At 67.0% G+C, this 115,343-nt stretch carries 87 protein-coding genes, 1 tRNA gene, 4 pseudogenes and 1 riboswitch (1 of these 93 running past the window's edge); of the genes and pseudogenes, 47 read left to right on the forward strand and 45 right to left on the reverse strand.

What is annotated here, in order from left to right; genetic code table 11:
* The first annotated feature begins 413 nt into the window (after positions 1 to 413).
* Positions 414 to 498, forward strand: a tRNA-Leu gene (locus K2224_RS37345).
* Here the strand turns inward: K2224_RS37345 and K2224_RS37350 are convergent.
* The 5 genes from K2224_RS37350 to K2224_RS37370 all read right to left on the reverse strand — a co-directional run bounded on the left by K2224_RS37350 (position 463) and on the right by K2224_RS37370 (position 4,804).
* Entirely contained in the window at positions 463 to 2,145 is a 1,683-nt protein-coding gene (locus K2224_RS37350) for a recombinase family protein (RefSeq protein WP_221911537.1), read from the reverse strand. The two genes, K2224_RS37345 and K2224_RS37350, sit on opposite strands and share 36 nt — an antisense overlap.
* A gap of 109 nt (positions 2,146 to 2,254) precedes the next feature.
* The gene (locus tag K2224_RS37355) at positions 2,255 to 2,458 is read right to left on the reverse strand and encodes a hypothetical protein (protein ID WP_221911538.1); all 204 of its coding nucleotides are present in this window, start codon (positions 2,456 to 2,458) and stop codon (positions 2,255 to 2,257) included.
* Entirely contained in the window at positions 2,455 to 3,453 is a 999-nt protein-coding gene (locus tag K2224_RS37360; RefSeq protein ID WP_260693723.1) for a TRM11 family methyltransferase, read from the reverse strand. Before K2224_RS37360 ends, K2224_RS37355 begins: the two co-directional genes overlap by 4 nt.
* Positions 3,450 to 4,130, reverse strand: a complete 681-nt coding sequence (locus K2224_RS37365; RefSeq protein ID WP_221911539.1) for a hypothetical protein — start codon at positions 4,128 to 4,130, stop codon at positions 3,450 to 3,452. The genes K2224_RS37360 and K2224_RS37365 overlap by 4 nt, the downstream gene beginning before the upstream one ends.
* Before the next feature lie 533 nt (positions 4,131 to 4,663).
* Complete coding sequence (locus K2224_RS37370; protein WP_221911540.1) at positions 4,664 to 4,804, reverse strand: hypothetical protein; 141 nt, start codon at positions 4,802 to 4,804, stop codon at positions 4,664 to 4,666.
* A gap of 476 nt (positions 4,805 to 5,280) precedes the next feature.
* On the opposite strand from K2224_RS37370, the gene K2224_RS37375 reads away from it, so the two are divergent.
* From K2224_RS37375 to K2224_RS37420, 10 genes are all read left to right on the forward strand, one after another.
* Positions 5,281 to 6,093 carry a hypothetical protein gene (locus tag K2224_RS37375; RefSeq protein ID WP_221911541.1) on the forward strand — a complete coding sequence of 271 codons (813 nt, stop codon included), beginning with the start codon at positions 5,281 to 5,283 and terminating at the stop codon, positions 6,091 to 6,093.
* Between the two features lie 348 nt (positions 6,094 to 6,441).
* Positions 6,442 to 6,822, forward strand: a complete 381-nt coding sequence (locus K2224_RS37380; RefSeq protein WP_039637831.1) for a pilin — start codon at positions 6,442 to 6,444, stop codon at positions 6,820 to 6,822.
* A gap of 317 nt (positions 6,823 to 7,139) precedes the next feature.
* Entirely contained in the window at positions 7,140 to 8,783 is a 1,644-nt protein-coding gene (locus K2224_RS37385; protein WP_221911542.1) for a hypothetical protein, read from the forward strand.
* 3 nt (positions 8,784 to 8,786) lie between these two features.
* Positions 8,787 to 9,746, forward strand: a complete 960-nt coding sequence (locus K2224_RS37390) for a PrgI family protein (protein WP_221911543.1) — start codon at positions 8,787 to 8,789, stop codon at positions 9,744 to 9,746.
* Between the two features lie 65 nt (positions 9,747 to 9,811).
* Positions 9,812 to 11,608, forward strand: coding sequence for a VirB4 family type IV secretion system protein (locus tag K2224_RS37395; protein WP_260693725.1), 1,797 nt, complete (start codon positions 9,812 to 9,814; stop codon positions 11,606 to 11,608).
* A complete protein-coding gene (locus K2224_RS37400; RefSeq protein ID WP_221911544.1) occupies positions 11,605 to 14,010 on the forward strand; it encodes a helicase HerA domain-containing protein in 2,406 nt (801 codons plus the stop codon). Before K2224_RS37395 ends, K2224_RS37400 begins: the two co-directional genes overlap by 4 nt.
* A gap of 37 nt (positions 14,011 to 14,047) precedes the next feature.
* Entirely contained in the window at positions 14,048 to 15,040 is a 993-nt protein-coding gene (locus K2224_RS37405; protein ID WP_221911545.1) for a replication-relaxation family protein, read from the forward strand.
* Positions 15,037 to 15,972 carry an NlpC/P60 family protein gene (locus tag K2224_RS37410; protein WP_221911546.1) on the forward strand — a complete coding sequence of 312 codons (936 nt, stop codon included), beginning with the start codon at positions 15,037 to 15,039 and terminating at the stop codon, positions 15,970 to 15,972. The genes K2224_RS37405 and K2224_RS37410 overlap by 4 nt, the downstream gene beginning before the upstream one ends.
* Positions 15,969 to 16,898: an extensin gene (locus K2224_RS37415; protein WP_221911547.1), complete on the forward strand. Its 930-nt coding sequence runs from the start codon at positions 15,969 to 15,971 to the stop codon at positions 16,896 to 16,898. Before K2224_RS37410 ends, K2224_RS37415 begins: the two co-directional genes overlap by 4 nt.
* 378 nt (positions 16,899 to 17,276) lie before the next feature.
* On the forward strand, positions 17,277 to 18,221 hold the full coding sequence (locus K2224_RS37420; protein ID WP_221911548.1) for a helix-turn-helix domain-containing protein: 945 nt from the start codon (positions 17,277 to 17,279) through the stop codon (positions 18,219 to 18,221).
* Positions 18,222 to 18,497: 276 nt separating this feature from the next.
* Here the strand turns inward: K2224_RS37420 and K2224_RS37425 are convergent, their stop codons facing one another.
* From K2224_RS37425 to K2224_RS37455, 7 genes are all read right to left on the reverse strand, one after another.
* Positions 18,498 to 19,421, reverse strand: a complete 924-nt coding sequence (locus K2224_RS37425) for a serine hydrolase (protein ID WP_221911549.1) — start codon at positions 19,419 to 19,421, stop codon at positions 18,498 to 18,500.
* A gap of 268 nt (positions 19,422 to 19,689) precedes the next feature.
* Entirely contained in the window at positions 19,690 to 20,142 is a 453-nt protein-coding gene (locus K2224_RS37430) for a hypothetical protein (protein ID WP_239010185.1), read from the reverse strand.
* A gap of 107 nt (positions 20,143 to 20,249) precedes the next feature.
* On the reverse strand, positions 20,250 to 21,656 hold the full coding sequence (locus K2224_RS37435) for a VanZ family protein (RefSeq protein ID WP_221911550.1): 1,407 nt from the start codon (positions 21,654 to 21,656) through the stop codon (positions 20,250 to 20,252).
* A 94-nt stretch (positions 21,657 to 21,750) separates the two neighbouring features.
* Entirely contained in the window at positions 21,751 to 22,191 is a 441-nt protein-coding gene (locus K2224_RS37440) for a hypothetical protein (RefSeq protein WP_221911551.1), read from the reverse strand.
* 660 nt (positions 22,192 to 22,851) lie between these two features.
* Positions 22,852 to 23,436, reverse strand: coding sequence for a DUF317 domain-containing protein (locus K2224_RS37445; RefSeq protein WP_221911552.1), 585 nt, complete (start codon positions 23,434 to 23,436; stop codon positions 22,852 to 22,854).
* Between the two features lie 286 nt (positions 23,437 to 23,722).
* Positions 23,723 to 25,543, reverse strand: a complete 1,821-nt coding sequence (locus tag K2224_RS37450; protein WP_221911553.1) for a VWA domain-containing protein — start codon at positions 25,541 to 25,543, stop codon at positions 23,723 to 23,725.
* A 116-nt stretch (positions 25,544 to 25,659) separates the two neighbouring features.
* Entirely contained in the window at positions 25,660 to 26,865 is a 1,206-nt protein-coding gene (locus K2224_RS37455; protein ID WP_260693727.1) for an AAA family ATPase, read from the reverse strand.
* A 505-nt stretch (positions 26,866 to 27,370) separates the two neighbouring features.
* Between K2224_RS37455 and K2224_RS37460 the strand changes: the two genes are divergently transcribed.
* Positions 27,371 to 27,925, forward strand: a complete 555-nt coding sequence (locus K2224_RS37460; protein ID WP_221911554.1) for a hypothetical protein — start codon at positions 27,371 to 27,373, stop codon at positions 27,923 to 27,925.
* Positions 27,926 to 28,168: 243 nt separating this feature from the next.
* On the opposite strand, the gene K2224_RS37465 is transcribed toward K2224_RS37460, so the two are convergent.
* From K2224_RS37465 to K2224_RS37525, 13 genes are all read right to left on the reverse strand, one after another.
* Entirely contained in the window at positions 28,169 to 30,949 is a 2,781-nt protein-coding gene (locus tag K2224_RS37465) for a BTAD domain-containing putative transcriptional regulator (RefSeq protein ID WP_221911555.1), read from the reverse strand.
* A 39-nt stretch (positions 30,950 to 30,988) separates the two neighbouring features.
* Positions 30,989 to 31,438 carry a TadE/TadG family type IV pilus assembly protein gene (locus tag K2224_RS37470; RefSeq protein WP_221911556.1) on the reverse strand — a complete coding sequence of 150 codons (450 nt, stop codon included), beginning with the start codon at positions 31,436 to 31,438 and terminating at the stop codon, positions 30,989 to 30,991.
* On the reverse strand, positions 31,435 to 31,818 hold the full coding sequence (locus tag K2224_RS37475; RefSeq protein WP_221912195.1) for a TadE/TadG family type IV pilus assembly protein: 384 nt from the start codon (positions 31,816 to 31,818) through the stop codon (positions 31,435 to 31,437). The genes K2224_RS37470 and K2224_RS37475 overlap by 4 nt, the downstream gene beginning before the upstream one ends.
* Positions 31,819 to 31,871: 53 nt before the next feature.
* Positions 31,872 to 32,276 (reverse strand): TadE/TadG family type IV pilus assembly protein, encoded by a 405-nt coding sequence (locus tag K2224_RS37480; RefSeq protein ID WP_221911557.1) that lies wholly within the window; start codon positions 32,274 to 32,276, stop codon positions 31,872 to 31,874.
* A gap of 3 nt (positions 32,277 to 32,279) precedes the next feature.
* Positions 32,280 to 32,474 carry a hypothetical protein gene (locus tag K2224_RS37485; protein WP_039637816.1) on the reverse strand — a complete coding sequence of 65 codons (195 nt, stop codon included), beginning with the start codon at positions 32,472 to 32,474 and terminating at the stop codon, positions 32,280 to 32,282.
* Positions 32,475 to 32,512: 38 nt separating this feature from the next.
* Positions 32,513 to 33,412 (reverse strand): type II secretion system F family protein, encoded by a 900-nt coding sequence (locus K2224_RS37490; RefSeq protein WP_221911558.1) that lies wholly within the window; start codon positions 33,410 to 33,412, stop codon positions 32,513 to 32,515.
* Positions 33,409 to 34,338 (reverse strand): type II secretion system F family protein, encoded by a 930-nt coding sequence (locus K2224_RS37495; protein ID WP_221911559.1) that lies wholly within the window; start codon positions 34,336 to 34,338, stop codon positions 33,409 to 33,411. The genes K2224_RS37490 and K2224_RS37495 overlap by 4 nt, the downstream gene beginning before the upstream one ends.
* A complete protein-coding gene (locus K2224_RS37500; protein ID WP_039637814.1) occupies positions 34,317 to 35,669 on the reverse strand; it encodes a CpaF family protein in 1,353 nt (450 codons plus the stop codon). Before K2224_RS37500 ends, K2224_RS37495 begins: the two co-directional genes overlap by 22 nt.
* A complete protein-coding gene (locus K2224_RS37505) occupies positions 35,654 to 36,433 on the reverse strand; it encodes a hypothetical protein (protein WP_260693729.1) in 780 nt (259 codons plus the stop codon). Before K2224_RS37505 ends, K2224_RS37500 begins: the two co-directional genes overlap by 16 nt.
* 41 nt (positions 36,434 to 36,474) lie before the next feature.
* On the reverse strand, positions 36,475 to 37,086 hold the full coding sequence (locus tag K2224_RS37510) for an SAF domain-containing protein (protein ID WP_260693730.1): 612 nt from the start codon (positions 37,084 to 37,086) through the stop codon (positions 36,475 to 36,477).
* 166 nt (positions 37,087 to 37,252) lie between these two features.
* Positions 37,253 to 37,729, reverse strand: coding sequence for a hypothetical protein (locus tag K2224_RS37515; RefSeq protein ID WP_221912197.1), 477 nt, complete (start codon positions 37,727 to 37,729; stop codon positions 37,253 to 37,255).
* A 389-nt stretch (positions 37,730 to 38,118) separates the two neighbouring features.
* Positions 38,119 to 38,493: a hypothetical protein gene (locus K2224_RS37520; protein WP_260693731.1), complete on the reverse strand. Its 375-nt coding sequence runs from the start codon at positions 38,491 to 38,493 to the stop codon at positions 38,119 to 38,121.
* 386 nt (positions 38,494 to 38,879) lie between these two features.
* Positions 38,880 to 39,350 carry an ATP-binding protein gene (locus K2224_RS37525; RefSeq protein ID WP_260693733.1) on the reverse strand — a complete coding sequence of 157 codons (471 nt, stop codon included), beginning with the start codon at positions 39,348 to 39,350 and terminating at the stop codon, positions 38,880 to 38,882.
* A gap of 460 nt (positions 39,351 to 39,810) precedes the next feature.
* On the opposite strand from K2224_RS37525, the gene K2224_RS37530 reads away from it, so the two are divergent.
* On the forward strand, positions 39,811 to 40,182 hold the full coding sequence (locus tag K2224_RS37530) for a hypothetical protein (RefSeq protein WP_260693734.1): 372 nt from the start codon (positions 39,811 to 39,813) through the stop codon (positions 40,180 to 40,182).
* 455 nt (positions 40,183 to 40,637) lie between these two features.
* Here the strand turns inward: K2224_RS37530 and K2224_RS37535 are convergent, their stop codons facing one another.
* The gene (locus tag K2224_RS37535; RefSeq protein ID WP_221911562.1) at positions 40,638 to 40,790 is read right to left on the reverse strand and encodes a hypothetical protein; all 153 of its coding nucleotides are present in this window, start codon (positions 40,788 to 40,790) and stop codon (positions 40,638 to 40,640) included.
* Between the two features lie 452 nt (positions 40,791 to 41,242).
* Positions 41,243 to 41,578: a DUF6415 family natural product biosynthesis protein gene (locus K2224_RS37540; RefSeq protein WP_221911563.1), complete on the reverse strand. Its 336-nt coding sequence runs from the start codon at positions 41,576 to 41,578 to the stop codon at positions 41,243 to 41,245.
* Positions 41,579 to 41,877: 299 nt separating this feature from the next.
* Between K2224_RS37540 and K2224_RS37545 the strand changes: the two genes are divergently transcribed.
* Entirely contained in the window at positions 41,878 to 43,107 is a 1,230-nt protein-coding gene (locus K2224_RS37545) for a helix-turn-helix transcriptional regulator (protein WP_221911564.1), read from the forward strand.
* Here the strand turns inward: K2224_RS37545 and K2224_RS37550 are convergent.
* On the reverse strand, positions 43,088 to 43,750 hold the full coding sequence (locus K2224_RS37550) for an HAD family hydrolase (RefSeq protein ID WP_221911565.1): 663 nt from the start codon (positions 43,748 to 43,750) through the stop codon (positions 43,088 to 43,090). The genes K2224_RS37545 and K2224_RS37550 overlap by 20 nt on opposite strands.
* Positions 43,751 to 44,216: 466 nt before the next feature.
* Here K2224_RS37550 and K2224_RS37555 point away from each other — a divergent pair, with 466 nt between their 5' ends.
* From K2224_RS37555 to K2224_RS37570, 4 genes are all read left to right on the forward strand, one after another.
* Positions 44,217 to 44,678, forward strand: a complete 462-nt coding sequence (locus K2224_RS37555; protein ID WP_221911566.1) for a hypothetical protein — start codon at positions 44,217 to 44,219, stop codon at positions 44,676 to 44,678.
* Entirely contained in the window at positions 44,678 to 46,471 is a 1,794-nt protein-coding gene (locus K2224_RS37560; protein WP_221911567.1) for an alpha/beta hydrolase, read from the forward strand. The genes K2224_RS37555 and K2224_RS37560 overlap by 1 nt, the downstream gene beginning before the upstream one ends.
* Before the next feature lie 187 nt (positions 46,472 to 46,658).
* Positions 46,659 to 47,033 (forward strand): hypothetical protein, encoded by a 375-nt coding sequence (locus K2224_RS37565; protein WP_221911568.1) that lies wholly within the window; start codon positions 46,659 to 46,661, stop codon positions 47,031 to 47,033.
* A 226-nt stretch (positions 47,034 to 47,259) separates the two neighbouring features.
* Positions 47,260 to 47,751, forward strand: a complete 492-nt coding sequence (locus K2224_RS37570) for a phosphotransferase (protein WP_260693735.1) — start codon at positions 47,260 to 47,262, stop codon at positions 47,749 to 47,751.
* A gap of 348 nt (positions 47,752 to 48,099) precedes the next feature.
* On the opposite strand, the gene K2224_RS37575 is transcribed toward K2224_RS37570, so the two are convergent.
* The 8 genes from K2224_RS37575 to eccD form a co-directional block, all read right to left on the reverse strand.
* The gene (locus K2224_RS37575) at positions 48,100 to 48,327 is read right to left on the reverse strand and encodes a hypothetical protein (protein WP_221911569.1); all 228 of its coding nucleotides are present in this window, start codon (positions 48,325 to 48,327) and stop codon (positions 48,100 to 48,102) included.
* A 483-nt stretch (positions 48,328 to 48,810) separates the two neighbouring features.
* Complete coding sequence (locus K2224_RS37580) at positions 48,811 to 49,119, reverse strand: WXG100 family type VII secretion target (RefSeq protein WP_260693736.1); 309 nt, start codon at positions 49,117 to 49,119, stop codon at positions 48,811 to 48,813.
* Between the two features lie 71 nt (positions 49,120 to 49,190).
* Positions 49,191 to 49,553 (reverse strand): WXG100 family type VII secretion target, encoded by a 363-nt coding sequence (locus K2224_RS37585; protein ID WP_221911570.1) that lies wholly within the window; start codon positions 49,551 to 49,553, stop codon positions 49,191 to 49,193.
* A 147-nt stretch (positions 49,554 to 49,700) separates the two neighbouring features.
* On the reverse strand, positions 49,701 to 50,786 hold the full coding sequence (gene mycP / locus K2224_RS37590) for a type VII secretion-associated serine protease mycosin (protein ID WP_221911571.1): 1,086 nt from the start codon (positions 50,784 to 50,786) through the stop codon (positions 49,701 to 49,703).
* Positions 50,787 to 52,644: 1,858 nt separating this feature from the next.
* Positions 52,645 to 53,112 (reverse strand): hypothetical protein, encoded by a 468-nt coding sequence (locus tag K2224_RS37595; RefSeq protein ID WP_221911572.1) that lies wholly within the window; start codon positions 53,110 to 53,112, stop codon positions 52,645 to 52,647.
* Between the two features lie 213 nt (positions 53,113 to 53,325).
* Complete coding sequence (mycP, locus tag K2224_RS37600; protein ID WP_221912200.1) at positions 53,326 to 54,480, reverse strand: type VII secretion-associated serine protease mycosin; 1,155 nt, start codon at positions 54,478 to 54,480, stop codon at positions 53,326 to 53,328.
* 179 nt (positions 54,481 to 54,659) lie between these two features.
* On the reverse strand, positions 54,660 to 56,228 hold the full coding sequence (gene eccB, locus K2224_RS37605) for a type VII secretion protein EccB (protein WP_221911573.1): 1,569 nt from the start codon (positions 56,226 to 56,228) through the stop codon (positions 54,660 to 54,662).
* A 116-nt stretch (positions 56,229 to 56,344) separates the two neighbouring features.
* A complete protein-coding gene (eccD, locus tag K2224_RS37610) occupies positions 56,345 to 57,826 on the reverse strand; it encodes a type VII secretion integral membrane protein EccD (protein WP_260693737.1) in 1,482 nt (493 codons plus the stop codon).
* 283 nt (positions 57,827 to 58,109) lie between these two features.
* Here eccD and eccCa point away from each other — a divergent pair, with 283 nt between their 5' ends.
* The 9 genes from eccCa (at position 58,110) to K2224_RS37655 (ending at position 77,360) form a co-directional block, all read left to right on the forward strand.
* Entirely contained in the window at positions 58,110 to 62,093 is a 3,984-nt protein-coding gene (eccCa, locus tag K2224_RS37615) for a type VII secretion protein EccCa (RefSeq protein WP_221911575.1), read from the forward strand.
* A gap of 233 nt (positions 62,094 to 62,326) precedes the next feature.
* Entirely contained in the window at positions 62,327 to 63,232 is a 906-nt protein-coding gene (locus tag K2224_RS37620) for a phosphotransferase family protein (protein WP_260693738.1), read from the forward strand.
* Entirely contained in the window at positions 63,207 to 64,691 is a 1,485-nt protein-coding gene (locus K2224_RS37625) for a hypothetical protein (RefSeq protein ID WP_260693740.1), read from the forward strand. The genes K2224_RS37620 and K2224_RS37625 overlap by 26 nt, the downstream gene beginning before the upstream one ends.
* A gap of 156 nt (positions 64,692 to 64,847) precedes the next feature.
* The gene (locus K2224_RS37630) at positions 64,848 to 66,104 is read left to right on the forward strand and encodes a beta-ketoacyl synthase (protein WP_221911576.1); all 1,257 of its coding nucleotides are present in this window, start codon (positions 64,848 to 64,850) and stop codon (positions 66,102 to 66,104) included.
* A gap of 694 nt (positions 66,105 to 66,798) precedes the next feature.
* Complete coding sequence (locus tag K2224_RS37635) at positions 66,799 to 70,395, forward strand: DEAD/DEAH box helicase family protein (RefSeq protein ID WP_313904827.1); 3,597 nt, start codon at positions 66,799 to 66,801, stop codon at positions 70,393 to 70,395.
* The gene (locus tag K2224_RS37640) at positions 70,392 to 71,813 is read left to right on the forward strand and encodes a restriction endonuclease subunit S (RefSeq protein WP_221911577.1); all 1,422 of its coding nucleotides are present in this window, start codon (positions 70,392 to 70,394) and stop codon (positions 71,811 to 71,813) included. The genes K2224_RS37635 and K2224_RS37640 overlap by 4 nt, the downstream gene beginning before the upstream one ends.
* Positions 71,810 to 73,462, forward strand: a complete 1,653-nt coding sequence (locus K2224_RS37645) for a class I SAM-dependent DNA methyltransferase (protein WP_221911578.1) — start codon at positions 71,810 to 71,812, stop codon at positions 73,460 to 73,462. The genes K2224_RS37640 and K2224_RS37645 overlap by 4 nt, the downstream gene beginning before the upstream one ends.
* Positions 73,463 to 73,615: 153 nt before the next feature.
* Positions 73,616 to 75,055: an N-6 DNA methylase gene (locus K2224_RS37650; protein ID WP_221911579.1), complete on the forward strand. Its 1,440-nt coding sequence runs from the start codon at positions 73,616 to 73,618 to the stop codon at positions 75,053 to 75,055.
* Between the two features lie 130 nt (positions 75,056 to 75,185).
* Positions 75,186 to 77,360 carry an AIPR family protein gene (locus K2224_RS37655; RefSeq protein WP_221911580.1) on the forward strand — a complete coding sequence of 725 codons (2,175 nt, stop codon included), beginning with the start codon at positions 75,186 to 75,188 and terminating at the stop codon, positions 77,358 to 77,360.
* Here the strand turns inward: K2224_RS37655 and K2224_RS41160 are convergent.
* The 4 genes and pseudogenes from K2224_RS41160 to K2224_RS37670 all read right to left on the reverse strand — a co-directional run.
* Positions 77,322 to 77,543, reverse strand: a pseudogene (locus K2224_RS41160) (hypothetical protein); the annotation flags it as partial. The gene K2224_RS37655 and the pseudogene K2224_RS41160 sit on opposite strands and share 39 nt — an antisense overlap.
* Positions 77,544 to 77,897: 354 nt before the next feature.
* Complete coding sequence (locus K2224_RS37660) at positions 77,898 to 79,253, reverse strand: recombinase family protein (protein WP_260693742.1); 1,356 nt, start codon at positions 79,251 to 79,253, stop codon at positions 77,898 to 77,900.
* Positions 79,254 to 79,549: 296 nt separating this feature from the next.
* A pseudogene (locus K2224_RS37665) lies at positions 79,550 to 80,041 on the reverse strand (transposase); the annotation flags it as partial.
* Complete coding sequence (locus K2224_RS37670; protein ID WP_221911582.1) at positions 80,038 to 80,514, reverse strand: winged helix-turn-helix domain-containing protein; 477 nt, start codon at positions 80,512 to 80,514, stop codon at positions 80,038 to 80,040. The pseudogene K2224_RS37665 and the gene K2224_RS37670, both read right to left, overlap by 4 nt.
* 115 nt (positions 80,515 to 80,629) lie before the next feature.
* Between K2224_RS37670 and K2224_RS37675 the strand changes: the two genes are divergently transcribed.
* From K2224_RS37675 to K2224_RS37685, 3 genes are read left to right on the forward strand one after another with little or no spacing between them, the layout of a single operon-like run.
* Complete coding sequence (locus K2224_RS37675) at positions 80,630 to 81,121, forward strand: Pycsar system effector family protein (protein ID WP_221911583.1); 492 nt, start codon at positions 80,630 to 80,632, stop codon at positions 81,119 to 81,121.
* A 19-nt stretch (positions 81,122 to 81,140) separates the two neighbouring features.
* Positions 81,141 to 81,797 carry a Crp/Fnr family transcriptional regulator gene (locus K2224_RS37680; protein ID WP_221911584.1) on the forward strand — a complete coding sequence of 219 codons (657 nt, stop codon included), beginning with the start codon at positions 81,141 to 81,143 and terminating at the stop codon, positions 81,795 to 81,797.
* A gap of 20 nt (positions 81,798 to 81,817) precedes the next feature.
* Positions 81,818 to 82,693: a hypothetical protein gene (locus K2224_RS37685; protein ID WP_221911585.1), complete on the forward strand. Its 876-nt coding sequence runs from the start codon at positions 81,818 to 81,820 to the stop codon at positions 82,691 to 82,693.
* 383 nt (positions 82,694 to 83,076) lie between these two features.
* Here K2224_RS37685 and K2224_RS37690 read toward each other — a convergent pair whose 3' ends face one another.
* The gene (locus K2224_RS37690; protein ID WP_221911586.1) at positions 83,077 to 83,376 is read right to left on the reverse strand and encodes a hypothetical protein; all 300 of its coding nucleotides are present in this window, start codon (positions 83,374 to 83,376) and stop codon (positions 83,077 to 83,079) included.
* A 123-nt stretch (positions 83,377 to 83,499) separates the two neighbouring features.
* On the opposite strand from K2224_RS37690, the gene K2224_RS37695 reads away from it, so the two are divergent.
* Both K2224_RS37695 and K2224_RS41165 read left to right on the forward strand, forming a co-directional pair.
* Positions 83,500 to 85,104: a hypothetical protein gene (locus K2224_RS37695; protein WP_221911587.1), complete on the forward strand. Its 1,605-nt coding sequence runs from the start codon at positions 83,500 to 83,502 to the stop codon at positions 85,102 to 85,104.
* Positions 85,101 to 85,835 carry a hypothetical protein gene (locus tag K2224_RS41165; RefSeq protein ID WP_260693744.1) on the forward strand — a complete coding sequence of 245 codons (735 nt, stop codon included), beginning with the start codon at positions 85,101 to 85,103 and terminating at the stop codon, positions 85,833 to 85,835. Before K2224_RS37695 ends, K2224_RS41165 begins: the two co-directional genes overlap by 4 nt.
* Here the strand turns inward: K2224_RS41165 and K2224_RS41170 are convergent.
* A pseudogene (locus tag K2224_RS41170) lies at positions 85,795 to 86,017 on the reverse strand (hypothetical protein); the annotation flags it as partial. The gene K2224_RS41165 and the pseudogene K2224_RS41170 sit on opposite strands and share 41 nt — an antisense overlap.
* Positions 86,018 to 87,283: 1,266 nt before the next feature.
* Here K2224_RS41170 and istA point away from each other — a divergent pair.
* Positions 87,284 to 88,699, forward strand: coding sequence for an IS21 family transposase (istA, locus tag K2224_RS37705; RefSeq protein ID WP_221912205.1), 1,416 nt, complete (start codon positions 87,284 to 87,286; stop codon positions 88,697 to 88,699).
* 5 nt (positions 88,700 to 88,704) lie between these two features.
* Positions 88,705 to 89,466 (forward strand): IS21-like element helper ATPase IstB, encoded by a 762-nt coding sequence (istB, locus tag K2224_RS37710; RefSeq protein WP_221912206.1) that lies wholly within the window; start codon positions 88,705 to 88,707, stop codon positions 89,464 to 89,466.
* 84 nt (positions 89,467 to 89,550) lie between these two features.
* Here istB and K2224_RS37715 read toward each other — a convergent pair whose 3' ends face one another.
* On the reverse strand, positions 89,551 to 91,890 hold the full coding sequence (locus K2224_RS37715; RefSeq protein WP_260693745.1) for a CRISPR-associated endonuclease Cas3'': 2,340 nt from the start codon (positions 91,888 to 91,890) through the stop codon (positions 89,551 to 89,553).
* A gap of 157 nt (positions 91,891 to 92,047) precedes the next feature.
* Here K2224_RS37715 and cas5c point away from each other — a divergent pair, with 157 nt between their 5' ends.
* The 6 genes from cas5c (at position 92,048) to K2224_RS41175 (ending at position 100,388) form a co-directional block, all read left to right on the forward strand.
* A complete protein-coding gene (gene cas5c / locus K2224_RS37720; protein WP_221911588.1) occupies positions 92,048 to 92,818 on the forward strand; it encodes a type I-C CRISPR-associated protein Cas5c in 771 nt (256 codons plus the stop codon).
* A 1-nt stretch (position 92,819) separates the two neighbouring features.
* Positions 92,820 to 94,655 (forward strand): type I-C CRISPR-associated protein Cas8c/Csd1, encoded by a 1,836-nt coding sequence (gene cas8c / locus K2224_RS37725; protein WP_221911589.1) that lies wholly within the window; start codon positions 92,820 to 92,822, stop codon positions 94,653 to 94,655.
* A 55-nt stretch (positions 94,656 to 94,710) separates the two neighbouring features.
* The gene (gene cas7c / locus K2224_RS37730) at positions 94,711 to 95,580 is read left to right on the forward strand and encodes a type I-C CRISPR-associated protein Cas7/Csd2 (RefSeq protein ID WP_221911590.1); all 870 of its coding nucleotides are present in this window, start codon (positions 94,711 to 94,713) and stop codon (positions 95,578 to 95,580) included.
* A gap of 560 nt (positions 95,581 to 96,140) precedes the next feature.
* Positions 96,141 to 96,464, forward strand: coding sequence for a hypothetical protein (locus tag K2224_RS37735; RefSeq protein WP_221911591.1), 324 nt, complete (start codon positions 96,141 to 96,143; stop codon positions 96,462 to 96,464).
* 1,999 nt (positions 96,465 to 98,463) lie between these two features.
* Complete coding sequence (locus K2224_RS37740; RefSeq protein ID WP_221911592.1) at positions 98,464 to 98,751, forward strand: hypothetical protein; 288 nt, start codon at positions 98,464 to 98,466, stop codon at positions 98,749 to 98,751.
* A 767-nt stretch (positions 98,752 to 99,518) separates the two neighbouring features.
* Positions 99,519 to 100,388, forward strand: a complete 870-nt coding sequence (locus K2224_RS41175; protein ID WP_260693747.1) for a transposase — start codon at positions 99,519 to 99,521, stop codon at positions 100,386 to 100,388.
* Between the two features lie 113 nt (positions 100,389 to 100,501).
* On the opposite strand, the gene K2224_RS41180 is transcribed toward K2224_RS41175, so the two are convergent.
* A complete protein-coding gene (locus K2224_RS41180) occupies positions 100,502 to 100,840 on the reverse strand; it encodes a hypothetical protein (protein ID WP_260693749.1) in 339 nt (112 codons plus the stop codon).
* Between the two features lie 1,654 nt (positions 100,841 to 102,494).
* On the opposite strand from K2224_RS41180, the pseudogene K2224_RS37750 reads away from it, so the two are divergent.
* Positions 102,495 to 103,065: pseudogene (locus K2224_RS37750) on the forward strand (NAD(P)-binding domain-containing protein); the annotation flags it as partial.
* A 405-nt stretch (positions 103,066 to 103,470) separates the two neighbouring features.
* Here the strand turns inward: K2224_RS37750 and K2224_RS37755 are convergent.
* Positions 103,471 to 106,194: an amino acid adenylation domain-containing protein gene (locus tag K2224_RS37755; RefSeq protein WP_221911593.1), complete on the reverse strand. Its 2,724-nt coding sequence runs from the start codon at positions 106,192 to 106,194 to the stop codon at positions 103,471 to 103,473.
* A gap of 823 nt (positions 106,195 to 107,017) precedes the next feature.
* Positions 107,018 to 107,158: riboswitch (cobalamin riboswitch) on the forward strand.
* A gap of 552 nt (positions 107,159 to 107,710) precedes the next feature.
* On the opposite strand from K2224_RS37755, the gene K2224_RS37760 reads away from it, so the two are divergent.
* From K2224_RS37760 to K2224_RS37785, 6 genes are all read left to right on the forward strand, one after another.
* Positions 107,711 to 108,949, forward strand: coding sequence for an MFS transporter (locus K2224_RS37760; protein WP_221911594.1), 1,239 nt, complete (start codon positions 107,711 to 107,713; stop codon positions 108,947 to 108,949).
* Positions 108,950 to 108,964: 15 nt separating this feature from the next.
* Positions 108,965 to 110,659 carry a condensation domain-containing protein gene (locus K2224_RS37765; RefSeq protein ID WP_221911595.1) on the forward strand — a complete coding sequence of 565 codons (1,695 nt, stop codon included), beginning with the start codon at positions 108,965 to 108,967 and terminating at the stop codon, positions 110,657 to 110,659.
* 82 nt (positions 110,660 to 110,741) lie between these two features.
* Positions 110,742 to 111,536, forward strand: a complete 795-nt coding sequence (locus tag K2224_RS37770) for a hypothetical protein (protein WP_221911596.1) — start codon at positions 110,742 to 110,744, stop codon at positions 111,534 to 111,536.
* 751 nt (positions 111,537 to 112,287) lie between these two features.
* Positions 112,288 to 113,295: a UDP-glucose 4-epimerase GalE gene (gene galE, locus K2224_RS37775; protein WP_221911597.1), complete on the forward strand. Its 1,008-nt coding sequence runs from the start codon at positions 112,288 to 112,290 to the stop codon at positions 113,293 to 113,295.
* A 12-nt stretch (positions 113,296 to 113,307) separates the two neighbouring features.
* Positions 113,308 to 114,549, forward strand: a complete 1,242-nt coding sequence (locus tag K2224_RS37780) for a MalY/PatB family protein (protein WP_221911598.1) — start codon at positions 113,308 to 113,310, stop codon at positions 114,547 to 114,549.
* Positions 114,550 to 114,569: 20 nt separating this feature from the next.
* A protein-coding gene (locus tag K2224_RS37785; RefSeq protein WP_221911599.1) for an NAD(P)-binding domain-containing protein crosses the window boundary here: on the forward strand, positions 114,570 to 115,343 show its 5' portion. The gene runs 63 nt beyond the window's last position; only the first 774 of its 837 coding nucleotides appear in the window; it begins with the start codon at positions 114,570 to 114,572; its stop codon lies off the right edge, out of view.

Here is a 115,343-nt window from a genome sequence, read left to right on the forward strand (position 1 = left end):
CGCCGACTGGCCGCTGTCCCCGAGGAGCCAGGTGACCTGAGCAGCCAGCCGAACCACGACCTCCCCTGAAGACTGTATACAGTCTTCAGTCGACGAATACTGTATGAACCGTTATCCCTCACTGCCCGCCCGTTGTCCAGGGGAAGCGCGGGCAGCCAACGCCGATCACGCCATCCGGGCGCCTGTGTCCGCCCTCACCCCTGGTGAGAGCTGCAACGGTCGGGGAGGGGGTAGGCGAGGGCGGGTGAATCTCCGGCTCACCGCTCCCTCCGCGCCGACCGGTCCCCGACTTACCCCGTAATGCCCCATAAGCGGCACCTGCGCCTGGCGTGGATACGCAGGTGAAAGGCGCTCCGAAACCTTGGTATTGTTGTCCATGTCGCCGCGGGGAACGCCCCGCGAAGATCACCTGAGTCCGGGTGGCGGAATGGCAGACGCGCTAGCTTGAGGTGCTAGTGCCCTTTATCGGGCGTGGGGGTTCAAGTCCCCCCTCGGACACTCTTGGTATGTACATGTTTGAGAGGGTTGTGACTCTACGGTCGCAACCCTCTTCTGCATGTCGAGGGCCAGTTTAAGCCCGAAGCCCTCGTATAGAGGGCGTTTGCGTTCGGGGGCGGCGGCGAGGAGTCGGTCGGTCATCGCGCCGAGCACGGAGACCATGTGGTGGATGTGCTCTGTGGTGAGGATCTCGGGGTGGGCCGTCGTCGTGGCGAGGAGATCTTGATGGGCTGAGGCTTTCTCGGTCTGGGCTTGGTTGATCCACGTGGTGACGAGTAGGGGGTCGGCTCCGGCGTCGAGTGCGGCCCGGTACTGGGTGATGCGCCGGTCGCATTCGGTGATCGTGCGTCGCGCTGCCGCGGCGGCTGTGGTGTCGGGGGACTGTGTGGCCTGTTGTTGCAGTGCGCGCAGCGTGGTGGTCAGTCGTCCGGGGGCGAAGGTCGTGGCGATCCACTTGTCGAGTGCGGGGAGGATGAGTTCCTCGCGTACGTAGACGGTCAGGGGGTGGTCCAGGGCGGTGGTTTTGGCGTATTCGGCGGTGTAGCGGCAGCGGTAGTGCGGTTTTCCGTTGTTGAAGGTGCCTTGCATCTTGCGGTGGCACAGGGCGCAGTGGATCAGACCGCGTAGGGCGTAGGCACGGTCGGTGGGGCGGGGCTTTCGCTCCAGGTGGGTCTGTGTGCGGCGGGCTTGGCGCTTGGTTTGAGCGCGGGTGAAGGTGGCTTGGGAGATCAGTGGTTCATGGACCGGTTGTGCGGACCAGATCCATTGCTCGGGGGCGTTCCAGGTGAGTTTGGTGCGGTGGCCGAGGGTGACGTCGTCGATGTCGAGGAGGACTTCGTCCTTGCGTTGTTTGTTCCAGACTTCGTGGCCGGTGTAGCGGGGGTTGGCGAGGATGGCCCGGACGGCGCCCTTGGACCAGGCGTGACCGGGGCGGTGCGGGTTGCGGACGCGGTCGTGGGCGGAGGGGCAGGGAATGCCGTCACACGTCAGGCTCTCGGCGATGGCGTAGAAGCCCTTGCCGCGGAGGTATTCGGTGAAGATGCGCACCACGACCCACGCGGTGTCGGGGTCGGGTTCGAGGCGGTGGAGGCGTTTGCCGTCGGCGGCCTTGGCCGGATTGGGGTGTGGACCCGCGTCGCCGATGCGATAGCCGTAGGGGGGTCGGCCGCCGAGGTAGCGGCCTTCGATCTGGGCTTGGGAGGCCATGGCGGTGCGCACGCGGATCTTGATGCGGTTGCGTTCGCCCTTGCTCATGCCGCCGAAGACGGACATGACCAGGTCGTGTGCCTCGTTGTTCGGGTCGATGGGCCCGCCGACTTCGGGGACCCACAGGGGGACGCCGAAGTGGACGAAGAGGGGGAAGGTGTTGCCGAACTGGTTGCCGTAGAAGGTGCGCTGGGGCTCGCCGATGACCACGGCGTCGAAGCCCCGGTTCGGGTCGCGCAGGGCGTTGAGGAGGGCGGCGGCTTGGGGGCGGCGTTTCCAGGGCAGGGCGCGGGAGTGTCCGGCATCGAAGTACTCGGTGACGATCTCGCCGCCGGCGGGTTCGATGAGAGCGCGGGCGCGGGTGAGCTGCCAGTTGCGGGAGGTCTCGGGGTCTTGGAGGTCCTCGGTGGAGCAGCGTCCGGCGAAAGCGAAGTGGACCATAGGGCGTTGGCTCTCTGGGCTTGGTGTGCGGCGGGCACGGCGGATGACGGCGGTTAGTGGTACCTCCTGCTCTGCGAAGAGGGCCAGTCGTCCGCCGCGCCCACGCTTCTTACGGGTTGGTGTGGACCGGTGGTGTGTCCATCAGCCGGTGGTACTCGTCACGGACGAAGCGCAGCAGGGCTGCTGCCGCCGTCTCGGTGAGGTGCGGGGGCTCTTCGGGCAGGCGTACCGTCAGCTCGGGAGCCGCGGCCGCAGGAGGTGTCCGCCGCGTGGTCTCGGCGGGCATCGCGTTGTGTGACGGGTTCGCCGTCATCGCTCACCCTGCCGCCATAGGACAGTCGACGACACGGATCCGCCTCTAGGACCCTCGGTGGCACCGGGCTGGCTTCTCGGGGCGCACGTGCGGGAGCGGAAGCCGGCTGCAGAGGCCGGCGTGCGGCTCTTGGAACACAGCATCCCGTCGCCTCTTCGGGAGCGGGTGAACAGCAAAACGTCCTCGTGCTGCACCACTGAGAGCGGGATGCCTTGTCGGCGCGCGTCGCGGACATTCTTCATCTGGAAGAACGACGGGCGGGAGACCAGGTGACCGTGGCGGATACCGGCGAGGAGGGCAACGCACCGTTCGGACGGGGTGAGGCCGGCGGCCTTGCCGGCGGCAAGGACAGCGGAAGGCAAGTCGATGAGTTCGCCGCGTTCACGCCAGGGCCGGGTGGTCACCACGACCCTCCCACCCGGGCGGAGCATGGTGCGGCACTGGGCGAGGATCTCGGTGAACGCCTCCAAGAGGTGGGCGGTGGAGACATGAGCGAGATTGGCCCGGTCGTGGCCGTAGCGGAAGTCCTTCTTGACCACCCCCGGTTCGCCGGTCTCCCGAGAGGAGCGCACCTGCCCGTGGACGCTGGGACCGTAGGGAGGTGAGGTGACCACGAGATCCACCTCGCCGCGAGCATCGGCGGGAGCGAGGTCGGCGAGGTGGCGGGCGTCGCCGCAGCGGACGATGCCGGTGCCCGTGCCGCTTTCTTGTGCGGCGGTGCGGGTGTTGAGGGAGGCGAGGGTGGCCCACTTGGGTTCGTATTCGATGCCGAGGGCGTTGCGGCCGAGGTGGAGGGCTTCGACGAGGGTGGTGCCGATGCCGCACATCGGGTCCAGGACCAGATCACCGGGTTGCGTGTAGGTGCGGATGGCGTGGGCGGCGATGCCGGGGTGCATCTTGGCCGGGTGCGCCGCCGAGCCGGCAACGTAGCGGCCTTTGCGCTGGGCGGGGGCCGAGGTGGGGGCGGTGTTCCACACCGAGAAGGGGTACGTCATGAGCGGGCTCCTTCAGCTCCGGTGTGGTGGATGGCGCTGAGGGCGATCAGGTCGCTATGGGCCACCCCGGGGCTGGCGTCGGTGGGTGGGGTGGGGATGAGGCGGTCGTCGGCGGGGTGGGCGTGCGCGACGATGACGTGCTGGAGGTAGCGGAAGCCGGCGGTGCGGGCGCAGGCGATGAGGGAGCCGAGCGGGTCGGTGAGGATGCCCTCGTCCCGGCGCTGACGGGTGGCCAGCAACAGCAGTCCGTCGGCGGGCAGGAGCCGGTGCGCGCGGTAGAAGAACCCGGGCCAGCCGTCCTCCATTGCGCCGGGCATCTCGCTCGCGCCGCCGCATGTCGGGGCGTTGGTGGGGGTCGGGAGGGCGTCGGGGTGGAGTTCGGCCAGCAGTAGCGAGAGTCTGCTGGGGGCGCCGTCGGTGTAGGTGAGGACGGGGGTGCGGGTGTCCATGCCCGGCTCGGTGTCTCGTACGGAGATCTTCAGCAGGGGCGCGGGCCGTTGATCGGCCCGGGTGGTGAACACGGTCCGGGCCCGCTCGATGGCCCAGTCGGGAAGGACGGTGCCGGGGGTAGGTGCGGCGTGCGGCTGGTCGGGGGCGGGGAGCCAGATGGTGGTCGGCAAGGGGCGGGTGGCGCGAGGCCGGGGGGTGTGCGGGGTGCGGGGCGAAGTGGTGCGCATCGGTGAGTGGCGCCCGGGAAGTGGGATCGAATCCGTCTGGTGCTGACGTGAAGTAAAGAGAAACGACGGGCCGGAATTGTCATCCACGGCAGGAATGTTCGATTCGCGGCTGCGGCAGCAGTCTGCCCGTGCCGTCATGGACCCGAGCGATCATCTGGTGGCATTTGCCCAGTTCAGATGCGCAACGAGCCAGTGCCGAGCCACCGGCGAGCCAGTGCCGAGCCACCCCTCCGGGCCACCCGACAGCCGGGGTGGGACAGCACGAAGGATTTTCTTGTGTTCGATATCAAATGGCGCAACGGCGATTATCCCGCTTCCTCTTCAGGTGTAGCTGGTGTCCATGCGCCAGCCGGCGTCGTCCGGGGCGTCTGGGTGCGGGAAGCGGATGGGGAAGGTGCGTCCCGATCGACGTGTGGTGCCCACAGGCTCGGGCTGACGAGTTGGTCGAAGGCGCCGTGCAGGCGCGTGGTGGTGGCTGCCCGCGGGAACGGCTCGGCCGCGTAGCCTCCGAGCCTGAGGACTGAGGGCTCAGCTCAGGTGGTCGGGGCGTCCGGGGCGAGCCCGGTCTCGCGCCACAGGAACGCCCGGCACTGCTCCGCCAGCGAACGCGGCGACGCTTCGGGAAGACGGACGAAGCCGTCCATGACCTGATCTGCTGTCAGCCCATCCCGCATGCGGCCGATTCCCGTCGTGCCCGCAAAAGACCAGCCACCGAGTCTCCTACGGAGTCCCGGCCGCGGCCGGCGACGGCGATCCGCAGCCGTCAGTGCATCAGGCCAATGTGCCGTGGTGGGAGTACTGGCTTCCACTCGGAGTGGCCCCAAGCCTCAGCTGTGGTTCATCCCTGGCGCGTTCATACGTATTCCGAAGCACGTGGTCCAGCGAGCCAGTGGTGAGCCAGTGCCGGGCCACAACGCGGGGGCGCAGGGGGGCAACCGGTCCGGCAGGGAAATATCTTTTGTTCGATTCCAGGCCGTGAAGGTGCAGGCGCGATGCTGGTCATCGGGGCGGGCCAGCGGCGGGGTATCGCACAGCCCGGGCCAGTGGCTCGGCTGTGGCGCGGGGGTGGTGCGCGGGTGGACCGTTGGTGGCACGGGGCGGTGACAGGGGTGGCGGCAGATGTTGTCCGCCACTCCCACAAGGAGCTCAGATGCACCCCCTCTCCCGTCCCTCCTGTCGCCACTCCACTTGCCCGCGTCCCGGCGGCCTTTCGCCGCTGCAGGCGCTGGAGGAGTCCTTCCTTGCCCTCGCCGCGGCGGCCGAGCCGCTGATGCTGCCGGCGTACCTGGTGTGCGAGGAGCCGGAGCAGTCCGTGCTGCCCGTCGATCAGGTCCGCACTCGTCTTGCCCACCCCGGTACCTCGACGGTGCTGCATGAGCGGGCCTGGCGTGAAGTGGTCCGCCGCGCCCGGCGGCTCGGTGCGCCCTGGGACACGGTGGCTCTGGGCATGACCGTGCCGGTGCTGCACCGGATGTTGGCCCGCCTGGGGCGCTGTGATCACCTGGAGCGTGCGGAGCTGGAGCAGGAGGCGCTCGCTGCGGTGACCGCCGCCCTGTATGCCGTGGACGTTGATGGCACTGGTGTGGGGTGGGAGTTGTTCGCCGCGGCTGACCGGGCGGTGCATCGCCTGGAGTACGCCGCACGCCGCCGCACCCAGCGCGAAACCGGGCCGCAGGAGGCGAGCGCGAGCCGCCTTGGCCATGCCGCATCGCCGGACTTGAGGGCACTGGAAGCCGGAAGAGGCGAGGCGGAGGACGAGTACTCGGTGCTTGCCCTCGCGGTCAGGGCGCGTGTGGTGAACATCGCCGAGGCGCAGCTGATTGCCCGTACCCGTCTGGAGGGTGAGCCGATGCAACGCCTCGCAGAGGAGCGCGGGGTGAGTTGCCGTCAGCTCTACCGTCACCGTGCTGCGGCCGAGCAGCATCTGGCCGCGTATCTGCGCCACCAGTTGCGCGAGGGGTGACTGTCGGCTGTTCGGAGACTTTTCCGGCGGCGGATGTCAATTTCGCTGCCCTGAGTCTCTTTTACAAGTGAGCAAGTCACCGCCGGATCCGCGCCATGGATGTGGCGGTGGCACTCAGCCAGGCACCGTCACGGTTGTGCTGACGGTCCTGTTGCCGCTGGTGGGGTGAGCACGTCCGTCTCGTGCTGACACCCGAGCCCCCTTCCCGCCGCTCCTTGAAGGAGGACGGCCCCGGGCAGAGGGATTCGTGTTCGCCCCACCGCGCGGCGTCGTACACGGCGGTGTGACGTGCGCCGCTGGCCTGTTGTGAGTTTTCCCGTTTCCCCGCTGCCGTTGGAGGCGTCCGTGATGTTCGCAACGATCCGCCGGCCGCGCCGACGGCTGATGTGCCGGGTGGGCCGGTGGTCGGCCCGGTTCGGTTTCATCACCGTGCTTGTGTCGCTGGTGCTGCTGGCGGATGTGTCGCAGGGGTGGGCGGTCGCGACCATCCCGACGGTGATCTCGAATCTACGGAACTGGATCATCGGCATCCTCGCCGGCCTCGCCACGCTGTTTCTGACCTTCGGTGGACTGCGTTATCTGATGGCCGGCGGCGATCCGGGGGAAGTCGAGGCCGCGAAGAGGGCGTTGAAGGCCGCCGCGATCGGCTACGGACTGGCGGTCCTGGCCCCGGCCCTGGTCACGGTGCTCCAAAGCATCGTCGGCGTGGGCGGCGGAGGCGGGCAGTGATCCCCGCCAGACACTTCCTGCGCGCCGTGCTCATGCTCGCCGGCGTGGCCGTCCTCGTCCTGGGGCCGCTCTCTGCCCTGCCTGCCTCCGCGCAGGCGGTACACGCAGTGGCGCAGGCGCCGGAAGCCCCGGAGCCGCCGCGGCCTGAACCTCAGCCCGCGCCAGGCCCCACCCCCTCCCAACCCGAGCCACCTGCATCACCGCGGCCCGCTCCTGCCCCCGGGCCGACGCCCGCTCCAGGCCGCCCCTCGCCACAACCGTCCCCGTCACCGTCTGCGGAGCCGGCTCCTGGGCCTACGCCTCCGGCGTGTGAGGCGATGGGCAAGGAGTGCGTCAAGGACACCTCCTCGGGCTGGGATGCCCTCACTGACATCCCCGGCATGATCACGGGCGCGATCACCTCGTTCCTGGGCACGCTGATCGAGCAGATCATGAAGCCGCTGCGCGAGTTCCTCGCCGACACCCTGCTGGCAACCCCTGATGTCACAAAGCACGCCGACATCAAGCGGCTGTGGAAGGCCATGCTGGGGATCACTGCCGGAATCTACGTCCTGTTCGTGACGGCGGGTGGCATCACGGTCATGGGCTACGAGACCATCCAGTCCCGCTACGCCCTCAAACAGATCCTGCCCCGCCTGCTGGTGGGAATGGCCGCGGCAGCCACCTCCCTGACGGTGATGGGCAAGGCCATCGGCCTGGCCAACGCCCTCGCCCACGCGATCATGGCCACCGACCTCGCGGACGCAGGGCAGGGCATGGTCGAACGCGTCCTGCCCTTCGCCCTCTTCGGCGCGGCCGGGCTGAAGCTCTACCTGATCCTGCTGGCCATCGCAATGATCGCGCTGGTCCTGGCGGTGATGATCGGCTTTATGGTGCGGGTCGCGGTGATGGCGCTACTCGCTGTCTGCGCACCCCTGGCCCTGGCATGCCACGCCCACCCTGTAACCGATCCCGTCGCCCGGCTGTGGTGGCGGGCCCTGGCCGGCTGCCTGATCATCCAAATCGCCCAGTCGGTCACGTTCGTCCTGGCCCTCAAGCTGTTCTTCGCCCCCGGAGCCTCGACGCTGGGCATCCCGAAGTCCGACCAGCTGGGCACGTTGCTGGCCGGATTGGGGTTGTTCTGGGTGCTGTTCAAGATTCCCGGCTGGGCACTGCAGGTTGTTCTGCGGGGCACGCCGGTTCACCAACCGCACGCTCCTGCTGCTGTGCGTGTGCTGAAGCATCTGGCGCTGTACCGGCTCATGGGCCATTACCTGCCCGCAACTCGTCTGTTGCGCCGCCACAACGGCGGCGCAGGCGGCAGCGGGGGAGGTGGGTTTGGGCAAGGGCGTGGTGGGCCGGGAGGCAGGCCCGGCGGGCCGGGTGGCGGCGGAGGGGGCGGCAGTCGGCCGCCGGCTCCTGGACCTGGACACGGCGGAGGCTCTCGGAGTCGTGCCAGTCGGCCAGCTGACCTGCCCAGCCCTTCTGCCAGCCAGGGCGCAGCCGGTTCTCCTGCGGCAGGAGGAGCACATCGGACGGCGCCCTCCGGCACCGGGAGCACGACGCCCACGGTCACTACGACTCCCGGCCCAGCGCCCAGACGTTTCCCCCTCGGCCAGGCTCCCCGGCGCCCTGGTCCGCGTGCCGCTCCCTTCACCCGCGCCTCCAACGCCCCTCGAACCGTGCTCCACCCCGCCGCGGCCCGCCGACGCCAGCAGCTCACCGTGCCCGTACCCGCCGAGCACACCCCGCCCCGGCCATCCCGACCCACCCAGACACCACTGCCGATCCGCACCGAACACAACCCCACGCCCCCACAGCCCCGGCCGAACCGGACATCCCCACCCCCACGCCCCGGCTCCACCACGACGCCACCCCCGCCCACCAGGCAACCGACCCACCCCAACCCCACCGAACCCATGCGCCTACGGCCTTCGCGCCCCATGCAACTGCGACTCCCTCTCGAACCACCCAGGAGGTAATCCATGGCAGGACCCGACGACCCCACGGACGCCCCATACACCCCATGTGCCACGCGAATCCCTGCCGACATTTCCCGCCCCGACCGAATCCTGGGCCCGTTCACCGCCCGACAGACCGCAACCCTCGCCGTCGCGGCGGTGGTCGTGTACGGCGGCTGGTGGGCCACCCGCCCCTTCATGGCACCGCTCGCCTACGCGGCCCTGGTGGTCCCGATTGCAGGGGCGTCGGCCGCGCTCGCCCTCGGCCGGCGGGAGGGCATCGGCCTCGATCGTTTCCTGCTCGCCGCGCTCACCCATGCCCGTACGCCCAAGCGCCGTGTGCACGCCCCCGAAGGCGTTCCGCCACTGCCGGACATCGTCCCCGCCCGCTGGGCGAAAAGCGCAGGGCCGTCTGTCGCCGCGATGCGCATGCCCTACGACGGCATCGCCGCAGGCGGCGTGCTCGATCTGGGCAGCGGCGGGAAGGCGGCTGTGGCGGAGTGTTCGACGGTCAACTTTGAGTTGCGATCGGCCGCCGAACAACAGGGCTTGAGTGCGGCGTTCGCCCGTTGGCTCAATTCCCTGACCGGCTCGACCCAGCTGCTGGTGCGCTGCCATCGCATCGACCTCGCATCACTCGTCGACAACCTGCAGCATCATGCCGCCGCGCTGCCCCATCCCGCCCTGGAGCGAGCTGCCCGCGACCATGCCGATTTTCTCTCCGAGTTGGCGTTGAGCCGCGACCTTCTGGGCCGGCAGACCCTGCTGATCGCCCGCGAGGAAACCCCAGCGGGCGAGAGCCGGCGGCGCAGTGGGAGGGAGGGGCGGGCGCTGCAGCGTCTGGAGGAGGCGGCCCGGGCCCTTGCGCCGGCCGAGATCAACGTCACGGCCATGGACAGTCAGCGCAGCGCCGAGCTGTTGAGCGCAGCCTGCAACCCCAACACCCCCACCCGGACCGACGACCGACTGGAAGGTGACGTGTGATGCCTCGACTTCTCCATGGCCGCCCCCATCGGCACACGCCATCGCAGGGAGCGAGTGTCAAAGAGTTGCTCGACGTGTCCGGCCCCGAATCCCTCGAGGTTCATGCCCGCACCCTCGCCGTCGGCGCCCATGTAGTCACCACGATGGTCGTCACCGGTTACCCGGCCGAGGTCACCCCCGGCTGGCTCGCCCCGCTGTTGAACTTCCCCGGCCACCTCGACATCGCCCTGCACATCGAACCTGTCCCCAACCCGGTAGCCGCCGCTGGCCTGAAGAAACAACGCGCCCGCCTCGAATCCGGCCGTCGCACCGGCTTCACCAAGGGACACCTCGACGACCCCGAGGTGGAGGCCGCCGCCGCAGACGCCGCGGAACTGGCCTACCGCATCGCCCGCGGCGAAGGAAAACTCTTCCACGTCGCCCTCTACCTCACCGTCCACGCCCCCGACGAGGACACCCTCGCCGACCAAGCCGCTGCCGTCCGCGCCACCGCCGAGTCCCTACTCATGACGGTGGCCCCGACCACCTACCGGGCCCTGCCCGGCTGGCTGGCCACCCTCCCGCTCGGCCTCGACACCCTCAAGATCCGCCGCACCTTCGACACCGCCGCCCTCGCCACATGCTTCCCCTTCACCAGTCCCGACCTCCCCACACCCACCACCACGGACGGCCAGGCAGCAGGTGTCCTGTACGGCCTGAACGTGGTCTCCGGCGCTCCGGTGCTGTGGGACCGCTTCGCGCAGGACAACTACAACTCCATCTGCCTGGCCCGCTCCGGAGCCGGCAAGTCCTACCTGACCAAACTGGAGCTGCTGCGGCTGCTGTTCACCGGTGTCACTGCCTCAGTGATCGACCCGGAGGACGAGTACGTCCGCCTCGCCGAAACCGTCGGCGGACACGTGGTCGGACTCGGTTCCAACGGCGTGTGCCTCAACCCTTTCGACCTTCCGACCTCCGCTTCTGAGGGCGAAGACGTCTTGACGCGGCGCGTGTTGTTCCTGCACACCTTCCTTGCTGTCCTCCTCGGCACGGACCTGACCGCGGCCGAGAAAGCGGTGATGGACCGGGCGATCCTCGGCACATACACCCGCGTGGGGATCACCGCGGACCCCCGTACCTGGCGGCGCACCCCGCCCACGCTCGCCGACCTGGTCGTCGTTCTGAAAGAGGACGGCAGCGAGGTTGCCACGGACCTCGGCGACCGGCTGGCCCCCTATACCACCGGATCGCACGCCCGCCTGTTCAACGGCCCCAGCACCGCCGCCACCACCGGGCACCTGGTCGTCTTCGCACTCCGCCATCTGCCGGACGAGGTCAAGGCCCCCGCGATGCTGCTCGCGCTCGACGCCATCTGGCGGCAGGTCACCTCCCGCCCGGGCGCCGGCCGCCACCTGGTCGTGGTGGACGAGGCATGGCTGCTGATGCGCGACGGAGCCGGCGCCCGCTTCCTGTTCCACATGGCCAAAGCCGCCCGCAAGTACTGGACCGGACTGGCAGTGGTCACCCAGGACGCCGACGACGTCCTCGCCTCACCGCTTGGGCGCGCCATCGTCTCCAACGCCGCCACCCAAATCCTGCTCCGCCAAGCCCCACAGGCCATCGACACCATCAGCGAAAACTTCCACCTCTGCCACGGCGAACGAGAGTTCCTCCTCTCCGCCTCGCGAGGAGAGGCGCTGCTGCTGACCGGGGACCGTCGCCACAAAGTCGCCCTCGCAAGCATCGCCGCACCTGGCGAACACGAGGTGATCACGACAGATCCGAGTGAGCTCACCCTCCAGCAACGTGACGAAGTCACCGAGGTCGATGACCCCGACGAGTGCGAGCTCCCCGGGACTGGCCACAGGGAGGGGACGCCGTGACTGCGTACGACTTCTTTCTCGCCGTGAACCGTCCGGACGGTCCGCTGGTGGACTTCCTCACCAACCCGAGCAGCTTCTGGACACACCTCGGCCACGGAGCCGCCAACTCGCTCGAAAGATATGCGCCTCTTCTCCTCCCGTGCGCTGTCGTCGTAGTGACCGGTGGCTACGTGGTGCGCCGCCGACTGCACCGGTGGCGCCAACACCACCTTGCCCACAATGCCCGCTGCGTGGAAATCCTCGCCCCGCCCCACGTCACCCCCAAGGGCGGCGAGGTCCTATGGGCCCAGCTCTCCGGCCTCCTACGCCCATGGTGGCGCCGCCTGTCCACCGGCCAGCCCCACCTGGCCTTCGAATACACCTGGTCCCACACCGGAATGCACATCAGCCTGTGGGTCTCCGGCACAGTTCCGTTGGGGCTGGTACGCCGTGCAGTGGAGGCCGCCTGGCCCGGCGCCCACACCCGCCTCACCGAACCCTCGCCTCTGCTTCCGCACGGTCACACCGTCAGTGCGGGACGCCTGCGGACGGGTCGTCCTGATGTCCTGCCGCTACGCACCGACCACCCCACCGACCCTCTGCGCGCACTGCTGCAGGCCGCCACCGGTATGGCCGAGGCGGAGTCCGCCTGCGTACAAATCCTGGCCCGGCCGGCCACCGGCAGCGCGCTGCGCCGCGCCCGACGCCAGGCACGCCACCTCAAAGCCGGCCACACCGCCGCCCGCCTACCCGCCCTGACTGCGCTCCTCTTGCACCGTGCCCAGCCGTCCGCCACCGGCAAGCTGGACCCCGAACACGGCACCGCGGTAAGGCAGTCCGCCGCGAAACTCTCCGGCTCCCAGTGGCAATGCGCCCTCACCTATGCCGCCACCTGCTCCACCGAGCAAGAGCGCGCCGATGATGTCTCAAGGGGCCGAGCCCACGCGCTGGCCTCCGCCTTCGGACTGTTCGCCGACCGCAACTACCTCGCCCGCACCCGCCTCCGTCGCCCCGAACCACACCTGAGCTCAAGGCACTTCCCCTTCCGCACCGCCCTGCTGTCCGTCCCGGAACTCGCCACCCTGGCACACCTCCCCTCCGACCCCGACGCGCCCGGCCTACGACGGGCCGGCGCCCGTTCCGTCCTCCCGCCACCGCAGGTCCCCGAACCCACACCAGGAGCTGGGGTCAAGCCCTTGGGCCGCGCCGACACCGGCGCATGCCGCAGCGTCGGTCTCGCGGTCGCCGACGTCCGCCATCACCTGCACGTCATGGGCGCGACCGGCTCAGGCAAGTCCACCCTGATCGCCAATCTCGTCCTTGACGACGTCCGCCACCACCGCGGCGTCATCGTCATCGACCCCAAAGGCGACCTGGTCACCGACCTGCTCGACCGCCTCCCGGACACCTGTGCCGACCGCCTGGTCCTCGTCGACCCCGACGACGCGCACAGACCGCCGTGCCTGAACGTTCTGGACGGCACGGACATCGATGTCGTCGTGGACAACATCACCGGCATCTTCCGCCGGATCTTCACCGCCTTCTGGGGACCGCGCACCGACGACGTGATGCGCGCCGCCTGCCTGACCCTCCTCAAACACCGCAACCACACCCACCAACTGGTCACCCTCGCCGACATCCCCCGCCTGCTCGGCGAATCCGCCTACCGACTGCGCATCGTCCCCACCCTCAAAGACCCGGTCCTGCGTGGCTTCTGGGCCTGGTACGAGTCGATGTCCGAACCCTCCCGAGCCGCCGTGGTCGCACCGGTCATGAACAAGCTCCGTGCCTTCCTCCTGCGCGACTTCGCCCGCCGCGCCATCGCCGCCGGCCCCTCCACCTTCGACCTCACCCAGGTCCTCGACGGGGGCATCCTGCTGGCCCGCCTCCCCAAAGGAGCCCTCGGCGAAGAGACCGCCCGGCTACTGGGCTCCTTCATCGTTGCCGGTGCCTGGCAGGCCGCGGCCGCCCGCGCCCGCACGCCCGAACGCCAGCGGATCGACGCCACCTTGAGCATCGATGAGGCACAGAATTTCCTCACCCTCCCGTATCCGCTGGAGGACATGCTCGCCGAGGCCCGCGGCTACCGCCTGTCGATGCTCCTGGCCCACCAGCACCTCGCCCAGCTCCCACGCGACCTGCGCGAAGGCATCTCCGCCAACGCCCGCAACAAAGTCTTCTTCAACACCTCACCCGGAGACGCAAACACCCTGGAACGCCATACCCTCCCCGCACTGGCCGCTCACGATCTGGCCCATCTCGGCCCCTACCAGGCTGCCGCCCACCTCCTTGTCGGCGGTGCGGAAACCGGCGCCTTCACCCTCACCACCCGCCCGCTGCCACCCCCGATTCCTGGCCGTGCCGTGGACCTCCGCGCGGCAGCCGCCGGCCGCAATGGACCCCGCCCGGCCACCCGTCCCTGACCCGCCCCCCTTGAAGTGAACCTGGTTGGTGATTGCCATGCCCTCCCTGCCTCGTCCTGCCTCCGGCCCCGGCTCCCGCTACACCGCCCGCGCCGCAACCACCCGACACCGCCCCACCCAGCACACCGACGTCGCCACGCTCGCCCACCGCCTCACCACCCGCGACCTCTGGCTGACACGTATGCTCCACGAGCACCGCGTCTTCACCACACCCCAGATCGCCCGCCTCGCTCACACCTCACTGCGTTCCGCCCAACGGCGCCTGCGTACCCTTCACCAGCACGCTGTCCTGGACTCCTTCCGCCCGCTGACACAGACCGGCTCGGCACCCGAGCACTACACCCTCGGCCCCCTCGGAGCCGCCCTGCTCGCCGCCCACGCCGGCCTGGACACCGCAGCCCTCGGATGGCGCCCCACCCACACCGGCCGCATCGCCTACTCCCCATCCCTGGGCCACGACCTCGGCGTCAACGACCTCCTCACCCACCTCACAGCCCGCACCCACACCACCCCTGACACCGGGCTTCGCCTGTGGCTGTCCGAACGCTCCGCGGCCCGCCGCTGGGGCGACCTGATCCGCCCCGACGCCTACGCCCACTACCGCGACGGCGACCACCTGCTGCCGTTCTTCCTCGAATACGACACCGGCAGCCAATCCCTCGCCCGTGTCGAAGCCAAACTCCCCGGCTACGCCGCCTTCACCACGACAACCAGCACCCGCCCCGCCCTCCTCATCCACACCCGCACCCAATCCCGCGACCAAGCCCTCCGCCACCGCCTGGCCGACACCGCCCGCGAACTGGGCCTGAACGTGGCAATGTCCTCCGCGGACTTCACCACAACCAGCCCCTGGGGGCCGTGGTGGGCACCCCTCGGGCCCGGCACCCGCCGCACCACCCTCACCGATCTCGCCGCCCAGTGGCCCGACCTCAGCCCCGCCTCTGGCCTGGAACCCACCGATGCCGACACCACCCTCACCCTCCCCGTTCCCCCACTCCCACCCGCCGTCCGACCCGAGGCTCAGACGTGAGCTCCCTCCTGGGAAAGGCGGTCGCCGGCATCGGCTGCGCCGTGCTGTGCCTGCCTCTGCTCGCCGCCGTCACTCTCGCCGCGGCCTTCGGCGGCATGACCTCAGACAGCAGCACGGCGGCCACTGCGAGCAGGCAGGCGATCAACGACATCCCGCCCCGCATACTCGCCCTCTACCAACGCGCGGCCCTCGCCTGCCCCGGCCTGTCCTGGACAGTCTTGGCCGCCATCGGCAAGACCGAGACCGACCATGCCCGCCACCCCACCATGGTCTCTACCGCAGCTGCCGTCGGGCCGATGCAGTTCTTGCCGTCCACCTTCCAGGCATACGCGCACCCCGTACCCCCTGGAGGCAAGCGGCCACCGACGCCCTGGGACCCGGTCGACGCGGTGTACGCCGCGGCCCGCCTGCTGTGCGCCAACGGCGCCCGAGGCGGCAGAAACCTCCAGGCAGCCCTCTACGCGTACAACCACTCCCACACCTACGTGAGCCAAGTCCTCACCACCGCCCGCAGGTACACAGCCATCGCACCACTCCCAACAAGTGCTGTGGCCAAGGCGGTTGCCTTCGCCCGCGCCCAGCTCGGCGTCCCCTATGTATGGGGCGGCGACGGGCCCTCCGACGGCGGCTTCGACTGCTCCGGCCTCACCCAAGCCGCCTACCATGCCGCAGGCATCCGCCTCCCTCGCGTCGCACAATCCCAATACGACACCGGCCCCCAACTCCCCAAGGGCACCCAACTGGCCCCCGGTGACTTGCTGTTCTTCGGACCCAGCCCACACCGCATCACCCACGTGGCGCTCTACGTCGGCGCCGGACGGGCGATCGACGCACCGCACCCCGGAGCCGTCGTCCGTCAGGGGCCCGCGCGCACCAGCGCCTCGTCCTTCCAGGGTGCGACAAGGCCCACGCCCCACGGAGGCAACGGGTGAAGCAGGTCGAAGCCCGCGAAGCCGTCAGCCTCCTGCGCACCATGACACGGGTCCTGTGCGTCGTCGGCGTCCTGGCGCTGGTCTTCACCACGGTCAACGTCACCCGATTCGCCACCAGCCGCGACGTCCCCCTCCCCATCGCCGTCCTCCTCGACCCCATAATCGGCACCGCCCTCGCCGGCGTCCTCTACGTCGACGCACGCCTCGCCGCCTGGGGCATCACCCCACCCGCCTGGTCCACCACCTTGCGCTGGAGCGCAGGCTCCACCGCCGCCCTCATAAACACCTGGCAAAGCCTGTGGCCCGACGGACAGATCGGCTGGCCCCACCACGCCGACCCCGCAGCAGTCCTCCTCCACCTCACCCCCGCCCTCCTCCTCATCGCCCTGACCGAGACCATCGCCGCCTACCGCCGCACGATCACCGCCCTCCTCGACCAGACCACCCCCACCGACCAGACCAGGCCGACCGAACCGACCGACCTGCCCGGCCCGACCGCCCCAGCACATCCCCGCACAGCCCCTGCCCCCCGATCGGCCACCGAGCGCACCGACCGCGAACCGACCACCGACGCCGCGCTGCCCATCGACTCCCCACCACAGACCACATCCGCCCCCACCCCGCCCTGTGTCCAAACCGCCCACCCCGGCATCACCAACCCAGCCCCCACCAGGCCAAATGCGGCCAACGACGCAGCCCACAGCCCACGTCCCGACCCCGACCGCCCACCATCCGGGATCCGGGCGGCAGACGCCGACCTATGGCCGCACGCCCTCGCCCTGGACAAGACCACCCGGGCTATCACCGGCCAGCCCGCAAGCATCTGGCGACTCCGAAACGAGCTACACCTCGGCTCCAACCGCGCCCGCCGCATCCACCACCAACTCCACAACCACAACACCGACCGACCACCCCCGATCGAATGAACTCCGCTCCGCCCCCTCCGACCGACCACACCGACCAGACACCGACCGCCCGACCGACCGCTCCCCAAACCCACCGCCCCCGCACCGGCCCACCGCGCAAGCCCCGTACCGCCCGGGAGCCATGCCCCCACACACGCAACCGGGAACAACCCCGCGTAATGCCTCGCTTGACTTCCCGCCCGGGGCGAGCGTCCATGGTCGTGGCCGACAAGAGCCCAGTGGGTTCCCCAAGCGTGAACTCGCCCTCGTCACAGCCACGTTCGCCCGGATGAACGCGCCGCGCACGCGCCGGCGAACACCGCGGCCCGCCAACGCAGCGCCGCACCCCGGCCGGGGACCTCAACCACCCACACTGCACTCGGAATCGAGGACCCCAACATGTCCGACACCAACCCCGACACCACACCCACCCCAGACAACGCCTCCGCCCCGGAACCGCCCACGGGCCTGACCGGCGCAGCCGCCGCTGTCTACACCGAACTGATCGGCCGGACCGAACCCGTCACCGTCGCCGAACTTGCCCACGCCGCAGGCATCGGCCACTCCACCGCCGGACGCGCCGTAACCACCCTGGAGAAGCGCGGCCTCGCCGCCCGCACCCCCGGCGGCCACGATGGCCCCCGCCGCATGCCCGACCTCTGGCACCCCGTACCTCCGACGCCCACCTCCGAGACCACCAACACGCCAGAACACGACCCACAGCACACCGACACGCAGCCGGAAAGCACTCCCACCGATTCCGCGGAACGCGTCGACGACGACGTAGAAGGCGATGAGGAAACGTCCGAGGACAGGATGTCCAGCACCGCCGCAGCCCCTGCCCCCGACATCCCCAACCCCACCATCACGGACGACACCGACCTGCCCACGGACACCCCGCCCGACGCCCCCGATACGTCGGCCGCCGACAACACCGACCCCAGCGCCGAGCCGGAAGCCGACACCCCTCACGTAGAGGCGTCCCAGGGCACCGAGCAGCCCGACGGCAACAACAGCCAGGAAGACGGCCCACAGAGCGGGGATGACAACGCCCCCGTGTCGAGCGAAGCCGCCGAGGCGCATAGGGCACCGGCGCAACCGGCACCGACCAAGGACGGGCGGCTCGCACCAGGAGCGCTCCGGCAGATGGTCATCGACCACCTCCACGCACACCCCGACGAGGCTTTCACCGCCACCCGCATCAGCCGCGTCATCGAGAAGTCCTCAGGCGCCATCGCCAATGCCCTGACCAAGTTGGTCGGACTCGGCATCGCAGAACAGGCCACCGACCAGCCGCGAACCTTCCGGCTCGCCCGCCACGCCCAGGCGGACACCACTTCCTAACCGCCCGTCGAAACCGGCCAGGGCGCGCCCCGCACACCATGCGGGGCGCGCCCCGTCTTTCGTCGTCGTTGCACGTGGCGATTCGAGTCCGGTAAGCGCCGCATGGTGCGCAGGCCGGCTTGATGCTTCCGCCGTCGCGCAACAGGCGCGACGGCGCGCTGGCGGCTACGTCGTTGAACGAGCCCGGCTCCGTAGGCCCCCGCATCGTTGCGGTTCCCCTCCATGAGCGAACCGGCTCGGCGCATGCTCACGCCTCCGGCGAAAGCCGTAGTGGGTTTACCGGTCGTTCTCAGGCACGAGTGAGCCGTCGGAGGTGCCGAGCAGGGGCTGGCTGCGGAAGGTTTGGCTTGTGCTTACGGGGGTCTCGTTGATGTCCGCGTGGATCTTGCGGGCGAGGTTTTCGATCACCGTCACGCCGGCGGGCATGCTGGCGTGGTCTGAGGTCAGGACCACGAGCCCGTAGTCATGGTCGGGTCCGGTGAATGCGCCGACGCTGTGGACGCGCCAGCCGCCACCGGTGCGCTGAAGCCAGCCGTTCTTGACGTGGACCCTGGCGCCGCTCGGTGCGCCGGCCGGTACGCCCCAGCGCTGACTGGGGATCACCCGGTTCAACAAGTCCAGCGCGTAGGCCCGGGAGCGGTCGTTGAGGACGGGGTTCGTGGCGGTGAACAGGGCCGTCAGCGTGAGCTGGTCGGCGGCGTTGATCTGGGTCAGTCCCCAGTAGCCTTCCGGGTCGGGGACGGTGTGCTTCATGCCTGCAAGGCGCAGGAATACCTTGATGCGGGTGAGGCCGAGCCGCTTCCACAAGGTGGTGGTGGCGTCGTTGTCCGACGCAGTGATCATTTTTGTGGCGAGGGTGCGCTCGGCCCCGGTCAGGTCACGGTGTTCGTCCTGGGCCTGGCGCAGCAGTGCGCCCAGCACGATGACTTTGACGACGCTGGCTGAGTCGTGTTGCCGCTCGGCGTCGTAGGTGCAGCTGGTCTTGGTGGTGCGGTCGTACAAGGCGATCGAGGTGTGCCCCTTTGCGCCCGGGGAGTTCACCACGGTTTTGATGTCCTTGGTGAGCCGGTCGGCGAGACCGGCCTTGGTGGAGGTGCATACGACCTGAGGGGTTGTCCGGCCGTTTCCTGACGCCGTGGCTGCGCTGGCCGGGACGGCGGCCACGAGGATCGAAGAGAACGCCGCGGTGAGAGCTGTCACGGCTGACGCGCGCCGCAGCCCGCCGACAGGGGGACATATTCGGTGAGGCAAGAGGGACGTTCCTTTCGATTCATGGTCGCGAGGGGCCCTGCCCACGGCCAGTGGGCAGGGCCCCTCGCGGGTAATGCAAGCTCATCGAGTATGCATGCGCCCTGCGATGCGCTGGAAAATGCTTCGTCTCCGCGTGCGGATGTCCCGGGATCTATCGCCCGGGACATCCGCCGCGCTGTAAGCCGTTCCTACCGTTCAGGGCTCTGGGTAAGAGGTGTCAGCAACTGGCAACCGGGGTCTGGAACGTACCCTGGCCGTTTACCTTCAGCAGTCCAATGGTGGGAGCACACCGGAAGCCGGAATCGTAGGACGTCCACGAGCTGGACTTGGTGGTTCCGGCAGACTGCGTGAACGTGCCGCCGTAGTGGTAGGTGCCTCGGTGGCTGTAGCCCAGCTGGGCTGTGATCTTGCCTCCACTGACCTTCTTGTAGCTCGTCGTGATCGTTACATTGGCGCCGAGTACCTTGCTGTGAAAGACGGCACCGCTGCTCAGAGAGGTGCAGGTGTTTCCGTTGATCTTGCCGTCGCCGGGGCAGCCTGCGGCATACAGGGTCGGCGCGTTGGCAGACGGGGCGCTGGCTGCGTGAGCGCTTGTGGTGGTGCCCAGTGCCGTCAAGGCGAGCGCAGCAACAGCTATGGAGCGAGTGGCCTTGGTTACCGAATTACGCATGGTGAACCTCCTGTGGGCCAAGCGTTCTTTTCAGACGCGAGGACCTTTGTGTATCTGCGAGTCTTCTTCGCTTCGTGCCTGTCGCGAAGTCCCGTACACCGGGATATCTAGTTGATGGTCGTTTCCACTGCGCCGTCCTCTACTGAGTCCGGCGGGTCGATCTTTTGCTTCCTGCTCGCCCGGGGATCGACCTTCCCGGAGTTGGCATCGACATAGACCGGTTCCAGGATGACGTTCTTGTCGTCGGCCTCGAAGGCGGTCATCCACTGTGATCGCCACTTGCCACCGCGCTGGACGGCAAGCAATTCGCTTTCGATGGCTCGCACATGGTCAGCTCCCTTGGGAAGCCCCAACGAGTCGAGGGCGGCACGCTGAGCGGATGCCTTGTCGACTTTCACCGGGGGAAGGTCCCTGGGGTCGTCCGCGCTGCGGACCAGGAGTTGGGAGACGCGTCCGGCGGTGTTGATCTGGACATCCAGACGCATCGGCATCAGCACGCCGTTGCTGTCCCGGCGGCGCCAGCTGACGATCCATCCGAGTTCCGCCCTTTCACCGACGGGGTAGACCTGCGGCTTGGCATCCCGGAGCTCGTTCGGGTAGTGCTCTTCGGCGTATCGGCGGGCGATGGGAAGGGCGTCCTTCTCGCCGGCCGGGGCGTGGGTGACACCGGGAACGGGGAAGCTGGCCGAGGTGGTCTGACTGGAACTTTCCAGGCTGACGTTGAGTTGAGACGCGTCGGGCCATGACAGCTCGGCGGAACCGCTGTCCAGGGCGACGAGCAGAGTGTCCGGAGCGTCGTCAACTCCCGGCCGGAGTTGGACATTGTTGATGGTGTAGCGGTCACCGAACGCCTGCCGGATGGCTTTCTGAGCTGCCTGCTGCTCCTTGCCCCCAGTGAGTTGGAGGCTGGTGGCGTCGACTGCCGTCGGGGTGATCCAAAGAGCCCAGGCGATGGCAGCGCCCCCAAGGAGCACCGCGGACGTGAGCGCGGTAGCACGAGCATGACGACGCAGGGGGGCCACCGGGCGGCGTCTGAACCGTAGCAAAGCCCAGGCGAGCAAAGCGCCGGCAATTCCGCCCAGCGAGTTCATTTCCAGGTCGCTGCTGTCACATCCACGGTGGACCCACGGGAGAAGGGTCTGCAGCAGTTCAGTGGCCAAGGACAGCAGGATGCTTCCGGCCAGAATCGGGAGCAGTGACCGCAGTGCCATCAGCCCGAAGAAGCCGATGGGCAGGAAGAGGAGCAGGTTGAGCAGACCTTGCTCGGTGGCGAACGGCTCAGCGACATTGCGGTTGATGACGCAGGTGTGTGTGCCGTCCGCTGTCGCGGCCCCGCTGGGCAGGAAGAGGGTGAGGGCCAGCTCGGCCGTCACCGAGGCGCCGAGCGCCGCGTGGGCCCAAGGCCGTCTGCCGACGTGGTGAGTGAGCCAGAAGCAGGCCGCGGCCACCACGAGGATGGCCAAGGGCGCTGCGATGAGGAAGCCCACTTGGTCTTTGAAGATGGCGGAGAACACGGAGCGGTGTCCTAATCCGGGAGAGCAGGGAAAAGGTCCGTTCCCGGCGTCCGGGGACCGGCCGGGAGCGGATCAGGAAGCGGTCGGCCGGCGATCAGCTGGTGCAGGTGGCCAGCGGCGTCTGGTAGGTCTGCTGGCCCGACACCTGCAACATCCCGACGGTGCTGGAGCAGTAGGTGACACCACTCCACGTGTAGCTCTTGGTCGTACCGCCGCCCTGGCTGAACCAGCCGCTCCAGTGGTTGGTCCCCGCCCGGTTGAAGCCGAGACGCGCCTTAATACCCGAGCCGCCGGTCTTCTTGTACGAGGTAGACGCCTTGTCGTTGGTGAACTTCTGGTGGAAGAGGGCACCACTGCTCAGCGACGTACAGGTGTGGTTGCGGGCAATGCGCCCATCCCCCGGGCATCCGGCGGCGTAGGCAACCGCCTTGCCCGTGCTGGAGGGGCTTTCCGCGTGGGCGAGGGGCGACGTTCCCATCGCCACCAGCGTCACTCCCGTCATCGCGGTCGCGCGTATGAGCTTCTTCATGTTCATCACAGATGCGTCTCCAGACGCCACAGCCAGGCTGTGGATGGCCAGTTCGATGGAGGAAGTACGCGTTGCGTCGCAGCGATAGGCATACGTGCAGGCGTGGCCTGTCCCCCTGCGGGCGCCACCCCGAACGGGTCGAGTGTCCGTTCGGTGCGGCGGGCATGAAATTACGAGGGGGTTTGCGCGATGTACAGCCAAGTTGGCGCATTTAAGTCAACTTGAGGTCGTTTTGAACGGGTCCGTGACGACAGGGGATTGATGTCCATAGGCGAGGCCGGGGGCGCCTTGACGGCCACGCCTGCTGACCCTTGGGCGCCCGTGAGCGGCTGGATCTTTTCGGTCAATGAATCGCAAAGAATGCTTGGCGGATCCTTGACCTACACTCCGCGCGCTCCTCTCAGCGAGCACGCCGGCGCCTACCGAACGGAACATCGGCCAAGTCGCCAAGCGCCGCGCCAAGTGCGGGTGCCCCCGCGACACGCACGTCCCCACCCCACTGCCGATGCCCTCCATAGCCTGGTGGTGGCACAACCCCGGCGCCTCCGCACTCACCCCCACCGGCCCTGGGTACCTCAACCGCCTGTATCTTCCGCTCCGCCGCCCCGAGCTCCCGCTTTCACGGTGGGGTGCCGTCCGTGCCGTAGCGGACGACACCCCGTCAGGTTATGAACGGATGGTGGTGGCGACGCCGGTCTCCTGGTCTGGGCGCTGTGTGCGGGGCACAGGGGTGGGGTCGGTGATTGCGGTGCACAGGGCGCGGATCAGATGGGTGGGCGTACGCGGGTGGGCCGTGGCGTGCCAGAGGGTGATGTGGTCGTTCGGCCGGCTGGCGGCGAATAGCCAGTTCGCCACGCCGTGACCGTGCTCGTCGGAGGTCCCGGTGACGATGACTGCCCGTTCGTCGGGTGCGTACCAGGCGCATTCGTACCGGGCGAGGTCACGGATCCACCCGGCGGCCGACAGCGGTACGGTCGCCTCGTCCGGCCAGCCGACGGGCCGTAGGTAGTGCGGGTCGCGTTCCCTGCCTGCTGTGCCGTCGGAGTCGGTCAGGGCTGCGGCGAGAGCGGCGGGCAGTTCCGGCGGGGTCTTGGGGGCGAAGCGCACCGACCACGCGGCTACTTCGCCGGGGCCGGGGCGGGCGGTGAACTCCCAGCTCGATGCCCGCCGTCCTTTCCTGGGTGCAGGCAGAAGGCCGGAGGGAGTGTGGAGAGCTTCCAGCAGTCCGCCGGTCTCTCGGCGACTGAACACAAGGCAGTCTCCGATGGATTCGCAACGCCATTGGGCACTCTGTAGCTGTTGGATGAGGGCGCTGGTGGCAGTGGCGTCCGGGCCTGCCAGGTATCGGGGGGCGATCAGGACAGGGCTTGGGTCGGTGTGAGAGTTCACCGTGGGAATCCCTTCGTGGCGGGTGGGTGGTGCGGGGCGGTACCGGGTCCAACGAGTTGGCGCTGCCCGGCGCTGGGCCGTTTGGCCCGGATCGGTGTTCCGTAGTGCGTGCCGCCCCGGGCGATGCCGGGGCGGCACGGTGGCCGGGTCATGTGCGGGTGGTGGCCAGGGCGGCGGTGGCAGCCTTGGCGATGGCGGTGATGGCCTGGGCCGGGTCGGTCAGTTCCACCACGGTGGTGCCGGGGAGGGGCCGGGGGTCGGGGGCGAAGGCGAGCCAGAGCACCGCGCAACCGGTCTTGCGCAGGGCGGTGATCCGGTTGGCTGCGCGGGCGGCTTCGGTGGGGTTGTAGTAGCCGTCGGAGGCGACGACCAGCAGGCGGCCTGCCCCGGGCCGGTCAAGGCCGAGTCCAGCGGTCAGAGCGTCGGTGGCCTCGGCCAGGCAGTGCCCCCTCCCCTTCACACCGAACTGTGTGACGGTCCTGGGGGCGCGTCCGGGCGCGGTGATGGCGGTGACCGAACGGTCGTAGGCGACGGTGGCACTGCGGGAGTCGGGGTCGGTCAGCGCGGTGGCTTTGGCGAGGATCCAGGCGGCGGAGGCGATCGGGGCGGTGGCGCGATGCATGGAGCCGGAGACGTCGACGGCGATCCCCACCCGCAGCGGTGGGGTGGGCGTGGGGCGGTGGACGGTGCGGGTCCAGGGTGTTGCGGTGGGGGTGGCACCTGCGGCGCGTTGGGCGTCCCGGGCGAGGGCTTGGCGCATGTTGAGGCGTCCGGGCGGGGCGACGGAGGCGGTCACGGTGGCAGTGCGTTCCCGGTAGGCGGCAGCCCGCAGCACCCTGGCCAGTCGCCCGGCGGCCGCTTTCTCCCCTGCTTCCGGTGCCCGGGTTCCGGTTACCGGCGAACGGTCGCGGCCGTTGCGGGAGTCGCCGGGAGTGAAGGGGCGTCCGTTGGAGTTGAAGACCTTCTCGGCAGTCTGCGCCGCCTGCCGCGCCCGGGCGGCCTGGTCGGTCTGGGCCTGTGCGCGGGCCGCGCGGGCAGCGGTGACCTTGGCTTCGGCTGCAGCCTGGGCCGCCTCGTTCGCCTGGACCTGGCTGACCACCTTGCCGACGGCTTCGGCCAGCTCACCCACGCGGCCACCTGTCGGGGCGGGGGGTGGCGGCGTGCCCGTGGGGTCGGCGCTGAGGGCCTGGCACCAGGCGCGGGCATGGTCCAGCATCGCCGCCCCGTCCCGGTCACCGGTGGCGTGCGCTGCGGTCCAGATGTCACTGAGGGTGTGGAGGAGGTCGGGGCCGAGGATGCCGGTGATGGTGTGTTCCAGGGTGTGGGTTTCGTCTGGGTCGAGGATTCCGGCGTCGCGGCGGGCGAGGAGCAGGCCGGCCGCGAGGGCGGCCTGCCAGCGGTCGGTGGGGGTGGTGCTGGTGAAGTCGGTCAGGATCAGGGTGCGGACGGCGGCGCGGAGGTAGCGGCGGTCGCCGGGGCGGCGGTGCAGGTGCGCCAGTTCGGCGCGGGACTCCTCCAGGATTTGCCCGGCCTCATCGAGGGCGGTGCCGCGCAGTTCCGGTGGGGTGTGCCAGTGGCTGTGGGCGGCGTGTGCGGCCTCGTGGACGAAGGCTCCCCAGGCGGTGGGGTAGCGGTCTTCGTCGCCGGGCCGGGCGGGGCGGATGGTGGCCGGGTGCAGGGGTGCGAAGAGGGCGGTGTCGATCTCCAGTTGGGCGGTGGTGGGGTAGAAGGCGACGGGGGCACCGGAGCGGGTGCCGTGTTCGCAGGTGACGAGGATGTCCTCGCGTCCGGTGAGTTCGGGTAGGCGGGTGCTGAGGGCGGCGGCGATCCGCAGCCAGTGGGCACGCTGCGCGGTGGGGCGGGGTTCGGTGAAGTTGCCGCCGTCGTCCTCCCAGCGGGCGGTGGCCCATTCGGCTTCGGACAGGGCGGGCGGGGCCGGTGGGAGATGGTTGTGCAACTGGGCAGCCATGGCTGGTCGTTCCCTTCGGAAGTTCCGGACAGTGGGTATGCGGGGGTGGTGTCGGGGATGGCCGGAGAGGGGCGGGCCTGCGGGGCCCGGCGCGGGGCCGGGCCCGGCGGCGGTGGTTAGAGCTGGCGGCCCAGTGCGAGGGCGGTGACCGGGCGGCCGAGGGCTTTGGTGACGATCTCGGCGACCACATCGCGGTCTTCCAGGGGCGCGATACCGACCAGGTTGGCGAAGGCGGCCTCGGTGCCCAGGACATCGGCGATCTTCTGGAACGCGATCAACTCGCGCAGTTGCGGGGCCCAGCCGACCTCGCCCGCCTGCTGCCCGGTAGCCAGGTGGCGGGCCACGCGCACCGCCGTGCGGTTGATCTTCAAGGAGGCGGCCAGGTCGTAGTCCGACCCGACCTGGATCTGCACGCTGAACCGGGAGGCCAGGGCCTCGGTCAGCACCGCCCCGTGGACGCCCGGGTTGTGACCGGCGATCACGTAGAAGCCGTCGGCGGCGGTGATCGTCTCGCCTTTGTGCGCCTTGACCTGGATCTGTCGGCGTCCGTCCATCGCCGGATACAGGGCGGCCAGCACCTTCGGGGAGATCAGGGTCGCGTCGTCCAGGAGGAGGGCGCACCCTTCCTGCATCGCGGTGACCAGCGGCCCGTAGATGAACTCGTAGCTGCCGCTTGAGTCCTGGGTGTATTCGCCGACAAGGTCACCGACCGTGGTGTCACCGTCCCCGGCCACCGTGATCAGGTCGGGAAAGGCCGCCTCGATCAGCGAGGTCTTCCCCGTCCCCGGCGGCCCGTACAACAACACCGCAACCCCCGCCTCCCGCAGCTTCCGCAATGCCTCGACATCCGGCAGTTGCGCCAGGGCCCTGGGGTGATACTGCTGCCCGTTCGGGCGGGTGATCGGCTGCGGCTTCCCGCCCGACGGGGCGGCCTTGGGGGGCTGGGTAGTTGGCCGTGGTCCGGGTACGGGCGAACTGGGGATGGGCGGGTTTGTGGGGGTGGCTTGGGCGGCAGAGGCCGTCTTGGGCGTTGCGCGGTACATACGGGGCTTGGAGCCCACTCGTTCCGCCTCGCCGCGGCTTACGAGGGTGTCGCAGGCGTTGCCGACGGCGCCTCCCGAATGTCCCAGAATCTTCGCCAGTTCGGTGACGCTGAACAGCGAACCGGAGTGATCGGCAAGGATCTTGGCGACCCTGGCCCTCAACTCACCGGGTCGCGCTTTCGACGGCGCGGCCAAGGTGGCAGGGGCGGTGGATGCGGGGTGCGACTGTGTCTGAGGTGGGGACGGGGGCTCGGCTTGGGGCTGGGGCGGCGTGGTCATGCGTGACTCCGTTCTCGTGGTCGTCGGAAGGCGGCAGGCCAGAGCGGCTACTTGTCGGCGGGCGGCGCCTGACGCGGCACGCTGGGACGCCGAGGGGGCTGCGGCGGGCGGGTCTGGGGCTCGACCGGGCGCCGGGGCCGGGGGATACGGGGGATCACAGGGGCGTTGTCGTCAAAGGCATGGCACATAGCTTTCTCCGTCTTTTCAGGCGTCGGTGAGGGTGGGGGCGTCGGCGGCGGCCAGGCGGTGGTGCGCTGGAATTGTTTTTGGCCGCACTTCACCCGTGCGCGGATATCCTCCGCGTGAGAATTAGCGGGATTCCCTGCCCCCGCTTCCCGGGAACAATTCAAATATAGCTCGACCCGCATTCCGGCTGAAGCCGAATTCGACTTGATAATGCTGGACTTCTCGCGAATTCACGACGGGAATTCAGGGGAATTTGAAAATGTGCGACGCAAGGCGTCGTGGTTCGTGGAATGGACGACCGTTTCCCAGGTGGCTGCGTGTGGCGGTCCCCGGCGCGGTCCCCGGCGCGGTCCCCGGCGCGGTCCCCGGCGCGGTCCCCGGCGCGGTCCCCGGCGCGGTCCCCGGCGCGGTCCCCGGCGCGGTCCCCGGCGCGGTCCCCGGCGCGGTCCCCGGCGCGGTCCCCGGCGCGGTCCCCGGCGCGGTCCCCGGCGCGGTCCCCGGCGCGGTCCCCGGCGCGGTCCCCGGCGCGGTCCCCGGCGCGGTCCCCGGCGCGGTCCCCGGCGCGGTCCCCGGCGCGGTCCCCGGCGCGGTCCCCGGCGCGGTCCCCGGCGCGGTCCCCGGCGCGGTCCCCGGCGCGGTCCCCGGCGCGGTCCCCGGCGCGGTCCCCGGCGCGGTCCCCGGCGCGGTCCCCGGCGCGGTCCCCGGCGCGGTCCCCGGCGCGGTCCCCGGCGCGGCGGCACCCTCGGCTACGCCTGGGCGCCGCCGCGCCTCAAGGTCGTGCTCAGCTGTGTGGGTCACCGGCCGTTGCAACAGACGGAAGCCTCGGGTGGGGCAAGAGGAGGCGACGCAGGAAGCCGAGTGCCGGCATGCGTGAGAGGTTCACGGGCCGGGGCTGATGACAAGTAGATCGGGTGCAGAACTGCACAGAAATACAGTCGCCCTCGCCCGCGGGTGGCTCGCAGGCCACCTGACCTGCGGCTATGGGGCGATCAGGGGCGTCGTATCCAAGCGCGTACAGGGATACGACGGGGGGAACGACCCCCGGAGCGACGGGGGAAACGACAACGCGCCTTTCGTGCCTCGGTCGTGTGGCTCGTAGGGTCGGTGACCTGCGGTTTCAGCCCATCTGACGTGAGTGGGCCCTCGGTGTGACCAGGGTCCTGGTTGCTGGGTCGGGCTCGAGACCGAGGTCGGCGAGGTGGCGTTCGAGGCGCGTGTAGGTGTGCCGGGCGGCGTCGCGGCGGCCGGCGGCCTGGTAGAGGCGGATGGCGTGTTGTGCCAGCCGCTCGTGGTCCGGGTGGAGTGCTCCGAGATGTTCCAGGAGTGTCAGGACGGCGTCCTGTCGCTGCGGGCTGGCATCTGGGTGTTCTGCTTGGTGGGCGAGGCGGAGGACGGCGTCGGTGGCCTGGGTGGTGAGGTGTTCACGAATCGCATCCGCCCACAGATGGTCGGCACCTTGGGCGAAGGGGCCACGGTAGTGGCCCATTGCCTCCTGCACGGAATTCAACGCGTCGTGGGTGGAATCTCCGTTATTCGAGAAGGCTCCCTTGAGGATTCTCGTGAAATCCGCGAGGTCGGTTTCTACGAGTTCCGGGTGGAGCTTGTGGAGGTCCCCCTGGTGCAGGATGAATTCCTGCGCGGTGATGCCGGTTGCGGTGCGCAGGGCACGGCGCACGGCGCGGCGAAGGTTTTTCAGTGCGTTCTGTTCTGTGCCGGGTTCCAGGTGGAGTTTGTCAGCGATATCGGAGGCCACAAGCCCAGTGGGGTGGGCGGCGAGGAGGGCGAGGAATTCGTGGACTTCAGGTCGCAGGTTGGTGCCGACGGGATCCTCGTAGCCGAGGGCATAGAGCGTGACGGGGCCAAGGACATGGAGGCGGACGGGCTTGACCTGCCGGGGGTGAGATGTGGGGGCGGGGCGAGGGTCGGCAGGGGCTGCTGGCTCGGTGGGGTCCGGTTCAGGCTCTGGTTCCTCGGTGGAAGCCGGTTGCGACTGGCCCTCTCGAGACGCTGGCTGTTGGTTGGGGAGGACGCGCAGGTGGGGGCGCTGGCCGTGGGCGCCGAGGAGGACTTCTGTCATCTCGCGGCCGGCGTCCGGCGTGAGGTGGAACAGCTCCAGGCCACTGGGGTGTTGGGAGCGCGGGCCGGATCCAGTGGCGGCGCCGTCGGCGGCGATATGCCAGTGCTCGGCACCGGGAAGCAGGGTGCCCAGCGTGAGTACGGTCAGGACACCGGGGCAGCTGCGGGCGGCCACCGCCTGGACCTGCCCGAGGTGGGCAGCGCCTGGGGCCACCATGAGGATCAGGGAACCGGGCTCGGTCTCGTCTGAACGGTCTGGCGCCATGGGGCCGGGTACCGGCGTATCGCGGTCATGGTGAATACGGGCGTGCGCGACGAGGTGCTGTTCGGCGAGGTGGACCGCATCTGCGGTGTCGGGGGTCTGGGTCAGAGCGGTGAACTGCGGCGGCAGTCCGGGCAGCAAGCACTCGCAGAGGTCTTCCGTGGCCACGGCCCTGATGCGTGCAGGGCCTGGGCGTTGGCGTTCGGCGGCGGTGAGGATGCCGGTGAGCAGGGCGCGGGCGGCGCCTTCGGCACCGGGTCCGTTCCAGGTGTGGCCACCGGCGGTGGCCAGCACGTCGACGGGTACCTCTGCGCTGCCGCTTACCCCGATGGTCACTGAGTCCGCGGTTTGTGGTGGTTGTGGTGGGGTGCGGCGGACGATCAGGTCGTCGGGTCCGTGCTGCCGGCGAGGCTGCGTGGCTGCGTGCGCGGCCTGCGCCGCCTTGTCGACCAGCGGACTCAGGGCGGGTACCTCCGCCTCGGGGTCGCGCCGTCGTCGCTGGTGGATGTACCAGTAGCGGCGCGCGGCCAGGAGTCCGGCCGCCGCGGTGATACCGATCAGGCTGGCCTCGCCGACCTCGATAGCGGCCGGGCCAGACGCCGCTTCCTCCGTCTGGCCGGTGATGTTGTCGTTCTGTCGCGACGTGGGGAGGCGATGCTGACTCTCGGCTCGCTTGTCGGGCGCAGGATTCCGGTTGAGCGACGGCTGCATTGGCGAAGCTGTCGGCGTGGACGATGCCTGTGGTGTGTCGTCCAGCACTGGACGTTCAGGTGCCGGGATGGTTGCTGGCGAGGCGGGGTGGTGAGGGCTGAGGGGGATGGCCAACCGCCAGCCGACCCTGAGTAGGTCGGGGTCATCGAGCCGGTCGCCGTCGTGTTGGACACGGTCCTTGTTGAGTGCGTAGATCCGCGGCCACTTGAGCCCGTCGCCCAGATGTGCGTTGGCGATGTCCCAGAGGGTGTCGCCTTCCACCACCGTGTACTCGATGTGCCGCACTGCCTCAGCGTCGGCAGCAGGCCCCGGGGCAGCCGATCGGGTCTTCGATGCAGTGGGTGACTGGTATGTGGTCGTGGGGGTGAGAGGAGCCGTCGCGGCGACGAGAGCTCGGGGCTCGTTGGCCGGGGAGGGCTGCCGGGCGCTGGCCGTTGCAGGGCGCCAGAGGCTGAGCAGGGCGACGACGAGGGTGCCGATGCACAGTGCGGCCAGTGAACCCTTCAGGGACAAAGCGGCCACATGATCGTGGTGGGCGCGGCGGTCGTGCAGAAGCTGAGGGAGGTGCGCTGCGTACCAGCAGATCTCCCGGACGACGGTGAACGCGAAGGCAGCCCAACAAACCCAGCCCACCACTGCCAGCAGGTTGATCACCAGGGGGTCGCTGAGCGGCTGGACAAGCCGTTCGCCCAAGTCCCGCCAGGAGTGGATACTGTCCGGCCAGGGGATTCCCGCGGCATGCCACAGCACGTAAGGCATTCCGGCCAGCAGGGCAAGCGTGACGGCGAGAGTGCCCAGGGCCGTAACGGCCGCGGTCAGGCGCTCGCGCAGTGCGGCGTGGTGGGTCATGGCCGGTTCGCCCTCCGCAGCGGATGGGATGAACAGTCTTTACAGGGTCGCGCGTTCGGCGTGCGAGGTCGCGTTCGCGTGCAAGGTGAGGGTCCGTAGACCGACCAACTGCAGGATCTGCGTGCGGTAGCGGTGAGTGACGTGGACGGTGACGGCGTTCCCCTTCACCGCGGCGCTTCCGGTGTCTCCGACGGAGGAGACATAGCCGCGGGCCGCCTGGGCGGCTTCGGCACGGACGAGCCGGACATCCTGGTGATCGCGCAGTCGGTCGATGTCGAGCTGCTGAGCGCCGGTCCGGGCTGCCTCCTGCGCGACATCCAGTGCCTGGGCTTTGCCGGCCAGGGCAAGGCCCCCGTCGACGACGATCCCGGCGAACAGCCAGAGCGCGGCGGCGATGCCGACGACGAAGGCCGTGGCCTGCCCCCGGTCGTCTGCCAAAACGAACCTGCCGCGGAGGCCAGCGCGATGTGCACGGAGTTGTGGGTTCACCGGGCTCTGCCCCTGAAGGAATCGACGACGGAAGAGGCGGTGCTGGTCAGGCGCATGTGTCCGAGCATCCCGGTTTGGGTGAGATCTCCCAGGGGGGCGGTGCAGGTGACCTTCGCCGAGATGTTGGTTCCGGGGGCAAGGCCACCGGTGGTGAGATGAACGCTCGGGCTGGTGCAGGTGGCACCGGTTTCTTTGAGCGCCGTGGCCGCGGCGCGAAGGGCCTGGGCGTGGGCGGCGTGCTCGGTGCGGGCCAGGGAGGCGGCGCGGGCGGCTTGGTGGGCGGCGTCCGACACGACGAGGCGTGCGTCGGCGAGCCGCCCCAGTGCCACCACGACGAGCAGCATCAGCACCAGCAGCGGGGTGAGCAGCACCAGCTCCACCGCCGCCGAACCACGGTCGTCCCCAGCACGCACACCACCCGCCTTGAACATCATCAGTGGCCTCCGTCAGGGGCGGTGAGGCGCTCGGTTGGGCCGGAGGCGGCGCCGGAGGCATGCAGGTGCAAGCCGGGTACCACGGCCATCACCGTGCCGCGGACTCGTACGGTGGTCTGCGCGGTGGTGCGCTCGACTGTCACGGAGGGCGTGGTGAGGGTCCGGCTGCCGAGTGCCGCGAGGCTGCGTGCGGCCTGGGCCCGGCCGTCAGCAGTGCTGCCGTGCTGGGTCCGGGCGGCGGCCAGAGCGCGCTGGGCGGCGTACTGTGCGATGTGCCTGGCGTGCCAGACCAGCGCGAACTGCACGATCAGCATGGCCAGGAGCAGCAGCACCGGGACGACCAGCACCAGCTGCGTCGACGCCGCCCCGCGATCGTCACGCCACCTGCGAAGGAAAGCGATCACGGCCTACCCCAAGTCAATCGCCTTGGCTTTGGCGGTGACCTTGGCGACGATGATGCCCACCACACTGAGAGCCAGGATGACGAGCAGGGCGGTGATCAGGACGGTCTCGGTGGTGTAGCCAGCGTCGCTGCGGGCATGCCGGCGCACCTCGGCCAGGTGGGCCCGCAGCAGGCGAGCCAGCGTCTTCACGTCGAACATGACTGCATTACCTCTTCGGTTTTGTGCGTTTTCTGGGCTCAAGTGGCGGACAGCACGTGGGCGAGGGCGGGGTATCCGATCAGCAACAGGAAGGCGGCGAACAGTCCGACCACGGGCAGCGACATCTGCTCGGTGGCCGCCTGCGCCGCCCCGTCGGCCTCGGAGATCCTGCGCCGCCGCATCGCCCGCGCCTTCGCCCCCAGCGAGCCCCGGACCTTGGCCCCCTCGCTGCCCGCAAGGCTCAGCGTCGAGGCGAGCTCCACCAGGTCGCTGACGCCCAGCTGCCGACCGAGTTCGCCCAGGTGAGTCCACGGGCTGGTGCGGGTGAGCTGCGCGACGTGCAGGGCGTGCCGCAGGGCGCCGGCTGCCCAGCCCTGCGGTGCGGCGACGGCCTGTGTCAGGGCTTGTTGGACGCCCGCGCCGCCGGCCAGCGCGATCACAGTCAGGTCCAGGACGAGGCTGAGGGTGTGCTGCATCTCGCGGCGCCGCTGCTGCGCCTGCTTGCGCAGACCGAGGTCGGGAACGAAGAACAGCGCTGCCGCAAGGGCCAGACAGCCAGACAGCGGCACCCACCACCCCGCCGCGACATCCACCCCGAGGCGCAGGAGCAGCACAACGACCCAAGGCGCGATGAGCCCGGTCATTGCACAGGTGGCCTTGCCCGCCAGATGCGTTTCCTCGTCCGTGCCACAGACTGCGAGGTCCGCCCGCAAGGACTTCGTGGGGAAGCCGAACGCCCGCACCAACGGCACTGCACGCCGCCCCAACCGGGTTGCCCACTCCATCTCCTGCGCGCCCCGCGCCGACGAAGGCACAGGCTCCACAGGGGCGTTGAGTGCGGTCAGGACATCGGCGAGCGCGGGCCGGGGAGGACGCAGCCCGTAGACAACAGCGGTCGCCCCGGCGCCGAGGAGCGCCCCGAGCAGCATGACAATCACGGTCGACCTCCCGGTGCCGGACCCGTCCCGGCGACGGCTGGGGTGATCAGGCGGACGGGGTCGTCGATGCGGCCGATCGCAGACAGGTAGGTGAAGCTGGCCGCGAACAGTCCGCCCACCGCTGCCAGGACCAGCTGCCCAGTGAACGTGTTGAAGGGATCCAGGTACGGGCGGTTGAAGACCACCATGCCCACCGCCATCCCCAACGTGACGATGACGGTGACCCGCACCCCGGTCCGTACGCTCGCGCGACCGGCGTCGATGCGCTGCCGCATGGCCACCTGCTCACGTACCGACTCCGCCAGCTCACCCAGCAGCGGCGCCAACTGCCCGGCCTGCTGTTCGGCTGCCATCACCAGCGCCGACACGACCACATCCGCCAGCGCATCATCCACGTCCGCGGCGAACGCCCTCAGGGCGACGGGAAGGGACTGCCCCGACCGGACGGCGACAGCCAGCCGCTGCATCTCCGGCTCAAGGGCGGCCGGCGCGATGTCGGCGGTCGCCAATACTGCTTGCTCCAGGCCGGCCGCGGCGGAGAGGGTGTCGCGCAGCATCTCCGTCCATGCGGCCAGCGCCTCCATCCGCTCCGTACGCAGGGCCGCCGCCCGGTCCGGGCCCAGCAGCCCAGGCAACGTCAGCCCGGCGACCGCGGTCAGTACCGCCGCCACCGGCCAGCCCGTCAAGGCGCCCACGACCACTGCGACCGTCACCGCGATCGCGAAGCGCCGCGAGGTCCAGTCCGCAGGCAGCCGCCCAAGCAGTCGTCGTCCGAGCCCCACCTGCTCCTCGCGCACGGTGCGTCGTACGGCGCCGTAGCCGATCGCCACCAGCCCCAAACCGCACACCGTTCCACAAGCAACCGCCACCGCCGTCACCGTGCCGGGACCCCAGTTGACGGTGGTCATCTGGCCGCTCCCCACCATGGTGCCTCGGTGACCTGGGGCTCCAGCCCGGCCGCGACCAGATCGTTGAGAGTCTCCGTCCGCAACGGAGTCGCGGGAACCGCTCTGCCGTCCGAGCCGGGACGGTAGACCTCGTTCGAGACGATCTGCGCCCCCTCAGCATCGACGACCTCCCGCACCGAATCGATCACCCGCCGCCCTGCCGCATCCCAGCCCAGATGCACAACGAAGTGCACCGCGGAGGCCACCATCAGGTTCGTCGCCTCCAACGACAACCGCTCCGGCGCCTGAGCTGCGTAGGAGGCAAGTTTGGTGAACACCCCGCGCGAAGTGGAGGCGTGGATGGTGGACAGGGAGCCGTCGTTGCCTTGCGACATGGCGTTGCACATCGGGATGACCTCAGCACCGCGAATCTCCCCGACGATGACCCGGTCCGGTGACATCCGCAGCCCCCAACGCACCAGCTCCGCCTGGTCGATACCACCCTGCCCCTCGATATTCGGCTCCCGCGCCTGCATCGCCACCACATTCGGATGCGCCACCGGATCGGCATCCAGACCGAGCTCGAAAGTGTCCTCGATCGTCACCAACCGCTCCATCGGCGGAATCTCGTGCGCGAAGGCCCGCAGCACGGTGGTCTTGCCGACATTGGTCCCGCCGCCGATCACGATGTTCTTCCGCGCCCGCACCAGGGCAGTCAGGAACGCCGCCAGTTGCTGGTCACAGACTCCCAGCCGGACCAGCTCGGCCATCGAGGCGGCCGGGAAGCGGTGGCGGCGGATCGTCAGCGACACCCGACCGGTCACCGCCATCACCGCGAAAAGCCTCGACCCATCGGGGAGTTGAAGGTTCAGCCGGGGCATCCCTCGGTCGAAGCGACGTTCCTCGTCGCCTGTACTGGCCGCGAGGGTGCGCACGAGTTCCACCAGCTCAGCGTCAGAGGCCGCCACGGCACTCTCGCGGCGCCACTGCCCGGCCGCGTCCTTGACCCAGACGACGTCGCAGCCGTTGATGCAGATGTTCTCCAGCGTGGTGTCCGCCAGCAGCCGCTCCAGGCGCCCCGTTCCGAACAGCGCATCCGTGACCGCCTGGGTGACCCGTTCCTCGACGACCGCATCGACGACCCTGCTGCCGTAGGAGAGGGCCAGGCGGCGCTGCGCTCCCAATTCCTCGGCAAGTAGGCGATCCACGGTGGTCCGACGCGCCGCCTCGCTCTCCGCCGGCAGCCCCGCAGCCTCCCTCTCACCGGCATACTCCGCCAGACGCGCCGCCACCCGCTGCCGTACCAGCAACACCAGGTCCTGCTCGCCTTGTGCCGGGACCACGCCCGGCGGCATCAATGTCTCGCCCACGAGGGCACCCCCTCATCACCCGTGACCGGGACCAGACGCCGCTGCATCTCGGCATCCACCACCGTGGCCTTCTGCTCCTGGCAGTCGGGAAGCTGCCGGGCCAGCTTGCAGGTTGCGGCCATGAGCGGCGTCACTCGGAAGCCGGTCGTCCGCAGGCGTCCCGCGCGCCGCCGGTTCATCACGGCTACGGTCTTGGTATCCCACGGCAGGAAGACCACCTGCTCGATGGCGAGCGACTGCGCGATCTCATCTGATGGATACGGACACGGGCCCACGATGGCCAGCGTCAACCGCTCGCCATACGCTTCCGCCTTCAGCCCGTACGCGGATACATGCGTCAGTGGCTCCGCGCCACCCCGCGCCACCAGGACCACCTGATCAGCGGCCTCTAGTAGTGGCTCGACATCGTGACCGATCCGCCCGACGTCCAGCAACACCGTGCCCCGGTCGCCCTCCCCACCCAGCAGCACCCGCCGCCCGCCTTCACCGGCCAGCAACCGCACCGCCTCCGTGCACGGGCCGCGCCCCGGCACCGCAGCCACCACCCGCACACCGAAGGGAAGTTCACTCACCGCACCCAGCAAGGACCCCGGATACGGCTTCCCCACCGCGGCCGCCACGTCCAACAACGAAGGCGTCGGCGGTAGCCCGAAGCGCATCATCAGGTCCCCACCGGACCCGTCCGCCTCCACCATCACCGGCCGAACCCCACCATCCGCCTCAGACGGCCACGCGACAGCCAACGCCAACGCCACCGTCGTCACCCCCGGCGCACCCGAGACCGACCCGACCACCACCAAACGCCTCACGGAGCCTCACGCCCCTCGGCCGGCAGTACCACCACACGCGGATGCTCCAGCTGCGCCGCCCGCTTCGCAGCCCCGGTCTCCACCAGCACCGTCACCACCCGTGGCCCGCCCGACGACTCCGGCGCCCGCACCCCCGTCACCATCCCCATCACCGCAGCGGACGCCTGGTCCCCGTCGGCCTGCGGTGCACCGCCTCCAGTTGGTCCAGGCAGCACCGCCACGCGTTCTCCGCGAGAGAGCTCCGGCGGCGCCCCGCCCGGCTCCACCGCCAGCGACACCTGAGAAGAGCCCTTCGGCGGAAAGACGACGGGCGTCCCCACCTGCCCGGGCGCCAACAACGCACCGGCCACCAACGGCACCTTCACCCTCCGCCCGACAGCCGTGCCCCGATCAGCCACCGGCACGACGCCCGCCTCCGCAGCAACTTCCACCACCCGCAGGTCAGCCGATTGCAGCACCCGGCCCGCCGGCACATCGCGCGCCAGCATCAGCACCCGGTCCCTGTGCCCCACCACGTTGGCGACCATCGTGAAGCCGACCGCCGAGACCACCACCGCCCCCAGGCCCGCCCACACCCAGCCCAGTCGACGCCGCCGACCACCGGTCACAAGCGGCTTCTGTTCCGGCCCTGACTGGCGCGCCCCCGGCACACCGGCCCCAGCACTCCTGGGGACTGAAGAAGACAAGGAAGTACCCACGATTCACCCCGCAGCAAGAACGTCCAACTTCCGACGAACGGCACAGCAGCAGCGCACCGCCCGCCCACTCCAGCCGTCAGCCCGTCACGACGGCCTGCACCTCATCCACCTCCAACCGCCGCTCAGCCGACATCGCCAGGCCCGGCACCGCCCCGGATCGCCCACCTCCTTTCCACTCCACATCCCAGACCACCCGCACCGACACCGGAAACGCCTTCCCCGGCTCGGACGTTGAGGCCCGCCGATAGGTGTAACCGCAGTCCGGCGACGACGCCTTGGGCCCGAACCGGGCCGAGTACGGCGTCCCCGGGCCCAGACAGACCACACTCCCGCCATCGCCCATCGACCACACCGCTCTGCGTGGCCGAGCCGTCGCCGTCACCTCCACCCCCTCCACAGCCGCCGACGTCGTCACAGGCCCCCACGTGCCGCGCTCCACCCACATCCACGTCGGCACATTGACCACCTGCGCAAAGTCCTCACGCGGGCTGGTATGGATCACCGGCTTCGGCAACTTCAACCGCGACACCGCCTGCTGCACCACAACCCGCACCGGCACGTGCTCTTTTGCGTCAGCCTGTGGATCGTCCGACTCTTCGCCATCGACACGCGGAAGGAGCCCCTTTCCAGCGTTTACCAGACCCATTTTGGCCAAGCCATGTTCCCAGTTATAGGCGTCGATGCCTGAAGGGCTCTTCGCTCCGTTATCGTCCGGTTCCGTGTTCTCTCTGGAGGGCTGCGGCGCCGGCCTGTCTTTCCCGGAATCTCCCGGCAGCTTCGTGACGCTCTTCGCTTCCGCACTGCACGCCCCTGGAACGCATGTCACTCCGCCGAACAGATCCCTCCCGTCCGCTCGTGCAGGCCAGGTTGAGAGTGAAAGCGCAAGGATTCCCGACCCCACAGCCAGACCGTAGGCCCCACTTTTTCGCCTGATGTCCCTGATCAGCATGTGCCGGCGTCGTCCATGTAGAGATGGGTGACCTTCCAGACGCCCTTGGTCTGCTGCACAGTCGCGTCGGCTTTGAAATGGCTACCCGGCACGTCATTCTTCAGCTTGCCGTTCAGCTTGTATTCCAGCCAGTGTGTACCGTCGACGCAATCACGGATGACGACCTTGCCGTCACGCGCAGAAACGACTGTCGGAGCCAGCTGCGGAGTGCCCTTGGTGACAACGCCCTCCTTCACCGCTTTCCTGATGCCGTATTTCATCAACTCAAGAGCGCCGGCCGTCGCATGCTCTTCGAGGCGCGGCGACTGCGGGTCGGGGGCCGCCGAGACTGCGGTCAGGTCGCTCCACATCGCCCGGTAGGCGGCCACCGCATCCCTGTTCGGAGCGCTCGGTGTGCGAGCCGCCCCAGTTGGTGCGGCCCCTTCGGACGGCTTCGCATCGTGCGGGCTTCCAGTGCACCCACCCACCAGGCCCAGCACAGCAGCGACCGTGCAGCCCCAGCGCAGTTGCCACCTCACTCGTCCATGAATCGCCATGTTCCCCCACCTTTCGTCACTCAGAGCCGACAAATAACCACCCTGCGTGATCAATTGCAAGCTGGAAATGCTTGCGTCGCACTTTCCACTCGGATCGGGAAGGTCCACTCCCTTCTTGACGGACCCGCGACAGACCCGACACCTCCCTGCGGCGCTCGGAGTCGAAGCGCGTGGCTTGCCGCCTCGGGGCGGCAAGCCACGGAGCCGAGCGTTCGGCCCTAGCAGCCCGGAATCGCCATCCAGGCCACCTTCATCCGCCCTCCCTTGTCGGTGGCGAAACCCCAGGATCCGCAGGTGAGCTGGTGAACCACGTGGAGTCCCCGCCCTCTCTCGGACATGGCCTTGAGCAGCGCGTCCAGGCCGCCACCGCACCTCGATGGGTCAACCTCGAACGGGCCCGCCGCCGGAAATGCAGGGACTGCCGGCAACCGGGGATCTCTGTCCGCCACTTCGCAGATCAGGCCCGAAGCGGTGAAACGCAGCCGCATCTCGTACGGGCCCGGCGCATGTTCGAGTGCATTGGCGGCAAGCTCGGACACCGCCAACACGGCATCCTCCAGTGGCTCGCCTCCATGCCCCAGTTGAACCAATGCGCAGCGCAGCGTGGCTCGGGCCCGCGGTAGCGCATGGGGGGTGTCGCTCGTCCAGCGCCACAGCAGACAGACCACGTCGTCTTTGCGGGGCGACATCGGAGTCATCGTCGCCCCCCTCGCGCGGCATGCCGCCCTCGGGCGACACGGCGGTGGCGGCCGCGTCCGGGCCGAACGCTCATGCCCGCTTCGGCAAACACCGCAGGGCCGGTGTGGGTGAACAACAACGTCAGGGATGCGGCGACGAACAGAATAGGAGTCATGCGGATGACCTCCACGGTGATCGCGGCTGGAACGCGACCACCGAACCTCGCCGCTCATGAAGAGCGGAAGCCACTGGTCAAGAGGTCTTTTTCTGCCCGTGGAGATCGGTAGCGGCATGACGCGCATCCGCACGAGACGGTAAGGGCGGCCAACGGGAAACGCTCCAGGCCGTCCCGACAAAGTGACGATATCGCTCCCGTCATACCGCTCTCCAGACCTCACGCCGGCGGAGGAACTTCGAGTGGGTGCGAGACTGAGAGGTCGATTCTTCCGTTCATTCGGTATGCGAAGAAACGTGATTACCGCAGCCGCTCTAACCACGCTTTCCGTACTGCTCTCTGTACCACCGGCAGGGGCCACAGGATCAGCAACCCGGCAGGGCAACCGGATCACCGTGTACGGCAATGGATTGCACGTGGACAGTGTGACCACGGCCAGAACACCCCACCGGATCCAAGCCCAGGCGTTCCTGACGCTCCGGGACAAGAACGGGCAATGGAGCCGGAACCTCCGAGGCTGGACACCGGCAAACACCAACGGCGACACCGATCACACCAGCTGGAGCATCAACGAGAACTTCCCGAACGGCTCGCGACTGTGCACCGAGTGGAAAGACCTCTCGGGTCGCACTTTGCCCGGCATGGCCTGCATGATCATCCACCGATAGGCACGGCGCAAACTGGGCTCGGTGCTGCCGGGCCCCTCTTTCCTGCCTGAAGTTGATGCCTCGCTTCCTCAACGGGTAGCGGTTCGTACGGCGATCACCGCAGTCACCTCGGTCAACGGCAACCGCTGCCTGAATCCTGAAGGGCGGCATCTGCGTCAGTGCCTGGTGTGCCGGCGCGGAGTAGCGAGCGGCAGTCACGCTCCTGCCGCGGCTTGGCGTGCAGCCATGCCAAGATGCCCTGGCCATGGAGCGGCTGCTGCTCAGGTACATGGACCAGCGGCGGAAGCTGCGGTTGATGGCGGTGGTCCTTGTCGGGATGAACGCCGCATGCTCTGCACCGGCGGGTATATGCGCGACCTGATCAAGCACAGACTCCTCCTTCGCCAAGATCAACTCCGGTGCCTTGACATCGCCGATAGCGTCGACGGGAACGCGCGTCGACCTACCCGCCGTGGTTACCAGGGCCTGCACCAGTCACGGGCCGCCGCCAGCCGACCTCGTCCAACGCCCAGGGCTGCGGACGGTCCCGGCAGGACGAAGTACCGGTCGTGGACGGCCAGCACCAGCAGCTCCTCGTCATCGGCCAGCACCCGAGATGCCGGCGGCAAGGACAAGCACGAGGGCAGCCAGGCAAGTGAGGTAGGAAGCAATACGCCGCTGCCGATCCGTCACAGGCACCTCCTCATCCGTTCACGCACCGACAGGACCGGCCGTTCAGAGGCACCTGAGAAGGTGACGATCCGCCCCCGGTCTCGACGATGCGCCGCAGGGACAGGGGCAGGGGCCGATACCTCGGTTCCGTTGCCAGCCGCTCCACATGGAAAACCAGACACAGCAAGGCCCCCCATTCGCTGTCCCTTCGCACACGGCGCCCAGCAGCGACGGCAGATGAGGCCAGCGTGCGCCCAGGGTGAAGCCGACGAAATCGAGCCCACTGGCCAGCAACCGTCCAGCCCTTGTGTTCCGCGTAACTGCGGTAGTCGGCCAGCCGCATGTGCAGGCAGCGACGACAGCGACCGACACACCGGAGAGAGACATACCACCGGCAGTTGCCCGACGCTCACCAACCCACCCTCGCCGTGTGGTGGGCCAGCAGCCACTGGCAGTCTCGGGCAAGCAGGTGCACCTGAACGTGGGCGGACAGGGCGCCGTCACCGAGTCCCTGTTTCATCTGTCGCTCGATGCCGTGGAAACGGCCAGCGCAATCGGCTGCTTCAACGCAGACGGGCCGGCCTCCGTGAGCTGTCTCACGGGCCTCGGTGAGGAGCAGTGCGATGTGTCCGGTGAGTGTCTCCGCAGCTTCTGCCAGTTCCCCGGAGGAGGGCCTGCCGGCACCAAGGTGCAGGGCGTGGCGAATGGTCGCCGCGATGGTCTCCGCATCGATCGGGTCGCGCATGGGGGCCGACAGTGCGATTGGCGTTGTACGGATCGCATCTCGGTGGGCATTTCCCCGCTGAGGTACGGAAGGGCCTGCGTAGACGGGACGTACGCGGCTGGGCATGACTGGGCTCCTGAGGTCGCATCAGTCTGGTCAACGTGCCCTTAAGGATTGCCAGGTTGTATCGCCATGACGAGGACTTCCAGAGGACTTTTCTTGCTAGAAAAAGGGGCTTTTATGGCATCGTTTGAGTGAGCACTAGCGATGATGAGGACTCCTGGGGGAAACTGCCAGAAGACCTACACAGGAGGTGCGGCGTGCCACGGACCGCAGGAAACGTGCGACTCAAGTCCGCTCGTCTGGCGGCGGGTTACAGCACTCAGCAAGCCTTCGCCGCGGCTCTCGGCGTGGACGTCCGCCAGGTTCGTCGGTGGGAATCCGACAAGCCGCCTTGGCCGCACGCCGACATGCAACAGCGCCTCGCAGAACTCACCGGACAGGACATGGAAGCCCTTGGCTTCACCGCGCCACCTGGACGTGATCACGCAGCGATCCCACGACGTTCGGCGGCACCCCGCCCCGTGTCCGGTCGCCTGCCCGCCGTGCCTTCTCGTACCCAGGCATCCAAGCAGCCCGCGTCCCTGGCCACTGACTATGAAGACGTCACGCGCTCCCATCGGCGCATGTACTGGTCCGTGGCGCCGGCGACACTCCACCCCGCGGTTCTGGCACATGCAGACCTCGGGTGTGCGCTACTTCCCGAGACAGCCGGCCGAACCCGCCGCGCTGTGGCCTCGGCGTTGGCCGAAACCTGGCTCCTCGCCGGACGCATCGAGTTCTTCGACCTCCGCGAACCAGAGGCCGCCAGTTCCACTCTGCTCCGGGCCCTGCAGGCGGCCGGCGAAGCCGACGACGCCCTGATGGGCGCAGCCATCCTCGCCCACACGGCCTTCATTCCCGGCTGGTCCGGTGATCGGGAAGCCGCGGCCGAGCGCATGGTGGCCGCCCGGACGTACGCGCGCCGCCACCCTGCTCCCGCCGCCTTCCTTGCGTGGTTGGACGCCGTCGAAGCGGAATGTGAAACCCGGTGCGGCCACCTACGCACAGCGCTGAACCTGATCAAGCATGCCGAGGACACCCTGGCCGAAGACCAAGACCACTCCCTGCCCTCGTGGATGGACTGGTTCAACGCCGCGCGCCTTGCCGCGTTCAAGGGAAACACCCAGCTCAAAGCAGGCCACCTTCCGCAGGCCCGTTCGACGCTGCTCGACGTCCTCGACCAGATGCCTCCAGAGGAAGACAAGCAGCGCACCGTCGTCTACGCCGACCTGGCCGCCGTCGAAGCTGCCTCGGGTCAGCCGGAGGAAGCCTGCCGCTACGCCTGCTCCGCCCTCGACCAACTGGAGATCACCTGGTACGCCACGGGCATGGAACGCGTCCGGGAAGTGCGCAAGAGCCTCATCCCGCACCAACGCGAGCAGTGTGTACGCGAACTGGACGAGCGACTGTACGGCTGGTCGACGACGGTCAGCGCGCTGACGCGTTGAACTTGCCGATCAGCTCGGGCAACTCCCTGAGCGTTTCGACGCGGAACGTCGGCAGCTCTCGGGCCTCGGGAGTGTTCCACTGGATGGTGGCCCAAGGGCCCCGGTGCACGAGCGCAGTGTGCATTCCTGCGGCAGCGCCGGGGCGTAGATCGTTGTCCACACGGTCTCCGACGTACAGAACCTCCCCAGGCATGAACGGCACCACCTCGGCGACCCGGACGAAGAACTCAGGGTCAGGCTTACTGGCCCCCCAGTCGTCCGACGTGCCGATCAAATCGACGTCGTGGGAGAACAGATCACGAAGGATGCGCCCGGCACGCACCGTCTGGTTCCCTGCGATCCCGAGCCACAGCCCCGCCTCCCTGAGCTGAGCGAGGGCCGGCCGGACATCGGGGTAAAGATCACTCTCGTCGAAGTGCTCAGGCTGCCCCGCAGCCGCACGTGCCTCGCGCTGCGCCGAGAGGTCGAAACCAGGATCGAACTCCAGAAAGGTCTCACGGTAGTCCCGGCCCTGCGCGATGACGGCTCCGAACATCGCTGCAAAGGTATGGCGCGGAACACCGAGCCAATCAGCCCATGTTCCATACTCCTTGGTCTCGTCGACCAAGCATTCCCCAACATCGAAGACCACAGCGCGAATCATGCGAGAACCATACTGACCTCGCGCGGTCGGTCGTCAGCATGGCGAATCACTGACACGTGACGCCGGCAAGGGCGGGTGCCTCAACGCCCCGCAAGATCAGGGCACGCCCCGTCGACCAGGGCTGTCCATCCTGCGGCGATGCGACGGCGGGGCCACGTACCGCAGAGCCCTCCTGCGGACTCCATCTGGTGATCGTCACCGAAATCAGAAACGGCATCCCGCACCTGCGAGCGACGGGGGCCAGGTGGCGGGCCGAGGTCCGGCACTCACTGAAGGGGAGGCGAGCGTTGTACGGCAGTTCGTGACGGCCAGGACGCAGGGCTCGGCGACGGTAGCGTAACGAACCACACCGCGGACAGGATCTGCCAGCATTTGAGTACACATACTCACGCACGGGCGCCTGCACGGCTGCTACCTTCGCACCCGCGCGTGACACCAACAAGCACGTGGTTTGGCAGGGGGCGGAGTGACCTTCGAGGAAGAGTGGGCCGAGCTCAAGCGTGAGACCTCGGTCCGCATGAACCTGGCCGGCACAGGCGGAGAGAGCTGGAACTCGGGCAGCCAGGGCACCCTTCGTTCTTCCCGGGAGGTATGGCACAAGGGGGCCCAGGCCGTGGGATCGCTTCAGACGAACCTGAAGGCCGCGCTAAGGGAGTTGGAGAGTAAGCACGATACGGCCGGGAGTGGTACCAGCGGAGTCGACGGCCTGCGCAGTGCGGCCTCACATCTCAGTGCCTATCAGTCATGGCAACGGCGGCTGGATCTCGTAAGCCGGGAGTGCGAAGAGCTGAGGGACAAGTTGCAGAAGTCCGGTGACGCCTTCTACAAGAGTGACGCTGAGATCGGCGAAGCCTTCCGCGAGCAGAAGACCGTGCCGACGAAGAGCGCCAGTGCCGTTCGCTCTCACGAGGACCGGAGGGCACCCTGATGGTGAACTTCTCACAGCTGCGGACCCTCAAGCCATCAGAGTTCGAGGAAGCCGCTGACGGCTGGCACAAGGTAAGCAGCGCCGCGGGCGAGGCCAAAGACCGGGTCGACAACGAGATCGTTGCGACGTTGCAGCACCACCTGGACGGCGCGGGGCAGAAGTCGGCACTGGTGCGCCTGAGACGACTCAGCCGCAACTTCCAGTACACCCAGGCGGAAAGTGGTCTGATCCGTACCGCGCTGAACGGACTGGCCTCAGAGCTACGTGCCGCACAGAAGAAGTTGAACGACGCGGTGGCGGATGCCGAAGCGGAGAAGTTCACGGTCAAACCCGACGGCGCGGTCCATTGGGTTTCTCAGCGAGAAAGGGTTCCGTTCAATCCTGAGCACACCTCCTGGGCGGGTGGTCCCGGGAGCACCATCACCTCCGATCCCCAACAGGCCAAGGCTCAGGCATATGCGGACCGTATTGGTGCGGCCATCCAGGACGCCAACGAGGCGGACGCCCACTACTCTCAGACTCTGGATCGCCTCAAGGCGCACAACAACCTCGACGTCACGACTTCAGACTGGGCCGACGCCCAGCAGGACATGAGGTCTCTCCAGAAATCCGCGGGCAAGTACCTGCGGCGCGATGGCATACCCACGGGCAAGACATCTACCGAGAACGTCAAGTGGTGGAGGAGCCTTTCTTCCGAGGAGCAGGCCGACTACGTCGCCCTGTTCCCCGCTGCGATTGGCGCGTTGGACGGTCTGCCTTCAACTGTCCGCGATGATGCGAACCGCATCGTTCTGGACGAGACGCAAGCACGTGTACAACTGGAACTCGATCAGCTTGGCCCAGAACCTGCGGAGTATGACCCGGGTGACGGGCATTCCGGCCCGTACGTCAGCAAGGGCTGGGAGGAGTGGCACAGGAAGCATGACCGCCTGACCGCCCAACTCAAAGGAATGAACGCGATCCAAGAACGCCTTGACCAGACCGGCACGGATGGCCTTCCTCCTGCCTATCTCCTCGGCTTCAACGCTGAAGGGAAAGGGCGAGCTATCGTCGCCACGGGAAACCCCGACACCGCCAAAAACACCGCGGTCTATGTTCCGGGTACCGGCTCCAAACTGGAGGGAGCTAAAGGCGACATCGGCCGCATGACCGACCTTTGGTATGACAGTCAGCAGTTCCCAGGTGGCGGAGAGGATTTGTCCACGGTTACCTGGATTGGCTACGACGCACCGCAGAGCGCCTTTCCTGGCGACAAGGGCGACGTATGGCCTGAAGCAGCATCAGTGGATTGGGCGAATGACGCAGCACCCCACCTCGATCGCTTCATGGACGGGGTACAGGTGGCCCAAGGAGGATCGAACGAGAGTCACACCACACTCATAGGCCATAGCTACGGTTCGACAGTCATCGGGGACGCTTCACTCAGGGGTCGGATCGCCGCCGACGACATCCTGGTGGCGGGAAGCCCCGGCATGCTGGTTCCTGAAGCAGGCGACCTGGGAATCGGCGCAGACCATGTTTGGTCGGAAGCCGCGTCACCCGACAAGGACCAGGTTCCCCAAGGCGGCAAGGCTGTGGGCCTGGGGGGTTGGAAGTGGGGAGCGCAGTACTGGCACGGAATTCCCTACTCTTACGGGCCTCAGGAAGTCGTTCCGTCAGACGAGGCATTTGGAGCTCACCGGATGTCCACTGACTCGGAAGATCACAGCGGATACTGGAATCGCGCCTCGACAAGTCTATATAACCAGGCAGCTGTCGTCACCGGAAACTATGACAAGGTCAAATATGACTAGTCGGCGCCCCGCGAGGGCCCAACACCGTTCGCGCCCCTTTCCGCGGGTTGCCGCGACCGTTGCTGCGCTCCTAATTACCACGATGACTGGATGCTCTGACGTGCATAAAGATCAGGATGACGCGCCTGTACGAGAGATCTCCAGCGCAAAGGAAGACGGAAAGAGGCTATCGAGTCAAATCTTCCAGATGATGCAGCTCGCAAACGCAAAAACTACGGAGCCGGGCCCTCATGCCGGGTTGTGCGAGGGGAAGGACCCCGATCACTACTACATGATCCGCCATCCGTGGGCCGCCTATGGTGTGACTTTCCAGGAGTTGCAGCAGGCCATGGAGCGGCTCAAGAAAGATATGCCAGAGAAAGGCTGGAAGGTCGTCAAGTACGGCCCCGACACCAGCCCAGCCAAGACCTTGGAGCTCATTGCAGACTCCACCCAAAAGGATTTCTCTGTAGCGATTCATCTTCTCGATGAAAGGAAGAAGCAAAGGGAATCCAGGATCGCTGTCAGCCTGGCATCCAGGTGCTATAAGACTCCAAAAGGGAAGACGGTTTCTGCATCCTGAGTCAAACTTCGCCTGCGCCTACTGTGATTCCAGTTTCGGCAGCGACCGCGCGTCCATAGCTATCAGTTGTACGGCGACGTCGGTGGTCATCCCGCGATAATGGCCGACGTAGAAGAGGTCGAGGTCGTTGTCCATCACGAGCGCGCTTCCCTGCGCGTCGGCACTGTGTTCCTGAAAGGCCGATGCTGGTCAGACTCGCACCGGCGTCGTGGTCGAGGCGATGGCTATGGCGCTGATCCCGACTCCGGAGCTCCTGTGGCGGAAACCGCCCGTGCTCGCACTCGCCGCCGTCTCCGGGGCGGCACTCGGCCGCCTAGGCAAGCCGTCGATCGCGCCGTTGGCGGCGTGGTGCCGCCTCACGGATGCTGCACGACGCGCCACTGCCGCCATGGCTCGGTTTGAGTCTCGACGAGATCGCATCGCACCTCGACGGCGAGGCGAATGCGAGTGGCTCGTCACTAACGGCGTCCTTGCCACGCCCGTGGACACGCAGAACCGACGGGTTGTCGAGGCTGCGCTCAGACCATGGACACCGGTGTTCACGCACGGGGACCTGCAGGTCACCCACGTGTTCGTCGACGGTGACGAGATCACCAGCGTGGTCGACTGGTCCGAGGCGGACCCGGGTGATGCCCTGTTCGGCCTCGCCACCAAACACTCGGACACGAGGAGCACCTTGACGACTACATCGCCGGCTACGGCACCGACGTCGACCTAGACGCGATCCGCGCCTGGTGGTCGTTGCGAAGCCTGCGGGCGGTCCGCTGGCTGGTCGAGCACGGCTTCGACCCGTCGCACGAGGTCGCCCTGCTGAGATCCCGGCTGTGAGGCTGACGAGCCTGACGGCGATGAGTGCCGTTCTGCCACATCAAGCGGGCCGTCTCCTGCAGCGCATCGTCCTCCGGACCGACGAGGTCATGGTCCTCGAAGATCCCGGGCAGTCGGTCGGCGACATCGGAAGCTGGCGCACGGCTCGTCGAGTCGAAGTTGCACCTCAGCTGACGAGCAGCAACTGCCTCAAATAGACCCAGGATGAAAAAGGCTCACTGCAGGCCTGCACGTTGTTTCACGCGATCGCCCGCTCGAGTCGCACCTGGTCCCCGAGCAGGTTCGTGAAGACATCCGGCAGGCCGGGTCGTCCGCGCCATCCTGAACTGAGAAACATCCCGACGAAGTCGTCGTCGTGCTGGACGACGACCACGTGGTCATCCTGTTCGATCATCCACGACGACGCACCGTTCGGCCTCGCGGTCACGGAGAGGAGCCTGGCCGAGGAGATCGTCCAGGTGGGCACCGCATCCCCCTGCTCATGGGACAACGCCGACGCTCTCACCCGAGGCGCCCGCCGTGCCACCACCGGTACATCGTTGACTGACGAATGCGCCCCCGAGGTGCCAGTGGCTTGCGAAAGATTTGTCCTGCTGAGATTTCAGCACTGTGCAAGCATGCAGCGGTAGCACCAGTCCTGGTCGTATAGGGCATCGATGGTCACCCAGGCGATGGGCAGCGGCGAGGTCATCGCCCGGGCGACCAGGATCCAGGCCAACTCGGTCTTGATGGCGAAACCGCGGTCGCTGGGAACCCTGTTGTCACACCGTTCCCAGTCGGATGTCCAGGGCTTCGGCAGTCAGGTTCCGCATCGTAGGCCAGTCATCCCGTTCACTGTGGCCAGCCTCAGCAAAGCTGTCTTCGATCAGCGTTGTGGGGTGGACTACCCATGAACAGGCATCCACCCCACAATCAAGCCGAGGCTCGCGATCGGGCGCTGCCACGGCGACTACTGGAAGAAGCCCGCCGCCTTGCGGTCCGTCGCCCGGTAGTCGGCACTGCCCGTGCGGATCTTGGCGGACACCTCGTGCAGCGTGCTCTGGATGTGGCTCGCACGGGCGTTCCACTGCCGTTCTGCGGCCTGGAACGCCTGGTGCGCCTCGCCCTCCCAGGACTCGGAGACGCGCTTGACCGCACCCCAGATTTTGTCCAGCTCGGCCTGCAGTTCCTTTGCGGCCCGCTCGATGTCGGCGGCTGTCTGCTCAAGAGCACCATACGTAACCCGAAGGTTCTGGTCGCCGGCCATGCTCTCCCCCACTTCTCGGAGTTGCTACTCGGTGGTCGTGATGTGCCTGCCGGGGAGTCGACGCCCCAGCCCTACGGCAGCGTCTAGTAGTTGCTGATGCCGCTGGCAGCGCCAGGGTCCAGGCGCCCGCCGGCCGCGCCACCGTTGACGTCAATGCCCCGGAAGCTGGACAGCACCTCGGAGTCATTGGCGTCGCTGGTGACGCTGGTGCGGGCCACGGCGTCGTTGATGCCGTCGAGCATCCGGCGCAGCGCGGCGTGATCCTCATTGAGTGCGTTCTGCGCCTGCCGGAAGGCGCTCGCGCCCTGTCCCGTCCACGCGGTCTCGACTGCCGCAATAGCGTTCACCAGCGTCCGCAGCTGCGCCGACATCGACTGGCTGCCACTCTGGATCTCGTTCTTGAGCTTCTCGATCTCCGCATACGTAAGTGCGGTGTTCCCTGCCATGATCCGCCTTCCCCCATGAGTAAGTTGTGAAGCCGAGTAAGTTCTTCTCTTCTCAGCTTCGATTTATGGCACATTGCAATCGATGCAACCCACGCTACCGGTCACTGTATCCGTGGGCGATCAGGATTCCGTCTCCCCTCCTCGAGTTCATCGCGACGCTCTACGACGCCGAGCGATCACGAGTCCGCCGATGGCTATCACCCCAGCGGCTGTGGCGATTCCGGCAATGACCGGCCATGTCACAAAGTCGCCGTCCTTCGCCTGACTCGATGGTTTCTGCGGCGTCCCGGTGGTGTCCTTTGCCGTCCCTGGGTGCGGCGCCTCTGATGGCTCAGCAGTGCTGTGTGCCGCAACCAGCGGATTGGCGTCGGCAAGGCCGGGGTCGCCCTCCTTGTCCAGCAAGACCTTGCGCGGGCGGACGATCCCGTAGCCGAGGTACTCACTCGGGACCTTGCCATCCTTCGGCTTGCCAGCGGTCTCCATCATGACGCGCAGGACCTGATTGTTAGTCCAATCCCGGTGGGCCGACCAGATCAAAGCCGCTGAGGCAGAGACGATGGCTGTAGCGTCGCTGGTCCCGTCCTCAATGCAGCGCCGGAGTTCCTTCGTGCACCGAGTGGGAATACGGACACCCGGCGCCGCAAGTGCTACCTGAGGCCCATGGGTTGAGAATTCTGCTACTTTCAGATCCTTGTCCACGGCCCCGACTCCGACAACCCCAGGGAGGCTTGCGGGGTAGGTAGGGGCGTTGCCCCGGTCTCCATCATTTCCCGTGCTGGAAAAGACTAGACTCCCCTTCTTGTTCGCATAGTCAACTGCCGGCTGCAGGACGGCTTTGTTTCCCTCGCTGACTGATCCACCCTGGGAGATATTGATGACCTTCGCACCCTGATCCGCGGCATAACGGATGGATTCGGCCATATTGACAGCCCAATTCCCATCGATGCTCTTAACGGGAAGGATCTTCGACCCTGGTGCCAGCCCCCAAGGACCGTCCCCGCTCCGCCTGCCAGCGATGATCATCGCCATGCTCGTGCCATGGCCTTCGTCATCATGGTTGACGCCGCCTCCTTGGCCGGTGAAGTCCTTTCCTGGCAGCAGCTGACCGCGCAGCTCGGGTACGGAGCTGTCAACGCCGCTGTCGATCACAGCGACGGTGACGCCTTCTCCGGTGCTCAGCTGCCACATGCGCTCGGCTTGCATCGCATCCAGATGCCACTGGCGCGACCTCATGTCCTCCGCAAGAGCTGCCGGTGCGAGCAAGCCCGGACACAGGACCGAGAGGCAGACGAGCACCGTAAGCCGAAGCTGAATCCTCCGCCCCACGCGAGTTGCCGCATGAGTCACAGTGCTGTCTCCTCCTGTCCGTTGGACAACCACGCCAGCGTCATTCGATCACCGGTGGCACAATCGAACCGTCCTGCGCCGTCCAGGCCTCGCCGTCTTCATAGAGATAGTCCGGCCGCTGAGCGGAGCCGCGCCGCCGCCTCTGGAGGTACGACGGCGTCCCCGGCACAATGCCACCTGAGGCATTGCCCCGTGCCAGTCCAGATCCGCCGGGCGTGAAGTCAGCTGCCCTGTCACGCGGCGCCTGTGCTCGGCCGGCCGCTCCTCCCAGATCGGACGCCGAGCCCCGCCCTGTGGCGGTCGGCGTTTCGGGAGCAGGCCCTTCAACAGCGCCTCCGCCGCTGCTCCTCCCCATCGGGGAACCCTGCGCCCCGGAACTCTGTTCGCCGCCTACCACCGGTCCGCCGGGCGAGGCTCCCACTGTGCCGCCAGGCTCGTATGCAAAGCGACGCCCAGGAACACTCTGGGGCATGCCCCTACTCGTGCTGCTTCCGGGATAGCTACGTCCCATCGCACTACGGTCCTCGCTCATAGCCAGACCACGGGGCGCACTGGCAGCCTCTCCATGGGGAGGGGCTGGGCGCTGTCCAGCACTTGCGGTGCCTTCGCTGATCGCCCTGTTCCCAGGGGTGGGAGGATTCCCTCCCGCGTTCACCGGCCTGGACGGGAGCACTCCGCGTTCCTCGCCTATGGCTCTCCCGTCCGGCAGCCCTGGGCGTCCAGTAGCGGTGCCAGCACGCTGAGACGTTGCGTCGACGATGCCGCCTCCCGCGGCGCTGCGGGACAGCTTCTTGGCCGTGCCAGGGCGAGCGGCATTCGACTGCGGGTCCGGTGTCGCCCTTCCATGATCCGCAGGGGGCTTCGCTGTCCCAGGGGTCGTTCGCGGGCCAGGCATGACAGGACCAGGGGGGTTTCCAGAGCTACCGGAGTGGACCGGAACGGTGCTTCCGTGCGACGTCGTTGCATCGGGTAGAACCGGGGTCGTGGAGTTAACCGACGTGCCCACCTGCTTGTCCTGCTGCACGCCGCCAACAGGCGTGCGGGACTCCGCTACGCGCGGTTCACCACCGCTACTCCCGGTTGAGGACTCGGTCCCTGCGCCGCCTGCGCCATTCGCGGACTCCCTGCCAGTCGGCTGGTCCAAGATTTCGAAGCGTCGGTCATGCCGTGCGCTTCCAGGCGGATCCGGCACAAACCCCGACGCCGGCTTGAAGTTGGGCGGCTCCTGGCTCTCGATCGTCTGCTGGGCCGTGCGGTAGTAGGAGGCCAGCCGGTTCATGGCCGTCACCGCCGCTTCGCGGTCCGGGTCCGTCATCAGGGGAGCTCCGGTTGCGCCGCGCGCCGTAGGCGTTGCTGCGCTGCCTATCTGAACGGCGTTGTTCTGTTTCGGCTGGGGCATCGATTTCGCCTCCCACAACGCCGTTCCGGCGTCCGAGAGGGCGTTGCCGGTGGTGGAGGCGAAGTGGGCAAGTTTGTGGCTCTGCTTGACGGTGTCGTGGCTCCATTCGCGGAAGGCGTCGGCGCCTTCGCCCTCCCACTGCACACGTTCGACGTGCGCCTTGAGCTCGGTGGCGATCCGCTCGATCTCCTTGCCTGCCTGGGTCAGGCTGGCGCCGGTGAACGAGATCTCCGTGTGGTCCGCGCCGGCCACCATGTCGTACAGGGTCTGGTGTGTTGCGTTCTCGAAGTTGCTGCTGCCGGACGAGCTGGAGTTCCCCGCCATCGTCTTCTCTTCCCCCTCGCGTCAGATGCCGTCGGCGCCCGCGGATTGGCCCTCGCCCCTGCCGGCTGCGGTGGAACCGGCGGGGTCGGTGGGCCGCTGCTCGGGCCGCGGGGCCTGGTACAGCTCCTGGGTGCGGCGCTGGATGGCCGCCAGGCGGTGCTTCACGTCGGCGTCGATGGCCTCGTAGCCGCTCTCGGCGACCTGGGAGCCGATGCTCAGCGCCTCGATCTGGTCGCCGAACGCCTTGGAGAACGACTCCAGTTGGGCCAGCACCTTCTCGTACGCCGTGGCCAGGCCGTGGGCCTCGGCGAAGCCCTGGCCGAAGGAGGCAGGAGCGATCTTGCGGTCGCCGAGCGTCCCCGGGTTCGCGTTCGAGGCTTTCAAACGCGCCAGCAGGTCGTCCACCCGCTGCTTGAACTTCCCCAGCGTCTCGGCTTCAACGGCCAGATCGGCGCTCGTGCCTTGTGGTGCTACCCCGTTCACGTGCATGCCAGTAGTCTCGTCGGCCCGCATGGCGTCTTTCCCCCTGGATACTGCTACGCGTAAGTCACCAACGTCAGGACCCACTCTATCCATCACCTCTGACAACGGCCGTGCGTCTTGCGTCCATGCGTGCCGGGAACGCTCTATCTCCTATGTCCAGAAGCGTAGTCGTTCGCACCGCCTGGCTCACGGGCCTCGGCCCCACAAAAGTGAGTACAGCTACTTATTGACGCGGCGTGCCTTCGGGCGTGCGCCCCGCTTGCGCGCGTCTCGCCAGACGACGGCCGCGCCCGTGATGACCGCGACGGCGACGCCGCCCGCTCCCAGGCCGTATGTCGCGTAGCGCTCCGTCCGCTCCTGTGGGCTCTCGCCGTCGGGCCAGGCGGTGGGGTCGGGTGGTGTGGCCTTGGTCAGGCCGTTGGTCGCGGTGGGGTGGTCGATGGGGTGGGTGTCGTCGGTGAGGGCGCGTACCGGGTCTACGACGCCCCAGCCGACGAAGGGGTCTTGGCCGTTGACGGTGCGTTCTGCGGTCTGCTCGATCTGGGCGACGATCTGGTACTCCTTCCAGTCTGGGTGCTTGGCTTTGAGGAGGGCGGCGACGCCGGCGACGTAGGGGGCGGAGAAGCTGGTGCCGTTGTCGACGCACTGGCCGCCCTTGGGGACGGTGGAGACCATGTCCACGCCGGGGGCGGCAACTCCGATGAAGGCGCCGCTTTGGGAGAAGGGGGCGCGTTCGTTGTTGCGGTCGGAGGAGGCGACGGCCAGCACCCCGTCGTACGCGGCCGGGTAGGTGTCCTTGAGCTGGCCGTCGAGGCCGTCGTTACCTGCCGAGGCTACGACGACGATGTTCTTGTGCCGGGCTTCCTGGACAGCGGCCGCGAGGTCGGAGTTGGGGGAGAGGGGCTTGGTGGTGTCCTGGGAGATGTTGATGACGTCGGCGTCGGCGGCGATGGCCTTGCGGATGGCCTGGGCCAGCGTGGCGGCGTTGCCGCTGCCCTTCTCGTCGTTCTGGCGGAGCGGGATGATGGTGGCTTCGGGGGCGAGGCCGATGAAGCCGGTGCCCGCGTGCGGGCGGGCGGCGATGATGCCGGCGACCTTGGTGCCGTGGCCCACCGGGTCGTAGGTGCCGTCCGTCGGCGCCTTCGGATCTCCCGCTGTGCCGTTCCCGGCGTCCTTGGTGTTGTGCAGGAAGTCCCAGCCGCTCTTGGTGTCGACGGCCTGGGTCAGCTGTGGGTTGGTGTTGTCGACGCCGGTGTCGATGACGGCGACGCGTACCGGGCGGCCGTGCGCGTCCCGGCCCTTGGTGTCCTGCCACAGCCGGTCGAAGACGATGCGTTGCAGCGCCCAGGGGCGTTCCTTGATCTGTTGCTTCATGGGGAAGGTGCAGACGCCGTTCCCCTGAGGGACCGGCATCACATCCTCCCCGTCCGCGGCGTGGGCGACCTCGGCTGGAGACACGAGTGCAATGCTCCCGATCAGTGCCATGAGCAGGGTGGTGCCTGCGGCCCATGCGGCTGGTGTGCTTCTCCTCCTCACTGCGTCTCCCCGTTCCTTTAGGAGCCCTGGGGCTGACGGGCGGCGTTCGCATCCAGCCGGGGCCCCATCGGGAGGAACTGCGACCAGTTCGCCGGCACCAGCACCGGCTTGATGTCCTTGTAACCGAGGAGGATCTGCGCCCGATTGGTCTCCTGCGAACCTTGGCCGGATTGCTGCTCCTTGGCCGGAGCCGTTCCTGCGGTGCCGATACCTGATGGCTTGGCGCTGCTGTCGTTATTCGACTGGACGCCGTAGCGCAGACCCGTGTCCGTGACGAGGAAATGCGCCCCGGAGACGGCGTCTCCCGGCTGGATCTGCTTGTAGAACAAGCCCGTTCCGGGGGTGACGTACGCGCTGGTGCCGCCGTTGGCGATCTGTTGGGGGAAATCCGTTCCGGCCCACGTGCTCAGCTCCGTACCACCGGTCTTCGACACCGCGCGCAGCACACTGCAGACCGTGCCCCGGTCACCCTGAGCCGTGGCCGTGTTGACCTGCTCGGTCATCTCCTGCGGCCACTGCTTCTCGGCGAACAGCTGCTGCGCCTGCGGAGTAAAGGACTGCGCGTCCACCTCCGTAGGCCGGTTGAGTTGCTGCAGCGGGGCCGTCTGGCGGGAGAACAGGAGAAGTCTGGCCACGAAGTCGGAGACGGGGACGACCTTGCCCGGGAGGACGACGTAGTGCTGGGTGCCGTCGCCGGTGGTCGCGCGCAGCACCATGCCGACGCGGTTTTCGCGTGCGCTGAGCCCCTTGACGTTCGCGGGCTGGGCGACGGTGCCGGCGGGCAGGGTGGGGAAGGCGATCGGTGTGCCGTCGTGGAAGGTGGCGAGCCAGTCCTTGGTGACCTGCTGGGGCTGCCGGCTGCCCACCAGGGCACGCAGTAGCAGTTCGGTGTCACTGCCGCCGTCGATGAGGTACTTGGTGCCCTTCGGATCGATCAGATAGCGGGGCCCACCGGATTCTCCGGATTCGCCGGAGCCCTTGGACTCTTGGACGTAGAGGGCCTGGCCTCCGTGGAGCCGGCCTGGTCCCTCCACCTTGTCCGCGTCGCGGTCGGCGAAGAGGAAGGTGGCCTTCTGTACGGACCTGCCGTTGTTGCCGGGTTGTTCGCAGACCGCCCATCGCTTGCTCTTCGCCGCGTCGGCGGCCTCCGGGAGGCGGTCGGGGGCGTAGGGGATGCCCAGGGTCGGGCCGTGCTGGAGTTTTCCGTTGTCCAGCTCGCTCTCGTCGACCTTGAGGACGTCGGACCGGTCGGGTTTGACGAGCAGTCGGGCGGAGGCCATGTTCAGGACGGGATGCAGCTGCCTCTTGCCGCCCGTCTCCATGACCACGTACAAGGTGGCGGATTTGCTGCCCAGGATGACGTGCGCGCCCGGGGTGTCCCAGCCCTTGGGGGCCTTGGGGCGGAACATGCCCCAGGCGCCGAATCCGGCCAGGACCAGGGCGGCGACGACCAGGCCGGGCAGCACCGCGCGCAGCGGGTTCGGGGCGCCCTCGTCGGTACGGTCAGGGGAGGGCTGCAGGAACGCGGCCACCAGCCGTTTCTTGGCGAAGGTGTAGCCGTTGAGCTCGTCCCGCCGTGATGCCATGACGCTGCGCTTCCCCCTGCTCCCTCTACGGCCGTTTCTGAAGTCGTCCGGTAGCCGTCCGGTCCTGCTTGTTCCCGGGCCCCGAAGCCCTCTATTTCCTCAACCGCTGGTCTTCTTCAACCGCTCGTCATACTCCGCGCCAGGCTGTACAGGTCCAGGACCGCCAGACACAGCGGCATCAGGGACAGCAGCAGGAATCCATCGGCGAGATCGAGCACCCGGCCCCAGAACGGCGTCAGCCCCTTCTTCGGCACCGTCAGCGCAACCGTCGTCACCAGCGCCACCGCGCCGATCACCACCAGCGCCAGCCACAGCGTACGCAGATCCAGTGGAGTGCGGTCGCCTGCAAGGAAGTCGTTCAGCATCCCGGTGGGCGGGTTGAAGGCGACGCCCAGCGTGAGGAGGGAGAGTGCGGCCAGGCCGGCGACGACCGCGCAGGCGACCTGGACGGTGTAGCGGAAGAGCCGGGCACGCAGCAGCGTCGCCAGGCCGGTGGCGAGGGCGAGGAGCTGCGCCCATGCGGAGTGGGTGAAGCCGAGGACGCCCGAAGCGCCGATGAGGACGGTGCAACAGCCGCCGAGGAGCCCCAGCAGCAGCTCATGCCCGCGGCGGGCCTGGGCGGCGATGCGCTCCTGGTCGACGGGTTCCAGGCCGACGGGCTCCTCAGCACCCCTTAGTTCCGCCCCCGCCCCGGCCTCCCGCTCTTCGCTCAGGCTGCGCGGAGTGGCGTATCCGATGGGCAGCCGGGCCAGGCGCGTGGCCAGCCCTGGCAGAAAGGCCATGACACCGATGACGACGGGTGCGCAGACGGCTGCGGCCTGGGCGGCCGTCGCCTCGCTGACGATGGCGAGGAAGGCGGCCAGGGTGGCGACGGCCGCGGCGAACGTGGCAGCGATGAACGGCGCATCACCGGATGGCGACAGCGCAACCAGGGCAACGGAGACGACCAGCATGGCGACACAGCCCAGCAGGAACTGCAGCCGCCCGGACCCGTGACCGGCATCCGGACCGACGATCCCCGAACCCGCGCACAGCACCACTGGGAGCGCGCCCAGCCCCAGTGCGACGGCGGACGGCTGGTCCCCGTAGACCCGGGCCCGGACCCCCGCGAACGCGGCCAACAGCACACCGGCCGTGCCGGCGATCACACCCGGCAGGCTGTGCATGTCGTGCCGTACCGGGTCGGCGAACCACAGCACCAGGGCGAGGAGAGTGAGCAGTACCCCGACCCCGACCAGGCCCGTCCCGCGCAGCAGGTCGTCGTTCCACAGGCGGCGGTCGCGGGTGACGGCGGCGGCCACCGCGTCCGAGACATCGTCGAAGACCGCCGGTGGGAGCGACTGCGAGAAGGGGCGCAGGTGCAGCATCTCGCCATCGAGGACACGCTGGTCGGCGAGGGTGCGTGCGCTGTCGAGCGCGCTGCCGTCGGCACGGAAGAGGTAGTAGCCGGTCGGTGCGCCCGGGGGCTGTCGCTGGCCGGTCAGGCGCAGGATCTCCGGGTAGATGTCGGAGACCGGGATGTTCTCGGGCAGTGCCACGTCGATACGGCTGTCGGGGGCGACCACTGCAACCCTGCGGAAGCCGGTCCCCGTACTCATGCTCACCGTGTTCAGCTCTGCCCCCTGCTCACCTGGTCATCCGGCCACTTGGTCATCCGGCCGCCCGGTCCTCGTTCATCGCCGCGGCGCTGCGTACGCGGCCCTGCCGGGGCGCCATCGTGCCACCACACCGTGGTGACCACCGCAGCTTTGCGTCACCGCACCGCGAGGCCCATCCCCACTCGTCACATTAGTCGGCAGTAGGATCGCCTGACGCGGGGGGCGCCGTCGCCAGGGGGCGATCGGGACGGAACTTCCCTCCGTCTCGAGGGATTGATGCTCGGTGAGCCAGATCGTCGTCAAGCGCCCACCGCGGGCGCTTCCGCCCGGCCCCGCCACGGACGAGCTGCACCTGCAAGCCCCGCCGGAGCTGCCGCGCGGCCAGCACGAGGGCGTGCTGATGCAGCTCCTGCCGATGCTCGGCATGGGCTCGTCGGTGGTCTTCTTCTTCATGCCGGGCATGCCGTCTTTCATGCGCATCATGGGCGCGCTGATGCTCGTCTCGACGATCGGCATGGTCATCGCCCAGATCGTCCGCTACCGCCGAGGCACTCAGGGCGAGATGGCGCAGAGCCGCCGGGACTACCTCAAATACCTGGCGCAGACCCGCCGCCGCATCCGCCGCACCGCCACCACCCAACGCAACGCCCAGCACTACCTCCACCCCGCCCCCGACCAGCTGTGGTCCATCGTCGCCGAGGGCAGCCGAGTCTGGGAACGCCGCATCGGCGACGCCGACTTCGGACAGGCCCGCATCGGCCTGGGCACCCAACAACTGGCCACCCCGCTCGTCGCCCCCGACACCGCCCCCATCGACGAACTCGAACCCCTCACCGCCGGCATCATGCAGCGCTTCCTCGCCACCCACGGCTCACTGCACAACATGCCGATCGCACTCTCCCTGCGCGCCTTCTACCACCTCACCATCTCCGGCGACCCGGCCTGCGCCCAAGGCACGGCCCGCTCCCTGATCGGCCAACTCGCCACCCTCCACTCACCCGCCGACCTCCTTCTCGCCGTGGTGGCAGCCCCCGGCGCCATCGACCGGTGGGAGTGGACGAAGTGGCTGCCGCACGCCCAACTGCCCACCTCAGCTGACGGCGCCGGCACCCGGCGCCTGTTCACCGACCACCTCACCGAACTCGAAACCCTCCTGGCCGGCCACCTCACCGACCGCCCCCGCTTCAGCAAGGACGCTCCACCCCTCCTCGACCGGCCCCACCTCGTCATCGTCCTGGACGGCGGCATGGTCCCTGCGGACTCCGCCTTCGCCGCCCCCGAGGGGCTCCAGGGCGTCACCGTCATCGAGGTCATCTCCGGCGAACTCGACGAACCCCGCGGCGGCCTGTCGGTAACATCCCACCCCACCCGCCTGCGCCTGGAGTCCGCCGTCTCCGCCTACGACGGCACCCCCGACCTGCTCTCCCTGGAACGCGCCGACACCCTCGCCCGTCAACTCGCACCCCTCTACGTGGACGGCACCGACGAGGACGAACCGCTCCTGGCCAACCTGGACTTCACCGACCTCCTCGACCTCGGCGACCCCGCCCAGGTGGACACCGCCCACACCTGGCGCCCCCGCTCCCAACCCGAACGCCTACGCGTCCCGATCGGCATCGACGAATCCGGCCAGCCCGTCATGCTCGACCTCAAGGAGGCCGCCCAGAACGGCATGGGCCCTCACGGTCTGTGCGTCGGCGCCACCGGCTCCGGCAAATCAGAACTCCTGCGCACCCTCGTCCTGGGCCTCTCGGTCACCCACTCCTCCGAAACCCTCAACTTCATCCTCGCCGACTTCAAGGGCGGCGCCACCTTCGCCGGCATGTCCGCCCTCCCGCACGTCGCCGCCGTCATCACCAACCTCGCCGACGACCTCTCCCTCGTCGACCGCATGGGCGACTCCATTCGCGGCGAACTCCAGCGCCGCCAGGAACTCCTCCGCCAGGCTGGCAACTTCGCAGGCATCCACGACTACGAAAAGGCCCGCGCCGCCGGCCACCCCCTCGACCCGCTGCCCTCCCTCGTCCTGGTCATCGACGAGTTCAGCGAACTGCTCACCGCCAAGCCCGACTTCATCGAGATGTTCATCCAGATCGGCCGCATCGGCCGATCCCTCGGCGTCCACCTCCTCCTCGCCTCCCAACGCCTGGAAGAAGGCCGCCTGCGCGGCCTGGACACCTACCTCTCCTACCGGATCGGCCTGCGCACCTTCTCCGCCGCCGAATCCCGCGTCGCCCTCGGCGTCCCCGACGCCTACCACCTCCCCTCCGTCCCCGGCTCCGGCTACCTCAAGCACGGCACGGACGAGATGACCCGCTTCAAGGCCGCCTACGTCTCGGGCCCCCACCGCTCGGCGAGCAGCCGCACGGACCACGACGCACTTCCCATCCGGCAGCGCGCCGCCCTCTTCACCGCCACACCCGTCCCCGTCACCGTCCCGGTCGCCAGCACCACCCCGACCGCGCAGCCCACCCCCGAGGCCGTCACGTGGACCGAAGACGCTCTGGGCGACACGGCCGCCCTGTCCGACACCGTCCTGGACGTCATCGTCCGCCGCCTCGACGGCCAGGGACCACCCGCCCACCGCGTCTGGCTCCCACCCCTGGACACCGCCCCCACCCTCGACCAACTCCTCCCGGCCCTGACCACCACCCCCGACCGCGGCCTGCACGCCACCGACTACCTCTCCACCGGCCGCCCCCTCACCGTCCCCTTCGGCCTCGTCGACAAGCCCTTCGAACAACGCCGAGACACCCTCCACCACGACTTCTCCGGCGCCACCGGCCACCTCCTCATCGTCGGCGGCCCCCAATCCGGCAAATCCACCCTCCTACGCACCCTCATCAGCGCCTTCGCCCTCACCCACACACCCCACGAAGCCCAGTTCTACGGCCTCGACTTCGGCGGCGGCTCACTCAGCTCCACCGCCGACCTCCCACACGTCGGCTCCATCGCCTCCCGCCTGGACCCCGAACGCATCCGCCGCACCGTCGCCGAGGTCGCCGGCATCCTCGCCCGCCGCGAGGAGTACTTCCGCACCCACAACATCGACACCATCGCCACCTACCGCCGACGCCGCGCCGAAGGCCACCTCCCCGACCAGCCATGGGGCGACGTCTTCCTCGTCATCGACGGCTGGGGCCCCTTCAAGGACGAATACGAACTGCTGGAGCCGATCGTCACCGACCTCGCCTCCCGCGGCCTCGGCTTCGGCATCCACGTCATCCTCACCGCCTCACGCCACCTCGAAGTCCGCGCAGCACTCAAGGACCAAATCCTCGGCCGCCTGGAACTCCGCCTTACCGACCCCATGGACTCCGAGTTCGACCGCAAAACCGCCGCCAACGTCCCACCCGGCGTCCCCGGCCGCGGCCAAACCCCCAACAAACTCCACTTCATGACCGCCCTCCCTCACATCGGGAAGCCGGGTGCCGCTACCGAACTCGCCGACTCTGCTGCAGAGTTCGTCCGTAACATCGCGGAGCACTGGCCTGGGCCCTCCGCCCCCGCGGTCCGCCTCCTCCCCCTCACCGTCCCCGCCACCCACCTCCCCAAGGGATCGGACTTCCCCCACCGCGGCATCGCCCTCGGCCTCGACGAAACCAACCTCGAACCCGTCTACGCCGACTTCGAAACCGACCCCTTCCTCCTCGTCTTCGGCGAAAGCGAATCCGGCAAGACCGCCACCCTCCGCCACCTCGCCCACAAAATCGCCGAACGCTACACCCCCGACGAAGCCAAAATCGTCGTCGGCGACTACCGTCGCACCCTCCTCGACGCCATCCCCACCACCCACCTCCTCGAATACGCCCCCACTGACGACTCCCTCAACGTCCACATGAACGCCCTCGCTGGCCTCATGGAACGCCGCCGCCCCACCCCCGACGTCACCCCCCAACAACTCCGTGACCGCAGCTGGTGGACCGGCCCCCGCTTCTTCGTCCTCCTCGACGACTACGACCTCATCGCCACCAGCACCAACAACCCCCTAGCAACCCTCACCGACAAACTCCCCTACGCCCGCGACACCGGCATCCACTTCATCCTCACCCGCACCACCGCCGGCATCTCCCGCGCCCTCTACGAACCCACCCTCCAACGCCTCACCGAACTCGGCGCCCAAGCCCTCATCCTGTCCGGCGACCCCAATGACGGCGACATCCTCGCCAACGTCCGCCCCCGCCCCCTGCCGCCAGGCCGGGCCCACTACATCACCCGCAAGCGCGGCACATCCCTGATCCAACTCGGCTGGCACCCCGACCAGTAGCCCGCCCACGCGCACAGGCCCGGCTGCGGAATCCGTGTGGAGCGGCACCGCATGCTGTACGCAAGCGTGCCCCGTGCTTCGGCCTTTGGCGGTTCCACGCGCTGTCGATCGCCTGTACCCCTGCCACCTTGAGGGCGAATGTACGTGGCATCCAGTATCCCCGTGGTCGAGGCAACCACCTTGCTCCATATGGTCCTTGACAGCGCAAAGCCGTGACCGTGAGGCTGAGTCGGATGGACGCAGTCGTGAACAACGAGGGGTTAACGGAAGCGAGCGCAGCACGAGCGCTGGCATCGGCATGCAGTCAAGTGGGGCTGGGGTCTCAGTCTGCCGATCTGCTGCGACTGGGCGAGAACGCGATTTACGCGCTGCCGTCCGAGAGCATCGCTGTCCGCGTGGCCCGCGCCGACACCGAGGACATCAAGCGGAGAGTTGCCAAAGAGCTGGCAGTCTCCCGCTGGCTGACCTCCCAGGGCTTCCCGGCTGTCCGCCCCCTCGATGAACTACCGCAACCGGTCCAGGCGGACGGCAGGCTCGTTACGTTCTGGGAGTACGTGCCCCCGAGCCACGTCGAACCCAACCTGACGGATCTCGCAAAGCTCCTGCGTGACCTCCACGCATTGCCCCGCCCCGACTTCCCTCTCCCTGTCCTCGACCCCTTTCCCATCATGCGGCGCCGTCTCGCGCTTACCCATGGCGTCGAACGACAGGATGTCGAGTTCCTCACCGAAGCGTGCGACCGCAGTGAAGCGGCCTTCCGCAGCATCATGTCCGATGACGCCGGAGAGCTGATCCACGGAGACGCTCACCGGGGAAATCTGCTGGCCCGCGACGGTCAGGTGCTCCTCATCGACTACGAAGCCGTCGCGATCGGCCCCCGCGCCTGGGACCTCATCCCGACCGCCACCGCCGTCGACAGGTTCGGCCTGCCACCCACCGACTACGCGACCTTCTGCCGAACCTACGGCCGGGACGTCGCCGACTGGCACGGATACCAGGCACTTCGCACCGTGCGGGAGCTGGGCATGACCACATGGCTGATGCAGAACGCCCATTCCGAACCAGCAGCGACAGAATTCGCCCTCCGCATCGACTCTCTACGGAAGGAAGACCGTGAGCGGCGCTGGCACGCTCTCTGACGGGCAGAACCCGTTACCTTTCGACCCCTACGCGTCCAGAGAAACCCTCCGCCTGACGACCGTCTACGCGACCCCCTGGACCTACGACCCAACCACGGTGGACCAGGCCGCCGCTCGCCCAGGAGACGTCCTTAACCTGGGGCGGCTGTCGAGGTACTACAACACCTCCGACCAGCAACTGCCTCGGGTCCTCAGACATGAAGCGATCGACTGCTCCGGCCTTACCTGCCAGCGCTGGCGCGCCGGCGAACCGGTCTCAGCACAGCTGTGGCACTTCCTTGTCCCTTCAGGCCAGGTCGTGGTCGCCCTGACCATGGACGTCCCTGGGACTCTCATCGAGGCCATCCCACTGTTGGAGGACCTCTACTACGCCAGCATCACCTGTGCAGGACTGCCGCTTGAGCAGCTCGCCGCAGACCGGATCGGCTGCGGCCCCAACGGGGACGAGACGGTTCCAGGATTCCTCCCCGAACGGCACCAACTGGTCTTCCGCAGCGTCGACACACCGGAGCAGGCCCCGGACGGCGACACCGTCCAACGTGTCATCTACCGCACCGACCTGCCCTACCGCCCCGAACACAGCTCCATCCGCTACCCCGCAGAACTCAACCGCCGCCCCACCACCATCGGCGCCCTCGGCCCCTACGTCAGCCTCCTCTGCGGCCACCAGGACTACATCGAGAACTGCATCCTGCTCTCCGCCGTGCAAGCCGTCGCCTCCGCAGCCCGACTCCGCGAGATCCGCGCCGTCGCCTACACCTACGTACACCGATTCCGACACCGCGCAACAGGCCAGGGCGATGCACACGACCGACGCACCACACTGGAAGACATCTCCGACGGGCTGAGCCAACTCGAAGTCGAACTCAGCTACAGCGTCGAGGCCGGCGCAGAAATCGGCATGCTCGTCCCCGCCCTACGCGTCGAGAGCTTCCACCAGGAACTGTTCGCCGCCATAGGAGTCACCGAACGCGCAGCCACCATCGGACAGATGCTTAACCGCCTGGGCAACGCCATCGCCGCAGAACTCACCTCGGTCGAAAGCATGGAACAACGCGCCGCCGACCGCCGCCGCGTCCGCACCGTCGTCGCCGTCACCTTCGTCACCACCGTCAGCGGAACCCTCGGCCTGCTCTTCGGCTTCTTCGGCATCAACGCCAGCCAAGTCGACCAAAACCGCTCCATGTTCGACGACCACTACACCCCCATCTACGCGCTGATCGCCACCATCCTCCTCTGCGCCCTGGCAATCTTCGCCAGCATGCGCCTTCAGGAACGCTGGGAAGAACGCCGCGACCGCAGCAGAACCCGCACCTGGGAAAGCACCCACCGCCTCCTGGCCCGCGAAGCCGGCGCCGTCATCCTCGACCCCACACCACCACCCCTTCCGCCCCAGCACCTCCCTGGCTCCCGCCGACCGGAGAGCAGAACCCAGCCCTCACGCATCACGCCCCGCTGACGCACCCGTCGATCACGCGGTCCGGTACCGCGCAAGCCGAACGACGAAGCCCTCAGCCAGTTGCGCCTGCCCAGGGCTCCTGAAGCCTTTTAGACAGTTTTGTATTGTCGAGGTAGATTTTCCGCTTTGCCGCGATAACGACCTGGATGAGAAGCAGTGACACGCAACACCCCCGCTGGAACATCGGAAGTAGTGGTGACCGGGCTTGGAGCGGTCACCCCGCTGGGCGGGGACATCCCGAGCACTTGGCAGGGGCTGCTGGATGGCAGGTCAGGAGCCCGGGGCCTCGATGAGCCATGGGCCAAGGACCTGCCGGTTCGCATCGCTGCGCCAGCAGCCGTCGATCCCGCGGCCGCCTTCGCACCTGCGCAGGCGCGCCGAATGGACCGTGGTACGCAGCTCGCGCTGATGGCCGCGCAAGAAGCCTGGACTGACGCCGGCCTCGGCTCTCCACGGGAGCTGGACACCGAGCGGCTTTCCGTCGCCGTCTCCTCCATCATCGGGGCGCAGACACTGTTGGCCGGACATGAGAAGCTGCTAACCAAGGGCTGGCGGCACATATCTCCCTTCGCAGCACCCTCGCTGCTGCCCAACAGTTCGGCCGCCCGAATCGCCATCGACTACGGAGCGCAAGGAAGCGCGCATGCTCCGGTAAGTGGCTGTGCTTCAGGAACCGAAGCCATCGGCCTGGCAGCGGACATGATCCGCATGGGCCGGGCAGACGTGGTTGTCGCCGGCGGTGCCGAGGCGCCGATCCACCCCTTCGCCCTCGGCAGCTTCGCCGCCATGCGCGCTCTGTCCCGCCGCAACGAGGATCCGCAGGGCGCCTCCCGGCCGTTTGCCAAGGACCGCGACGGCTTCGTGCTCGGCGAAGGCGCCGGCATCATGATCCTGGAATCGCACGCTCATGCCCGCGCCCGCGGCGCCCGTATCTACGGCCGCGTCCTCGGCATTGGGATGTCCGTCGACGGCCACCGCATCGCCCAACCGCAGCCCGAGGGGCTCGGCGCCGCCAAGGCCATCAGTCGAGCCCTTGCCGACGCAGACCTGGCACCTCAGGACATCGCGCACGTCAACGCCCACGCCACGGCCACGCCGGCCGGCGACCTCGCCGAGGCCCGCGCCCTGCGCAGCGTCCTGGGCTCCCACACCGACCACGTCGCCGTCTCTGCGACCAAATCCATGATGGGACACCTCCAAGGCGGTGCCGGGGCTGTCGAGGCGATCGCCACGCTGCTGGCCCTTCACCACCGCACCGCGCCGCCCACCCTCAACACGGAGGCCCCAGACGACGAAATCGGACTCAATGTCGTGGCTGGCACTGCGCGCCAGCTGCCTCAAAGGCCACGAGCCGCCTTGAGCAACTCCTTCGGCTTCGGCGGACACAACGCCACCCTCGCCATCGCGGCCTGATCATCTCTCGCTCACGGCCAGATAGGTCATTCAGCTTCCGGAACGCCCGGATCCACACGGCGACGAGCGCGTTGTGCAATGGATCGCGGGTGGTCGATACCCGCGGTCACCCCGGGCATCGACTACCCGCTACCGCCCCGGTGCACGTCGGCGCGGACTTCGACGGTGTGTGCCGCCTTACGCTATGGGGCTGTCCCGAGTGTCGCGCAGCTACAAGCTTGGCGCCGCGGGCACACACCCCCGATAGAGGTCATCGCGCCGCGGGCTGGCACCATGAAGATCAACGAGCGAGCACAGCAGCAGGTGGTGGCGGTCGCGAGGACGCTGAACGTCGCCGCTCTAACAAGAGGTTTCATGCGCCGGGCACGTACGGGGCATCCGTCCGGCGCCCACTCGACCGCCACCACCATCAGCACCAAGACCGTGCACCGCTCTAACGGGAGGCTTCAAGCCCGGCTCGGCGAAGGCGTCACGGTCCCAGTACTCGAACGGGCTCTGCGGGAGACCCGCGCCAGAAGCCGTCCTCAACAAGGGATTAGGCTCGGCGATAATCAAGGTCGCATGAGCACAGCCCACTGGAGCGAGAAAGGGCGGCATCTCCATCGTGAACGCGGGAAAAGCGTACTCGGACCCGGACCCAAGGCTTGTGCGACTGGCGGAACGGTCCCGCAACTTTGGCTTCCTGCTACGGCACGTGCCGCTGCTCCTGGCGTACGGAGCTGCTGCGGAGAGCTATGTCTTCAGTGATCCCAACACCTCGCTGATCAAGTCCCGTCAGTTCGGTGAGACACTCGCATCGGACCTGGTGAGCCGGGCGAGGGTCCGAGTCGACGGTGATACGCAGTTCGACCGCCTCAAGGCCCTCGACCGCGAGGGCTACCTGCACGGCGACGTCGGCACCGCGTTCCACGAAGTCCGCGCACTCGGCAACGAAGCGAATCACAAAGGCCACGACAGCGCTGAGGACGCCTTCCGCGCCCTGCGAACCTGCTTCCGTCTCGGCGTCTGGTATCACCGCTTGCTGAGTGGTTCGCGCGAGCAGATCGCCTTCGTGCCGCCCAGCCCGGACCGCACCCTGGCCGCGGAGAGCGAACGCCTGCTTCGTGAGGTTGCAGAAGCCAGAAGGGCGTTGGAGGAAGCACGCCTTAGCTACCGCGACCAGGCCACCCAGGCCGAGGCTGAGCAGGCCGCTCACCTCGCCGCGGAACGCGAACTGGCTCAGGCGCGAGCCGAGCGCGAGGAACTCGTAGGCATGGTCGCCGCCATGCAAGGCCAGCTCAAGGCGTTCCAGACCGAATTCGAGGCTGCACAGGCCCGGCAGCGGCGTAGCGATCTCACGGACAGGGCCGCGGCTTCGGCCGCTGTTGCGGAGCGAGCTCGTCTCCTCGACCACGCTGAGCAGGCATCCCGGGAACCACTCACCGAGGCGCAGGTGCGCGCCTGCCTCGATCAGATGCTCACCGAAGCCGGCTGGGACGTCCAGGACGCGGGCGCCACCCTCAACCTCTGGGTACAGGGCGACCGCCGGGGCAACGGCGTCGCTGTGCGAGAGACGACCACAGCCCGAGGTCGGGCCGACTACGCGCTCTACGTCGACCGTAAGCTCGTCGGTGTCATCGAGGCCAAACGCGAGGGTGCGGACCTTTCCGCGGCCGAGGAACAGGCTGACCGCTACGCTGACCATCTCACCGACGCCCAGCAGCGCCTGGCTGCGTGGCGTGCCCCGCTGCCCTTCCGTTATGTCAGCGACGGCGGGGAGACTCGCTTCCGCACTGCCCTCGACCCAGACTCTCGCACGCGCCGCATCTTCTCCTTCCACCAGCCCCGCACCCTCGCCCGCTGGATGCGGCAGGCCGACGAGGACCCGCAGGCGCCCACCTACCGAGCCCGCCTGCGTCTGCGCATGCCGGAGCTCGACGAACGGCCGCTGCGCCCCGCCCAGGTCACGGCGGTCCGTGGGGTGGAGAATTCGGTCGCTCTGGGCAAGGGCCAGCAGGGTATGGGCCAGTCCCGCTCCCTGGTCCAGATGGCCACCGGTGCAGGCAAGACGTACACGGCGGTCACGTTCTCCTACCGCATGCTTAAGCATGCCCGTGCTGAACGGGTGCTGTTCCTGGTCGACCGCAACAACCTTGGCGCCCAGGCTCTCGCGGAGTTCGAGAACTTCACCACTCCCGATACCCACCGTAAGTTCGCAGACCTCTTCAACGTTCAGCGGCTGGGCGCGGAAGGCATGAATGCCTCCTCCAAGGTCGTCATTTCCACGGTTCAGCGGCTCTACATGGAACTAACCGGCAGCCGACTGCCCGAGGAAAAGCTGGAAGGAGAGGGGAAGGAGGCCGATCTCCCCTACGACGCGCCCGGTGAGATTTCAGTCGAATACAACCAGAAGATCCCTCCCGAGGCATTCGACCTGATCGTCGTGGACGAGTGCCATCGATCCATCTACGGCAAGTGGCGCTCGGTCCTGGAGTACTTCGACGCACCCATCGTCGGCCTCACGGCCACGCCTGTCGCCCAGACCTTCGGCTACTTCAACGGCAACCTCGTCAGTGAATACACCTACCAGGAAGCCGTCGCAGACGGTGTCAACGTCGACTTCTCCGTCTTTGAGATCGAGACGCGGATAACGGCGGAAGGCGGGGTCATTGCCCACGGCACCATCCCGGTCCGCGACCGGCGTACCCGCCGCCAGCGCTACGAGGACATCGACGAGGACATCGAGTACGGTGCAAACCAGGTTGGCGTCAGCGTCATCAGCAAGGACCAGCTCCGCACGGTGATCCAGACCTTCCGTGACCGCCTCTTCACGGACATTTTCCCGGAGCGCGCGAAACGCGACCCGCTTGACGGCACCTTGCTGTGGGACCGAATGTACGTCCCAAAGACCCTGGTCTTCGCCAAGAACGACAACCATGCCGAGGAGGTCGTCGAGGTCATACGGGACGTCTTCGGCAAGGGGAACGACTTCTGCGCCAAGATCACGCACGCCGCCCGCAGGCCGGCCGAGCGCCTGGCCGAGTTCCGCAACCTCCCCCAGCTCCGTATCGCGGTCACCGTCGACATGATCGCCACTGGCACGGACGTCAAGCCGCTTGAATGCCTGCTGTTCCTGCGTGATGTCAAGAGCTGGGCCTATTTCGAGCAGATGAAGGGGCGTGGTGCGCGCACTCTCTCCCTCACGGACTTCGAACGCGTGACGCCAGGTGTCGGTCCCAAGACACGGTTCGTGATCATCGACGCGGTCGGTGTCACCCGCAAAGCCAAGGTCGACGCGGCTCCGCTCGAACGCCATACCGACAAGCAAATCAGCCTGGAGAAGCTGCTTCGAAAGGTCGCCGCCAACACCATCGAGGAAGAAGAGGTCTCCACCCTCGCCTCCCGCCTGGCCAAACTCGACCTTCAGATGACGGCCGAGGAGCACGCGGAGATCCAGCGGATCAGCGGCGGACGCCCGCTCAAGGAGATTGTGCACAAGATGGTGCGGGCGGTGTCCGTCGACGACCAGCTGGAGGTACGAGAGGCCGCCGAGCGCGTCGGCCGGGACCCGGAGCGTGCGGTGCGCGACCTGATAGAGCTGGCTCTGAAACCGCTCGCTGCCGACCCGAGGTTGCGAGCCCGGTTGCTGGAGATGCGTCGCGCCAAGGACATCCTGTACGACGAGAACGGCGTCGACGAGCTGATCCGCGCTGGCGCGATCGCCGACGGTGGAGCGTCGGCGAAGGACACTGTCCACGATTGGAAGCGGTACATCGACGAGAACCGCGACGAGATCGCCACCCTGTCCATCGCATTCAGTGCCGATTCGGAAACCCCGCCAGGCGTCGCGCTGCAGCAGCTCAAGGATGTCGCCCGTAGCATTGCCCGGCCACCGCGCGCATGGACACCGGAGCGCCTGTGGACGGCATACGAGCAGCTCGGTGAGGCGGCCGCCGCTGAGGGAAGACCCAAGCGCACAGTCGCCGACCTCCTCGCTCTCTTCCGCTACGAGCTCGCTGGCGGGGCGGAGCGCGGCGCCCCGAAGCCGCGCTCGCACGAGGAGACCGTACGAGAGCGGTACGCCGCCTGGCTCGCACGGCAGGAGCAGACGGGCGTTCGCTTCGGTCAACGCCAGCGCTGGTGGCTTGACCATATCGTCGGCGCGACGATCGAGCGTGTACGCTTCGACACCGCCGACCTCGACTATGCCCCGTTCACCACGCGTAACGGGACGGATGGATTCCTCGCCGAATTCGGCGAGGCCAAGGCGGAAGAGATCATCGACGAACTGGACAGGGAGCTGGGCGCGTGACGGACTCGGGTGCGGAGGTTTCGGCGGGGGCCGTTCCGGGGAGCGCGCTGCCGGCAGGGTGGGCGTTGGCGACGCTTGCTGAACTGTGCGAGGTCAATCCGCGGGCATTCACTGAAGAGCCGGATGACGATGACCTGATTTCCCAAGTCCCCATGGCTGCCGTCGAGGCCGAAACGGGGCGCATAGATCCATCTATGCATGTACCTTACGGCGACCTCAAGAAGAAGTCACTGACGCGTTTCCAAGAGGATGACGTTCTCTTCGCCAAGATCACACCGTGCATGGAAAATGGCAAGATCGCCAAGGCTCAGGGACTGGCAGCTGGCCGAGCGCTCGGCAGTACGGAATTCCATGTGCTTCGAAGCCATGGCGGCGTTCTACCTGAATACCTAATGTACTACTTGCTCCAGCGGAACGTTCGCAGGCTTGCCGAGCAGCATATGTCTGGTGCTGTGGGGCAGCGACGGGTTCCACGTCCATACCTAGAAGGGCTCAAGATTCCGGTCCCGCCCCTTACGGAGCAGCACCGTATCGTCGCCAAGCTGGACGAGCAATTGGCCCACGTGGAGGCTGGTGAGGCTGCTGTTGGCCGGGCGATCGTCGAGACGGCCCAGCTGCGTGCCAGTGTGGCAGATGCAGCGATTCAGCGCCTCGCTGATGCGCCCGTGAAGCAGCTCGGTGAAATTCTCGCCGAGCCGCTACGCAATGGCGTCTCGGCTAAGGCGACGCAGGACGGGTCCGGCGTTAGAACTCTTACTCTGTCCGCCGTCACATACGACGAGTTCGATGACCGCTTCACCAAGATGACCAGCGCTAATCCGGAGCGTGTGGCTTCCCTTTGGCTGAAAGACGGAGATATTTTCGTCGAGCGTTCCAATTCAGCCGAACTGGTGGGCACCTCAGCCATCTATCACGGGCCGAGCAACTGGGCGATTTACCCGGATTTGTTGATTCGGGCGAGGGTTGACAGAAGTGTTGCGCTCCCCGACTTCGTAGCCCTTGTGCTCCGCACTCGGCGTGTGCAGTTTTACTTCCGGCAGCGTGCGCGTGGCCTTTCCGGGTCCATGCCGAAGATCGATCAGTCAACAATCGAGAGCGTGGAGATTCCTCTGCCGTCGTTGACCAGGCAGGAAGAGACCGTCAGGTGGGTTCAGCGGCAAGAAGAGGAGATCGACCCGCTGGCGGCCACAGTCGGTCAAGCTCAAGCCGAGAGCGGCAACCTCCGCGCCGCTCTCTTTCACGCTGCCTTCAGCGGCGCTCTGGCCCCCCAGGATCCGGCCGATGAGCCCGCCTCCCGGCTGCTGGATCGTATCCGCACCCGGTGCGAGGCCGCTGCGAAGGTGAAGAAGCCCCCCCGCAAGCGGGCCCCGCGCCCCCGCAAACCGACCACCTCAGGTCAGGAAGCACTGCCCCTATGAGCACCATGAGCACCGACAAGGCGTGGACCTCGGGCAGCCCGAAGGATCGGGCTGCCCGGACACCCGCGGAGCGGCCCATCCCCCGCAAGGCTGCCGGAGAGACGACAAGCACTCTCGTCAACCGTCTCTGGTCCTACTGTGAGCTGCTGCGCCACTCCGGTGTCTCCACGCTCGACTATGTCGAGCAGCTCACTTATCTCCTGTTCTTGAAGATGGCGGACGAGCGCGACAAGCGCCCGGCCAGGTTCCGTAAGAACAGCTCGGAACAGCCTCTCGTCCCCGAAGGTCGTGACTGGACGAGTCTCACCACACGGTCCGCCGAGGCGCTTCTCGATCATTACGAGTTCGTCCTGAAGGACCTCGGGCAGCGCGGTGGGACCATGCTCGGCGAGGTCTTCGCCAAGGCATCGAACAAGATCCATGAGCCGGCCGTTCTGGAGAGGCTGATCAAGGACCTCATCGACCCGTACACCTGGACCACCGAGGACCAGGACCTAAAGGGCGATGCCTACGAAGGGCTCCTTCAGCGCGGCGCCGAGGACCGCAAGACCGGTGCGGGTCAGTACTTCACCCCCCGTCCACTGATCGATGCCATGGTCGACTGCATCCGGCCGCAGATCGGGGAGACCATTACTGATCCCGCATGCGGCACAGGTGGCTTCCTCATCGCTGCCCATGCGCACCTCGCCCGGAATTACGAGGAACAGCTCTACGGGGACGAGGGCCGCAAGCTTCAGACTGGTGCAATCACCGGGTACGAGCTCGTCCGCGAGACGGCCCGCCTAGCTCTGATGAACATGCTGCTGCACGGCATCGGCACCTCCGAGGCCAAGCCGCTGATCACGATCCAGGACTCACTGGCCCGGCCCCCACTTCGGCACTACGACATCGTCTTCGCCAACCCGCCGTTCGGCGTCGGCTCTGTGACCGGGGAGGCGTACACCGCCCGTAACGACTTCTGGACACAGACAACGAACAAGCAGCTCAATTTCGTCCAGCACATTTACAACCTGCTGAAGACGAACGGGCGTGCGGCCATCGTCCTGCCGGACAACGTCCTCTTCGAGGGCGGCGCGGGTACGGTGATCCGTCGAAACCTTCTCGACATGTGTGACGTACACACCCTGCTGCGCCTCCCGACGGGCATCTTCTACGCCAACGGAGTCAAGGCGAACGTCCTGTTCTTCGACAAGACCGGCCAGCGGCCCGGAGGCCGGCCAGGCACCCGCCAACTATGGGTCTACGACTTCCGTACCGACCAGCGGTTCACTCTCAAGCAACGCCAGTTGAGGCGTCAACACCTGGACGACTTCGTCGCCGCCTACCACTCCGGTGGATCGGACTATTCCGAGCGAAAGCCCAGTGATCGCTTCCGTGCGTTCGATTACGATGAGCTGGTCGCCCGTGACAAAGTCAACCTAGACTTGACGGTCATCCGGCCGGACACGGCCACCTCCGGCGCGGTCTTCACGTCTCCCGATGTGATCGCGCAGGAGATCGTGGACGAACTGGAGACCGCTCTCGCGGAGTTCACCAAGGTGGCGCGCGCCCTGAAAAGGGACGCGGGCTCCGTGGCCGATGGCTTCGCAGGGGGCGCGGACAGCACCGCGGTCGGCACAACCGAACACGAAGAAGACCGAGAGTCGTAGCTCCCTCCTCCCGTCACCCGAGTCGGGCCGGGGCCTGTTGGGCGGGGCAGCTCGGGTGACGATGGAAGGTGACAACGCCATATGGCAACGGGGTGGGGCGGTCAGGCCGCGACTGGACAGCGGCCGGAGGCACAGTGGACGAGCAGTCAGATTGTGGAACGGCTCTGGAAGTTCTACAACGAGACTGCGATCAAGGCCGTGCCCAGGCTCGACTTCGTCGAGCACGTCACCTATCTGCTCTTCCTCAAGCTCGACCACGAGCGCGCCCAGCGGCCAGCTCGGTTCGGCGGTGGTCGCCCCATCGCATCGGCCGACACCTGGCCCAAGCTGGCTCAGCGCAGTGGTGAGGAACTTCACCGCTTCCTCACCGATGTCATGGACGACCTCGGCAAACCAGCGCCCGCTGATCCGCGTCGCGCCACCGCGAGCGTCATCTTCCATGACGCGCAGCCATGGAATGTCGACCGTATGGCGGAGTTGCGCAGCCTGATCACTGAGGAGCTCGACCCGCACCAGTGGAGTCTCGTCCCACAACCGGTACTCGGCGGGGCTTTCTCGCAATTGCTCGCCGGGTGCCGGGAGGACTTCCTCACCAAACGCCAGGCCGGCCAGATCCTCACCCCGCCGCCGCTGCTTTCCGTCGTGGCCAGGGCACTTGCCATCACCCCCGAGGACCGGGTAGTCGACCCAGCGTCCGGTATCGGCAGCAGCCTGATCGCCGCCCACCGCGAGATGTCCCGGCATGGTCGCTATATCGACGCGGCCACGATCGCGGGTGCCGACATCGACGCCCAGATGTGTCGACTCGCCACGATGAACGTTCTGCTCAACCTTGGGCGGGTTTTTTCGGCCGACCCGCCTTTCCTGCGGGCCGACTCCCTCAAGGAGAGGGCCGTCGCCATCCAACGCGCGGACCGGGATGTCCTTGCGTCCGTGGCCATCTGCAACCCGCCCTTCAAGAGCACCGACGCGCTTCCCGACACCACCCGGCGCGACGACTTCTGGGCGCACAAGGCGGATCTGCCGACCAACTTCCTCCAGCACATCGCGATCACTCTGCCGCAGGGTGCCCGAGCCGCTGTGTTCGTTCCCGACGGCGTCCTCTACGGCAACGGGGCGGCAGCGGCCGTACGCCGGACTCTGCTGATGAGCTGCGACGTGCACACCCTGCTGCGGCTGCCGACCGGTATCTTCCACGGCACCAACTCAAGGTCGAACGTGCTGTTCTTCACGAAGTCCACCTCGAAGCCGACAGGCGAACCTGCGACCCACACGCTGTGGGTGTATGACGCGCGGACGGACAAGCATCACACCGACACCGAGAACCCCATGTCCGAGGACGACTTCGCCGACTTCCTCGCCGCCTACCGCGTCGGAGAGCCCTGTTTCGAGGGTCGTACCGCATCCGCGCGCTTCCGCCCTTATCCGGTGGACGAATTGCTCGCACGCCCAGGAACCGACCTCCACCTAGGGGCCAACCTCACCGCGGAGTTGGACGACTTCGGCTCCCCGCAAGACATCGCCCTGTCCATCGCCGACAACCTGGACGAGGCGGGCAAATGGTTCCGGACTGTGGCTGAAAGCCTGACCTGACCCACTTGGGAGTTCCGCACAGCGCTGCACCAGTCCGGATCTCGGGCAACCGGTTACAGGCCGTCTCCCGATCCCTCTCCTCGGCCGCCGCCCGGCCCACCCGCCGAACGCAGAACAGGAAACCCTGCGCATGCACTCCTCGAAGCACTCCGCCGCCTCGCGCGGCAGGATCCCGGACCAGGTCCGTCAGGTCGCCAAAGCCCTCGACCGAACCTACCCGGACCTGATTGACATCAGTGACTACGCCAACCGCCCGGATTGGCAGCGGAGCGACATCTTCCGTACGCGGGCCTTGGCGGCGCACGCCGTGCGGATCGTTACGGACTGGAGTGCCCAGGACGCGGCGCTCACCGTCATCGACGGCGGGCAGGACCAGGGCATTGACGCTCTCGCCGTCGACCGCGAGAGCAAGTGTGTCTATCTTGTCCAGAGCAAGTGGTCCGAGAAGGGTCAGGCGACCGCGAAACTTGACGTGGTGCACAAGCTGTTCGCTGGACTCAGCCTGATCGACAGCGAGGAGTTCGGCCAGTTCAACCCGCGCGGCAGAGCCCTTGCCGAACAAGCAAAGAAGCTGATGGGCGAGGAAGGCGTGACCGTTGTCCTCGTGTTCGCTCTCATGGGCGCGGAGCCCCTGTCCTCAGAACTGCGCCAGGCTCTGGACAACGGCGCAAGGGAGTTCAATCACCTGGGAGAGATCGTCGATCACCGGGTGATCCTCGCCTCCGAGCTCCATGCCAAGGTGCGTGACGACATAGCGGACAAGCCGCTCGACCTGAAGGCATCTCTGACCCCCTGGTTCAGCCTGAACGATCCGTACGAGTCGTACGAGGGTGTGGTGCCCGCAGAAGAAGTGGCCGAGTGGGCCAAGGCGGGCAACTCACTCTTCGCACGGAACATCCGCAACCCCCTGGGTCTTACCTCGATCAACAACGAGCTTGTGGCAACTCTGAACGAGGAACCCGCCCACTTCTGGTATTTCAACAACGGCATCACGATCCTGTGTGACTCCGTGGAGAAGACCTACCACTCACGGAAGGCTCCTTGGAGCGGTCCGCTGACCCTGAAGATCCACGGCGCAAGCGTCGTCAACGGTGCGCAGACCGTGCGAGCCATCGCCGATGCAGTGACCGATGAGGACAGCGGAGCCTACGCGGCGCAGGTCAACGTACGCGTGATCGTCACTGGTGACGACACCGAGTTCGCGGGCCACACCACTCGCGCCACCAACCGACAGAACAGCGTGGGGGCACGTGACCTCGTCGCGCTCGACCCCGTACAAGCAGCACTGATCGAGGAGATGCAGGCCGAGTTCGGGCTTGAGTACAGCGTGCGCAGGGGCGAGCTCGACCCGATGGAGGAGGCCGGCTGCTCCGTGGTCGAGGCGGCCTGCGCGCTGGCCTGTGCCCATCCTGGCAGCCAGTACGCGGCTCGTATCGCAGACAACCTTGATGTGCTGTGGGAACGCGGCAGCCAGGGCATGTACGAGGCGCTGTTCCGGCCGCAGCCCAGTGTGTTCCTGCTATGGAACGCTGTCCGGGTACTGCGTGCCGTCCGTACCGGGCTGAAGGAGCTGCGCAAAGAGTACTCGGGACGTGCGGCGGCTGTCATCGACCATGGCACATACCTGATCGCGCACCTCGTGTTCCGGCAGCTCCGCGACGCGGATGGCGCCATCGAGGAGCCGCCAGCCCCCAAAGCCGGACGCACCTGGGCGGACAATGCCCTGGCCGAAGTGCCCAGTCTTCTCCGGCGTGTCGTACCTGCCCTCATCATGTCTATGGACGCGGTCGGCGAGCGCTCCCGCATCCAGTACCTCTGCGCCGACGCGGCATCAGTGCGAGAACTGGTGACGGACGTGCTCGACACTCTTGCTGGCGGCCCAATCACTGTGACCAGCCTGCCCGACAAGTACCTGTCCCGTCCTGTCCAACCTCGTAAGCGCCGCCGCCCGAACGCGGTTCATGTGCTTGTGGACCAGGGCGCGATTCCGGACGGCACACTACTCACGCTGCACACTTACCTCGCTCCGGAGAAAGAGGCGCTCAAGCCGTGGCTGGCAGCGAACGAACGACGTACCCGGGCCACCTGGGTCAACCATCGCACGAAGCCGATCCTCTGGTCGGCGGACGGCAACCAATACTCTCCGTCCGGGCTGATCGCCCGTATGTGGGAGCTCGCCGAGTGGGAGGAACGGCCGGTGTCCAACCAGGGTACGGCCCGTTGGCTCACGCCCGACGGGGAGACTCTTGCCGATCTCGCCTGGCGCCTACTCGAGAGCCTGGAAGATGAGGATGACGAGGAGTAGGACCGGCGCGGACCACGGGTACAGCCGCTGCTCGCTGAGGAAGGTCCGGACTATCGTGACGACATGACGTGATGGTGCCAGCCGGGGCAAGGGCGCCCCTGAAAGGGATCTAAAGCCACCCATCCTTGCGCCGTGGTAGTCGTGTTCGACACGCCAGCGAATCTTCGCCAGCTTCGCCAGCTCCTCAACGAGATAGCCAGAGGCGGGACCGACCCCTCACGCTGCGGAAGCAAGCCCATACGTCGCTTCGATTGTGCCCCGCCTTCCGGTAAAATCGCACGTCACGCCCGTTCCCGTCTGGATCGCGCCCGCCCAGGGCCCGAATCGGCGGCTACGGCAATTGCAATTCGCCCCGCATCACCGGCGTGTACGTATGGTTCAAGTCCCCCCTCGGACACACTCTTGGCACACGTTGCTTGGTTTTCAGGCAGCGGTCATCGGTGCCCGTTCTCGGCCTTCGGCCGGGAGCGGGCGTTTGTCGTCTCTGGGCTCCTTTCGTTCGAGGTGGATGGGGTGTGAGGCGCCGGTCGGCGACTGTCAGCCGATGAAGATCCTTTCTGCGGTGGGGGTGCTGGTGGTGAGGGTCTTCGCTTTCGGGTCGTAGGTCAGTGTGATCTTTGCTGTCCGGAGGCGGGTGACGATGTCGGCTGGCGAGGTGCTGGTTGTGCCGGGGGTCGCCAGGCTGAGTCTGATCGCGAGGGCGGGCAGGTGGGGCAGGATGCGGTCTTCGCGCACGTAGATGTTGCGGGGCCGGTCGCTGCTGGAGGCGGTGGCGGTGGTGCGGCCGTGGCGGCACCGGTAGGCAGGGCGTTGGTGGGACCAGCAGGAGTCCATCTGACGCTGGCAGAGGGCGCAGCGGAGGAGGCCGGCGAGAAGGTATTCGCGGCCGGGGGCGGTTGACCGTGGGGCGCGGATGTTCTGGGCGGCGACGAAGTCCGCCTCGCTGACCAGTGCCGGATGGGCTGGTGTGGTGGAGATGCTCCAGTTTTCGGGGGTGTTCCAGTGCCTGACGTCACGGGTACCAAGTGTGGTGTTGGCCGGGTCGAGGAGGACGTGGTCGGTGCGTTGGCGGTTCCAGACCTGGCGGCCGGTGTAGCGGGGGTTGGCGAGGATGGCTCGCACGACAGTGGCGTTCCATGCTGCGCTGCTGCGGTGGGGGTTGCGTGCCGGGTCGGCGGCCGAGGGACACGGAATGTCTGCGTCGTTCAAGGCGCGCGCGATGCGGGCCATGCTGTGCCCGGCGAGGCGTTGGGCGAAGATCCAGGTGACGACGGGGCCGGTGGTGGGGTTTGGGACGAGGCGGTGAGCGCGTACGCCGCGTCGGGCCAGGCCACGGTTGGGGTGTGGGCCGGCGTCGGCGAGCCGGTAGCCGTAGGGTGGGCGGCCGCCGAGGTAGCGGCCTTGGTCGCGGGCTTGGATGGTCATCGAGGTGAGGGCGCGCATGCGGGCGCGGGCGACCTCGCGCTTGGCCAGGATGCCGAGCAGGACCATGAGTTCCTCGTGGCCGGCGGTTTGGGGATCGGCTGCGCCGCCCAGTTCGGGGATCCACACGGGGATGTGGTAGTGGTCGAAGAGTGGTGCCAGGACGGTGAATTGGTTGCCGTGGAAGGCGCGTTCGCTGGAGCCGATGACGATGGCGTCGAAGGCGCGGTCGGGGTCGGCGAGTGCGGCCAGGAGGGCGGCTGCTTCGGGGCGGTGCGGCCAGGGCGTGCTGCGGCTGCGGCCGATGTCGAAGTACTCGGCCGTGATGCGGCCGTAGCCGGAGGTGAGGGCTTGGGCGCGCAGGAGTTGCCAGCCGCGGGAGGTGGCGGGGTCCTGGTGGTCCTCGGTGGAGACACGGCCGTAGAAGGCGAACCGCAGCCCCGGCGATGCAGACGCCTCAGTAGCAGTCACGTTGGTGTGTTCCTGAACCCATTGGTCCAGCCCCGGGAGCTGGTTGGATGCACACGACACCGTGTTTCCGGGTGACGGGAGACAGCGGTCATTCGACGCCATGGCACCTCCAGCAGCTGGCGGTTGGCGACATGGCTTCACTGTGATGGACGGATAGCGAGATCGGGAGTCGTGTTCCCTCGTATGGGGGAAGGGGCCTTGACAGTGGCAGGCCGCGAGGCTACTCGTTACTCGCGGCTGAGGTTTTCGGGTTGGCGTCAGTTGGTGCTGGTTGAGGGTGAGGCCGGTTTCGGCAAGCCGTCGAGGAGGCCGGGCCGGTACTGGATCTGCCGGAGGCCGCGGCGGAGGGTGTGCGGGTGAGGTGGTCGGCGTCGGTGAAGGCGGTGTTGGCCAGCGGGCCGCGCCGCAGCAGTGACCAGATCCCCTCCACGGGATTGAGGTCGGGTGCGTAGGCGGGCAGGTGGACGACGGTGAACCAGTCGTGATCGTCCGCGTACTGTCGTATCCCGGCGGCGCGATGAGTGTTCAAGTTGTCCCAGATGAGGATGACCGGGCCGCCCAGCTGCTGGTGAGCGCAGGCGATCAGATCCCGGTAATCGGTCCAGTCGAAGCTTGACCGCTTGCCTTTGCGCTTTCGGTAGACGCGGGGCCGGTAGATCAGGCGGGACCGTTCACAGGGCCGGTAGCAGGCCATGGCCGCGACCGAGATACGCCGGAAGGACCGGCCCATGACCCACTACCGGGGTGTGGCCGCGACGGCCCCAGGTGCGGGCGCGTGGCGGCGTCATCGAGAAGCCGGCCTCGTCCTCGAAGACGATCCAGGCCCCGAGCGCCGCCGCGGTGCTTCCGCGTGCGGCCACACGTCCTTCTTCCACAACTCCACCGCGCGCTCGTCACGCTCCAGAGCGCGGCGGGCTGGGCACTGCCAGGACCAGCCGCCCCGGTGAAGCAGACGCCACACCCCCGCCACCGACACCGTCAGATGGCAACGTCTGCCGATCAGCGTCTTGACCCGTGCCAGGGGCCACCGCTGGTCGGCCCAGCCATGTGCCGCCGGACCCTGGGCCAGCAGCTCCGCCAGCACGACGAACTGTTGTCCCGTCAGCTTCGGGCGATTCGCCGGGCCCTTGGACTCCAGAGCCGGCATCCCGCCTTCACGCCAGGCACGACGCCACCGCGCCACCGACCGCTCGCTCACCCGTCGCGATGCTGTATGTGTCCCGGCAACAGGAGAGCATCCCGGCGAGCCATAGAAGCTCATTGTGAGCACACGAAGAGGACAGTCAGTTTCAGCCAAGTTGCCCGGCAGTCGGCATGCAGAGTGGCCGCATACCTGATTCTGGGATCAGATCATCCCAGAATCAGGAGGAGGCAGGGTGGCCGCCGACCCGCTGGAAACAGCCTGGAGGATTCAGGCCGCATTGGCCGATTGGACGGGCAAGGCGGATACCAAGGCGTCCATTGCTCTCAGCGTCCAGTCAACGGTGCTGGCCCTGGTTGGGGTGTTGGCCACCTCTGGCCACGGAGCCGCCGCACGGTCAGCACCAGGTCAGGCACTGCTGTGGGCAGGGGGGTGCATCCTCCTTTGCGGAGCGCTTCTCGCTGCTGCTGCGGTAGCCCCCAACCTGCGGTTGGAGCGCAGAGGGCCTGGCCCGGACGACGACTATCTGTTCTTCGGGCATCTCCGCCACTTTGAGCCGGAGGCACTGGAGGCGGCCCTGCGGTCGGGCTCCGCGTTGTCCGCGTTGTCACGGCAGATCGTGGTCATGAGTGAGATCGCCTGGACCAAGCACCGTCGAGTGCAGTTCTCCTTCGTGCTCGCGGTGATGGGTTGCGCTGTAGTTGGCGCCTCGGCTGCAATCGGGTGAGGAATACCTCGGGGGAAAAATGAACTTCCGCGAACTGGTTTCGGATGCCGCCTGGAATGGCTTGCTGCACCGAGGGCAGAGACGCCGCTATGCGCGAGCCGCCTGGTTGTTTCGACAGGGTGAGTCCCCCGGCTTCGTCATCGCCTTGACCGAAGGAATCGTCAAGATCACCCAGGCGGCGGAAGACGGGACGGAGACGCCTCTGGCGTTGCGCGGCCAAGGAGAGGTGCTGGGGGAAATTGGCGTGCTCCTCGACAAGCCTCGATCAGCCTCCGTAAAGGCAGTTTCCGAATGCATCGGCTACATGCTTCCCGCGCACGCGTTTCGGGGATTTATCGACCGTAATGGCCTCACCCCGACCGTGTATCGGCTCGCCGTCCAGCGCATGCATGAGAACGAGCAGCTGCGCACGGCATTGACGAGACTGCAGCCTCAAGCCCGTGTGGCCCGGGTGATTAGATACCTGGCTGCAGAGATCGGTGAGAAGAGGGATGACGGCACCGTCGTCCTCCAGCTCGGAATGTCCCGGGACGAGTTGGCCATGATGGCTTCCATGAGCCGCTCGTCAGCGATGGCCGTGCTACGGGCGTTTCACGATGCCCACGTCCTCGAGTTGGGGCGGGAGCGTCTAGTGGTCAGGGACAGTACCGCCCTCACCGAGCTGTCCGAGAGCTGACAACGCCCATCAGCATCGCCGTGACGCACATCACCTTCGTACCGTCCAATGCTGGACGGCATCCCGCCGCGTTCACCGTCACAGTGGCTTCGATCACCCCAACAGAGGAGAACACTTCAATGACACCTTCGTGGGAGCCCTTGTGGCCCTATCGGGCTGTACTTGCGGTTGATGCCAGAGACTTCAGCTCGCACACCAGCAAACGCATGCAGGAGATCAACGCGGACATCCAGCGAGTGCTCGCACAAGCGCTGTCTGCCACGGGTCTCAGTGCGCGCTGGGAACGGCGGGCCTTCCCGCAGCACACGGGTGACGGGTACGTCGCCGGCCTAGACCCCGAGGTATTGCCAGCCCTGGTGGGATGCTTCCCCCAAGCCCTTAGTGATGTTCTGCACGATTACAGAAGGCAGCATTCCGGCCAGAGCGTGCTGCAACTGCGAGTTAGTGTCCATGTCGGCCCGCTGCCGTCTTCCGGACTGGGCGTTCCCATGGTCGAGACCCACCGCCTTCTCGACGACCAGGCACTCCGGGACCTCCTCACACGGGCCAACCCTCAGCGCACAAACACGGTGATGATCATCTCGCAGCGTGTTTATGAGGATGTCTTTCGGAGCGGGCTCGACACAGGCACCACCATCTCCGAGGACTTTGCGCAGACCATTGCCAGGGCCAAGAAGTTTTCCCAGCCCGCCTGGCTGCATGTTCCCGGCCTCGACTGGGGGCTTGCGGATCGCTCGCTTTTTGAGGTTCCGGAGCAGAACAGCACCTCCCCGTCCGCACATGAACCACACCGCCAGGAACCACAACCCGCTTCCGCGCCGTCCTTTGTTCAGTACGGCGACCGGAGCTTCCAGGGGCAGAACCAGTACTTTAACGGCGGCGTAGGAGGCCAGTGATGACCGACAATCCGTTCATGACCGGTGAGCCTGAAAACCCACCCAGTCGTCCCCTGCAGCCTCCCGCAGACGAGTACGGGCAACGCCCCGCACCGGCACAGGAGGACCCATCTTCCGCTGAGACACCCCGTCGACGCTGGGCCGACCGACTCAGCCTCACCGGCCGTTCAAGCAGTGTCGAGCCCTCGGAAGAGGAAAAAGAGACGCCCAGCGGCCCACTCCCGGGTGCAGCAGCCTCGACGTCGGTCGACGGATCCGAGGAGCGGCCCGCTGCCGGCGCAAGGACCGACGGGCCACCTGTGCCCGAGCAAGTTGGGATGCCCTCAACCGGCGGAGACACGCCTCCTCTACAGGACACCCACCGTGCCCCCGCACCCATGCCCTCACACGACAACCGCGAGGCCGGCGGGGAGATCGACGGATCGCTGGCACATGCCTCCGCGTTCGCAGATGAGCCGGGTGGTGAGGAGACCCCCCAGCCTGTTGCTGCCCCTCCGGTAGCGCCTGCTGTGTCGGGCACTCACGTGCAAAACGTGGCCCCACATGCCACTGCGTTCCAGGCAGAGAACCAGCACTTCTACGGCGGCGATTTTGTGCGGCAGCTGCCGGTGCAGCCAGCGGACCTCGCCGCATGTAGCGATGAGCTTTTCATCATGCCGCGAGACGTTGAAAGTTGGCAGCATGCGCATTCCCTCCTCAGGGACCGAGGGGTCGTCATTCTCTGCGCGCCGGAGGGTACGGGACGGCGCACCGCTGCCCTGCGCCTACTGACGACCGTGGGATCACGACGGCTACCCCTGACCCTCGTGGATCTAGAGCCGGAGTGGTCGAAGCCCGACGCGACGAAGTTGCCAGCCTCGGCCGGGCATGGCTATGTCCTCGACCTCTCAGACGTGCCGCAACGGCCGGGACTCCGGTTCGGCCAGGGGCTTCTCAAATACGGCAGCGTCGGGACAGTAGACGCTAGTTACCTAGTGGTTCTGACCACCCCTGACGAGTGGCAGGGAGAGTGGTCTGAGGAAACACGCAACATCACCGCTACACATTCTTCTCCGGACGCCAAGCCTCTAGTGCGTCAAGAACTGCGTCTACTCGGTGCAGGAGATCGCGTTACCTGGCTCGACCAGGATGTATACAAAGGCATCTGGCAATCCAACCCACCTGTCCAAGAAGCCCGACGGCTCACTCACATCGTCTATCAAGCGAAAGCGAACGACCACAGCATCGTCGATGAATTTCTTGGGTGGAACACGCACATCAACAACCTTCTCACTCCCAAGCAAGGCCCTGGCGAACCGGAGCTCGTCTCCACCCGCGCCACTGTTTGGGCGGGTGCGCTCCTCGACGGAGGTAGAAAGCGGTCCGTTCTCCACGCCGCCGACATGCTCCTCAAAAGACTCGAGCTCCCGCGAGAGCCCTTAAATGTTCTCGCAGACCCCACATCCAGTCATCGTCTGAAAGCTGCCTCACTCACACCGCAAGGCGACCGAGCTTCCCATGCCGAGGATAAGCATGACCTTGCCCCAGCCATCCTCAGGCATCTGTGGGAAGAGTTTCCGACCCAGCGGAAACTGTTGCGTTCATGGGCTGTTTCGGTTGCCGCCCATTCGGACGTGCCTGAGGACGATGCGCGCATCGCTGTTTACACACTCCTGGACTTGTCGAAGGCGCTACACGACAATGACATCATTGACAGCATTGGCAGTGAGCTGGCTGGCCGCCGACTTTCGCTGGCCGTGGAAGCGCTCACGTCCGCAGCACTCGACCCTGCCTTGGGTAAATATGTCCGGGGACGCTTGTATCGATGGATGCTTCCTAAGGAACCGTCACCGGCAATGGTCGATCTGGTAACACGGATCTGTGGAGGGGAACTTGCCACCCATCAGCCGTCAATCGCAATGACGCGACTGGCTAGGGCAGCCGTCCACGCTCCGTTCCTCTCCGCCCCCATGGTGGAAGCGTTCCTGCACCTTGCCCAGATCAACCAGGCGGAAGTCACCAAAGCCCTTGAGACATGGCTGGCTGAGGAGCCAATCAAGAGACACGGCCTGGTCGCCTTCCTCTCCTTGGCTGCCACCGACGAAGGGGCACAGCTGCTTCTTGGCATGACGGGCAGTCAAGCTGGAAGACAGTGCTTTGTAAGAGCCTGGCAGCAACTACTCCTGGATGATGTATCGCGGAGTACCGTGGATGAACAACTGGACAGGTGGGGGGCCAAAGTCGAGAGCGGTGTGCTGTCCTTCGAGCAGCTGGTCGATCTCATGGCCGACGTGTACGAGCCCAAGATCCACCGGTCCAGTCTCCGCCGATTTTTCGCGCGAGACCCTGATTTCCAGGATTCGTTCTGGGGCGAGGTCCTTGAGCAGGCAATCGTCAGAAGTCGTGAACGGGAGAAGGCATCAGCCGAGTGATAGCCTACTTCGGACTGCGCAGGCCTCTCCGTCAGCGCGTCGCCAGCGCGTGGCCGACGAGACTCTGGGGCGTTTCTTACACGGCCAGTGGTCTGCTGCATTGCCGTCTCACTTCGGGAGAAAAGCGTCCGAAGCGGACCCTCGCGCTTGCCGCTGCTCAAGCTGCTCTGGAGGAAAGGGCCTCACACATCACGCGCGAATATCTGCCGAGGCAGCTTGAGGAAGTACATAGCGCGCTCGCGCTGGAGCTGTCCGATTGGCGGCAGGTGGACGCTAGGTGGCCGATAGAGATCAAAGCTCGCCTCGTCCTCCGCCTGGAAGGCGAGGCTGCAGCTCGCGCCCAGGCCTATGAGGACGCATTACGCGATCAGCAGCTCCAGCACGAGCTGTATGAGTCACGCGTAGCGTATATGCGGGACAAGGTACTCGGCGACGCGGATACGGCACGTGCCTGGTGGCTCGAACGCCATCGCGAAGGTCATCAACCGATCGCGTGGGATGAGTTCAATACGCACATCCTTCCTTTCGTCGGCAGAGCTGAGGACGCGCAGACGAACGCCATGCGCACCGCCTATGTCCTGGCTCAAGTAGTCGAGAGACTGGAGGACGATCCGGCTCGCCACAAGCTGTTCGTCGCCACCGCACGGCTCCTGATGAAGGAGATGGACTGGCCGGACCTAGCGGAAGATCTCACGCTGGCCGAGCAACGGAAACTCCAGCCAGAGCAGTAGGTCCTACGACGGGTGAGCATCGGCGTCGTAGGCGGCGGGTTGGTGGTGGGGGTCTGCCCCAGATCCATGGCGGCGGCTTTGCGGAAGATGCGCCACCAGCCTTCCTGGAGGTTGAGCCAGCAGGCGCCGGCGGGGATGAAGACGTGGTGGATGCGGGGGTGGTCCTCCAGCCACTCGCGGGTGAATGCCACAGGATGTTGCCCTGGCTCTTCCATATGCCATCCCAATTGCGAACCTCAGCTGTCCTGCAGGGGGGCCACCAGGATCGTACGACGCTGCAGGCACTGACAGAGCGGTTGTGATTCTCAGCCGTTGGCTGTTCCTGGCCGTGCTAGAGGGCGACGACTGCCGCACCGGCCAACGATCCGGAGGACTCAGCCGATGCCCCTATCGCGAACCATGGTCGCCCGGGGGGCGACCACCACTGGGCTTCGCGCCACTGTTCCCTGGTGCGGTTGCTTTCGTTGCGATCCTCGGCTGCCCCAGAGGGCGACCGCCACCACCTGCCGGGAGAAATACTCCGTGGTGGTGTCGTCGTTGCGACCCTCGGTCGCCCCTGGGGGGCCGCCACCCGGACTAGTGGACCGGCAATGGTGGCCCCGCGTGCGGTTGCGATCCTCGACCGCCCCGAAGGGCGACCGCCACGATAAGACGTCGACCACTTCGATGGCCACTGTTGTGTTGCGATCCACGGCCACCCCGGAGGGCGACCGTCACGGCAATGCTCATCGTGGTGCGGTCGATCCCGCAGTTGCGATCCCCAGTCGCTTCGGAGGACGACCGCCACCAGTACATCACGCTGCGGTCGGCGACCTGGGAGGCGTGGTTGCAATCCCCGGCTACCCCGGATGGCGACAGCCACGACTCAGCCTGCAACAACTTGTCGATCGCCACTTGGTTGCGATCCCCGGCCGTCCCGGATGGCGACCGCCACTATTCACCGCCGCGTGTGACCTGGCCGACCGCGGCGTTGCGTTACTCGGCCGCCTGGGGCACGACCGCCACTGGTCGAGTCGGTGCAGGATCATGGAGACGGTATCGGTTGCGCTCCTCGGTCGCCCTGGAGGCGACCGCCACATCGAGCAGTGGATGCTGTCCGGCATTCCGCCATTGCGATCCTCAGCCACCCTCACGGATAGCTGCCCTAACATCCCCAGGCCGCGATCCCTACCCCCATCCGTCTATCGCAATCTGCAGCCACCCAAATGGGCAGCTGCCGATACTGGGACGCCATCTTCACGACGTACGGCGTCATGTTGCGATCCTCACGAACCCCTACGATCAACTGCCACCCGGTCTACGGATCAGCCGTTGTGCACCTACTGTCGGCGTACACGTGAACGTCCCCACCCGCGTACGGATGAAAAGGGACAGTTGCTGATGCGGTGAGACCTGCTGCCCGCCACTCGGCTGCTTGATCGGAGTGGGACGGCGGAGGGCGGTTGACGATGGTCTTGGATCCGCATCGCTGGCTGGAACTGCGGCGCTTCCGTGGTCTGCTGGAGTCTGGGGCGATGAGCCTGTCGGAGATCGCCAGAGAAACCGGGTTGGACCGCAAGACGGCCCGCAAGTACCTCTCGGCGCCGGGCCCGGCAACCCCTCCGCGGCGGTCGCCGAACGGGCGGTCAAGAGCGAGGGTGATCGACGAGTTCGCGCCGTTGATCGACTCGATGCTGCGGGCAGAAGTCCTGATGAAGGCCGCAGTCATCCACGAGCGGCTGGCGGCGGAGTACGGGTTCACCGGCAACTACCAGCGCGTCAAGCTCTATGTTCAGGAAGCCCGGCCCAGGATTGCCGAGGAACTCGGCATCACACCGAAGGAGCTGGCGGGCATGCACCGCCGCTTCGAGGTGATTCCGGGCGCCCAGGCCCAGGTGGACTGGGGTGACGAGGGCAAGGTCCTCGCCCACATGGGGATCGGCAAGGTCTACTCCTTCCACATGACGCTGTCGTACTCCCGCGACCCGTTCTGCTGCTTCGCCACCAGCCAGGATCTGCAGACCTTCTTCGACTGCCACCGCCGGGCGTTCGCCCACTTCGGTGGGGTGCCGATGACGATCGTCTACGACCGCACCAAGACCGTCGTGCGCCGACACGTCGTCCCGGGCGAGGCGGTCCCGCTCCACCCGGAGGCGGTCGGCTTCGCCGGCCACTACGACTTCGACATCGACGTCCTGGCCGCCTACCGGCCCACCGGAAAGGGCCGCGTCGAACGCCAGGTTCTCATCGTCCGCGACCACGTTCTGTCCGGCCGGGCCTTCTCCTCCGTCGAGGAGATGGACGCCGCCTTCACCACCTGGGTGCCGCAGCGGCGATCCCAGATCCACAAGACGCACCGGGAGGTCATCGGTGAGCGGGCGGCCCGTGACCACGCGGCTCTCAAGACGCTGCCGCCCACCCCATATCTGGTGGCCGAGCGGCACCTGAGGCCGGTCGGCAAGGACTGCCTGGTCGCCTTCGGCGGCAACCTTTACTCGGTGCCGGCCCGCCGCGTCCGACCGCGCCAGCTGGTGGAGATCAGGGCGACTAAGTCGCAGGTCATGCTGCACTCCACCGTCCCCAGCACCGACGGCGAGACCCTGCTGGCCATGCACTCACGGGCGGTCGGCCGCGGGGTCCGCGTCGTCGAGGAGACGCACTGGGACGGCCTGCCCACCGGCAAGGGCCGCCGGACCACGACCGGCGACATGCCTCCGCGGCCTCGCCCGCAGCCCCGAGGTGAGGAGGCCGGACCGTTGCATGCCCTGCTGAACCGAGCCGCGGCCACCCGCATCGAGGTCGGCCGCCGACCACTGTCGGTCTATGACGAGCTGACGGGGACCCGTCCCTTCACCACCAACCGAACGACGAAGGAATCCTCTTGAGCTAGCTGACCGGCAACCGCATTCGCACTACGGCCGCCAAGCTCGGCCTGCCCCATCTCTCGGAAACCATCAACGAGTTCACCCGGCGAGCGGACGAGGGCAAGATGGGCTACCTCGATTTTCTCGACCTGGTGCTCTCTGAGGAACTCGCCGTCCGCGACGACCGCCGTTTCCGCACTGGGCTGCGGATCTCGAAGCTGCCGCACCACAAGACGCTCGATGAGTACGACTTCTCCTTCCAGCCCGAACTCGACCCCCGCAAGGTCAAGGACCTCGCCACTCTGTCCTTCGTCGAGGCCAAGTCGAACGCCGCTCTGCTGGGGCCGCCCGGGGTCGGCAAGACACATATCGCCGTCGCTCTCGCGGTCGCGGCCTGCCGGGCCGGCTACTCGATCTACTTCACCAGCCTCGACGACATGGTCCGCAACCTCAAGGCTGCCGAGGCAGCGGGTCGGCTGACCAACAAGCTCGGCTCCTACCTGCGGCCGAGCGTCCTGGTGGTCGATGAGGTCGGCTATCAGCCTCTCGAACGAGCGGAGGCGAACCTGGTCTTCCAGGTCATCTCCAAGCGTTACGAGAAGGGCTCGATCATCCTGACGTCGAACAAGACCTTCAGTGAGTGGGGCCAGGTCTTCGGCGACGAGGTCCTCGCCACTGCGATCCTCGACCGCCTCCTCCACCACTGCGAAGTGATCTCCATCAACGGCCCCAGCTACCGACTCAAGAACCGCCTCAAGGCCATCGAGCGGGAGAACGAAGTGGCCTAACAGCTGGGGACGTTCGTCTGTACATAACTGGGGAGCCAAGGCCGTACGCCGACACCTACCGCCGAGGACCTCGCCGAGTGCACCTTACGCGGGCGGCTCGATGCCTCGTTGCGGATGATAGGGACCGGTCCACTCGCGCAGGTCGCCGGCGACTTCGACGGCGTGGCCAGTGTTGATTGCTGTCTGCAGTTCTTGTTGTGGGATGGATGCCATGTGGTCCTGGAGTGTGCGGTAGGTCTCCGGGGTCGGTACTCCGCTGCGGAGTTGTTTGACGGCGTCTTGGGCGCCCTGCCGGTCCTCCTGGTTGAGTTGGGAGCGGATGACGACGACGGCCACGGAGTGCTCGTTGTCGATCATGCGCATTCTGCGGGCGACTTCCGGGTAGTCCAGCTTCTCTCGTAGTGCCTCGATGGCTTCTCCGGTGTCTCCGTTGGGATCTGTAGAGGAGCTTCCGGCCTGGAGTCGGTAGCGGTGCCGGTAGTAGGAGCGCAGTGCGTCGAGATCGTCTGGATTTTTCAGCCCCTGGCCGAAGCGACGAGATGCTGCGGCGATGCCGCAACGGTTGTAGATCACGCGTGGCTGGAGGCCGTCCGACGGTTCGAAGATGGTCATGACGCTGTCCTCGGCCCGGTGGCGGCCTTCGCGGTTGATGCGTCCGGCGGCCTGCTGTTCGGACTCCGGAAGCGACCTGGCGCGGAATCCGCGCGGGAAGTCGAGGTCGACGCCGGCCTCGATCAACGACGTCGACACCAGCAGAGTGTCCAGGCCGGCCTCAAGGCGTTGCTTTGCCACCTGGATGGTCTCTCTGCGGTGGCCGCCGGTCATACGGGTCGACAGGTGCAGAGTGCCCGGATTTTCCTCGCGGTCGCCGAGCCACACTTTGTGCACGTGGCTGGCGTCCTTCGTTCCGTTGACCACCACCAGAGCGTCGTCGTGCGTTGCGGCCTCTGTGGCGACGCTCCCGAGGGTCACCTCTGGACCGGTGCGCCACTCGTACCGGACCCGGCGCAGCTGATGGAAGAGCGGCGCTGGATTGGCGACGATGTTCCGCTGCGGCAGGCCGGTTTGCCAGGGGTTCAGTGCGGTGAGTTCCGGCTGGGTCGCTGACGACAGCACGAGGGTCACCCCGTAGTGCTCCGCGAGTTGCCGCAGTCCGGACAGGATGGGTGTCAGCAGCGTGTCGGGGAGGGCCTGGACCTCGTCCAGGACGATGACGGAGTTCGCGAGGCGGTGGAGCCGGCGGGTGGCGGACGGGCTGTTTCCGAAGAGGCTCTCGATCAGGCGGACTGTGGTGGTCACGATGAACGGTGCGTCCCAGTTCTCTGCGGCCAGCTTCACCCACGGGTTGGAGCGGGCATGCTTTTGACCTGGGTGGACGCCCCCCGAGGTGCCCGAGGGCCGCGACCCGCGCCGGTCGGACGCCTCGAAGTTCACTGCGGAGTGGTGTTCCAGGACCACCTCTGCCCCATGCTCTGGATCCAGCAGGCTCCGGTAGACCGCCGCGTTCTGCTCCGTGATCGAAATGAATGGGACCGCTACGATGACGCGCCGCAGCCCGTGCAGTGCGGCATGGCGGAGGGCGAAGCCGCCGCCGGCGAATGTCTTTCCTGCACCGGTCGGCAGGTGCAGCCGGTATACCCCAGGCTCGCTGGCGGCTGCTTCGATGGCCTCCCGATAGACATCCTCGCGGAGCCTGTCCAGCCACGAGGGAGCCTTGCAGCATTGGCGTTCGGCAACAGCCTCCTGGCGGCGGGTCTCGTACCGCCCCCATAATTCCGCCATGCCCACGTGCGGCCGGGGGGCCGTGCCGGGCCTGAAGTGTGCGGCGGTGTCGAGGCGGTCCGCGTCCACTACAGCCGAGTAGGTCATGCGGATCAGCATCTCCACGCTGGTCCTGTCGCGCGGGTCAAGCCATTCCGGAGCGGCCGGGCATGTTCCGTCCAGGATCTCCGGCATGACTTCGGCGACCTGGCTAATCGCCTGGTTCACCTCTGTGGAGTCCAGCATCAGCCTCTTGAGCCGGATCCTGAGTTCCGACCAGGCGGACAGGCCGGTGTGGTGTCCCTCGATGACACCGGCAAACGGTGTCAGCACCGGATGGCGCCGGGCCGCCTGGGCGAACAGGAACGCCCCGGCCTCATGGTGTGAGGGACGGTGGAGCTTGCGGCCGGTCGTGGCTTCTTCGATCAGTCCGTCCTGCCAGGCGCACGCGCCCTTGCCTGTGTCGTGGTCGCGCCCCAGCCGGTAGGCGAGTTCTCCGCCTCCCCAGGGTTCGGCGAAGCGGCGGGCCAGCTCGCCGGTGCCTCGGGCGTGGTCTTCGTACCAGTGCCAGAGGCCCCGATGGCCGGGTGAGTGGGCTACCAGCCTGCCTTCCGGAACCGGCATCGGATCGCATAACGGTTCAACTGCCTTATTTTCAAGCATATTTGACTTCCCATCATTTTTGCGCTGAGATCCGAACAGGCCGCCACATTCTCCGCCGATCCGCGTAGCGCAAGACGTGGATCGAGGTGACGCAACGACGCTAGCCGCCAGCACTGACAACGGGCCGAGCCAGCCAGTGCATAAGGGAGGAAGATGCATGATTACGGGCCATAAACGGCAGCGCGAGGAGAGGGTCGATCGGCCGCTTCACGTGCAGGTGGAGGCATGGGGGCCGCTGGCCTGCTTCACCCGCCCAGAGCTCAAGGTCGAAAGGGTTTCCTACCCAGCCATGACCCCCTCGGCAGCGAGAGGGCTGCTGGAGGCGATCCTCTGGAAGCCGGAGATCACCTACCGGGTCGAGCGGATCGAACTGCTCAAGCCGGTGCAGTGGACCAGATTCCGGCGCAACGAAGTCAACAACTCGATCATCACCAAGAAGACTTACGAGGATCTTCGCGCCAACAACGGCTACCGCTACGACGTCGCCGAGGACCGCGGGCAGCGCGTCACCGTCGCACTGCGGGACGTCGCCTACCGCATCCACGCCACCATCAACGCCATCGACCGCCGCACGATGCCGTTGCCGAAGTACCGCGACCAGTTCGACCGCCGAGTCGAGCGCGGTGCCTGCTTCGAGCAACCCCACCTGGGATGCCGTGAGTTCACGGCATTTTTCGGTCCTCGCGGATCAGCCGAGGAGGCCGGCGTCGTCACCGCTGCCGACCAGGCAGGGATTCCCCCGATCGACGAGATCGGGCTGATGCTCCACCACATCGAGTACCTGCCGAAGGGTCAGGAGCGCTACCACTGGTTCCGTGCCCGTCTGGAAAACGGCGTTCTCCACGTGCCACCTCGCCCGCTCGATTCCGCTCAGGTGGGCGGGATGCCCGGGGCCGAGGGCCGCGCCTCTGCCGAGGGGACGGCCTGACGTGCTGCTGCACAGCCTCGTCCAGCACGCCGACAGCCGCGAGGATGCCATCCCCGACTACTACCAGCGACGCCTGGTCATGTGGCAGATCGATCTTTCCAGCACCGGCGACAGCGAGCCGCTGATCATCGATCTGCGCCCCAGCAAGGGGGAGAAGCCACGGCAGGTCACCGCCCCCTACGGAGTCCGCTCCGGGAAGAACCCGCCGCCATTCCTGCTCGCCGACAGCGCGCTGTACGTCCTCGCCCACCCCGGCCTGGTGAAGCAGTCGGACGGAGAGAAGCTGCCGTCGACCAGCCCGAAGGACCTCACGAAGGCCCAGCAGCGTCACGCCACCTACCGCTCCATGGTGACCTCCTGGTGCGACGAACACCCCGACCTTCCCCAGGCCCGCACGCTGACCAAGTGGCTGGACAGCCACACGCCGGACCGCTGGCCGGAGGCGATGGACCAGGGGCATCTCGTGGCCATCAGCGTGGACGGCGAATGGATCCACGACCTGCCGCAAGCCCAGCGCTGGTGGGCCGAGAAAGTCACGAGCGCCAAGAGCGGAAAGCCGGGCAAGAGCCAGGAAGGCATCTGCCTCGTCTGCGGAGAGACGGGATCGTTACTGAACACTCTCCCGGTTCCCATCAAGGGCCTTCCCAACTCCGGGATGAACACGCAGCTGATCTGCCTCAACCAGCCCGCCCACTATCGGGCCGGCATCAAGCAGCTAGGCGCCACCCCCGTCTGCGTCCGCTGCGGAACCAAGGCCACCACCGCCCTGAACACGCTGCTGGCCGACCCCGAGCACCGCACCTACGCCGGAGACTCAGCCATCGTGTGGTGGACCCGCGACCCCACCACCGAAACCGACATGTGGACCCTGGACAACCCAGACCCCACGGAGGTTGCCCAACTCGTCAACGGTCTCCGCCACCCCCGCAAGGGACGCGATGCGCTGGCCGCCCTCGATGAGGACGCCTTCCACGCCGTCACCTTGCGGGTAAACACCAACAGGGTCATCGTCGCCGACTGGATCACCATCCCCGTCCCCGAGCTCAAGCGGCGGCTGGGGACCTGGTTCGCCGACCAGCAGACCTGGGACGGCTGGAACAACACCTACGTCTACTGGTCAGTCTGGCGCCTCGCCTTGGCCGCCGCCCGCTGGGACAAGCGGAAAAGCAAGTACATCGACACCACCATCCCCGTGCATCTGCAAGCCGACCTCGCCAAAGCCGCACTCCACGGCACCCCGCTGCCTGCCCACGTCCTGCCGGTCCTCATGCAGCGCATCCGCGCCGACCACCACATCGACCGGCCTCGCATCGCGCTGCTGCGCCTCGCCCTGACCCGTACGACCACCCGCCACAAGGAGCTGAGCGTGCCCCAGCTGAACGCCACCTCGACCGAGCCCGGATACGTATGCGGACGGATCATGGCCATGCTCGAAGCGATCCAGCGCAAGGCCATGCCCAAGGTCAATACCACCATCACCGACAAGTACCTGACCACCGCTGTCGTCTCGCCCCGAGCCGTTCTCACCCGGCTCCGCATCGGCGCACATCCCCACCTGCGCACCGTCGCCCGCAAGAGCGAACCCGCGGCCAAGGCCATGGAAATCCGCATGCGGGAAGCCTTCGACCTGCTCGATGACCTCCCCGCCCACCTCAACGCCGAGCAGCAGGCCCTGTTCATCCTCGGCTACGAACATCAACGCGCCCACTCCGCACGCGCCGCAGCCGAAGCCATCAAGGCCCGCGAGGCCGGCAAGGACCTCGCCGACGACCAGGTAGCGGACGCCCTCCCCGAAGCCACCGAGGACGCAAGCACAACACACAGCGCGCTCCGGTAAGCGCCCAACAGCCCACAACCACACAACCAAACCTGGAAGGACACCCAGCACAGTCATGACCGACGCACATCTGGACCCCACCCGCAAGCACGACTACGTCTTCCTCATCGACGTCAAGGACGGCAATCCCAACGGCGACCCTGATGCCGGCGGCATGCCCCGCATCGACCCCATCACCAGCCAGGGCCTCATCACCGACGTCGCCCTCAAGCGAAAGATCCGCAACACCATCACTCTCGCCCACCAAGGGCAGCCTGGCTTCGAGATGTACGTCGAGGAAGGCGTCGCCCTCAACCCGCAAATCCAGCGCGCCTACCACGAAGGCGGAGCCAAGGAAGGCAACACCGCCAGCGCCCAGGAGTGGATGATCCGCAACTTCTACGACGTGCGCCTGTTCGGCGCCGTCATGTCCGTCGGTGACCAGAAGAAGCACGCCGGAAAGGCCCGCGGCCCCATGCAGCTCACCTTCTCCCGCTCCATCGACCCCATCACCCCCCTCGAGGCCGGCATCACCCGCGTCGCCCCGAACAAGCCCGAAGACCTCGCCAACGGCAAGGTCACCGAAATGGGCAACAAACACTACGTCCCCTACGGCCTCTACCGCGGCCACGGCTTCTACTCCGGAGCCCTCGGCACCAAGGCACACGTCACCTCGGAAGACCTGGCCGCCTACTGGCAAGCCATGACCATGATGTTCGACCACGACCGAGCCGCCTCCCGAGGCGAAATGGCCATCCGCGGCCTGTACATCTTCTCCCACGACAACTCGTACGGGCGGGCACCCGCCCACAAACTCTTCGACCGGATCCGCATCAAGCCACTGGGCCACAGCGAAGCACGATCCTGGGACGACTACGCCGACCAGATCGACATCGACGAAGACACCATGTCCGAAGGCGTGGCCCTCACCCGCCTCGTCGGCTGACGGCGACCCAGGAACGCAACACTTGCCGTATCGGCAACGACCGCACCGTCTCACGTGGCGGCCGCTCGTCAGGGTGGCCGAGGATCGCAACCGCCCCGTCCTGGGCAAGCCGGTGCCCATGGGACGGGAGTCGCGGTCACCCTCCAGGGCGACCGTGGATCGCAACGCATGCATATTGGAATCGGCCCGGGTCTGCGTTCCGATGGTGGCGGTCGTCCGCCGAGGCGGCCGTGGATCGCAACAGCTTGACGATGTTGTCGACGGGGAGCGGACTGGGCGTGGCGGTCGTCCGCCAGGGCGACCGTGGATCGCAACGGCCTGGCGCTGCGCCGCTACTGGGAGGCCCAGCACGTGGCGGACGTCCTCCAGGACGACCGAGGATCGCAACCGCTCTTCGCTGAGCCTCACGCAACCGCTCTGCCGCGGACATCCTTACCCTGCAGCCGGTAGTGGCGGTCGTTCTTCGGGGCGACCGTGGTTCGCAACTGGACTGAGGGCCACGAGGTGGGGAAGGCGTTCGACAGTGGCAGTCGTCCTCCGGGGCGACCGAGGATCGCAACATGGCGGCGATGCCGATCGGTGCGGCCTGGGTCATCGTGGCGGTTGGTCTCCGGGCGACCGTGGATCGCAACTATCTGAACAAAATTCAGGAAGACGCTGACGGCTGGAGTGGCGGTCATCCTCTAGGGCGACCATGGATCGCAGCTCGTGCACCGTGCACCGGTCGTGCCGTCCTCGGCACGTGGCGGTTGTCCTCCGGGGCGACCGTGGATCGCAACGACCAGATCGCGCCGAGCCTGCAATCGGCGTTCGCCGCGAGTGGCGGTCGTCCTCCGGGCGACCAATGGGTCGCAACGGCGACGGGTTGCCCAGTGGCAACATGATCGTCATGGCTGGCGGTCGTCCTCCAGAGCGGCCGTGGATCGCAACGGTGGCTCACTCCGCGAGATCAACGCCGGAGCCCTGTGGCGGTCGCCCTCCGGGCGGCCGAGGATCGCAACGAATGGCCATATGACCACCTCGTCGGTCACAGCGTCATGTGGCGGTCGTCCCCTGGATGGCCGAGGATCGCAACAACACATCGCTTACGCGCTTGCTCAGCACGACAAGTGGGTGGCGGTCGCCCTTCCGGGCAGCTGAGGATCGCAAGGATCTGTCCGCCGCGCTGCATGACGTCTTGCTTATGTGCCGGTCGCCCTCCGCCTATGGCACCTTCGAGCGCGAATGCGACGTGGCGTTTGTCCTCCCGGGCGGTCGAGGATCGCAACGTTAACCACATCGCAGTCGACGAGCGGATCAAGTCGTGGCAGTCACCCTCCGGGGAGACTGAGGATCGCAACCGCCTAACCGCCCTCAGGTGGCCCGGATCCGGGCAGTGGCGGTCGCCCTACCGGGGCGAACTGTGAATCGTAACGTGCACTCAGGGGAGGCCCAGAAATGTCGGTGACAGGTGGCGGTCGCCTTCCGGGGTGGCCGGGGATCGCAACCGCTTCGCGCTCTTCCACACGATGACAGCGACGATGGTGGCGGTCGCTCTCCGGGGCGACCGTGGATCGCAACTGGACGCAGCTGCTCGCTCGCCTCAGCGTCCCCAGCGCGTGCTGGTCGCCCTTCGGGCGGCCGTGGATAGCAACGGCATCCTCGCCGCCTGTAGGGTCGAGGCCGACCTGTGGCAGCCGTCCCCGGAGCGCGTCCGTGGATCGCGACTCGATGTCGCTCCCGCGGAAGGCCAGGGTAGCCTGTGGCTGTTGCCCTCCGGGGCGGTCGAGGATCGTAACCGCTTGGTGGTCGAGCTGTTTTCGGCCCTCAAGGGTGGCGGTCGTCCTCCAGGGCGACCGCGAATCGCAACTCCGACAACTGGTGTTCTACTGTCCCCGATGCCACTCGGGGAGGCGGTTGCCCCGGGGCGGCCGGGGATCGCAACGACGACGTCATGGCTTCCGCCTCGCGGCTTCTGAGCCGTGGCAGTCGCCCCCGGGCAGATGAGGATCGCAACCGTCGCTGGCCGAGCGTCTCGCCTGCCGTGGCGGTCGTCGCCTGGGATGACCGTGGATAGCAACCAGCCGTAGACGATGGCGGTGAAGGTGAGGCAGCGCCACGGCAGTGCCCCTGGGGCAGCCGAGGGTCGCAACTCAAACGGCTTGAGGTAGCGCAGCGTCAGCTTATCGGTGTGGCGGTCGTCCTCCGGGACGACCGCGGACCGCAACCGAATCGGGGTGCGGCGTATGTCCAAGATGACTTTGGGTGGCGGTCGCCCCCAGGGGCGGCCGAGGATCGCAACCGGGCCCGAGGCGCTACTACCCTCGATGCGCTGGCATACCGGTGGCGGTCGCCCTCCAAGGCGGCCGAGAATCGCAACATCTCCCGAGGGTGCGGGAACGTTGGTAGCCGACGCATTGCGGTCGTCCCCCGGGATGGCCGAGGATCGCAATGCGCAACTCCGTGAACACGCGGAGGCGCACGGCCACGTGGCGGTCGTCCCCCGGGGCGGCCGAGGATTGCAAGATCGCTTGGGGTCGTGGGGGAGGTTGTGACCAGGTGGTGGTCGTCCTTCGGAGCGACCATGGATCGCAACGCCACAGCTTTGAGCCGCAGCACCAGGACCAAGATGTGGTGGTCCGTTCCGGAGCGACCGTGGGACGCAGCTTCGCCCCGCCCTTGTTGTTGGCGATCGCGGCACGTGTGGCAGTCGCCTCCAGGACGGCCGTGGACCGCAACAGCGATTCCTAGTCGGATGCCCACCAGGCAGGTGGGTAGCGGTCACCTCCCAGGCTGCCGTGGGTCGCAACTGCAAGGGACAAGCAGCCAAGGTGCTCGCCGCGCTCGTGGCGGTCACCCCTCGGAGCGCCTGAGGGTCACCACGTCGAGAGCGGGGACCTGGTCGTGAAGTTCGCCCTCGTGGCGGTCACCCTCCGTGGCGGCCAGGAATCGCAACGGATCGGGTCGAAAGACCGGCCACTCGCACCGGTGGCGGTCTTCCCCCGGACGGCCGTGGATTGCAACTTCGCCATCGGGCTGATCACCCGCCCGCTTGGCAAGTGGCACTCGCTTTCCGGGACAGCCGAGGATCGCAATGTCCCTCGCGTGCACACCGCCCAGGGCACGGTGCGGGTGGCGGTCGCCCTCCGGGACGACCGGGGATCGCAACAGCGACAACATGCTGTCACCTGAGGGGCGCACGATCATGTGGCGGTCGTCCTTCGGGGTGGCCGGGGATCGCAAGAGTCCAGGCCCAGGCCGGAGAACGCTGCCGCCCAAGTGGCGGTCCCCCCGGGGGCCGGGGATCGTAATAAGGGCATCTGGTGGATCGTTGGCCGGTTGGCAGCCGCCCTCCGCCGCCGCTGGGGACAGCCCAACCCAGCGGCTGAAGATTGCAATGCCGTGCTCGGTGGACGAGAATACGTAGGACACATGGCAGTGGCGGTTGCCCCTGAGCCGGCCGAAGATCACAACCCTTGCATTGCCGAGTACTGGTTCGGCGCTGGCCTGGTGGCGGTCGCTCTCGGGGCGGGCAGGGGATCGCACCGCCTGATGCTGTCTCCTCCATAGCTGCGCTCGCGTGCGCGTGGGGTCGCCTGTCAGCGTGCGAGCCGAAGTGGCTCTGGCAAGATTTTCGTAGCCGGAGATCATCTCGGTGACACGGTGGGCCGGTCCGCATAGCGGGCAGCCTGTGGCTGTGCTCTGTTGAACTGGCAAGCCTGTTACCGCAGTTGGTCAATGTGCTGGTGGTCTCGGTCGATGTCTCCGATGTTGTCGTGGCGGTCCGCGCCCGCACGAGGTCCGGTGTTCCAGCGGAATGTACCGGATGCGGCAAGAACAGCGCGTGGCGCCACAGCCGCTATGTACGGCGCCTCGCCGACGTCATTCTGGGAGGTCGGCCTCTGCGCATCGACTTGTCCGTACGCCGCCTGTACTGCGAAAACCCGACTTGCCCGAAAGTGACCTTCGCCGAGCAGGTGCCAGGGCTGACCGTGCGTTACCAGCGGCGCACACCACAGTTGCAGCGCCTGGTAGAGGCCGTCGGTGTGGTGCTGGCCGGCCGGGGTGGTGCCCGGATGCTGCGGATCCTGAACGTCACGCTCTCGCGGTGCACCGTTCTGTCTCAGCTGATGCGGGTGCCGCTTCCGCCACTGGAGGCACCCCGGGTGCTGGGGGTGGATGACTTCGCGCTCTACGGTGGCATCTACGGAACCCTCCTGGTCGACGCAACCACCCGGCTCCCGCTCACACTCTGGGAGGGACGCGACGCGGAACAGCTCAGCCAGTGGCTCCGCAAGCACCCAGGTGTCGAGGTCGCCTGCCGCGACGGCTCCCTCACCTACCGGCAGGGCATCACAGTTGGTGCCCCCGACGCAGTGCAGGTCAGCGACCTTTTCCACCTCTGGCAGGGACTCTCCCGCCGCGTCCAGGACATCGCCTCCACCCACCGCGGCTGCCTTCCCGCAGCACTGCCCCCGGTTAGCGCGACCGACACCGCCCCGGTCGAGGAGACTGCCGAGGACGCCGCGGCGGACACCCGGGCCGGGCGCCATGCCCGAAGGTTGTTCGAGGCCGTACATGCGTTGACCCACACCGGCCGGAGCCACAGCTCCGTGGCCCGGGAGCTCGGCCTGGACCGCCGCACGGTGCGCAAGTACGCCCGAGCCCGCACCTGGCAGGAAGTGATGCGCCGCCCGCCCCTCAAGTCCTCCACCCTGGACCCCTACCGCGGCTACCTGCAACAACGCTGGGACGAGGGCGAACACAACGCGATGGTTCTCCACGAGGAACTCCGCAACAAGGGCTACCTCGGGCACTACAGCGCGTGAAGATGGCCCTCGCACCCCTGCGACGCGGGCTGCCTCTGGACCACCCCCGCGAACGTCTACCGTCCCCGCGCGAAGCCGCCCGCTGGATCACCACCCACCCGGGCCGCCGCAGCCTACACATCAACGACCGCCTGCCCCGGCTCCTCGATCACTGCCCTGAGCTCAGGCACACCCACGACCTGGTCCGTCAGTTCGCCAGCATGCTCGACAACCGCGACGCCACACCCCTTCCGGGCTGGCTCGACGCCCTCGCAACCAGCGGATTGGCCCCTCTCGCCGGCCTCGCTGGAGCCCTGCGCGAAGACCAACAGGCCGTCGCCCAGGGAATCACCACCCCATACAATTCCGGAGTCAACGAAGGCCGTATTACCGATGTCAAGCTGCAGAAACGCCTCATGGCTGGCCGCGCCGGCGTCCCACTCCTCCGCCACCGCGTCGTCCTGATCGCCCACCTCCGCCGACGCTATGCGGACCGGCCCACCGTGTCACCGAGATGATCTCCGGCTACGAAAATCTTGCCAGAGCCACGTTCACGTGTACGCCGACATCGCCCTCCGGGGCGGACGAGGATCGCAACTTTGGCGCCCTCACCTCCGGCTTTCAGCACCCTACCGGCGGCGACGGTCCTCCAAAGCGACCGGGGATTGCAAGGGTCAACACCAACCGTGGGGCTGCTGTGGTGTTGGCGGGTGGCGGTCGCCCTTCGGGGAGTCCGGGAAACGCAAGTCGTGTTCGACCGCGAAATTCGTGCGGCCGTCCAGTGGCGGTCGTCTTGGACGGCAAAGGACGACAAAGCTACTCAGGCGCCTCCGATGGCCGCACACCTATGGGACTTTCAGGGACTTTCAGCTCTGTCAGAGGGACTTTCGGCCGCGTGAGGGGGCAAGCGCTTGAAAGACCAGAAAGGGCCTCCGGCACAGGTCAGGACCCCTTTCCAAGGTGAAGTCCCAGGTAGGGGCGGACGAGTCGGCCTATACGCCGGGGGCAGCCTCCGTAGCCACAATGCGGGTGAGGCCGTGGCTGCGGGCGCCAGCCGCGTTCAGCCCAGCCTTGAGAATCCGGTGCTCGTGCGCGGCATCAGTGCCGCCCTACCTCGGGCTCCGCGGTGTGGACGGACAGGGGGACTCCCTGACGGTAGGGAGGCCTGCAGCGCCTGGCCGCCGGCGCGAGTCCTGCCCAAAACGAGAACCTGCGGCTTATGGTTTTGGGAGCGATTGAGGTCGAGGCGTGCTGGCCTGGCGGTTGAGCTCGTGGTTGATCAGAAGGCTCTCTGCCGGACGAGCACCAGTTCGTGCTGGTCTTGCGGCGTGTGGCCCTGGGGGCGGAGCGGTCGGAGACCAGCCCGGCGATCGCGAGGCGGGCCTCTGCGTAGGTCTCACGCCGGCCGGTGAACCGCTGGAGCGGCCGCCACTGCTTGAGTTCGGTGTTGGCGTGCTCGACGCGGATCCGCACCGGAGACTGGCGGCGGCGCTGAACGCGAAGCAGTCGACGGCATCTCCACAGCCTCGCTGTAGGAGTCACACGGTCGAGCCCGCGCAGACGAATAGCAAGTGCCACACGATTGAGTGATGACGGCTCCGGCGCCCCCGAGTACCGTAGAAGTAACAAATGGACTATTGGAGTAGCTCCAGCTCGGTAGTGAGCGGCGTGATCCGTAGGCTCCCAGTACAACTCGGACCTCGGACACACACGCAAAAAGCCTGGTCAGTGCGCTGACCGGGCTTTTTGCATAAGGGGATCGGTTGGGTGGTCGAAATGGGTGCGCGGGCCCTTGGCGGAGCAGTCCGCTGACCTGGGGTTTCTTCCGAGCTCGGGTGTGGGGGTTCGTGTCGGGTTGATGTGGAGATTGCGTGTTCTCGGCTTGTGGCTTCGTGGCCTCAGGACGGTGACCTGTGCCGTTGTCTGCGCGTGGCGTGGGGTTCGTATCGGCGAAGGATACGAGTCGGGTCCGCCCCTTGTCCTATTGGGTGTGGCTGGTGCGGCGCACAGTTTCCGCTGTGGAGATATCTGCGGATCGAGCGGTGAGGGGTGGTGATCTTCATCAACGGCAAGACCAACACGGACGGCGGACAGCCCACCGCATGAAGCAGCGGGCAGACGCGGACTGCCTACTCCTCGCTGCCCTGCCGCCTCATCCCACCCGAGTCGCATGAGACGTACCCGGACGCCGGGCACGTGGTGAAGTACCTCGCCGAGTACGAGAAGCGGTACGAGCCGCCCGTCCAGCACGGCATCCATGCCCAGGCCGTCCACCGCGACGGCGACCGGCTGCGGGTGGAGACCGACTCCGGCAGCCGGAAGGCGCGTGCGGTCATCAGCGTCACCGGCACCTGGTCGCGCCCCTTCCTGCACGTCGTCCCCGGCCGGGAACTTTTCTCCGGCCGCCAACTGCACACCGCGGCTACCGCCATCCGGCCGACTTCACCAAAGACGCGTGTCCGCGGTCGGCGGAGGCAACTCCGGAGCCCAGGTCGCCGCAGACCTTGCCAGCCATGCGGAGCTGCCCTGGGTCAGCCAACGGCCACCGCAGTTCCTGCCCGACGACATCCACGGCCCCGCCCTGTTCGACGTGGCGACCGCACGCCGCAGCGCCCTCGACAGACGCGAGACCGACACCGGCGGAGTGGCCTCGCTCGCTGACATCGTCGCCGTACCTCCCATACGAGCCTCCCGCGACCCCTGCCAGGGCAGAGGTATGACGTGCCCGGCCGCAGCCCCGCTTTAGGAGCGAGATCGAATCTCTGATCGAGGGTGCCGACGCCATCCGCTCGCAGACGGCGCACCGCCGCGGGGAGGAGGTTGGTCGAGTTGTCAGCCTCCGCCGCTGTATTGCAGTTGTTCCTGGCTGTCCGACAGACGGCAAGGCGTATCGGCAACAGAGCAATCATGCGGAACCGGAGCTGATCAGGCTGCGACCGCCTGGGAACGCCCAGGCACGATTCGCCCGGCCTCAGCCAGCCGGTGCGGTCGCCGCTGGCGCGGGCTACCCGCGAGCGCACCGTGCCAATGCCGCCCCAATGCAGCACTACCGACGCCATACCGCCGGGTCTCTTGCCGACAACTGCCCTTGAGTGCACCAGTGCTACGCGGAGGTGAGGTGTTCCTGCAGCGCGGCCCTGTCGACCTTGCCGTTGACCGTGCGGGGGAAGCTCTCCAGCACGACGATCTGCTCCGGCACCATGGGGGCGGGCAGTCGCTCTGCCATCTGCCCGCGCAGTTCTGTGGCATCGGGAGCCGGCGACCGGGACGCACGAGCGAAAGCGAGCAGTCCGGTCCCGGCGGCGTTGAGTATGACGACGGCTTCGCGTACTCCGGGGAGTGAAGCCAGATGCGTTTCCACAGCGCCGAGTTCGACGCGGTGCCCACGGACCTTGACCTGATGGTCGCTTCGTCCAACGAAGTCGAGTGTCCCGTCGGAGTTCCAGCGGACGAGGTCGCCCGTCCGGTACATCCGCGCGCCGTCCTGACCGGTGAACGGGTCGTTGAGGAACACGCTCGCCGTCGCCTCGGGACGTCCGTGGTATCCGCGGGACACCCCGGCGCCGCCGATGTAAAGCTCACCCTTGGCGCCGAGCGGCAGGGGACGGAGCTCCTCATCGAGCACGTACAGTCGGGCGCCCGGTACCGGGCGCCCGATGGAGACCGGACCGGGAGCCTCGAATCGGGCGTAGCTCGCCCACACCGTGGCCTCCGTCGGACCGTACTCGTTCACCAGAGCCACGAGCCCCGTGTGCAGTGCGAAGTGGCGTTCGACCAGCTCCTCGGGCAGCGGCTCGCCGGCCACGATCACTGTGTCGAGCGTGCTCATCCCGTCGGTGCCGGTGTGCTCTGCCGCGTCCAGGACAACCGAGTACAGGGAGGGCACGCACAACAGATGCGTCACGCCGTGGCGGGCGATCAATCGAGCCAGGAGATGCGGGTCGCGCACCTCCTCGGCCGTGGCGACGATCAGTTGGCCGCCTGCGGTGAGCGTCCCCCAGATCCCGGCCACGGAGGAGTCGAAGGCCAGCGGCGACACGAGCAGAAAGACCGGCACCCCTGGGTAAACGGCACGGCGCGCATGGGTGGACGCGGCGAGTTCGCCGTGACCGACGAGGACACCCTTAGGCTCGCCCGTGCTACCCGAGGTGTAGATCAGGTACGCGATGTCGTCTGCCGCCACGCGCACAGGGCCCCGAGCGAGGTGCGTTCGACCTGTAGCTGGATCAACTGGCCCAAGTCCGGTGGCCGTATCAGTCGCAGCCTCCTCGGAGTGGTATGCGTACTCTGCACAAACGCGAGGAAGTGACGGGGCGACCGGCCGCCGTTGCGTGGACGTGGTCACCACTAGTGCCGCGACGCCGGCGTCGGACAACACCGTCTCGATACGCCGGTCGGGGTGGGCCACGTCTACCGGGACGTAGGCAGCGCCGCATCGCAGGATGCCGATGACTGTAGCCACCATGGCGATCGAGGGCTCGGCCAGTACGCCGACACGACACCCTTGCGTGACACCCGCCATGGTCAGTTCGGAGGCGATTTGAGTTGCCCAGGCATTCAGCTGTCCGTAGGTGATGGTGCTCACGCCACAGCTCACGGCCGAGCGTTCCGGGTGGGTACGCATGTGCTCTGCGACGAGTTCGTGGACGGGAGTCCGGTCCGCTTCGGGAAGGTCGGTGCCGCGGCCGAGGGCGAGGAGCGCATCGGAGTCCAGGCCGGGCTCGCCGCTGGGGGACACCTCGCGGCGTGTCCGTGTTCGTGTGGGTGCGGGCCGGGAGGGAATTTGCCAGTTCGCCGCGCCGTCGAGTTCCGCGAGGGAACGTTCGATGGAATGCAGCGTCGGCTCATGCCGCAGCATGTCCCGGTGGCTCACCTCGACCTCGAAACTACGGAAGTCGGCGAAACCCAGATCGGACCAGTCTCGGTCCTCTCCTGTCATGAGAGCCAGGTCCGCCGGGTCGTAGCGATCCGCCGCGTTGAACAGCCGTACGGGAACGTCCTGAAGCTGGGGCTGGTACCCCGTAACCGCAATCCAGAGAGATCCGTAGACGCGCAAGCGGGCCTCGAACGAGGCGAGGTCGGCCTCCAGGATGTCGGTGCCCCTGGTCTTGAGCGCGTGAAAGACATGCTCGGCATCGACTTCGTCCGCGGCCAGCTCCAGCCCCATCGACGAGGCTATGCCTGTGAGGCGCTCCTCAATCATCTCGTCGAGGATCAGCGGACGGCGGTAGAGGGAGGTGTTGAACAGCGAGACGGATACGACGTCCCAGCCCCGTGTGCGCAGGGCTCGTGCCAACTCGTAGGCGAAGACGCCGCCCGCGCAGTACCCGGCGAGGTGCAGGGTGCGCGGCACCGCGGATTCCTCCACCACTCGCACGAAGTCCGCGATCATCTCGTCAAGGTTCGTGAACGGCAAGCCGTCCCGCGGGTCCAGCCCGAGTGCCTGAAGCCCGAACACTTGGCGGTTGAGTGGCGCACCGCCGAGGCGCTGCAAGCCGATGACTCCTCCGCCACCGGAAGGCAGCAGAAGCAGAGGTATCCCGTCGCCCTTGTCGTTCAGCGTCACCAGCCGCTTGCCGGAAGCCGGAATGCCTCGCCTGATCCAGTCGCTGATACCGCGGAACGTCTGTGCGTCGAAGACGACCTGGACGGGGAAGTCGGTGTGGAACGCCTTGCACAGGGCGGTGGTAAGACGGGCGGCCGCCAGTGAATTGCCCCCGGAGTCGAAGAAGTTCGTGTCGAGGGATTCGGGAGTTGAGCCGAGAATGCGGAACCACTGGGCTGCGACGACTACTTCCACAGCGTCGCGCTCGACGAAGGTCGACATGATGAGGGCTACCTCTTTGCGGTTGGCAGATCAAGGAAGGCGTACGAAGGGACCGTCACCGCGGCGCGAGTCGCCGGCATTCGGTGACTCGCTACGGCTGAACAACGCCACTTCGCACGCAGCCGACTCGCCCTCGGCTCACGTGCATCCGCTCTTCGGTCGCGGACTTGCACTACGCGGAGGTCTGCGAGCAGGTCACAGCATCCGAGCGGGTACCGCTACGGAGAGGCCGGACCGGTGCTCTGGCGGGAGACCGCCCACTGACGTAAGCATCACGTCAGCCGACCACCGTCACGTACTGGACCCTAACAGACATGTTCGAACGCGCCAGCAGGCCAAGGCGCTTGAAGAGTCCAGCGCGCCGCACGCCATGCGGTTCGCATCCCAGCGGTGACAGCTGCACGAAGCACAGCAGCAAGGGCCCGAGCCCGCTCGTTCCAGCGCATCGCGACGGTGACGTGAGAGATGACGACGTCACACTGGCTTTACATCCTGACGCGAATGTGCAACGTTCTTGATCAACACTTTGCCCGTGCTCCTGACGACCGCAGCAGTCACACGTCTTGACCGGACCGATCGGCTACTTCGCCAGCATGAGCACGGAACGATTCCGGGGGATACGGGGATGAGTGCGATGGCTCCGGTTCGAACGCCCAAGTTGTTCGAGTCGAGGTCACACCGCGCGGCGGCTAAGTATTGCAGTTGCGCAATCAGAGCCAAGTCCGCTGCGATCCAAGCGAATTGGTGCCGGCGCGATCACACAGCGAGGCGGCCGTCCAGCTTGCTTGACGTGGCGTCGTCCTAGTACGCCGTCGAGATTCACCTCCCCTCGGGCTCGACAGGCCCCACAACTTCACCAGGGCGGCAGGACCCAGGAAGCCGGTGCGATTCCGGCACGGTCCCGCCACTGTGACTCAGGTATATGCCTGACAGTCAGGAACTGACCTGCCGCCTTCAACCACTTAAGGGACGTGGAGATCCCTGAAGGAGGAACCAGTCATGTTCAGGCTGCTCAGGTCGTTCGACTATGAGAGCGCACCCGTCACCGCCTCGCAATCCGCACCCGCTGGTAGGCGGGCGGATGGCGACGCTGTTCGAGTACAGGGCGGACGGCCCCTGATCCCGCTGCCTCAGTTCGTAGACGACTGACGGAACGTCGTGCAGGTGTGACCCTCAGTCGATCGCGCGATTCGTGAGGGATACGTCGGGCCGTTTCACTCGCCGCCCCGAGTGACGACCTGTGCGTTTCCTTATGCATATCCACCGCGCAAGCCACTTGCTGAACTGACGCTCGGCCCTGCTCAGGTGTTCGCCGTCTAACGGCAGCACGCAACATGCCTACTTGGGAAGTCGGGCCCGTGTGGCCAGCGATTACTGCACTCTACACCTAAAGCTCGCGTGTCGGGCAAGCCAGCCGGCATGCCTCGGACGCACGTCCTGCTACGCCTTGACCATCTGCCCGAAAGGGGCTGTTCGCTTTGTTCTTTTCATGGCCCTTCAGGGCAGGCCGCCGGAAATGACCAGTACTGAAACGCCGCAAAGCGACCTTGTGCCGCTGCGGAGGAACTGGAGATTCCAGGGCTATTGGCTGGGTACCACCGTCGGAGCCATCGGGACATCGATCTCTCTCCTTGTCTATCCGCTGCTGGCCCTTTCGCTGACTGGATCAGCCCTGCTGGCAGGACTTTTAGCGGCGACCCAGCCGGCAACGGCCGTGCTGCTCGGCATCCCGGTCGGTGCGCTTGCCGACCGTTTCAGCCGGCGCAACCTTCTGTTGGTGTCCGAAGCTCTGAGAACGCTGGTGACCGTGGGTGTTCTCTGCTTCGTACTCATGGGTGGTGTGGACATCGTTGGCCTCTTCGCCGGGGCTGTCACGCTTGGCGTGGCGGGTGCCATCGGGATGCCGGTAAGGCGCCTCGCCTTGCGTTCCATCGTCCCTCCCGAGCAACTGAGGCAGGCGATGAGTCAGGATGAGGTGCGGGTCAACATCGCCATGCTCACCGGCCCTCCGCTCGCAGGTGTCCTGTTCGCGGTGGGATCTGCGCAGCCTTTCGTGGTGGTCCTGGCGTGCTTCGCGGCATCCATGGCCTCCGCGTTTCTGACCCGCCTTCCAACGACCGGGCAGGGAGTCGGCCGACTGACCCCACGTGCCCTCTTCGGAGGGGCGACGGCCGGCCCGCGCATTCTGTGGAAGGACCCGGTTCTGCGGTCCGTCACGGGGCTGATGACGCTGGAGAATTTCATCTTCGCCGCCCTCAACCTGATACTGATCAATTACTTCCAGAAGAAGGGTGTCGACGCGCAGGTCATCGGCCTGGCTCTTTCCGGAGAAGCGGTCGGCTATCTGACTGGTGCAGCACTCGTGGCGCGTCTGCACCAAAAATTCCGTCCGGGTATCCTCCTCCTCGGCGTGGTGTGGATCTCGCTGATCATGACCGCCACTCTGCTCTTCCCCGCTTCGCCGGTCAGAGTGTTCTTTTTGCTCTTCGCCATATCAATGGGGAAGCCAGCGCTTTACGTCCTGATCGACGTCATCGTCTTCCATCAGGTGGACGACGCCGTACGTGGGCGAGTCATCTCCGGCAGCTTCACCGTCCTTTCTGTCGGTGCGCCGCTCGGAAGCGCCGCTGCGGGGCTCCTGCTCGGCCACCTCGCCCACCACGCCGCGATCGCCCTGTTGTGCCTGATCCTCCTCGTTCCCCTGGGCGCGGCGACCACCTCCTCGAAACTGCGCAGCGCCCACTGGCCGGCCTGACCCCTAAGGACTGACGTGAACGCAGAACAGCGGCAACTCGATGCCCTCGACGTATCGCTCGTCGAGGAGCTGGTGTGCGCCCAGGCCGCGGAAGTGCTGGGGCACCCCGTCTCCGCATCGGACAACTTCTTCTCCCTGGGCGGTGATTCGGTCCGGGCCGGACGTCTTGTGATGCGGCTGACCAAGGCACTGCACGGCCGTGGCATTAACGACATGCAGGATGTCTTCGAAGCAGTGGACTTCGCCGACCTGTCCGCCCGCATCTACGGACGTCTCGCCGATGCGACTTCCGCCCCTGCACCTGAGCCATCGCTACCAAGGGAGCAGGCAAAGCCCTTGCAGCCGCAGGTGGATGACAAGGGTCGACGGCAGATTCCCCTGACGTATAGTCAGCACCGTAGGCTGCAACGGGATGCCGACTCAGTCGGTCAGCGCATCGCCCATCACGTCTCGCGGTCGTTCCACGTGGTCGGTCCGCTCGACCTTGCCAGTCTTGAGGCCGCCTGCCACAAGCTCGTGGAACGCCACGAGGCCCTGCGTTCCGTCTTCGACGTCGACCTCCGCAACGGCGAGCACCGGGGGTACCGCCTCTCTGCCGGGGACATCGACTGTGACCGTCTCTTTCGGGTTCGTCAGGTGCCCGTCGGCGCATGCGTGGAGGAGCAAGTGCAGGCGGAGCAGGGCGTGCTCTTCGACCTGCCCACTGAGGTGAAGCTCAGGGTGCTCGTGCTCTGCACCGGGGAGAACACGGCCACCGTCGTCGTCACCGCGGAACACCTGGTGTGTGACGGCGACTCTTTCACGAATCTCGTCCGCGACCTCTCGGCTCTGTACAACAGCCGTGTCGGGGCGTCAGGGGACGCTGTAGCCCTCCCGGACATCGAGCCGCGTTGCTGGGCGGAGGAGGAGTCGCGTTGGCACCAGGCGATGCTGGAGGACCGTCTGACGCACTGGCGAAGCCGCCTGGACCCGTTGGAAGCGCTGCCTGAAGTCCGGTTGTCCGGGATGCGGGATCCCGAGGTGCGGCCGACCTCGGCCGCGCAGTGCCACGGTCACCTGACCGCCGGCACCCTCGACAGGCTGCGCAAGACCTGCGCGGCCGAGTCGACGACACTGTTCTGCGGATTCGTAGCCGCTTTGGGTCTGGCCGTGCTTGCTGACGCGGGACACTCGGTGGCGGGCATGGTCAGCCCGACGTCCGGTCGCCCAGAGGGGTGGCAGCATGACGTCGACTGGTTCGCGACCTCCGTCATCAACCGGTTCAGGATCAATACCGAGCTGCCTGTCCGCGACGTCCTCCGCTCGGCAAAGCAGTCCATGGCGGCGGGCCTCACACACTCTGTTCCGCTGCCTCTACTCCTTCAGCATCTCCAGCTGAACAGAGACCTGGTACAGAAGTGGCGGCCATGGCTGTATCTGGCCCTCGATACGAGCGACAGCTCACCGATGCGGCTTCATGGTGCGCACGTCGAGCCTGTGGCTGCCGACGTACAACTGGCTTTGCGGGCAGGGCTGACCATCCGAGTGGAGATGCACCCGGACTCCGGTGCAACCGTCCTGTTCCAGTACGAGCAGGAGGTCTGGCCCGCGGCAAGGGCCAAGGAGTTCATGGGGACGTTCACCAGGATGGTGTCCCTCGTCTCCGAGAACCCCGCGGATACCGATGTGGCCACCCTGCTTCGGACGTACCAGTCGGCAAGTCACCCCTAAGGACAGCCACGGCAGCAGCCGCCCGCGCCGTTCACCGTCGTGTCGACGCCTTCCGAAGTCCCCCACACATCAGGAGCAGTTCATGGCCCACACCCCCGCCCCCCCTACGACCGCGGAATCCCGGGCCGAACAGCCGGTCGTACTGGTCCTCGACTATCCCGGCCACCGCCCCGAGGCCAAACTGTCCGAGTTGCGACTTGAGGACGCCGGATTCGACGTGCGGTATCTGCTGACCAGGCCGCTGCCCCGGGACCTTTCCGCCGACGCGTACGCCTCCCGCGCACTCCAAGCCGCGGAGAACCTGCCTTGCGAGATCCACGCGGTGCTCGCGTACTGCATGTCCGCTACCTTGGCGCAGCACGTCGCCGCATTGACCTCTGCTTCCCATCTGCTCCTCTTCGACGCCGAGATCTCGGCGCCGGACGTGGTCGCGAAGGAAGTGCGGGAGATCCTGCGGTCGTTTATGGCGGGTGCCGAACTGCCCGGCTGGTGGAGCGATGACGCCCTCGCGCGCAGTCCGGTCGAGGTGATGGACCGGGTCCACGACCATCTCTTCGAGGTGATCCGGACCGCGCTGGCGGAGGACTCGGGAATGGATGACCAGGCCGAGGACCCCGCTGCAACTCAGGTGGCCAGGAATCTCGTGGGCACGTACATGGACTGGCTCGCGCATCTCGTCGCCGCGCACCGAAGCGTCCTGCCGGCCTTCGCCGGTGCATCCGCCCAGATCGTGTCGGCGAGGCACGTCCTGCCGGACACCTGGCCCGGTCTCTCCTCCCCAGGGTGCATGCGAATGGCGTCCGAGCGGCAGACTCTGGCCGCCGACGAAGAGACGCGGCGCTTCGTCCTGCGGGCGCTTGGCGGGTCCGCTCGGTGACATGAGCCTCAAACGCTCGATGAAACGAGCAGCAGGCAATCGATCAACAGTTCACACAGGGGGAAGGAAAATGCCGAGTCCGCTCGGAGAGATTCTGCCGGACGCTTACCGAGCGTCCGCGACTGTAGCCACGCTCGGGCCCGCTGGAACGGATGCCCACGCCGAAGCGGATCGACACTTCGGCCGTATTCTGCTCGCCGATTCCTTCAATGGCGCCATGGAGCTGGGTCTGGCCGAAGGAGTGCTGGTCCTCGTCGCGGCTGGATTTGTGGAACGCGACGCGAGCACGGTGGTGGACAGCTGGGTGGACATGCATTTTCGAAACCTAGACCTCATGCGTCTTGTCGCCACTTGGGAGAGCCCCACGAAACCGATGTGTGTAGCCACCAACCGGGCGCGAGCAGCCGGAATTGAGGAAATGTCATCCGTATCCCTTCACCCCGCCACCGCTGCATTCGCGAAGAGGTATGCACCCCGCGCTACGCATGCATATGTCAACGCCAAACCGATAGCCGTGCAGTGGGCATCCGAAGGACGGGTGGATGGATGCATCGGTTCCCTTGACGTCGTCCGGAAGAGTGCAGAACTTGAAGTGCACCGCATCTGGCAACCGACGATGGTGTGGTGTCTCTATGAGCCGAGGAGCGGTCCCCGTCCGACCGGGGACTTCGCGGATGATCAGTCCGCTACACTGCAGCGAAATCACTGGAGGCATTTACTCCAGTACCAACGGCAACAATAGGAGTACCCCATGAAGGTCCTCATTGCTGGCGGCGCAGGCTTCATCGGTAGCACGGTGGCCTCTGCGTGCCTTGACGATGGCATCGAACCGATCATTCTCGACAATCTGGTGACTGGCCGCAAGGAGTTCACCGCGGGACGGGTATTCTACGAGGGCGACATCGCCGACGGCCGGCTCATCGATGAAATCTTCGCCGCTCACCCGGAGATCGAGGCAGTCGTCGACTGCGCCGCGCTGATCGTCGTGCCGGAGTCCGTGGCCGAACCGCTCCGCTACTACACGGAGAACGTCGCGAAGGGAATCACCTTCCTCGGACACCTGTCGCGCAATGGCTGCACACGATTCATCTTCAGCTCATCCGCTTCAATTTACGCGACCGGCGAAGATTTCGCCGTCGACGAGGACTCGGAACTCGCCCCGCTCAGCCCCTACGCCCGCACCAAGGCGCTGTTCGAGACGGCGCTTGAGGACATCAGTTCCACGGGGGACACGCGCATCATTTCCCTGCGTTACTTCAATCCCGTCGGCGCGGACCCGAAGATGCGCTCGGGGCTCCAGGTGCGCCGCCCCACCCACGCCCTCGGCAAGATGATCGAGGCTCACCGGCTCGGCGAAACCTTCCAGATCACCGGCGTCGACTGGCCCACCCGGGATGGATCGGGCATCCGCGACTACATCCACGTGTGGGATCTCGCCCGGGCACACGTCCAGGCCCTTCGCCGTTTCGAGTCCGTGTTCTCGGCCGAGCCCCAGACCTCCTACCGGGTCATCAACTTGGGAACGGGAACGGGCACCACGGTCCGTGAACTCCTCGACGCCTTCGAGAGGGCAACCGGAACCCCCCTGCCCTCGGTGGAGACGGACCGGCGCCCCGGCGACAACGCAGGCGCCTACTCACGCGGCGACCGAGCCGCGGCCCTGCTCGACTGGCGCCCCCAGCACTCCCTCGACGAAGGAATCCAGGATTCCCTCACCTGGTTCGAGAAGCGCGATTCCGTTATCGGCACAGACGCATAGGTGTAATGTGACATGAGCCCAGACCACCCACCGTTCCTCGACACGGTGATCCCGTCCGATGGAAATCCCTCCCCGGACATTCCGAGATCACTTTTGTCCGCGAAATATCCCCGGGCGATAGGCGCGTGGGTGGCGGAAATGGCTTACGGCGTGGCCAGGCCGATCCACAGCGCGTTAACGCGTGAACTGAACGTTGAGACGCTCGGATACAATGATCCGATCAGTATCGGCCTGGCCCGCGAATCCATCGTTCGCTGGATGGATAGGGCATACGGCTGGCACGTGCGCAGCGAATCCATCGGTTTCGTCAGCGATATCGTCACCGGGTTTGGAGCGGTCCTCCGGCACTATCTTGCGCCGGCGAGTACGGTAATTGTTCCCACCCCCGCCTATGCTCCGCTCTTGACCGTGCCAATTCTATTCGGTCACCGTGTCGTGGAAGTGCCTTCACTCGTAGACAGTAACGGCTACCACATGGATATGGCGGGAATCGACCGGGCACTGAGTCAAGGTGGGCGCATGGTCGTCCTCTGTAATCCGCATAATCCGACGGGGCGAATTTTCACAGCAGAGGAACTCGGCCAATTGGCGCGGCTGGTGGATTCCCATGGTGCGCGCGTGTTCAGCGACGAGGTGCATGCGCCACTGACGCTCGTCGAGACTCCACATCTTCCCTATGCCAACCTCAGTGAGACCGCGGCGTCGCATGCCATCACCGCAACCTCCGCCTCGAAGGGTTGGAACATATCTGGGCTCAAGTGCGCCCAGCTTATATTCTCCGCTTCGGAAGACATGGCGACATGGCAGAGGGTCGCCGATTTCTATATCCGTTCCGTGTCGCGCTTGGGCGTATCCGCGCTGCGCGCCGCATACGACGACCCTGCTTCCCACGCATGGCTCTCCGCAGTTCGGGAACAGCTTACTAGAAACAATGCACTGGTCGCTAAAACCATCGCTGAGCACATCCCAGGGATGGTCTCCTTTCCCTCCGAAGCGACGTATCTCGCCTGGCTGGACTGTCGGCAACTCGGGCTCGTTGATCCCGCCGCATTCTTCCGCGAGCGGGTCGGCCTGGCCATGTCGGAAGGATCGGAATTCTCGGCACCAGGGCACATCCGACTGAACTTCGCACTGCCGGAACGCCTTCTCCGAAACGCACTCTCGGCCCTCGTCGCGGGTGCGGACATCCTCCAGTCCGGACAGAGCGTTCTTCGTACCGGTCACGCACCTGAAATCACCATGGGAAAGCGGTAACGGGAATGCTTCAGGTCCTAGTGGCCGGCTACGGCGTGATAACCAGCGGCATCATCCGACAGCTGCTGCACAGCGGAGAGATGTCCGTCTCGCTGCTCAGCCGGCACCTCACAACCCCACCACATCCGGGCGTGAGGCTCGTGACGGAGGCGGAGGTTCCGGCAAGTCGGCCCGACGTCATCCTCGGCTGTTTTGAAGACGACGTCCGAAGCCGGGAGTTCTGGACATCACCGTCCACGACGGCGGCCACAGTCGCCAGTGGTGCCGGCTGCATCGAGATGTCCACTCTGAGCCCGGCATGGATCGACGAGTGGCACATACGCATACGGGGGTCCGGTGGCGTTTCCGTGGAGTGCCCGGTCACCGGCAGCCGATCCGGAGCTGCGAACGGAACGCTTTCCGCCTTCCTGTACCGGAGTGCGGACGATCCGCGTAGCGAACAGGTGCTCCGAGCGTGCACTCGGCAGCGTTACACCTTCCGGACTTCCGGACACCCCACCCGTTTCAAGCTCGTCTACAACGCCTGGGGGGCGGCGCTTCTCCATTCCCTCAAGGCGTTCGTTCCCACACTCCGAGCCGCACTCGGCGAGGACTTCGACGTGGCCGGCGAGATCGTGAAGAGCAACGGCTGGATGTCTCTCGTCTGTGCCAGCAAACTCGACCGGATGGTCGAAGAACGCTTCGACGATCCGGACTTCGCGCTGCGACACATGGTCAAAGACCTCCGGTACGCACATGACGTCATCGGGGATTCCAACGATCTGCTCGACCTGGTCTACAGGTCCTACGTACAA

It is taken from the genome of Streptomyces sp. BHT-5-2 (genome assembly GCF_019774615.1).
Lineage (GTDB): Bacteria > Actinomycetota > Actinomycetes > Streptomycetales > Streptomycetaceae > Streptomyces.

Coding starts and splice junctions, on each gene's coding strand:
- K2224_RS37560 (WP_221911567.1), top strand. CDS start 44,678: ATGGTGAACTTCTCACAGCTGCGGACCCTCAAGCCATCAGAGTTCGAG.
- K2224_RS37355 (WP_221911538.1), bottom strand. CDS start 2,458: ATGACGGCGAACCCGTCACACAACGCGATGCCCGCCGAGACCACGCGG.
- K2224_RS37440 (WP_221911551.1), bottom strand. CDS start 22,191: ATGAACATGAAGAAGCTCATACGCGCGACCGCGATGACGGGAGTGACG.
- K2224_RS37760 (WP_221911594.1), top strand. CDS start 107,711: ATGACCAGTACTGAAACGCCGCAAAGCGACCTTGTGCCGCTGCGGAGG.
- K2224_RS37770 (WP_221911596.1), top strand. CDS start 110,742: ATGGCCCACACCCCCGCCCCCCCTACGACCGCGGAATCCCGGGCCGAA.
- K2224_RS37455 (WP_260693727.1), bottom strand. CDS start 26,865: ATGACCACGCCGCCCCAGCCCCAAGCCGAGCCCCCGTCCCCACCTCAG.
- K2224_RS37485 (WP_039637816.1), bottom strand. CDS start 32,474: ATGTTCGACGTGAAGACGCTGGCTCGCCTGCTGCGGGCCCACCTGGCC.
- K2224_RS37620 (WP_260693738.1), top strand. CDS start 62,327: ATGGACGCAGTCGTGAACAACGAGGGGTTAACGGAAGCGAGCGCAGCA.
- K2224_RS37755 (WP_221911593.1), bottom strand. CDS start 106,194: ATGTCGACCTTCGTCGAGCGCGACGCTGTGGAAGTAGTCGTCGCAGCC.
- K2224_RS37370 (WP_221911540.1), bottom strand. CDS start 4,804: ATGCGGGATGGGCTGACAGCAGATCAGGTCATGGACGGCTTCGTCCGT.
- K2224_RS37595 (WP_221911572.1), bottom strand. CDS start 53,112: ATGCACGTGAACGGGGTAGCACCACAAGGCACGAGCGCCGATCTGGCC.
- K2224_RS37365 (WP_221911539.1), bottom strand. CDS start 4,130: ATGCGCACCACTTCGCCCCGCACCCCGCACACCCCCCGGCCTCGCGCC.
- K2224_RS37385 (WP_221911542.1), top strand. CDS start 7,140: ATGGGCAAGGAGTGCGTCAAGGACACCTCCTCGGGCTGGGATGCCCTC.
- K2224_RS37375 (WP_221911541.1), top strand. CDS start 5,281: ATGCACCCCCTCTCCCGTCCCTCCTGTCGCCACTCCACTTGCCCGCGT.
- K2224_RS37405 (WP_221911545.1), top strand. CDS start 14,048: ATGCCCTCCCTGCCTCGTCCTGCCTCCGGCCCCGGCTCCCGCTACACC.
- K2224_RS37420 (WP_221911548.1), top strand. CDS start 17,277: ATGTCCGACACCAACCCCGACACCACACCCACCCCAGACAACGCCTCC.
- K2224_RS37380 (WP_039637831.1), top strand. CDS start 6,442: ATGTTCGCAACGATCCGCCGGCCGCGCCGACGGCTGATGTGCCGGGTG.
- istA (WP_221912205.1), top strand. CDS start 87,284: ATGGTCTTGGATCCGCATCGCTGGCTGGAACTGCGGCGCTTCCGTGGT.
- K2224_RS37495 (WP_221911559.1), bottom strand. CDS start 34,338: ATGGTGGGGAGCGGCCAGATGACCACCGTCAACTGGGGTCCCGGCACG.
- K2224_RS37670 (WP_221911582.1), bottom strand. CDS start 80,514: ATGAGCTTCTATGGCTCGCCGGGATGCTCTCCTGTTGCCGGGACACAT.
- K2224_RS37715 (WP_260693745.1), bottom strand. CDS start 91,890: ATGCTTGAAAATAAGGCAGTTGAACCGTTATGCGATCCGATGCCGGTT.
- K2224_RS37430 (WP_239010185.1), bottom strand. CDS start 20,142: ATGCGTAATTCGGTAACCAAGGCCACTCGCTCCATAGCTGTTGCTGCG.
- K2224_RS37390 (WP_221911543.1), top strand. CDS start 8,787: ATGGCAGGACCCGACGACCCCACGGACGCCCCATACACCCCATGTGCC.
- mycP (WP_221911571.1), bottom strand. CDS start 50,786: ATGAGGTCGCGCCAGTGGCATCTGGATGCGATGCAAGCCGAGCGCATG.
- K2224_RS37450 (WP_221911553.1), bottom strand. CDS start 25,543: ATGGCTGCCCAGTTGCACAACCATCTCCCACCGGCCCCGCCCGCCCTG.
- K2224_RS37735 (WP_221911591.1), top strand. CDS start 96,141: ATGGCGGCGATGCCGATCGGTGCGGCCTGGGTCATCGTGGCGGTTGGT.
- K2224_RS37540 (WP_221911563.1), bottom strand. CDS start 41,578: ATGCGCGACCCGATCGATGCGGAGACCATCGCGGCGACCATTCGCCAC.
- K2224_RS37655 (WP_221911580.1), top strand. CDS start 75,186: ATGCACTCCTCGAAGCACTCCGCCGCCTCGCGCGGCAGGATCCCGGAC.
- mycP (WP_221912200.1), bottom strand. CDS start 54,480: ATGAAGCAACAGATCAAGGAACGCCCCTGGGCGCTGCAACGCATCGTC.
- K2224_RS37465 (WP_221911555.1), bottom strand. CDS start 30,949: ATGACCCACCACGCCGCACTGCGCGAGCGCCTGACCGCGGCCGTTACG.
- K2224_RS37690 (WP_221911586.1), bottom strand. CDS start 83,376: ATGCTGCCAACTTTCAACGTCTCGCGGCATGATGAAAAGCTCATCGCT.
- galE (WP_221911597.1), top strand. CDS start 112,288: ATGAAGGTCCTCATTGCTGGCGGCGCAGGCTTCATCGGTAGCACGGTG.
- K2224_RS37525 (WP_260693733.1), bottom strand. CDS start 39,350: ATGTCGCCCCGCAAAGACGACGTGGTCTGTCTGCTGTGGCGCTGGACG.
- cas7c (WP_221911590.1), top strand. CDS start 94,711: ATGACCGACGCACATCTGGACCCCACCCGCAAGCACGACTACGTCTTC.
- eccD (WP_260693737.1), bottom strand. CDS start 57,826: ATGAGTACGGGGACCGGCTTCCGCAGGGTTGCAGTGGTCGCCCCCGAC.
- K2224_RS37565 (WP_221911568.1), top strand. CDS start 46,659: ATGATGCAGCTCGCAAACGCAAAAACTACGGAGCCGGGCCCTCATGCC.
- K2224_RS37360 (WP_260693723.1), bottom strand. CDS start 3,453: ATGACGTACCCCTTCTCGGTGTGGAACACCGCCCCCACCTCGGCCCCC.
- K2224_RS37780 (WP_221911598.1), top strand. CDS start 113,308: ATGAGCCCAGACCACCCACCGTTCCTCGACACGGTGATCCCGTCCGAT.
- cas5c (WP_221911588.1), top strand. CDS start 92,048: ATGATTACGGGCCATAAACGGCAGCGCGAGGAGAGGGTCGATCGGCCG.
- K2224_RS37570 (WP_260693735.1), top strand. CDS start 47,260: ATGGCGCTGATCCCGACTCCGGAGCTCCTGTGGCGGAAACCGCCCGTG.
- K2224_RS37585 (WP_221911570.1), bottom strand. CDS start 49,553: ATGGCAGGGAACACCGCACTTACGTATGCGGAGATCGAGAAGCTCAAG.
- K2224_RS37350 (WP_221911537.1), bottom strand. CDS start 2,145: ATGGTCCACTTCGCTTTCGCCGGACGCTGCTCCACCGAGGACCTCCAA.
- eccB (WP_221911573.1), bottom strand. CDS start 56,228: ATGGCATCACGGCGGGACGAGCTCAACGGCTACACCTTCGCCAAGAAA.
- K2224_RS37550 (WP_221911565.1), bottom strand. CDS start 43,750: ATGATTCGCGCTGTGGTCTTCGATGTTGGGGAATGCTTGGTCGACGAG.
- K2224_RS37680 (WP_221911584.1), top strand. CDS start 81,141: ATGAACTTCCGCGAACTGGTTTCGGATGCCGCCTGGAATGGCTTGCTG.
- K2224_RS37645 (WP_221911578.1), top strand. CDS start 71,810: ATGAGCACCATGAGCACCGACAAGGCGTGGACCTCGGGCAGCCCGAAG.